Source organism: Corynebacterium vitaeruminis DSM 20294, from assembly GCF_000550805.1.
In the GTDB taxonomy this organism is placed as follows: Bacteria; Actinomycetota; Actinomycetes; order Mycobacteriales; family Mycobacteriaceae; genus Corynebacterium; species Corynebacterium vitaeruminis.
On the sequence record NZ_CP004353.1, the window covers coordinates 2570067 to 2685409 of the forward strand.

General features: G+C 64.7%; 95 protein-coding genes, 1 tRNA gene and 2 pseudogenes (2 of these 98 cut by a window edge). 41 read left to right on the forward strand and 57 right to left on the reverse strand.

The window, feature by feature from the left end:
* From B843_RS11665 to fbaA, 6 genes are all read right to left on the reverse strand, one after another.
* Nucleotides 1-28, reverse strand: the 5' end (the start) of a protein-coding gene (locus B843_RS11665) for an isopeptide-forming domain-containing protein (RefSeq protein ID WP_025253673.1). 815 nt of this gene lie to the left of the window's left edge; 28 of the gene's 843 nt are visible here — the first part of the coding sequence; the start codon lies at nt 26-28; its stop codon lies beyond the left edge, outside the window.
* A 13-nt stretch (nt 29-41) separates the two neighbouring features.
* Nucleotides 42-959, reverse strand: a complete 918-nt coding sequence (locus tag B843_RS11670; protein ID WP_025253674.1) for a class C sortase — start codon at nt 957-959, stop codon at nt 42-44.
* A gap of 182 nt (nt 960-1141) precedes the next feature.
* Nucleotides 1142-2797, reverse strand: coding sequence for a SpaH/EbpB family LPXTG-anchored major pilin (locus B843_RS11675; RefSeq protein ID WP_025253675.1), 1656 nt, complete (start codon nt 2795-2797; stop codon nt 1142-1144).
* Between the two features lie 730 nt (nt 2798-3527).
* Nucleotides 3528-5639, reverse strand: a complete 2112-nt coding sequence (locus B843_RS14225) for a CshA/CshB family fibrillar adhesin-related protein (RefSeq protein ID WP_155895158.1) — start codon at nt 5637-5639, stop codon at nt 3528-3530.
* A gap of 60 nt (nt 5640-5699) precedes the next feature.
* Nucleotides 5700-6458, reverse strand: coding sequence for a CshA/CshB family fibrillar adhesin-related protein (locus B843_RS14300; protein ID WP_025253677.1), 759 nt, complete (start codon nt 6456-6458; stop codon nt 5700-5702).
* Between the two features lie 551 nt (nt 6459-7009).
* Nucleotides 7010-8044 carry a class II fructose-bisphosphate aldolase gene (gene fbaA, locus B843_RS11690; RefSeq protein WP_025253678.1) on the reverse strand — a complete coding sequence of 345 codons (1035 nt, stop codon included), beginning with the start codon at nt 8042-8044 and terminating at the stop codon, nt 7010-7012.
* 370 nt (nt 8045-8414) lie between these two features.
* Here fbaA and B843_RS11695 point away from each other — a divergent pair, with 370 nt between their 5' ends.
* Complete coding sequence (locus B843_RS11695; RefSeq protein ID WP_025253679.1) at nt 8415-9101, forward strand: VTT domain-containing protein; 687 nt, start codon at nt 8415-8417, stop codon at nt 9099-9101.
* 221 nt (nt 9102-9322) lie between these two features.
* Nucleotides 9323-10543, forward strand: a complete 1221-nt coding sequence (locus B843_RS11700; protein WP_025253680.1) for an ATP-binding protein — start codon at nt 9323-9325, stop codon at nt 10541-10543.
* Here B843_RS11700 and B843_RS11705 read toward each other — a convergent pair.
* Nucleotides 10540-11688 carry a glycoside hydrolase family 76 protein gene (locus B843_RS11705; RefSeq protein WP_197020836.1) on the reverse strand — a complete coding sequence of 383 codons (1149 nt, stop codon included), beginning with the start codon at nt 11686-11688 and terminating at the stop codon, nt 10540-10542. The genes B843_RS11700 and B843_RS11705 overlap by 4 nt on opposite strands.
* 290 nt (nt 11689-11978) lie before the next feature.
* Between B843_RS11705 and B843_RS11710 the strand changes: the two genes are divergently transcribed.
* Nucleotides 11979-13475 (forward strand): hypothetical protein, encoded by a 1497-nt coding sequence (locus B843_RS11710; protein ID WP_155895159.1) that lies wholly within the window; start codon nt 11979-11981, stop codon nt 13473-13475.
* Here the strand turns inward: B843_RS11710 and B843_RS11715 are convergent.
* The 4 genes from B843_RS11715 to B843_RS11730 all read right to left on the reverse strand — a co-directional run bounded on the left by B843_RS11715 (nt 13458) and on the right by B843_RS11730 (nt 17072).
* Nucleotides 13458-14162 (reverse strand): TrmH family RNA methyltransferase, encoded by a 705-nt coding sequence (locus B843_RS11715; RefSeq protein WP_051483509.1) that lies wholly within the window; start codon nt 14160-14162, stop codon nt 13458-13460. The two genes, B843_RS11710 and B843_RS11715, sit on opposite strands and share 18 nt — an antisense overlap.
* The gene (gene pyrE, locus B843_RS11720; RefSeq protein ID WP_025253684.1) at nt 14128-14673 is read right to left on the reverse strand and encodes an orotate phosphoribosyltransferase; all 546 of its coding nucleotides are present in this window, start codon (nt 14671-14673) and stop codon (nt 14128-14130) included. Before pyrE ends, B843_RS11715 begins: the two co-directional genes overlap by 35 nt.
* A 65-nt stretch (nt 14674-14738) precedes the next feature.
* Nucleotides 14739-16172: a type III secretion system chaperone family protein gene (locus B843_RS11725; RefSeq protein WP_025253685.1), complete on the reverse strand. Its 1434-nt coding sequence runs from the start codon at nt 16170-16172 to the stop codon at nt 14739-14741.
* Nucleotides 16173-16193: 21 nt separating this feature from the next.
* Nucleotides 16194-17072 (reverse strand): sulfurtransferase, encoded by an 879-nt coding sequence (locus tag B843_RS11730; RefSeq protein WP_025253686.1) that lies wholly within the window; start codon nt 17070-17072, stop codon nt 16194-16196.
* A gap of 106 nt (nt 17073-17178) precedes the next feature.
* Here B843_RS11730 and B843_RS11735 point away from each other — a divergent pair, with 106 nt between their 5' ends.
* The 3 genes from B843_RS11735 to B843_RS11745 all read left to right on the forward strand — a co-directional run bounded on the left by B843_RS11735 (nt 17179) and on the right by B843_RS11745 (nt 21177).
* Nucleotides 17179-18135: a ribonuclease H family protein gene (locus B843_RS11735; RefSeq protein WP_025253687.1), complete on the forward strand. Its 957-nt coding sequence runs from the start codon at nt 17179-17181 to the stop codon at nt 18133-18135.
* Between the two features lie 230 nt (nt 18136-18365).
* On the forward strand, nt 18366-19802 hold the full coding sequence (locus B843_RS11740; protein ID WP_025253688.1) for a cation:dicarboxylate symporter family transporter: 1437 nt from the start codon (nt 18366-18368) through the stop codon (nt 19800-19802).
* Between the two features lie 277 nt (nt 19803-20079).
* Entirely contained in the window at nt 20080-21177 is a 1098-nt protein-coding gene (locus tag B843_RS11745; protein ID WP_025253689.1) for an inositol-3-phosphate synthase, read from the forward strand.
* A gap of 60 nt (nt 21178-21237) precedes the next feature.
* Here the strand turns inward: B843_RS11745 and B843_RS11750 are convergent, their stop codons facing one another.
* From B843_RS11750 to clpB, 6 genes are all read right to left on the reverse strand, one after another.
* The gene (locus B843_RS11750) at nt 21238-22233 is read right to left on the reverse strand and encodes an HNH endonuclease signature motif containing protein (RefSeq protein ID WP_025253690.1); all 996 of its coding nucleotides are present in this window, start codon (nt 22231-22233) and stop codon (nt 21238-21240) included.
* A gap of 153 nt (nt 22234-22386) precedes the next feature.
* Complete coding sequence (locus B843_RS11755) at nt 22387-23325, reverse strand: amino acid ABC transporter permease (protein WP_025253691.1); 939 nt, start codon at nt 23323-23325, stop codon at nt 22387-22389.
* On the reverse strand, nt 23325-24011 hold the full coding sequence (locus B843_RS11760) for an amino acid ABC transporter permease (protein ID WP_025253692.1): 687 nt from the start codon (nt 24009-24011) through the stop codon (nt 23325-23327). The genes B843_RS11755 and B843_RS11760 overlap by 1 nt, the downstream gene beginning before the upstream one ends.
* A gap of 80 nt (nt 24012-24091) precedes the next feature.
* Complete coding sequence (locus B843_RS11765; protein ID WP_025253693.1) at nt 24092-24979, reverse strand: glutamate ABC transporter substrate-binding protein; 888 nt, start codon at nt 24977-24979, stop codon at nt 24092-24094.
* A 32-nt stretch (nt 24980-25011) separates the two neighbouring features.
* Nucleotides 25012-25740, reverse strand: a complete 729-nt coding sequence (gene gluA, locus B843_RS11770; RefSeq protein WP_197020846.1) for a glutamate ABC transporter ATP-binding protein GluA — start codon at nt 25738-25740, stop codon at nt 25012-25014.
* 329 nt (nt 25741-26069) lie between these two features.
* On the reverse strand, nt 26070-28619 hold the full coding sequence (gene clpB, locus B843_RS11775) for an ATP-dependent chaperone ClpB (protein WP_025253695.1): 2550 nt from the start codon (nt 28617-28619) through the stop codon (nt 26070-26072).
* Nucleotides 28620-28793: 174 nt separating this feature from the next.
* Between clpB and B843_RS11780 the strand changes: the two genes are divergently transcribed.
* The gene (locus tag B843_RS11780) at nt 28794-29771 is read left to right on the forward strand and encodes a DNA glycosylase AlkZ-like family protein (protein WP_025253696.1); all 978 of its coding nucleotides are present in this window, start codon (nt 28794-28796) and stop codon (nt 29769-29771) included.
* Here the strand turns inward: B843_RS11780 and B843_RS11785 are convergent.
* The gene (locus tag B843_RS11785; RefSeq protein ID WP_025253697.1) at nt 29712-31331 is read right to left on the reverse strand and encodes a DHA2 family efflux MFS transporter permease subunit; all 1620 of its coding nucleotides are present in this window, start codon (nt 31329-31331) and stop codon (nt 29712-29714) included. The two genes, B843_RS11780 and B843_RS11785, sit on opposite strands and share 60 nt — an antisense overlap.
* A gap of 124 nt (nt 31332-31455) precedes the next feature.
* Between B843_RS11785 and B843_RS11790 the strand changes: the two genes are divergently transcribed.
* Together B843_RS11790 and B843_RS11795 are read left to right on the forward strand one after the other, a co-directional pair.
* Entirely contained in the window at nt 31456-31857 is a 402-nt protein-coding gene (locus B843_RS11790; RefSeq protein WP_155895160.1) for an MmcQ/YjbR family DNA-binding protein, read from the forward strand.
* Between the two features lie 113 nt (nt 31858-31970).
* On the forward strand, nt 31971-32519 hold the full coding sequence (locus B843_RS11795) for a DUF1707 SHOCT-like domain-containing protein (RefSeq protein WP_025253699.1): 549 nt from the start codon (nt 31971-31973) through the stop codon (nt 32517-32519).
* A gap of 60 nt (nt 32520-32579) precedes the next feature.
* Here the strand turns inward: B843_RS11795 and B843_RS13950 are convergent, their stop codons facing one another.
* Nucleotides 32580-32729 carry a hypothetical protein gene (locus tag B843_RS13950; RefSeq protein ID WP_169729856.1) on the reverse strand — a complete coding sequence of 50 codons (150 nt, stop codon included), beginning with the start codon at nt 32727-32729 and terminating at the stop codon, nt 32580-32582.
* 250 nt (nt 32730-32979) lie between these two features.
* On the opposite strand from B843_RS13950, the gene B843_RS11805 reads away from it, so the two are divergent.
* A complete protein-coding gene (locus B843_RS11805; RefSeq protein WP_038595534.1) occupies nt 32980-34017 on the forward strand; it encodes an LLM class flavin-dependent oxidoreductase in 1038 nt (345 codons plus the stop codon).
* Nucleotides 34018-34154: 137 nt separating this feature from the next.
* A complete protein-coding gene (locus B843_RS11810) occupies nt 34155-35360 on the forward strand; it encodes a ferredoxin reductase domain-containing protein (RefSeq protein WP_155895161.1) in 1206 nt (401 codons plus the stop codon).
* On the opposite strand, the gene B843_RS11815 is transcribed toward B843_RS11810, so the two are convergent.
* Nucleotides 35351-36172 (reverse strand): carbon-nitrogen hydrolase family protein, encoded by an 822-nt coding sequence (locus B843_RS11815; protein WP_025253701.1) that lies wholly within the window; start codon nt 36170-36172, stop codon nt 35351-35353. The genes B843_RS11810 and B843_RS11815 overlap by 10 nt on opposite strands.
* Before the next feature lie 110 nt (nt 36173-36282).
* On the opposite strand from B843_RS11815, the gene B843_RS11820 reads away from it, so the two are divergent.
* Complete coding sequence (locus tag B843_RS11820; protein ID WP_025253702.1) at nt 36283-36528, forward strand: hypothetical protein; 246 nt, start codon at nt 36283-36285, stop codon at nt 36526-36528.
* Nucleotides 36525-37724, forward strand: coding sequence for an alpha/beta hydrolase (locus B843_RS11825; RefSeq protein WP_025253703.1), 1200 nt, complete (start codon nt 36525-36527; stop codon nt 37722-37724). Before B843_RS11820 ends, B843_RS11825 begins: the two co-directional genes overlap by 4 nt.
* A gap of 159 nt (nt 37725-37883) precedes the next feature.
* Here B843_RS11825 and adhP read toward each other — a convergent pair whose 3' ends face one another.
* The 8 genes from adhP to B843_RS11865 form a co-directional block, all read right to left on the reverse strand.
* Nucleotides 37884-38924: an alcohol dehydrogenase AdhP gene (gene adhP / locus B843_RS11830; RefSeq protein ID WP_025253704.1), complete on the reverse strand. Its 1041-nt coding sequence runs from the start codon at nt 38922-38924 to the stop codon at nt 37884-37886.
* A 79-nt stretch (nt 38925-39003) separates the two neighbouring features.
* On the reverse strand, nt 39004-40524 hold the full coding sequence (gene exaC / locus B843_RS11835) for an acetaldehyde dehydrogenase ExaC (protein WP_025253705.1): 1521 nt from the start codon (nt 40522-40524) through the stop codon (nt 39004-39006).
* Between the two features lie 407 nt (nt 40525-40931).
* The gene (locus B843_RS11840) at nt 40932-41987 is read right to left on the reverse strand and encodes an NAD(P)-dependent alcohol dehydrogenase (RefSeq protein WP_025253706.1); all 1056 of its coding nucleotides are present in this window, start codon (nt 41985-41987) and stop codon (nt 40932-40934) included.
* A gap of 1 nt (nt 41988) precedes the next feature.
* A complete protein-coding gene (locus B843_RS11845; protein WP_025253707.1) occupies nt 41989-42813 on the reverse strand; it encodes an ABC transporter ATP-binding protein in 825 nt (274 codons plus the stop codon).
* Between the two features lie 40 nt (nt 42814-42853).
* Nucleotides 42854-43921 carry a taurine ABC transporter substrate-binding protein gene (locus B843_RS11850; RefSeq protein ID WP_025253708.1) on the reverse strand — a complete coding sequence of 356 codons (1068 nt, stop codon included), beginning with the start codon at nt 43919-43921 and terminating at the stop codon, nt 42854-42856.
* Between the two features lie 25 nt (nt 43922-43946).
* On the reverse strand, nt 43947-44762 hold the full coding sequence (locus B843_RS11855) for an ABC transporter permease (protein ID WP_244877332.1): 816 nt from the start codon (nt 44760-44762) through the stop codon (nt 43947-43949).
* 52 nt (nt 44763-44814) lie between these two features.
* Nucleotides 44815-46167 (reverse strand): aspartate aminotransferase family protein, encoded by a 1353-nt coding sequence (locus B843_RS11860; RefSeq protein ID WP_025253710.1) that lies wholly within the window; start codon nt 46165-46167, stop codon nt 44815-44817.
* Between the two features lie 294 nt (nt 46168-46461).
* On the reverse strand, nt 46462-47205 hold the full coding sequence (locus B843_RS11865) for a trimeric intracellular cation channel family protein (RefSeq protein WP_025253711.1): 744 nt from the start codon (nt 47203-47205) through the stop codon (nt 46462-46464).
* 181 nt (nt 47206-47386) lie between these two features.
* On the opposite strand from B843_RS11865, the gene B843_RS11870 reads away from it, so the two are divergent.
* The gene (locus tag B843_RS11870) at nt 47387-48910 is read left to right on the forward strand and encodes an IS1634 family transposase (protein WP_025251850.1); all 1524 of its coding nucleotides are present in this window, start codon (nt 47387-47389) and stop codon (nt 48908-48910) included.
* A 26-nt stretch (nt 48911-48936) separates the two neighbouring features.
* Here B843_RS11870 and B843_RS11875 read toward each other — a convergent pair.
* The 4 genes and pseudogenes from B843_RS11875 to gabT form a co-directional block, all read right to left on the reverse strand.
* Nucleotides 48937-49317: pseudogene (locus B843_RS11875) on the reverse strand (trimeric intracellular cation channel family protein); the annotation flags it as partial.
* Nucleotides 49318-49451: 134 nt separating this feature from the next.
* The gene (locus B843_RS11880) at nt 49452-50675 is read right to left on the reverse strand and encodes an aromatic amino acid transport family protein (protein ID WP_025253713.1); all 1224 of its coding nucleotides are present in this window, start codon (nt 50673-50675) and stop codon (nt 49452-49454) included.
* Between the two features lie 40 nt (nt 50676-50715).
* Complete coding sequence (locus B843_RS11885; RefSeq protein WP_034649362.1) at nt 50716-52191, reverse strand: NAD-dependent succinate-semialdehyde dehydrogenase; 1476 nt, start codon at nt 52189-52191, stop codon at nt 50716-50718.
* A 38-nt stretch (nt 52192-52229) separates the two neighbouring features.
* Nucleotides 52230-53561, reverse strand: coding sequence for a 4-aminobutyrate--2-oxoglutarate transaminase (gene gabT, locus B843_RS11890; protein WP_025253715.1), 1332 nt, complete (start codon nt 53559-53561; stop codon nt 52230-52232).
* A 123-nt stretch (nt 53562-53684) separates the two neighbouring features.
* Here gabT and B843_RS11895 point away from each other — a divergent pair, with 123 nt between their 5' ends.
* Nucleotides 53685-55175 (forward strand): PucR family transcriptional regulator, encoded by a 1491-nt coding sequence (locus B843_RS11895; RefSeq protein WP_025253716.1) that lies wholly within the window; start codon nt 53685-53687, stop codon nt 55173-55175.
* Between the two features lie 49 nt (nt 55176-55224).
* Here B843_RS11895 and B843_RS11900 read toward each other — a convergent pair whose 3' ends face one another.
* From B843_RS11900 to dnaK, 4 genes are all read right to left on the reverse strand, one after another.
* Nucleotides 55225-55641 carry a heat shock protein transcriptional repressor HspR gene (locus B843_RS11900; protein WP_025253717.1) on the reverse strand — a complete coding sequence of 139 codons (417 nt, stop codon included), beginning with the start codon at nt 55639-55641 and terminating at the stop codon, nt 55225-55227.
* A gap of 51 nt (nt 55642-55692) precedes the next feature.
* A complete protein-coding gene (gene dnaJ / locus B843_RS11905) occupies nt 55693-56898 on the reverse strand; it encodes a molecular chaperone DnaJ (RefSeq protein WP_025253718.1) in 1206 nt (401 codons plus the stop codon).
* Nucleotides 56899-57271: 373 nt separating this feature from the next.
* Nucleotides 57272-57928, reverse strand: a complete 657-nt coding sequence (gene grpE / locus B843_RS11910; protein WP_025253719.1) for a nucleotide exchange factor GrpE — start codon at nt 57926-57928, stop codon at nt 57272-57274.
* Nucleotides 57925-59760, reverse strand: a complete 1836-nt coding sequence (dnaK, locus tag B843_RS11915) for a molecular chaperone DnaK (protein ID WP_025253720.1) — start codon at nt 59758-59760, stop codon at nt 57925-57927. The genes grpE and dnaK overlap by 4 nt, the downstream gene beginning before the upstream one ends.
* Nucleotides 59761-60102: 342 nt before the next feature.
* On the opposite strand from dnaK, the gene B843_RS11920 reads away from it, so the two are divergent.
* Nucleotides 60103-61446, forward strand: a complete 1344-nt coding sequence (locus B843_RS11920) for an AI-2E family transporter (RefSeq protein WP_025253721.1) — start codon at nt 60103-60105, stop codon at nt 61444-61446.
* A gap of 42 nt (nt 61447-61488) precedes the next feature.
* On the opposite strand, the gene B843_RS11925 is transcribed toward B843_RS11920, so the two are convergent.
* The 7 genes from B843_RS11925 to B843_RS11955 are packed head-to-tail and all read right to left on the reverse strand — an operon-like array spanning nt 61489 to nt 68225.
* Nucleotides 61489-62436 carry a sulfite exporter TauE/SafE family protein gene (locus tag B843_RS11925; protein WP_025253722.1) on the reverse strand — a complete coding sequence of 316 codons (948 nt, stop codon included), beginning with the start codon at nt 62434-62436 and terminating at the stop codon, nt 61489-61491.
* Between the two features lie 52 nt (nt 62437-62488).
* Nucleotides 62489-63196: a sirohydrochlorin chelatase gene (locus B843_RS11930; protein ID WP_025253723.1), complete on the reverse strand. Its 708-nt coding sequence runs from the start codon at nt 63194-63196 to the stop codon at nt 62489-62491.
* A 29-nt stretch (nt 63197-63225) separates the two neighbouring features.
* Entirely contained in the window at nt 63226-64518 is a 1293-nt protein-coding gene (locus tag B843_RS11935; RefSeq protein WP_025253724.1) for a sulfate adenylyltransferase subunit 1, read from the reverse strand.
* A complete protein-coding gene (gene cysD / locus B843_RS11940) occupies nt 64518-65444 on the reverse strand; it encodes a sulfate adenylyltransferase subunit CysD (protein WP_025253725.1) in 927 nt (308 codons plus the stop codon). Before cysD ends, B843_RS11935 begins: the two co-directional genes overlap by 1 nt.
* Entirely contained in the window at nt 65441-66232 is a 792-nt protein-coding gene (locus B843_RS11945; protein ID WP_025253726.1) for a phosphoadenylyl-sulfate reductase, read from the reverse strand. Before B843_RS11945 ends, cysD begins: the two co-directional genes overlap by 4 nt.
* Nucleotides 66233-66255: 23 nt before the next feature.
* Nucleotides 66256-66504: a hypothetical protein gene (locus B843_RS11950; protein WP_025253727.1), complete on the reverse strand. Its 249-nt coding sequence runs from the start codon at nt 66502-66504 to the stop codon at nt 66256-66258.
* Entirely contained in the window at nt 66501-68225 is a 1725-nt protein-coding gene (locus B843_RS11955) for a nitrite/sulfite reductase (protein ID WP_025253728.1), read from the reverse strand. The genes B843_RS11950 and B843_RS11955 overlap by 4 nt, the downstream gene beginning before the upstream one ends.
* Before the next feature lie 545 nt (nt 68226-68770).
* Between B843_RS11955 and B843_RS11960 the strand changes: the two genes are divergently transcribed.
* Together B843_RS11960 and B843_RS11965 are read left to right on the forward strand one after the other, a co-directional pair.
* Nucleotides 68771-70129 (forward strand): FAD-dependent oxidoreductase, encoded by a 1359-nt coding sequence (locus tag B843_RS11960; RefSeq protein WP_025253729.1) that lies wholly within the window; start codon nt 68771-68773, stop codon nt 70127-70129.
* A 151-nt stretch (nt 70130-70280) separates the two neighbouring features.
* A complete protein-coding gene (locus B843_RS11965) occupies nt 70281-71453 on the forward strand; it encodes an NAD(P)-dependent malic enzyme (RefSeq protein ID WP_025253730.1) in 1173 nt (390 codons plus the stop codon).
* Nucleotides 71454-71519: 66 nt separating this feature from the next.
* Here the strand turns inward: B843_RS11965 and B843_RS11970 are convergent, their stop codons facing one another.
* Nucleotides 71520-72110, reverse strand: coding sequence for a nucleosidase (locus tag B843_RS11970; RefSeq protein WP_038596231.1), 591 nt, complete (start codon nt 72108-72110; stop codon nt 71520-71522).
* A 19-nt stretch (nt 72111-72129) separates the two neighbouring features.
* Nucleotides 72130-72939 (reverse strand): YwiC-like family protein, encoded by an 810-nt coding sequence (locus B843_RS11975; protein ID WP_025253732.1) that lies wholly within the window; start codon nt 72937-72939, stop codon nt 72130-72132.
* Between the two features lie 348 nt (nt 72940-73287).
* On the opposite strand from B843_RS11975, the gene B843_RS11980 reads away from it, so the two are divergent.
* From B843_RS11980 to B843_RS12010, 7 genes are all read left to right on the forward strand, one after another.
* On the forward strand, nt 73288-73776 hold the full coding sequence (locus tag B843_RS11980) for an FAD/NAD(P)-binding protein (RefSeq protein ID WP_025253733.1): 489 nt from the start codon (nt 73288-73290) through the stop codon (nt 73774-73776).
* 221 nt (nt 73777-73997) lie between these two features.
* Nucleotides 73998-76868 (forward strand): (Fe-S)-binding protein, encoded by a 2871-nt coding sequence (locus tag B843_RS11985; RefSeq protein ID WP_231493988.1) that lies wholly within the window; start codon nt 73998-74000, stop codon nt 76866-76868.
* 136 nt (nt 76869-77004) lie between these two features.
* Nucleotides 77005-77640, forward strand: a complete 636-nt coding sequence (locus B843_RS11990) for a DUF1707 SHOCT-like domain-containing protein (RefSeq protein WP_025253735.1) — start codon at nt 77005-77007, stop codon at nt 77638-77640.
* Nucleotides 77641-77814: 174 nt separating this feature from the next.
* Nucleotides 77815-78651: a GDSL-type esterase/lipase family protein gene (locus B843_RS11995; RefSeq protein WP_025253736.1), complete on the forward strand. Its 837-nt coding sequence runs from the start codon at nt 77815-77817 to the stop codon at nt 78649-78651.
* A gap of 161 nt (nt 78652-78812) precedes the next feature.
* Nucleotides 78813-80081 carry a pyridoxal phosphate-dependent aminotransferase gene (locus B843_RS12000; RefSeq protein WP_025253737.1) on the forward strand — a complete coding sequence of 423 codons (1269 nt, stop codon included), beginning with the start codon at nt 78813-78815 and terminating at the stop codon, nt 80079-80081.
* Between the two features lie 112 nt (nt 80082-80193).
* Nucleotides 80194-81531: a YibE/F family protein gene (locus B843_RS12005; RefSeq protein ID WP_404825197.1), complete on the forward strand. Its 1338-nt coding sequence runs from the start codon at nt 80194-80196 to the stop codon at nt 81529-81531.
* Complete coding sequence (locus B843_RS12010) at nt 81528-82100, forward strand: GNAT family N-acetyltransferase (protein ID WP_025253739.1); 573 nt, start codon at nt 81528-81530, stop codon at nt 82098-82100. The genes B843_RS12005 and B843_RS12010 overlap by 4 nt, the downstream gene beginning before the upstream one ends.
* On the opposite strand, the gene B843_RS14135 is transcribed toward B843_RS12010, so the two are convergent.
* The 3 genes from B843_RS14135 to dcd all read right to left on the reverse strand — a co-directional run bounded on the left by B843_RS14135 (nt 82078) and on the right by dcd (nt 84292).
* A complete protein-coding gene (locus B843_RS14135; protein WP_081751587.1) occupies nt 82078-82260 on the reverse strand; it encodes a DEAD/DEAH box helicase in 183 nt (60 codons plus the stop codon). The two genes, B843_RS12010 and B843_RS14135, sit on opposite strands and share 23 nt — an antisense overlap.
* A 35-nt stretch (nt 82261-82295) precedes the next feature.
* Complete coding sequence (locus tag B843_RS12015) at nt 82296-83618, reverse strand: UDP-glucose dehydrogenase family protein (RefSeq protein WP_025253740.1); 1323 nt, start codon at nt 83616-83618, stop codon at nt 82296-82298.
* A gap of 110 nt (nt 83619-83728) precedes the next feature.
* Nucleotides 83729-84292: a dCTP deaminase gene (gene dcd, locus B843_RS12020; protein ID WP_025253741.1), complete on the reverse strand. Its 564-nt coding sequence runs from the start codon at nt 84290-84292 to the stop codon at nt 83729-83731.
* A 139-nt stretch (nt 84293-84431) separates the two neighbouring features.
* Between dcd and B843_RS12025 the strand changes: the two genes are divergently transcribed.
* Nucleotides 84432-84502: transfer RNA gene (locus B843_RS12025), tRNA-Gly, on the forward strand.
* 131 nt (nt 84503-84633) lie between these two features.
* Here the strand turns inward: B843_RS12025 and B843_RS12030 are convergent.
* A pseudogene (locus B843_RS12030) lies at nt 84634-86218 on the reverse strand (VanW family protein).
* A gap of 332 nt (nt 86219-86550) precedes the next feature.
* Nucleotides 86551-87723, reverse strand: a complete 1173-nt coding sequence (locus B843_RS12035) for a glycoside hydrolase family 3 N-terminal domain-containing protein (protein ID WP_025253742.1) — start codon at nt 87721-87723, stop codon at nt 86551-86553.
* A 211-nt stretch (nt 87724-87934) separates the two neighbouring features.
* Between B843_RS12035 and B843_RS12040 the strand changes: the two genes are divergently transcribed.
* From B843_RS12040 to B843_RS13330, 3 genes are all read left to right on the forward strand, one after another.
* Nucleotides 87935-88132, forward strand: coding sequence for a DUF2613 domain-containing protein (locus B843_RS12040; RefSeq protein WP_025253743.1), 198 nt, complete (start codon nt 87935-87937; stop codon nt 88130-88132).
* 84 nt (nt 88133-88216) lie between these two features.
* Nucleotides 88217-91342, forward strand: coding sequence for an alpha-(1->3)-arabinofuranosyltransferase domain-containing protein (locus B843_RS12045; protein ID WP_244877376.1), 3126 nt, complete (start codon nt 88217-88219; stop codon nt 91340-91342).
* A 225-nt stretch (nt 91343-91567) separates the two neighbouring features.
* On the forward strand, nt 91568-92647 hold the full coding sequence (locus B843_RS13330) for an HNH endonuclease signature motif containing protein (RefSeq protein WP_025253745.1): 1080 nt from the start codon (nt 91568-91570) through the stop codon (nt 92645-92647).
* On the opposite strand, the gene crtI is transcribed toward B843_RS13330, so the two are convergent.
* The 3 genes from crtI to B843_RS12065 all read right to left on the reverse strand — a co-directional run bounded on the left by crtI (nt 92644) and on the right by B843_RS12065 (nt 96315).
* Entirely contained in the window at nt 92644-94224 is a 1581-nt protein-coding gene (gene crtI / locus B843_RS12055; RefSeq protein ID WP_025253746.1) for a phytoene desaturase family protein, read from the reverse strand. The genes B843_RS13330 and crtI overlap by 4 nt on opposite strands.
* Nucleotides 94225-94245: 21 nt before the next feature.
* Nucleotides 94246-95139 (reverse strand): phytoene/squalene synthase family protein, encoded by an 894-nt coding sequence (locus B843_RS12060; protein WP_051483596.1) that lies wholly within the window; start codon nt 95137-95139, stop codon nt 94246-94248.
* 114 nt (nt 95140-95253) lie between these two features.
* Nucleotides 95254-96315, reverse strand: coding sequence for an acyltransferase family protein (locus B843_RS12065; protein ID WP_025253748.1), 1062 nt, complete (start codon nt 96313-96315; stop codon nt 95254-95256).
* Nucleotides 96316-96429: 114 nt separating this feature from the next.
* Between B843_RS12065 and B843_RS12070 the strand changes: the two genes are divergently transcribed.
* Together B843_RS12070 and B843_RS12075 are read left to right on the forward strand one after the other, a co-directional pair.
* Nucleotides 96430-97614 (forward strand): DUF3068 domain-containing protein, encoded by a 1185-nt coding sequence (locus B843_RS12070; protein ID WP_025253749.1) that lies wholly within the window; start codon nt 96430-96432, stop codon nt 97612-97614.
* A gap of 4 nt (nt 97615-97618) precedes the next feature.
* On the forward strand, nt 97619-99040 hold the full coding sequence (locus B843_RS12075) for a hypothetical protein (protein WP_025253750.1): 1422 nt from the start codon (nt 97619-97621) through the stop codon (nt 99038-99040).
* Here B843_RS12075 and B843_RS12080 read toward each other — a convergent pair.
* On the reverse strand, nt 99037-100140 hold the full coding sequence (locus B843_RS12080) for a glycosyltransferase family 4 protein (RefSeq protein ID WP_025253751.1): 1104 nt from the start codon (nt 100138-100140) through the stop codon (nt 99037-99039). The genes B843_RS12075 and B843_RS12080 overlap by 4 nt on opposite strands.
* A 49-nt stretch (nt 100141-100189) precedes the next feature.
* Between B843_RS12080 and B843_RS12085 the strand changes: the two genes are divergently transcribed.
* Entirely contained in the window at nt 100190-100966 is a 777-nt protein-coding gene (locus tag B843_RS12085; RefSeq protein ID WP_025253752.1) for a class I SAM-dependent methyltransferase, read from the forward strand.
* A 66-nt stretch (nt 100967-101032) separates the two neighbouring features.
* Here B843_RS12085 and B843_RS12090 read toward each other — a convergent pair whose 3' ends face one another.
* The 3 genes from B843_RS12090 to B843_RS12100 all read right to left on the reverse strand — a co-directional run bounded on the left by B843_RS12090 (nt 101033) and on the right by B843_RS12100 (nt 104667).
* A complete protein-coding gene (locus B843_RS12090) occupies nt 101033-102862 on the reverse strand; it encodes a phosphoenolpyruvate carboxykinase (GTP) (RefSeq protein ID WP_025253753.1) in 1830 nt (609 codons plus the stop codon).
* A 355-nt stretch (nt 102863-103217) separates the two neighbouring features.
* Nucleotides 103218-103472 carry a hypothetical protein gene (locus B843_RS12095; RefSeq protein WP_025253754.1) on the reverse strand — a complete coding sequence of 85 codons (255 nt, stop codon included), beginning with the start codon at nt 103470-103472 and terminating at the stop codon, nt 103218-103220.
* A 37-nt stretch (nt 103473-103509) separates the two neighbouring features.
* Nucleotides 103510-104667, reverse strand: a complete 1158-nt coding sequence (locus tag B843_RS12100; RefSeq protein ID WP_025253755.1) for a hypothetical protein — start codon at nt 104665-104667, stop codon at nt 103510-103512.
* A 155-nt stretch (nt 104668-104822) separates the two neighbouring features.
* Here B843_RS12100 and trmB point away from each other — a divergent pair, with 155 nt between their 5' ends.
* The 9 genes from trmB to B843_RS12145 all read left to right on the forward strand — a co-directional run.
* Nucleotides 104823-105599, forward strand: coding sequence for a tRNA (guanosine(46)-N7)-methyltransferase TrmB (gene trmB / locus B843_RS12105; protein WP_025253756.1), 777 nt, complete (start codon nt 104823-104825; stop codon nt 105597-105599).
* A 2-nt stretch (nt 105600-105601) separates the two neighbouring features.
* Nucleotides 105602-106264 (forward strand): NYN domain-containing protein, encoded by a 663-nt coding sequence (locus B843_RS12110; protein WP_025253757.1) that lies wholly within the window; start codon nt 105602-105604, stop codon nt 106262-106264.
* Between the two features lie 9 nt (nt 106265-106273).
* Nucleotides 106274-108733, forward strand: coding sequence for an MMPL family transporter (locus tag B843_RS12115; protein WP_025253758.1), 2460 nt, complete (start codon nt 106274-106276; stop codon nt 108731-108733).
* Nucleotides 108734-108758: 25 nt separating this feature from the next.
* Nucleotides 108759-109838 carry a lysylphosphatidylglycerol synthase transmembrane domain-containing protein gene (locus B843_RS12120; protein WP_025253759.1) on the forward strand — a complete coding sequence of 360 codons (1080 nt, stop codon included), beginning with the start codon at nt 108759-108761 and terminating at the stop codon, nt 109836-109838.
* A 70-nt stretch (nt 109839-109908) separates the two neighbouring features.
* Complete coding sequence (locus B843_RS12125) at nt 109909-110244, forward strand: DUF3054 domain-containing protein (RefSeq protein WP_025253760.1); 336 nt, start codon at nt 109909-109911, stop codon at nt 110242-110244.
* 97 nt (nt 110245-110341) lie between these two features.
* The gene (gene pepN / locus B843_RS12130) at nt 110342-112882 is read left to right on the forward strand and encodes an aminopeptidase N (protein ID WP_025253761.1); all 2541 of its coding nucleotides are present in this window, start codon (nt 110342-110344) and stop codon (nt 112880-112882) included.
* A gap of 60 nt (nt 112883-112942) precedes the next feature.
* Entirely contained in the window at nt 112943-113683 is a 741-nt protein-coding gene (locus B843_RS12135; RefSeq protein WP_025253762.1) for a Crp/Fnr family transcriptional regulator, read from the forward strand.
* Between the two features lie 123 nt (nt 113684-113806).
* On the forward strand, nt 113807-114040 hold the full coding sequence (locus B843_RS12140; RefSeq protein WP_025253763.1) for a heavy-metal-associated domain-containing protein: 234 nt from the start codon (nt 113807-113809) through the stop codon (nt 114038-114040).
* Between the two features lie 178 nt (nt 114041-114218).
* A protein-coding gene (locus tag B843_RS12145) for a heavy metal translocating P-type ATPase (protein ID WP_025253764.1) crosses the window boundary here: on the forward strand, nt 114219-115343 show its 5' portion. Its footprint extends 762 nt past the window's final position; only the first 1125 of its 1887 coding nucleotides appear in the window; the start codon lies at nt 114219-114221; its stop codon lies off the right edge, out of view.

A 115343-nucleotide genomic window follows, 5' to 3' on the forward strand; every position in this document is an offset into this window, starting at 1 on the left:
CGTAGCCCGTCGTCAAGCGTGAAATCATCGATGAACCTTTCCTAGTTTTCATGGGCTTCGCCTTCTTGCGGCTTGACGACGCTACGCGCCTTGCGCAACCACCATAGGAGCCCCAGTGCGATGAGAATAACCAGCGCGATGAGCGCGTACATCCACCATTGCATGCCCGGCGACTGGGTCTGATCGAAGATGGCCTCCTCCGAGGGATCCATCTCAACCCTGTGCCCGCGAACGAGCAGGCGGTGAGTGTTGATTCCGTACGGGGTGCAGGTGATCATGGTGATGAGATCCTTGCCCTCCTGCACCTTGAGATCGTCCGTCTCGGTGGGGAGAACCACCTTGATCTGGTCGACCTGGTACTTGAGCTTGTGGCCGGAGACCTGGACGTAAAAGACGTCGTTTTCCTTCACATCGCTTAGGCGATCAAACAGCGTGGCGTTGGTCAGGCCCGTGTGGCCGGTGATGATCGCGTGCGTGCCCTCGCCGCCGACGGGCAGGTCGGAGCCGTACAGGTGGCCGAGCCCCTTCTGCAGAGTCTCGTCGCTCGTGCCGTGATAGATGGGCAGGTCCACCTTGATCGATGGGATGATAAGGCGCGCCATCGCGTCGGTGGCGTTGAGCTTCTCGAGGTAGCTCGCGTAGTCGGGATTGCTCTCGTCGATCTGGTCGAGCCACGGGTCCAGGAGCGGGCCCTGGGTGCGCTCCGCGTTGTAGCGCTGCGCGTCCTCCCACTGGGTGTCCTTGACCTCCTGCGGCACGGACTTCTCCAGCTGCGCGTACTCCTTGGCCGCCTTCGTCGTGGCGTAGTTGTTGAGCATCGTCGACACCACCGGGTACAGCATGACAAGCATTCCCAGGATCACCAAAATGGCCGGCAGCGCGAGATTCTTTTTCTTCGCCGTTCGATGCCGACCGCCAGCCCGACCCGAGTCGAGTGTGGTTTCAGAGGGGTCTTCCACGCGTCTTCTCTCTTGGACCCGCCACACGCCGCAACCAACGCGACGAGCGGAGTATAAAAGTTTGTATTTCTTCCTGCGTATGCAGGAAAAGGCAGGGCGCGCCTTACAACGCACCCTGCCTTTTCACCTAGGCGAACACCACTTTCACGGGTTCACACTAGGCACGGTGCAACAAGCACCAACTAGCTGTTCTTTGCAGAACGACGTGCGAACCATGCACCCAGCGCCACAATCGCAGCACCCAGCGCAGCCAGGATGCCCACACCAGCGCCACCGGTCAGCGGAAGGTTGGGGGTGGTGTCCTTGAGGTTGTCGATGGTCGCCGTTAGCTCGAAGTTAGTAGCGTCAACCGAGACAGCGGCGGCATTGTTTGCGGTGCCGGTGAAATCAGTCTCCGGAGTCCTGTTAAGAGTCAGCTTGATCGGCTGTGCAAGCAGCTCGTAGCCCGCAGGAGCCTTAGTCTCCACGAGGCAGTAGGCCTTGTACTGCTCATCGGAAACAGTGCTGTTGTCATCCCAGTTGTTGACGTGCAGACCATTGATGGTCACCTGACCATTGGAATCCGTCGTCCAGGTGTCCGTAACGGCAGCATCGGTGCCAGACTTCGTGGAGATCTTGTTACCATCTACCAAATCGGCGTCGGTACACGTATCATCCAGAGAACCGTAGACCTGGAATTCAGCGCCAGCAAGCTTCTTGGTCTGATCGTCCGCGGCCTGCTTGACGATGTTCACCTTGGCCCAGTAGGACTTGGTGGTGTTCGTCTTGGTGGTGGTGTCACCGGAACCAGAACCATTGTTGCTGACCACGTCGGCGGTGTTCGTCAGTTCGCCAGCCTGGTTCACAGTCACATCGAAAGTGAGCACGATCTTCTTGCCGGTGGTCTTCCAGCTGCTGTTGAACTTGGCCAGACCCGCGTCAGTGAGTGTCACAGTCAGCGTGTTGCTCTCGTTGGTAACCGTGTAGTCGGCAGCATCCAGGGTGCCCAATACGGTGCCATCCGAGCCAAGCACCTTCACGGTTGCCGTATCCGCAACATAGGAAACCTTAGAGTCAAGCTTATCCACGAACGAGAACTTCGTAAGTCCATTGGTCGGATCCAAGTTGCGCGGAACCTCACCGGAGACGGTGAAGGTGACGTTGTCGCCGACCTGGGCGTTGGTGTCTTCGACTTCCTTCTCCGCCTGGTTCGAGTAGTTCTTCGGGAAGGCGTGCACGTCGTAGTTCCACTCGGTGCCGCCGGTGGTCGCATTATTCTGAGTCATCGGCACGAAGGCGATGAAGTTGCTTGCCGCTGCATAGGTGGTAACGGAGCCATCGGGGTTGGATACTGCTGCCGGTGCGGTCGTCTCGGAGACGAGGTAAGCCGCCAGATCCAGACCACCGAACGTGATCTCAGAACCATTGTGCTCGGTACCAACCTTCTCCACTCCGACCCCAGGGATCGTACCGTTGTAGGTTGCGGTAGCACTCGCGCCGCTACCAGAGATGGTGAAGTCAGAGGCCTTCAGCTGGGCAGCAGCCTTGAGACCCTCGTTGGTCTTGATGTCGATGCCGGTGATCTTCCAGATGGTGAAGCCTGCGGAAACCGCCGTTCCATTACCGGTAGCGTCTCCAACATTACCGGTCGGGGTGCCCTCACTTTCAGGATTGGCAAACTTGTGAATGGTCAGGCTGGCCTGCCCGTCCTTGGACGGATCCATAAGCGATGCTGGCGCGGTAGTTGTAGTGCTGTCGGCAGCTAGAGCGGCAGGAACGCCCAGCGCGGAAGTGGTAAGGGTCAGGCCCATGATCGCCGCAGCGGCGACGGAACGCACCTTGTAGGAGCGATTCTTCATAGTGTCAAATTCCTTATTTTAAGGGAAGCCTTAAGGGGAAGGCTTCAATCCATTCAATCTCGAGCCCTTGTCATCTCCCAGTGACGAGAGGCACGCCCCCGCCGGTTCCCGGCCCGAAGCGAAGAAGCTCATTGCTTTCAGATGTGAAAGTCAGCTTCACACTTTAGGTGTTCATTTAGACTGTGCACAAGCTGTGAAAAGAGACAATTCTCACGTTTTGTTGACGTTTCCCCCTTGCCGCAAAGTATCGGTCAACAAAAGTAAATCCATACAGGCTCTGACCTCGCGTTTTCGCCACTTATTACATGCTGCTTATGGCCGAAAATCGAGGCATATTTTTGTAAAAACGGATTACGATTCCGGTTTTCAGCACCAAGAATGTTGAAAATCCCCCACGGGTGCCCCCATTTTGGTTTTTGGGCTGCTGAACTCCGCTTATTCGATTCAAACCTGATCGGCGGGCACAGACAGAGCCGTACCAATCCCCGGTATTTGGCACAGCTAGGGAAGGTGCAAGTTCAAGTTTAAGCAACTTATCACTTACTACTAATCTTATGAATTCCTGCCTAAGAATCTAGGCCATCTGATGCGCACTTCCTTGGCCCGTTTCGGCCATCGTGAGGCTGCTGTAGCGCTTGGTTGACAGGCCTTGGGCGTCGATAAGCACAGCAAAAGGGACCCGGGTACCTTTTGCGAGTACCAGAGCCCCTAGAAGCCGCTTCCAAGCGCGTTAGCTACGGCGTCGCGCGAGGAACGCTCCTGCGGCGACGAGCGCCAGTGCGACGGCGATGGGAACGCCGACGCCGAGACCGCCCGTCTTAGGCAGCGCGCCGCCTGCGGTGTTCTCCACCCTCATAGTGAATGCACCATCTGTCACCTGGACCAGCGAGTTGCTGTTTTCCACATTCACCACGGATCCATCTGGACCAACGATGCTCAGGGTGGCAGTCAGCGAGATCTTGATCGGCTCAGCCAGCAGGTTGTAGCCGACCGGGGACTTGGTCTCCACGATCCAGTAGGTGCCCGCTGGGACGTTGGAAATGTGCCAGGTGGCGTCGTCATCCTTGGTCACCTTGGCGTCTTCGACCTTGTCGCCCATGGTGCCCGGGTTGTCCTTCGAGTCGTAGTAGACCGCGAACTCGGCACCGGAGAGCACTTGCAGGCCTCCGGCGGCATTCACGGGGTCCTCGCCGACCTTGGTGAACACGAATTGGAGAGCGCGGGAGTTGGTGAAGTCGCCCAGCGCCTGGGTCAGCTCGTTGTCCTTGCCGGTGAGCTCAAACTCCTTGACCGGGGTCGGCTGCTGGCCGTCGGCGACGGGTGCGAGGAGGTAACCGTCCGGGGCCTTCGTCTCGTAGAGCTTGTAGGTGCCGCGCTTGAGATCGGTCAGCTTGAAGGCGCCGCCCGTGGTGTCCTTGTCGGGATCGGAGTTGTCCACGACGGTGGTTTCGGTGTCGCCCGAGCCGTCGTTCGGCGTGTAGACGAGCTTCCACTCGGAGCCGGCGATTTTTGCCTTGGTGTCCTGGTCGATCTTGTTCCAGGTCACCTCGCTGGGCTTGTCCTGGTTCTCGAAGACACACTCGACGTACGTCCCTCGCTGCGGGGTGATCGCCGCGGTGGCAACGTTGTCCTTGTTCCACGTTTGCGGGGTCCCCGCGTCTAGCTTCTGGGTATCGAAGTTGTACGTGTACGGGGTACAGGTGAGTTGTTTGAGCTCGTAGCCGTAGGTCTTCGACGTATCGACCACTTGCTCCTTAAGCGCAAGGTTGGTGCCCGACTTGATGGCCTTGTACTCCTTGCCGGTGGTGTCTACCGGGTTGGATTTATCTTCCGCAGCGTCAATGGCGTTGTTGGCCTTGTCCGGGTTGAAGGTACCCGCGGTTAGCTGCCACTCATCCGGCTTCGCCGTTCCGCCGAAATTGTTGTCGACCTGCTTCTTGAGGCGGACCACCGTGCGGTAGAGCGGGTAGTCCTCGACCTCACCCCTGGTGGTCACACCGGTGGGCTTGAGGTCACCCGCGTCGAGGGTCGTGCGCAGGCGTAGGAAGGACACCGTCATTTTGGGATTGACGTCGGCGGGCATTGTGAAAGTCAGGGTTACAGTTGGCGTTCCTGAACAATTCACCGTGTTGGACATCTCGCCGGAATCGAACTTGTTGTTGGAATTCCAATCGATCCAGCCTGCAACGCGCGCGCCCGCGGCGCCCTTGCATTGTGCCTGAACTTGGTAGGTGCCACCAGACTTCAACTCAAGGTTTGCGGGAAGCTTGAAATTGTCGGTGGCCAACTGCTTACCGTCGAGGCCGTCCTCGTCGTCGTAGTTGGTGGTCTGGCGATTGTCGTCGCCGCTCGCGTCATTGGAGTGCAGCTGGGCTGCCTCAGAATCAATCTTGGAACCAAGGACCGGGTTGACAGAGTCAGTGGTGAGGCTCGCCAGCGGCTGAGTCATCACGGTGCTGCCGTTTGTAATCTGGCTTCCAGTCCACGCCGGCTGGTAGATGGAACCGGCCTCTCCATAGGACTTCGGGGCGTCGCCGAAATCGGTACTGATAAGCACGCCGAGGGCAACGCCGGTGAATCCGCAGCCGCGAAGGGTGACGTTTGCACTTGTCGAGCCCTTCGCAAACGTGACACCCATGGGACCCTGTCCGATCTCGGTCGCTCCGTTGGAGGCGTTGTAGTCGGAGTAACACTCCGCACCGGTCGGTGTCATAGACAGCTGGCCCATCCAGTCGAGGCCAAGAGTCTCGTCGGTGGCGCAGCTGCTAGTTGCATTAGCGCCACTACGGAATCTGTCGATGAGATACCAGCCGTGATCGGTCGTATCCCATTTCGGCGTCACCGAAATAGATTCAGTGATACCGGCTTTCACTGTGTTCGACTCGGCGTCGGCAAATACTAGTCACTGAAGCGGAACCTTTGTTCCAGAATCATAGGTCTGGTTTGCCGCCACCAAGCGCGCCTCGCAGGAGTAGTTGAAAGCGGTAGTAGAAGCTACCGTCCCTGAGCGGTTCTGACTATTCGCGAGTCCGATCAGCAGCTGGTTGTTGGTTCCGGTACCGCCGACGTTGTAGAGATCGTCAAGGCCGTCGCCGCCGAAGTTGCCCGGCCGGTAGGCACGAACACCGTTTCCAGCTTGCGCGCCATAGTTAGCAGTAAGCGTGATCGTGCACTTCGTTTGCAACGATCCGGCCTCACCGAGATCACGCGTTTGCAGCTGGGTGAAGGTATCGCCGACGTTTTGAATGAGATTCTTGGGGTTGTTGTAGTCCCAGCTTTCAGCGTTTTCGGCGTCCCATTTGATCCACTGAATGTCATCCTTGTAGCGGCCGGAGCCGCCGGTGGCGAAACCGACGGGGACGTCCTGGTTGACCGTTCCAGAAGCCGCAGCGCCGCTCACGGCCGCGTCGAGCGACATCAGCTGGGAGTTGACCCCCATGAGCGACTGGTCGATGGCGGTAATGCCATCCAGGGTCGAGGTGTCGGCGGCGGTTTCCGTAGCGGCCGCGTCGGTCGCGTCGAGCCCCGTGAGGTCGGTGGTGGTGTCCGCGGTGGTGTCTGCGGTTGCCGCGTCCAAGGCGGTGTTCAGCTGGTTGAGGGAGTCAACAAGGTCGGCGTCTTGAGCTTGCGCTGGCTTTGCGACGCTAAAGAGAACGACCACTACGCACGCGAAGGCGAGGAATACTCCTAGGACTCGGGCGAGGGACCTCGAGTGTGTATGCATAAGCGCTGCCTATATTTCTGCAGTGGCTTCGAACTTCGACGGGCGAGAGGTGACCCCGTCCAAGAGGAAGCTAAAGAAAACATTAACGCTGGAAACACTATCAAAATCACTCCCACGCACACCACTTCGATTTAGTGCTTTTGACCACTTAGGAGGGTATATTTCGGGACATTTTGACCTCCTGGAGTGCCCTTGTAGCTCGGGGCGAATTATTGAAAATGTCCCGATTTTCTTACAAACACAAAGGCCTAACCCCGAATTGACAAATGAACAATGTTCACATGTCACCTAAATCAATTGAGCGGAAATTTCTTTCGCTCATTTCGGGCCAATTACCTTAATGGGGGTAGCGACCGAGCCCCGATTTTGCATTCTTTTTCAACACGGCGGGGTGCCCGCTTTTGATCGTCGGCAAGCAATGCAAGAAGGCAGGCTCGCACCATCACGAAACGATGGTGCGGGCCTACCTAGTTAAGTAAGGAGAGAGCCTACTTGTTCAGGGTGGAGCCGATGGCGTGGAGGTCCTGGCAGGCCTCGATGACGCGCTCGGACATGCCCTGCTCGGCCTTCTTCATGTAGGAACGCGGGTCGTAGACCTTCTTGTTTCCGACCTCGCCGTCGATCTTCAGGACACCGTCGTAGTTGGAGAACATGTGGCCAACGACCGGGCGGGTGAAGGCGTACTGGGTGTCGGTGTCGACGTTCATCTTGATGACGCCGTAGCCGAGAGCCTGCTCGATCTTCCCCTTCTCCGAGCCGGAGCCACCGTGGAAGACGAAGTCGAACGGCTTGGAGCCCTCAGGCAGGCCCAGCTTCTTGGTGGCGGCCTTCTGACCCTCGTCCAGAACCTCGGGGCGCAGGACGACGTTGCCCGGCTTGTACACGCCGTGGACGTTGCCGAAGGTAGCGGCCAGCAGGTAGCGGCCCTTCTCGCCGGTGCCGATGGCGTCGATGGTCTTCTCAAAGTCCTCGACGGAGGTGTAGAGGTTAGCGCCGTGCTTAGCCTCAACGCCGTCCTCCTCGCCGCCGACAACGCCGATCTCAACCTCAAGGATGATGTTGGCCTTGTGAGCCTTCTCCAGCAGCTCCTGGGCGATGACGAGGTTCTCGTCGATCGGGATGGCGGAGCCGTCCCACATGTGGGACTGGAACAGCGGCAGCTCGCCGCGGTCGACGCGCTCCTGGGAGATGGCGATCAGCGGGCGGACGTACTCGTCGAGCACCTCCTTCTGGCAGTGGTCGGTGTGCAGGGCGACGTTGATGCCGTAGTTCTTGGCAGCCTCGTGGGCGAAGGCGGCCAGAGCCAAGGCGCCCTTGACCTTGTTCTTCACGGCCAGGCCGGAACCGAACTCAGCACCACCGGTGGAGAACTGGATGATGCCGTCGGACTCAGCCTCAGCAAAGCCCTTCAGAGCCGCGTTGATGGTTTCAGAAGAGGTGCAGTTGATGGCCGGGAAAGCGAAGCCGCCTTCCTTGGCGCGGTTCAGCATCTCGTTGTAGACCTCGGGAGTTGCGATAGGCATTAAGTTTCCTCCAGTGATTGCTAGAAAGCACGGATGTGGATTTGTGGAATGTCCGAAGAATGTGGACATTCTCCGTGACCTAAGAACCAATTATGCCAGCATCATGCCGACTTCGCTTCCCCTCAGAGGAGATTAAAACCACACAATCGGACACAAACCAACTCAAAAACGATTCAGGGTTGGCAGTTTCGGCGGCGATGACGCAGGTCAGCGGACGGAAAGATCATGGTCACCGGCTCTTGCGACCGTCTTTCGTGAAACGGGCCACGTTCCCAATAGGAGTGAGATTCAAAGCGGATAAGCGCCAATTCCGGGGTTTTCCCGTGCGTTACCAGCAATTTCACAGACAACCGGGGTAACTTCTCTACCCATGATTACCACCGCCGCCGAATCGGTGAGCACCCTAGCCTCCGGCGCCAGCTTCATGGACCCGATGTACCTGCTGAGCGGTTCCGGCCCCTTCGGCGAGTTCATTCTCGCCGGCGTCGCCCTCATCGTCTTCATCGAGTCCGGACTCCTCTTCCCGATCCTGCCGGGCGACTCGCTGCTGTTTACCTCCGGCATGCTGTCCGTCCAGGACGACCCCTTCGCCCCGCTCATCCTCGTGCTGCTCGTGGTCACCGTCGCCGCCATCCTGGGCGACCAGGTGGGCTACTTCATCGGCAACCGCTTCGGGCACCTCCTGCAAAACCGCCCGGACGGCCGCTTCTTCAAGCAGGCCTACCTGCAGCAGTCCCACGAGTTCTTCGAGAAGCACGGCCCGATCACCATCATCATCTGCCGCTTCGTGCCGATCGTGCGCACCTACGCGCCGCTCGTGGCGGGTATCTCCGGCATGCGCTACCGCACCTTCTTCAGCTTCAACGTCATCGGCGGCGCGCTGTGGGGCTGCGGCGTGACACTGCTGGGCGCATGGCTGGGCCAGTACACCTTCATCCGCGATAACATCGAGCCGATCTTCCTGCTCATCGTGTTCATCTCGATCCTGCCGGGCGTGATCGGCGGCCTGAAGAACTTCTTCAGCAAGAAGAAGGACGTCGCGGCTGAAAATGCGTAGCCCGATCTGATTCTCTACCGTTAGAAGGGCTGGGAGCCGTGATCGACCCCCAGCCCTTTTGCTTTGCTCATCTCCACGGTCTAATGACACACCCAAAGGTCACGCTGCCAGATATTACGTGCCGGAATAGACTCGGGCGGAGCACTAGTTTTTCAAGTTTAGGCAAGTTTATTAGTTTAAGATAAACCTAGATAAACTTAGTAAATTGGAGGCTTCAGGAATTGAATCCGCTTGACAATCCATACACGCCAAATGCGGGTGCCCGTCCGCCCGCCATCGTCGGTCGCGATGATCAGCTGGAAAGCTTCGATCTGCTCCTCGGAAGACTACAAAAGGGCCGAACCGAACAATCCATGATCATCACTGGGCTGCGGGGAGTCGGCAAGACCGTTTTGCTTGGGTCGTTTAGAGAAAAGGCGCTCTCAGTAGACTGGGTGGTCGTCGAGTTTGAAGCGCTCAAGCACAGTGAACTGGATTTCAGGATGGAGCTCTTCTACAAGTTCAAGAGCGCATTATTCGAACTCTCCCCAAGGAAGAAATGGTCGGACCGCATTAAGAATGCTGCCTCAGTCTTGGCATCTTTTGGGATGACCTTTGACCCTTCGGGAAACATCTCATTGAGTTTGGATGTGGAAGCCTTGGAGGGAAAAGCAGACAGTAAGGTCCTTACGCTCGATCTCACCGAGCTATTTGTCGCGCTCGGTGAGGCCGCCGCCGACGCAGGCAGGGGTTTCGTCCTACTCGTCGATGAGATCCAGTTCCTCAGCACAGAACAGCTCGAAGCCTTAATCACCGCAGTTCACAAGACTGTTCAAAGAGCTCTGCCGATCACGCTCGTCGGCGCCGGATTACCACAGATCGCGGAACTCGCTGGCGACGCGAAATCCTACGCAGAAAGACTATTCAAATTTGTCGACATTGGCACCCTCTCACTGGAAGACGCAAAAGAGGCACTTCGACGCCCCGCTGAGGAAGAAAACGCGACCTTCGAACCGGATGCACTAGAAAAGGCAGTTGCGGTTACGCAAGGATATCCGTACTTTATCCAAGAAATGGGCTCATCGATTTGGGCCACTGCCACAAACACACCATTCACGCTAGAAGATATACACCTAGCGCTTCAACAGTATGAGGCCAATCTGGACTCATCGTTTTTTAGAGTTCGGCTCGATCGAGCTACACCATTGCAGGCCGCGTATCTGCGTGCAATGGCAGAACTGGGCCCCGGACCTCAAAGCGCTGGGGACGTCGCCAAAGTGATGGGGAGGGAGTCAAGAAGCCTTGGCCCAACTAGAGCCGAGCTCATCAATATGGGCCTGCTCTTCACTCCCAGCTTCGGCTATGCGCAATTCACCGTGCCGCAATTCGACGCCTACATGCTTAGAAGATACCCAGAATTGGTGGTCCCCGAGAAACGACCTAGGAAGTCGACACGGTCCTAGTCGTTTTTCGCCGCTTCTTCGTCCATGGAAATCCGGGCCGCAGCCTCCACCAGCATCCAGCCCGACAGCTGCACCGAGAGGTCGCGCTCGTCGATGCGCACGACGCGGACGATGTCGCTGAGCGCATTGGTGCCCAGGCCGTAGTTGTGCGGCAGCCGGGCGTCCTCGGTCCAGTCGGTGGCAAACACCGGCAGCCCGTCGACCTCGAGGCGGTGGTTCCACACGCTCTCGGCCGAGGCCATGACGAGCCGGGCCGCGATCTTGCGGGCGGCGATGTTGGCGGGGTTGTCCGCGGGAAGGCGCACGGCGGCGTCGGCGAGGTAGCGGGCGAGGATGCCCTTGAACAGGCCGCCGTCGCCGTCGCCGGTCTGGACGTCGATAACGCCCTCCGGGGTGGCCATCTCCTTGGCCACGGCGTGGATGAGCGCGCGGGCGTGGGCCAGGTAGTTCACGGCCTCCTCGCTGCGCTCCTGCTCGCGAAGCGCGAGGGCGATCTCCACGCAGGCGCCAATGACCACGCCCTGGCAGTAGGGGTAGGTGTTGCGCACGACCTCGGGGCCGTGCATGCTCATGCGGATGCCGTCCATGATGAGGCCATGGTCGTCGACCAGGTTGTCGAAGATCCAGTCCACCAGGTAGCGGGCCTTCTCGACCCGCCCGGTGCGGGCGGCCATGATGGCCACCGGCGCGTTGGTGGGCACGTTAAAGAACGTCTCCCCCACCCGCCACGGCATGACGCCGGTGATCGAGTCGAGACCGGCGAGGATGTTCTCCTCAAGCCGACGGAGGAACTTCTTTCGCCCGCGGCCATTGACCTCACGCGCGCGATCGAGCGCCAGGGCCAACCAGGTCTTGTCGTCGTAATAGTCGTTGTGCGTCAGCCTGCCGAACTGGCGCACCCGCACACCGGCGATGGTTTCCTTCAGCCGCTGCTTTCGGGCGTTGGTGGGGCGCCGCAAGGTGGCGTCGACAAGGCAATCGATGTAGTGCGCCTGCCACCAGTAATGCCAGCGGTAGAACAGCTTCTCTTTCGTATGCGGCGGCCACGCGACGACCGCCAGGTTGGTGCGGGGGATCCCCCACACGTGGGAAGCATGTCGCTCATTGATCGCCGCCTCAGCGAGGTCGGCGCGATGGAGCCACATTTCGTTCACAGATTCACCATGCCCAAAGGATAGAAGCGCGTGGAGCGGCTGATCCCACTCCTAGAGTGGAAGTATAACGAATCTATAAAGATTTTTTCCAGCCAGGTTTTCAATTACAGGCACATTTTAATAAAACTGTCCGGTTAGCGCCGCGCCACGCTAGACGGCCGCTGAGCGATACCTGAAATTTTCCACCACCCCGACCTCCCGCTTTGCGGCAGTGCACCCCAACCTTCGGGGCAAGTAGCGGAGGCTTCCCTAATTAGATTCATCCTCTTAACCTTTTGTACATGTCTCGGCTAAAAGAGAATCCCGTTGCCCCAGCGCACGCCTGGGTGGCCGCGTTCTTCGCGCGACGACCGTGGGATGGGATCCCATGGGGGCTGATAGCCTTCTTTGCCACCGCCTTCCTCGCCACCGGGGTGGGTTCTGCCTTCGTCATGTTCCACGAGGGACACCTCGCCATCACCGACGAAAACCCGTTGGGGATCGCGGACCTCGTGACGGTCTGCGCGGCGATCGTCGCCGCCGCGAAATTCGCCAAGCTGCAGGCGGACCGCGACCTGTACTCGATGCGCACGCACTCCCTCGTGGAGCTGACCCTCCTTTTCAGCTTCCTCGTCGTCTGCGGGTTGGCCACCGGGTTTGAGCTGTCCACCGTGGCATTGGAGGCGCAGGAATCGGGGTCCTCGGTCCTGGCGTTGGTGGCGTCCAGGGAGCACGCCACCTACTTCATCTTGGAGCTGCTCATCATCGTCATCAGCGCGCTGTTGTATGCCTCGGAGCTGCCCATCGGCAGGCGGCGCGGGGACAACCTGCACGGCGCGCTCTCGCGCGTGGAGGTTCTGCTCGGCGATTCCGTGGGCGTGATCCGGTCCGCGTGGTACCGACCGGAGGCCGTCGAAAAGCTGCTTGAGCGAACCGAACTGGGCCGATTCTCGCCTGCGACGCTGGCGCTGCTGGGCGCGCACGTGATACGTGCCGCGATCGAGCTGGGCATCGCGGCGTTCGTGCTCGCGATGGTGGCGATGGAGGTCGACTTCCGCGAGGAGTGGACGGCGCTGACCAGCAGCGGGCAGCTGACCCTCGTGCTGCTGTGCGCGTCAACGTACGGGCTGGTCGCCATGGCGACGATCTCGGCGGAGATGGGCTACGTGGCGCCCCTCGGCCGCGGCCTCACGCGCAGCCTCTACCGCATGCTCGCCTGGTACTTTGGGTTCTCCGCGACGCTGCTGCTTGCCTCCATGATCCTCGCCTCGCTCGGGGTAGTACCGCTCATCGGCGACGGGCCCCAGACGCTTCTCGCGGTCCCGCTCATCCTCGGGACCATGCAGCTTATCCTGTGGTTCGTGGACTTCCTCGACCCGGTCTACTTCGACAGCCGCGAGTACGACCCCCGCGCGCGGAAGTCGATGGTGCCCACGGCGAACCTCAAGGTGGTCGACCTTCCCGAAGTGATCGACGGGATGATGGACGACCAGATCCTGGTCAAGCAGCTCTCCTCGATCGAGATCGCCGCGGAGCTGGGCGGGATCCTCGCCGCGGCAGAGCTCACCGACTTCAGCGACGACCCGGAGGTGGGGACGATGGGCTACCGCTTGCAGCCGCGGCGCGGGCTGCGCGCCCCGGGGCGGATCCGCTCGCTTAGGCTGCAGGCCGCGTGCGACAAGATCGCCTACGACCACCTGCGCGGGCTGGTGGGGGCTACCGAGCAGGTCGTGTGGATGCGCAGCGGGTATGCGACGTATCAGGCGGTGAGGCCGGGGGACCTATTGCCACGCGCGTGAGAGATCGGCGTGCTGCCGTATCCATGCGTGCATGGCGATCCCGGCCGCGACGCCGGCGTTGATCGAGCGCGTCGAGCCGAACTGCGCGATCGAGCAGGTCATCGCCGCGTTGTCCTGGGCGTCGTCGGTGATGCCGGGGCCCTCCTGGCCGAACAGCAGCAAGCAGCGCTCCGGCAGCTTTGCGGTCTCGAGCGGGACGCAGCCGGGCGTGTTGTCGATGGCGACGATCGTAAGGTCACGTTCGCGCGCCCAGGCCACGAGCGAGGCGGTATCCGGGTGGTGCATGAGGTGCTGGTAGCGGTCAGTGACCATCGCCCCGCGGCGGTTCCAGCGGCGCCGCCCCACGATGTGCACGGTGTCCACGGCGAAGGCATTCGCCGTGCGCACGACGGTGCCGATGTTGGCGTCGTTTTCGAAGTTCTCGATCGCGATGTGCAGCGCGTGGCGGCGGGTGTCGATGTCGGCGACGATCGCCTCGCGGCACCAGTAGCGGTAGGCGTCGACGACGTTGCGGCGGTCGCCCTCGGCGAGAAGCTGCGGGTCGAGGCGCGGGTCGTCGGGAAGAGGCGTGCCCGGGTGCTCTACTGCCCAAGGCCCCACGCCGTGGCGCCCCTCGCCCCACTCGGTGGGGCCAGGGGTGTCTTCGGTCGGGTTAGGCAAGACCCAAGTCCTCAAGGCCGAGCACATAGCGGTACTCGAGCCCCTCGTCGGCGATGACCTTCTCCGCGCCGGTGGCGCGATCGACGACGGTGGCCACGGCGACGACCTCGGCGCCCGCCTCGCGGAGGGCGGCGACGGCGATCAGCGGGGAGTTGCCGGTGGTGGTGGTGTCCTCAACGACCAGGACCTTCTTGCCCACGACGTCCGGGCCCTCGATGCGGCGCTGCATGCCGTGCTTCTTGGCCTCCTTGCGCACGACGAAGGCGTCGATGTCGCGCCCGTCGGCGTGCATGATGGCGGTGGCCACTGGGTCCGCGCCAAGGGTGAGTCCGCCCACCGCGACGTAGTCGAGGTCGGCGGTCAGCTCGCGCAGCAGCTGGCCGATGAGCCGGGAGGCCTTGTGGTGCAAGGTGGCCCGGCGCAGGTCCACGTAGTAGTCGGCCTCCTTGCCGGACGACAGGATCACCTTGCCGTGCACGACGGCCAGCTCCTTGACCAGCTCGGCCAGTTCCGCCTTCTTGGCCTGATCGATGTCCACTTTTCCTCCTGGGTCTGCGATGTCGTATCTCAAGTGTTCAGTCTACGGTCTGGGGCGTGTAGCCCCTAGTCGGCCGCGCCGTCTTCGAAGATGCTCGACTGCCCGTTGAGCTCCCTCACGATGCGGGTGCCCTGGTAGCTGTTCGGGGTGGCCTCCTCGTCGTCGCCGGCGATGGCCTCCACCGACTGCGAGCCGATCGAGCGCGGCTCGACTACCCCATGGCTGATCTCCTCCGAGCGCGAAGGCATCTCTACCGGCTCGTCCTGGCGGGTGATCTGCGGCATCTCCGGCAGGTCCTCCTCCGGCTCGTCCTCGAAGTAGGACGGCGGGACCGGCAGCGGGCGCGAGGGGTCGCAGTCGTGGAAGTCGACGGCCTGGGTCGCGCCCATGCGCGGCGGGAGGACGCGCGTGACGGCGGCGCACACCGCGAGCATCGCGGCCATCGTGTCCCAGTCCTCGTGGGTGGAGCCCTTGGCGGTCTGCGCGAGTACCCAGTCCGATTCCATCCACACCGCGGTGACGGTCTCGGGCATGCCCGCCAGCGCGCTGCGGAAGCGGGTGTCGGTCATGCGCTCGGCCGCGCCCGGGTCGTTGCTGAACAGGCTAAAGCCCGCCACCGTCGACACCGGGATGAGGTCCTCGGACTCGAGCTCCTCCCCCAGCACCGCGCGGCGCGCGTCGACCACCACGTCGGACGCCCCTGGCCGTCGTAAAGCCATCACCGTAATGCCGCCCAGCTCCGCGAGGTACATCTCGTGGCCGTAGAGCACGCCGGAGACGACGTCCTTCGCGCTCGCCCCGGTCGATGCGGCGCCGCGGGACCACTCGTCGGTGAGGAAGTTGTCCGTGCGCTGGTAGCCGAAGCCGCGCTCCTGGGCCCACGCGCGCTTCTCACGGCGGGCGGCGCCGGGCAGCTGCACGAGGGCGGGCTTGGGCTGCTCGGGTTCCGCTGGCACCTCCGCCTCGAAGCGGACCGTGCCGGGCTCGGGGCGCTCGAGCGTGAGGTCGTCGCCCTCGAGGTACTCCTCCGGCTCCGGCTCCGCGGCGTTGGCGGCGATGATCTCCTCGCCCAGGTCGGTCTCGGGCACGGCCTCGAGCTCGACGTCGGCGGCCTCCACCGGCTGCGTCTCCGGTTCCGCTTCTTGCTTGTCGACGCCTTGCGGTGCCTCCTCCACGGGCTCGTCGAGGGGGACTGCCCACTCGCCGGTGGTGGTGTCGAAGACCTGGCTTTCGAAGTCCTCGTCGATGGCCGGGGGGATCTCGGGTTCTTCGTCTTCTTCTATCTCGGCGTCGATCGGCTCGTCGGAAAAGTCCTCGACGGGGGCCGGTTCGGGCTCGGCCTCTGATTCCGGCTCCGCCTCCGGTTCCTGCGCGAGCGCCTGGGGCGCTGTGGCCTCGGGCTCGGGCAGCGCGTGGGTTGCGGCCTTGCGGCGGGTCGAGTCGAGGTACCACAGGGCGATGCCGGCGACACCGATGATGGCGGCGAGGATGAAGAGCATGCCAAATAGCCTAGTCGGCGGCTACTTGTTTCTCTTGGTGCCCTCCCTGGTTTCGTCGAAAAGCCAGTCGCCGCGCTCGACGGGGTTGGCGGGGTCGGCGCTCCACTGGGACCAGCCGCCGATGTAGTGGCGCGGGGTGTCCAGGCCCGCGATGTTCATCGCGGCGATGACCTGCGCGGAGTGGTTGCCGGAGCCGGAGTAGATGATGGTGTCGGCGATGACGTCGTTGGTGACCCCGCGGGAGGCGAACAGCTCGGCGAGCTCGTCGGCCGGGCGGAAGCGGTGGTCGGGGGTCATGACCTCGCGGGTGGGGATGTTGATGGCGCCGGGGATGTGGCCGGCCTTGAGGTCGAGGAACTCCTTGCGGCCGGCGAAGCGGTTGGCCTCGCGGGCGTCGATGAGCAGGCCGTCGTGGGCCTTGACGTCGTCGATGGTGGCGGTGGGCAGGTGGCCGAGGGTGGGGGTGACGTCGTCGTAGCTGGCGAGGTTGCCGGGGCCGCCGAGCGTCTTGTAACCGGAGGCCTCCCAGTGCTTCTGGCCGCCGTCGAGGATCACGACGTCCTCGATACCCGCCCAGCGCAGGATCCACCAGGCGCGGGCGGCGTACAGGCCGCGGTAGTTGTCGTAGACGACGACCTGGCGGCCGGGCTGCAGGCCCCACTTGGAAAACCAGCGCTCGAGGATGTGCGTGCTGGGCAGCGGGTTGCGCCCGATGCTGGAGCCGGGGACCCCGGCCAGCGCCAGGGCGGGATCACAAAACAGCGAGGTGGAGATGTGCTCGGAGTTGAACTGGTGGTAACCGTCTTTGCCGTCGTGGTACCACAAGGCAGCGAGGATGGTCTGCTTGTGGCCCGAGTTGAGGCGCGTGGCCAACTCGTCGGCGGTGATTGTGATGCTCATGCTGATCAGTTTAAAGGCCACCCCCGAAGTTCGCCCCTTGGGGCGCACGCGTACGCGCGTTCGAAAGAGCTGCGGCGCGTCGCCCGGCGGGCCTAACGTAGGCCTCATGAACGCCCCCTCCGTCAGCCCGCTTGCCTGCGCCCGCGCGGCCAGCCCCGTCATTGCCGTCTCCGCCGCCCGCCTGGTGCAGGTGGGCACGCGCGCCGTCATCACCGTCGCCGTCGCCGCGGCCGCGCCCACGCCGCGCGGGGTCGTCGAGTGGCAGGCTGCCTTCTCTGAGCAGGTCGAGCTGCCGCGCGCGGGGTCCTTCGCGGCAGGCCCGAACTTTCTCGACTGCGCGGTCGAGGTTCCGGGCGCGCTCGCGCGTCGGGTTGCGGGATCGGTCGCGGCGCTGCAGAAGGTGCTGGGGGCGTGCGCGATCGTCGGGCCCGCGCGCGTTACCTGCCGCCGTCGCGCCTTCGTCGCCCCCGCCCTTCACGCCCGCGCGCAACGCCTCGCCGCCGCCAGCGCCCTCGCGGAGAGCACCGCGTCATTGCAGCTGCTTATCGACGCCCAGGGTCACCCGGTCTACCGGTTCATTGCCGCCCGCGAGGCCGGGTGGGAGCGCGCGCGGGCGGCCTGCCCGATGCTGCTGCCGCCCCTGGTCTACGCCACCGACGCCTCCCGCAGCCTCCGGCAGGGCTCGATCGCCTGGGTCAACACCCAAGGCGAGTTCGCCTCGCGGGCCTGTCGCCCGCGCGAGAACGTCGCCTTCCTGGAGCTGGCGGCCATCGAGGAGGCGCTCGCCTACCACTTCGCTCACCACCCGGGGCGCAGGGTCGCCTTCCTGAGCGACTCCCGCCGCGCGCTCGGCAGGCTGCATACGCTGTCTCGCTACGCCGGATTCTTTGCGGCGGGCCTCCTCTCGGCGAACTGGGTGCCGGGACATTCCGGTCACCTGCTCAACGAGACCGCCGACCGGCTCGCGCGCCAGCACCGCTACCAGGTGGAGAGCCATCTGCCGGGCGAGTGGCTGCGCACGATCCAGGAGGGCATCATCGGGGAGCTCGCCCTGGCCGCATAGAGGTCGGACCTATTCCCCCGTTCCGGGGGTAATTTCACCCCGGTGACAGCAGGTGTGCTGCCGCCTGTACGCTGGTCTTTCACGATCCATCTCACAACCCGGGCATAACCCCAACCACATACAGATATAGAGATTTCCTTACGTCTCCCCACTCGGGTTATTGTGTGCCGCATCACCTTTAGCAGCCGTAGGCGTCGATAAGCGCCTGCTTGACCGGGAGGAACCCTCCAATGGCACAACAGCCCAGCGCAGAAAGCATGCTGAGCACCTCGCCGCAGGTGCCAGAACCCAAGAAACCCCGCAAGGACCGCACCCACTGGCTCTACATCGGCGTCATCATCGCGGTGATCGCCGGCATTATCTTCGGGCTCGTCGCGCCCGACGTGGCCAAGAGCTTCAAGGTGCTCGGCACGATGTTCGTCAGCCTCATCAAGATGATGATCTCGCCGGTCATCTTCTGCACCATCGTGCTGGGCATCGGCTCGGTGCGCGCGGCGGCGTCGGTGGGTAAGGCCGGCGGACTTGCGCTCGGCTACTTCCTGACGATGTCCACCTTCGCGCTGGCCGTGGGCCTCGTCGTGGGCAACTTCATCCAGCCCGGCTCGGGGCTGAACATCGAGGCGACGAAGAACGCGGGCGCGGAGTACGCGTCTCAGGCCGAGCACGGCGGCGGCATGATCGGCTTCATCCAGTCGATCATCCCCGACACGATCTTCTCCGCGTTCACCTCTGGATCGGTCCTGCAGACGCTGTTCGTGGCGCTGCTGGTCGGCTTCGCGGTGCAGTCGATGGGCAAGCGCGGCGAGCCGATCCTCATCGCGGTGGGCCACCTGCAGAAGCTGATGTTCAAGATCTTGAACATGGTGCTGTGGGTCGCGCCGATCGGCGCGTTCGGCGCGATGGCGGGCGTCGTGGGCGCGACCGGCATGAAGGCCGTGCTGCAGCTGGGCGTGCTCATGATCGCCTTCTACCTGACCTGCATCATCTTCATCTTCGGCGTGCTGGGCACGATCCTGTGGTCGTTCACGCGGGTGAACATCTTCAAGCTGTGCAAGTACTTAGGGCGCGAGTTCCTGCTCATCGTGGCCACCTCTTCCTCCGAGTCGGCGCTGCCGAACCTCATGCGCAAGATGGAGCACGTGGGCGTTGCCACCCCGACGGTGGGCATCGTGGTGCCGACGGGCTACTCCTTCAACCTGGACGGAACGGCCATCTACCTGACTATGTCCGCGATCTTCATCTCGGATGCCATGCACATGCCGATGAACCTGGGCGAGCAGATCGGCTTGCTCCTGTTCATGATCATCGCCTCCAAGGGCGCGGCCGGCGTCTCCGGCGCAGGCATCGCCACCCTGGCGGCCGGCCTGCAGTCGCACCGCCCGGAGCTGCTCGACGGCGTGGGCGTCATCGTGGGCATCGACCGCTTCATGTCCGAGGCGCGTGCGCTGACCAACTTCGCCGGCAACGCCGTGGCCACGATCCTCGTGGGCAAGTGGACCCGCACCGTGGACCTGGCCCGCGTGAGGGACGTGCTCGACGGGAAGATCCCCTACGTGGCGGCCGCCGACGACTCCGACGTCGACTTCCACAACCCGACCGTGACCAACCCGGCCACCGAGTCGCTGCAGCCGACCCCGCAGGTCAACATCGAGGCCTTCAGGCACTAGCCCGCTTACGGCACGCAGACTACCGCCGCCGCTGGAATTCATGTTCCGGCGGCGGCGTTGCGTATCGATCCATACTTAACCATTCAGCAGCCTTGTGAGCAAGGCCACATATTTTCCTAAACCTACTGCATGTTTCGATTCCGAAACTTAACAGCGAAAGCTTCTGAATCGATTAGTGCGCGGAGGCTCGTTTAGAGCCTGTAACAAACTGTCCTACCCTTGGCCAACAGTAGCCTCTTCACGGGCTAAATACTTTTTTCAAGGAGCATAAAAGAACATGGGAGCAAAGAAGGTTCGCGTCGCGATCGTCGGCGTTGGCAACTGTGCAACCTCGCTCATCCAGGGCGTGGAGTACTACCGTGACACCCCAGAGACCGAGACGGTTCCCGGCCTCATGCACGTCAAGTTCGGCGATTACCACGTCTCGGATGTCGAGTTCGTCGCCGCGTTCGATGTCGACGCCGACAAGGTGGGCAAGGACCTCTCCGACGCGACCCGCGCTTCCATGAACTGCACCATCCAGATCTGCGAGGTCCCGGAGCTGGGCGTGACCGTCCAGCGTGGCCCGACGCTCGACGGCCTGGGCGTGCACTACCTCGCCACCATCGAGGAGTCCTCCGAGGAGCCCGTCGACGTTGCGCAGGCGCTTCGCGACGCCAAGGCTGACGTCCTCGTCTCCTACCTGCCGGTCGGTTCCGAGGAGGCCGACAAGTTCTACGCGCAGGCGGCCATCGACGCGGGCTGCGCCTTCGTCAACGCCCTGCCGGTGTTCATCGCCTCCGACCCGGAGTGGGCACAGAAGTTCGTCGACGCGGGCCTGCCGATCGTTGGCGACGACATCAAGAGCCAGGTCGGCGCCACCATCACCCACCGCGTGCTGGCCAAGCTCTTCGAGGACCGCGGCGTGCGCCTCGAGCGCACCATGCAGCTCAACGTCGGCGGCAACATGGACTTCAAGAACATGCTCGACCGCAACCGCCTGGAGTCCAAGAAGATCTCCAAGACCCAGGCCGTGACCTCGATCCTCCACGACTCCCCCATCGCGGGCAAGAAGGAGGACCGCAACGTCCACATCGGCCCGTCCGACTACGTCGAGTGGCTCGACGACCGCAAGTGGGCCTACGTCCGCCTCGAGGGCAAGGCCTTCGGCGACGTCCCGCTCAACCTCGAGTACAAGCTCGAGGTCTGGGACTCCCCGAACTCCGCCGGCGTGATCATCGACGCCGTCCGCGCCGCCAAGATCGCCCTCGACCGCGGCATCGCCGGCCCGGTTAACCCGGCCGCCTCCTACCTCATGAAGTCCCCGCCCATCCAGCTGGGCGACGAGGAGGCCCGCGCCAACCTCGAGGCCTTCATCCGCGGCGAAAACGCCTAAGGCACGCCTTCTAGGCCGCAGGGAGACCCTCCCTGCGGCTTTTTGCGTGCGCTAGGCGCGCTAGCTACGGAATACCCGGCGTACCTTCCCGTCGACGCGTTCCAGCCGCCCGCGCACCGACGGCCCCGTCGGATCATCGTCGTTGACACCGTTGTGATACGCGCAGCACGTGGCCAGGTTCGAGCTTCTCGTGTGCCCACCGAACTGCCACGGAACCAAGTGATGCACCTGGCACTCATCGGCTGGCTTATGGCACCCATCCCACGCACAGGTGGGATTCTCGACCGCCGCCAAGACACGCTGTTTGCCGTTGGCAAACCGCTCCGAGCGAACCAAGTCCACCGGCCCTTCAACCGGATGAATCAGCGCAAACCCCCACTTCTCATCCAGCTTCATGCGGGCGACCTGCGTGCTGGTGCGCTCCACCCCATCCGAGCACCGCAACACCGTCTCATCCCCGGTGCCATCCAGCACCGCATCGAGAGCGTCCAGCGGGATCGTCACGATCGGCCGCAGCACCGTTGCTACGGCCCCGCCACCGGTGATCGCCTCCTGCAACGCCGCCACCGGGTCATCGGCGTCCTTGACCGGGTCGTAAAGCGTAGCGATCACCTCCGCTGGGGCGTTGACCCGCATCGACCACGTATTGTCCGCATACCTGCGCACCGACACCCCCAACGTCAACGCGCGGGGTGCAACGAGCTTCTTTAGCAAAGCCAGTCCGCGGCGTTTAAGCTCCGCAGGCGCCGCCTTCATCCGGCACAGCTCGCGGCGCAGGCGCCACTTCTTACGCTTGTCCGCCACCCGGCGGGCAACCGCCTCGATCGCCACAAGCGCATCCAGGCAGTGCCCGTTGGCGCGGATCGCGGACACGCACTCTGCCTGCACCCGCGACATCGGCGAGGGCGCGGCATAGATCGCCGCAAGCCCTGCGACGGTAGCCGCCGTGGACTCCGGCAACAACCGCTCCAGCTCACCCTCACCCAGCCCACTGGCTTCCTCGATGAGCGTCATCGGGTCGCGCAGCAGCGCGCCCAAGGTCTCCAACACGTTCATGCCCCGCACGCTAAACGCCCTCGCAACCCCGCGCAAGAGCACATGAAAAAAGAGCCCACAATCTGTGGATAACTTCCCACCGTGAGAAGTTATCCACAGGCCCTGGGCCCCTCGCCGCGCGCTCGTCGCGATTTTCCGATAGTCTAAGCGGTTCTACTCCGCTGGGTTCTTGATCTCCACGTGGCCGGGGTCGTGCCAGTCGGCGACGACGTTGTCCTTCGTATCCAACCCCTGGTTTTCATGCTCCGGGACCTTCGCCACGATGTTCCTGCGTGCACGCCCCGCCCTCAGCTGGCGCTCGATGCGCTCGGCCAAAAGCGTCAGCGAGTAGTTGATGATGATCATGATGATCGCCACCACGATGAGCGAGGCCAGGTAGTTCCGGTTCGCCGAGGACGACTGGATACCCTGGCGCACGATCTCCACGAAGCCGATCTGGTAGCCGAGCGCGGAGTCCTTCAGCGCGATGACCATCTGCGCGATGAGCGCCGGCAGCATCGCCGCCACCGCCTGCGGCAGAAGGATCCTCAACATCGTCTGCCGATGCGACAGGCCGAGCGCCTGCGCCGCCTCCGTCTGCCCCTTCGGCAGCGACTCGATGCCAGCCCGCAGGATCTCCGCGATGACCGAGCCGTTGTACAGCGTCAGCGCGAACACCACCGCCGCAAACGCCAGGTACTTCGGCTTGAACACGCCGTAGACCGCGAACACCTGGTAGGAGAAGATGATCAGCAGCAGCACTGGTATGGCGCGGAAGAACTCCACTAGCACGCCGCACAGCCAGCGGATCGCCCGGTTGCGCGAGAGCCTTCCCAGGCCGAGGGTCACGCCCACGACCAGCGCCAAGAACAGCGAGGCCACCGCCGAGGTCAGCGTGCCGCGCAGGCCCGGCAAAAGGTACGTTCTCCACGTGTTCGCGTCCAAGAACGGCGTCCACTTCTCCGCGGCCAGCTGCCCCTTGGCGTTGAGCGTGCTAAACACCCACGCCAAAAGTCCCGCCGCCACGAGCAGGGTCACGGCCGTGTAGATCCGGTTTCGACGTATGCCTACGGGGCCTGGGGCGTCGTAAAGCACGGTTGCGCGAGTAGACATTATTTCTTCACCGCCAGTTTCTTAGACAGCGCGCCCAGGGCCAGGCCCATGGGCAGCGTGAGGATGAGGAAGCCCAGCGCGAACGCGCCGAAGATAGCCCACAGCGCGCTCGCGTGGTTCTCGATGACTTCCTTCATGAGCAGCGACGCCTCGGACACGCCGATGACCGACGCGATCGTGGTGTTCTTCGTCAGCGCGATGAGCGTGTTGCCCAGCGGCACGATCGCGGCGCGCGCGGCCTGCGGGAAGACGATCTTGGAAAACGTCTGGCCGAAGCTTAACCCCAGCGAGCGCGCCGCCTCCGCCTGCCCGAAGCTGACGGTATTGATGCCCGAGCGCAGGCACTCCGCGACGAACGCCGAGGTGTAGAGCGTGAAGCCCAGCACCGCGAGCCGGAAGTTGTTGCTCGCGAGGAACGTCGACGAGCTGCGGCTGGCCAACTGCAGCCCGAGCGTCTGGTAGAGGCCGAACGAGCAGAACAGCACCACCAGCGTCAGCGGCGTGTTGCGCACCGTGTTGGTGTAGAACGTGGCGATGGTGCGCAGGATCCGCACCGGGGACACACGCATCGCGGTGAGGATGGTACCGAAAATGAGCGAGAAGATCGCGGACAGCACCGTCAGCTTGATGGTCGTCCAAAAGGCAGGCAGGATCGCCGGCCCCAGTTGCTCCCACATTGCGTCCATGTTGTGACTCCTTTTGGGGCTTGCTTATCGACGCCTACGGCGCGCCGCCAGCAGTGTGAAGCGGCGCGCCGGTGTCGTTGTTACTTGATGAAGGAGAGGTCGCCCGGGGTGCCGTTGTCGATGCCGTCCTTGGAGCCCAGGTTCTTCTCCACGGCCTTGTCGAACTCGCCGCTGTCCTGCATCTCCTTCAGGGCGGTGTTGATCGCGTCGGTGCCCTCGGTGTCGTCCTTCTTCAGGCCGATGCCGTAGTACTCGTCGGTGAACGGCTTGCCGTCTTTTTCCATCTCCACGAGCTTGAAGGAGCCCGGGTTCTGGGCGGCGTAGCCGTTGAGGATGGTCGCGTCGGTGGTCATCGCGTCGATGGTGCCCTGGCCGAGCGCCTCAACGCAGGAGGAGTAGGTGTCGAACTCCTGCAGCTGCACGCCCGGCAGCGCGTCCTTGACCTTCTGCGCCGGGGTGGAGCCGGACACCGAGCACAGGCTCTTGCCGTCCAGGTCCTCGAGCTTGGTGATGGAGGTGTTGTCGGACTTGACCAAAAGCGCCTGGTGGGTGATGAGGTACGGGCCGCCGAAGTTGACCTTCTCCGCGCGGGAGGCGTTGATCGAGTAGGTCGCGGCGATCATGTCGACCTCGCCGTTGCCGATGACGGTCTCGCGCTGGGCGGACGGGGTCTCGCGCCAGGTGATCTCGGGGTTGCTCCAGCCCTTGGCCTTCGCGATCGAGTTGACCACGTAGGTGGCAACGTCCACGTCGAGGCCGCTCATGGTGCCGTCGGCGTTCTTCAGGCCCAGGCCGGGCTGGTCGAACTTGGTGCCGAGGGTGACCTTGCCCGCCTCGATGTCGGCGAGCAGGCCATTGCCGCCGGAGGCGGACGAGGAGGAGCTGCCGTCGCCACACGCGGCGAGCGTAACGGTGCAGGCGATAGCGGCGGCGGTGGCGGCGAGGGTGCGCATGAGAGAGCGAGACATGAGAGGTTCTCCTTTAGTTAAGTGTGTGCGTTCTAGTGAGCGAGGATCTTGCCGAGGAAGTCCTTGGCGCGGGCGGTCTTCGGGTTGGAGAAGAAGCTGTCCGGGTCGGTGTCCTCTAGGATCTGTCCTTCGTCCATGAACAGGATGCGGTCGGCGACCTTGCGCGCGAAGCCCATCTCGTGGGTCACGCAGATCATGGTCATTCCTTCCTTGGCCAGGCCCGCCATGACATCGAGGACCTCGTTGACCATCTCGGGATCCAGGGCCGAGGTCGGCTCGTCGAAAAGCATGACCTTGGGCTTCATGGCCAGCGCGCGGGCGATGGCGACGCGCTGCTGCTGCCCGCCGGAGAGCTGGGCGGGGTACTTGTCGGCCTGGCTGGCGATCCCGACGCGCTCGAGCAGGCTCATGGCCAGCTTGTCGGCGTCCGCCTTCTTCATCTTGCGCACGAGCACGGGCCCCAAGGTGACATTGTCCCGGATGGTCATGTGCGGGAAGAGGTTGAAGGACTGGAACACCATGCCCACGTCGGAGCGCAGCTTGGCCAGGGCCTTGCCCTCTTCCGGCAGGGCTACACCGTCGATCGAGATGGTGCCCTCATCGATGGTCTCGAGGCGGTTGAGCGTGCGGCACAGCGTCGACTTGCCGGAGCCGGACGGCCCCAGCACCACCACGACCTGCCCGCGCGGAACCTCCAGGTTGATGTCGCGCAGCGCGTGATAGCTGTCGAAGTACTTGTTCACTCCAGCCACAGAGACCATGATGTCGTTTGAGTTCTGTGTCATAGCCCATTACCTTAGCGTCGTAGCTCACATTTAGCAATTCATGCGAAGTGTGCATGTAAACGCCTATAAGAGATCTTTCTATAGGTTGATAGTTATTCTCGGCGTGGCACGACCATTTGTCAAGGCGCGTATCGACGCCCACGGCGCGAAAGCCGCCATTTCATCCCCCAAACACCCAGCTCAGCGACGCAAACTTCCCGTGCGGGAAGCTTCTCTTGCAGGCCGATGCGAATTACTTTCACCGCGCCGATGGCGAAAGACGAAGGGGCGGCCGTCCGAAGACGACCGCCCCTTAGGGTGCGAGCCTAGGCGCGCTCGATGTCGAGGGTCTGGCCCCCGTCGGCGACGTCGACGTGCACCGTGTCACCGTCGCGGATCTCACCGGCGAGCAGCTTCTTGGCGAGCGTGTCGCCGATCGCCTGCTGGATGAGGCGGCGCAGCGGACGGGCGCCGTAGGCGGGCTCGTAGCCGCGGTCCGCGAGCCACAGCTTCGCGGCGTCAGAGACGTTCAGCGTGAGGCGGCGAGCAGACAGCCGCTCGGCCAGCCCGCGGATCTGAATGTCCACGATGTGGGTCAGCTGCTCCTGGCTCAGCGGGTCGAAGATGACCACGTCGTCCAGGCGGTTGACGAACTCCGGCTTGAAGGCGTGCTTGACGGCGTCCATCATCTGCTCCTTGGTGCCGCCGGCACCGAGGTTGGAGGTAAGGATGAGGACCGTGTTTCGGAAGTCGACCGTGCGGCCCTGGCCGTCGGTAAGCCTGCCCTCGTCAAGCACCTGCAGCAGGATGTCGAAGACGTCCGGGTGCGCCTTCTCCACCTCGTCGAAGAGCACGACCGTGTACGGGCGACGGCGAACGGCCTCGGTGAGCTGGCCGCCCTGGTCGTAGCCGACGTACCCCGGAGGGGCACCGACGAGGCGCGCGACGGAGTGCTTCTCGCCGTACTCGGACATGTCGATGCGCACCATCGCGCGCTCGTCGTCGAACATGAACTCCGCCAGCGCCTTGGCCAGCTCCGTCTTGCCCACGCCGGTGGGGCCCAGGAAGAGGAAGGAACCGGTCGGGCGGTTCGGGTCGGCGACGCCGGCACGGGCGCGGCGGACCGCGTCGGACACGGCCTGCACGGCCTCGCGCTGGCCAACCACTCGGTTACCCAGCTCGGCCTCCATGTTGAGCAGCTTCTCGGTCTCGCCCTGGAGCATCTTGCCCGCAGGGATGCCGGTCCACGCGGAGACGACCTCGGCGATGGTGTCCGGGGTGACCTCCTCACTCAGCAGCGTGGCGGACACGCCGGAGTTCTCGGCGTCCTTGAGCTCCTTCTCCAGGCCCGGGATCATGCCGTACTGGATCTCGGAGACCCGACCCAGGTCGCCATCGCGCTCGGCGATCTCGGCCTCGCGGCGCAGCCCCTCGATCTTCTCCTTCAGCTCGCTGACCTTGTTGATCGCGGCCTTCTCGTTGTTCCAGCGCGCGGTCAGCTCGCCCAGCTTCTCCTTCTCGTCGGCCAGCTCCTGGCGCAGCTTGACCAGGCGCTCCTTGGAGGCGTCATCGGTCTCCTTGGCCAGGGCCATCTCCTCGATCTCGAGTCGGCGCACGATGCGCTGGAGCTCGTCGATCTCCTGCGGCGAGGAGTCGATCTCCATGCGCAGGCGGCTGGCCGCCTCGTCGACCAGGTCGATGGCCTTGTCGGGCAGGAAGCGGGAGGTGATGTAGCGATCCGACAGCGTCGCCGCAGCCACCAGCGCGGAGTCCTGGATGCGGACGCCGTGGTGGACCTCGTAGCGCTCCTTGAGCCCACGGAGGATGCCGATGGCGTCCTCGACGGACGGCTCGCCGACGAAGACCTGCTGGAAGCGTCGCTCGAGCGCGGCGTCCTTCTCGATGTACTTGCGGTACTCGTCGAGGGTGGTCGCGCCCACCAGGCGCAGCTCGCCGCGGGCCAGAAGCGGCTTGATCATGTTGCCCGCGTCCATGGCGGACTCGCCGGTGGCACCGGCGCCGACGATGGTGTGCAGCTCGTCGATGAAGGTGATGATCTCGCCCTCGGCGCCCTTGATCTCGTCGAGGACGGCCTTCAGGCGCTCCTCGAACTCGCCGCGGTACTTCGCGCCGGCAACCATCGAGCCCAGGTCGAGGCTGATGAGCGTCTTGCCCTTCAGCGACTCCGGCACGTCACCGGCGACGATGCGTCGGGCCAGGCCCTCCACGATGGCGGTCTTGCCCACGCCGGGCTCGCCGATGAGCACCGGGTTGTTCTTCGTGCGGCGCGACAGCACCTGCACCACGCGCCTAATCTCGGCGTCGCGGCCGATGACCGGGTCGATCTTGCCCTCGCGGGCGCGGGCGGTGAGGTCGGTGGAGTACTTCTCCAGCGCCTGGAACTGGCCCTCCGGGTCCTGGTTGGTGACCTTCTTGTTGCCGCGCACGGAGGGGAACACGCCCTTGATCACGTCGTAAGTAGCGCCGCGCTTGGTGAGCAGCTCGGCGGCGTCGGTCTTGCCGCGGGCGATGGCCGCGAGCAGCACCTCGGTGGAGACGTACTCGTCGCCGAGCTCGCCGGCCAGCTCCTGGGCGGCGGTCAGCGCGTTGAGGGCGTCGCGGTTAAAGTTCGGGTTGGCCATGCCAGAGCCCTCGGCCTTGGGCAGCTTGCCCACGAGCGTCTCGGCCTCCTTGCGCACGACCTCGGGGTCGACGCCGGTGGCACGGAGCACGGGGGCGGCGATGCCGTCCTCCTGCCCGAGGATGGCGGCGAGCAGGTGCTCGGGGCGGATATCGGGGTTACCGTTTGAGGAAGCCTGCTGCAGCGCAACCTGCAGGGCCTCCTGGGTCTTGGTGGTTGGGTTGAAAGCGCTCATGGGCTTCCTCCTAGAGTTGTTGTCGTTTGTCATATGTTCAGGTCAGAGGCCGTTCTCGCGGCTCCTAATCCCCTCAACGCAAACGAAGTTGAGTTTGTTCCGCTCAACTTCAAAATTATAGATATTTTTCTTGAGCGCGCTCGACTCAACTTCTCGTTCGATACACTCGTCCCCATGGACACCCCCGAGCTGCTCGCCCGCCGCCTCATCGCCCACGGCCTCGCCGGCTCCGCCGCGCGCCCGGCGTTTTCCTCACCGCTCGAGGCCGCTCGCGGGCTGCTCGCCGTCCAGGGGCAGACCTACCCGGCGGGCATCCGCTCGCTCGCGTTGCGCAGCTCGAGCAGCGACGAGGAGGTCCTCGCCGCCGTCCGCGCCGGCCGGATCGTCCGCTCCTGGCCGCAGCGCGGCACCCTCCACTTCCTCGCGGCGGAGGACGCCCGCTGGCTCGCCCGCCTGTTGCACCCGCGCGTCGCCCCCTCGCAGATCGCCCGCCGCGGCGGTTTGCAGCTTGACGACGCCACGGCGGCCCGCGCCCACGAGGCGCTCGTCGCTACGCTCCTCGCCGCCGGGAGCGGAAACCCGGTGCCCCGCAAGGAGATCTACGCCGCCTTCGAGGAGGCGGGGGTGGACCCGGCGGGCGGGCGCGGCCCCCACCTGCTGCGGTTCTTCGGCGGCCAGGGCGACATCGTTCAGGGCCCCAAACAGGGCGCGCAGGAGACGTTCGTGCTGGTCGACGCCCTGGGCGTCGAGCAGGCGGAGCTCGAGGGCGAGGCGGCGCTCAAGGAGCTGGGTGCCCGCTACGCCTCGGGCCACGGGCCGGTGGCGGTCGCGGACCTGGCCTGGTGGACCATGCTCACCAAGGCGCAGGCGAGGAAGGCGCTGGAAGGCCAGTGGGAGGTCGACGGCTACTACATGGCCGAGTGGCAAGAGGACGTCACCCCCTCGGAGCTCGCGGCGGCGCTGGAGCTGCGGCTCGAGCTGCCCGCCTTCGACGAGTACCTGCTCGGGTATGCGGACAAGTCGATCATCGTCGACGACGAGCTGCGCAAGGACGTGCTCACCAGCAACGGGTTGGGATGGCCGTGGGTGATGTCAGGCGGCGTCGGAGTGGCGAGCCTGCGCAAGAAGGACGAGCGAGGACACAAGGCCTAGGGCCAGGCAGGCGGCGGCGACGTAGAGGGCCGCGGAGGTGCCGTGGCTGAAGCCGTCGTGGAGGATGCCCAGCGCCGCCTGCGGGTCGGGCAGCTTCGCCGATAGAGCGTTCATCGCCGAGCCCGCAGTGGTCGCGGTCGCGTCCGCGAGCGACTGGGCGGCCTCGGGCGGCAGCTTCAGCCCGTCGACAAGCTGCTGCGGGAGATAGGAACCGACGGCGGCGGCGAGCGTGGTGCCCGCGAACGCCGCGCCGAGCGCCGAGCCGAGCTGGCGGAAGGTGGACTGGGTGGCCGAGCCCATGCCCGACTTCTCCAGCGGCACGTCGTGGAGGATCACCGACGCGAGCTGCGCGGACGCCAGCCCCATGCCCGCGCCGTAGACGGCGAGCACCGCGGACAGGCAGGCGATCGACGCGCCGGGCGCGACCACGATCGCCGCCGAGACGATGCCGACCACCTCGAGGATAAGCCCCACGACCACGGTGAGCGCGGGCCCCAGCTTCGTGGCTAGGTGCCGCGCCGCCACGCCGGACAGGATCGCGCCGAGCGCCATGGTGGCCAGCACGACGCCGGAACGGATCGTGCCCAGACCCGCGACGTTGACCAGGTACAGCGGCAGGACGAACAGCGCCGCGAACTCGCCGATGGACACGGTCATGGCGGTGATGTTTCCGGCGAGGAAGCTCGGGAGCCTCAGCAGCGAGGGGTCGAAGAGCGCGGCCCTTCCGCGGCGGGCCCGCGCGCTCTCGAGCGCGACGAAGAAGCCGAGCGCGACGAGGCCTATGATGATGGCCAGCGGCGCGGGAGAGACGCCGCCGAGGGAGTACTCGCCGCGCGCGGACCACCAGCCGTAGCTTTCGCCCTCGATGAGCCCGAAGACGATCGTGCCGAAGGCGACCATGCTGAGCAGGGTGCCCGCGACGTCGAAGCCCTTCCGCGAGCGCTTGGCGATGGTCTCCGGCAGCAGCCTCATCGCGAGCACGAAGAGCACGGCGCAGATCGGCGGGTTGACGAGGAAGATCCACGGCCAGCTCAGCTGCTCGGTGAGCACCCCGCCAGCCAGCGGCCCGATCGCCGCCGCCGAGGCCATGGTCGCGCCCCAGATGCCGAACGCGGCGGCGCGCCTGGGCCCGCGGAAGGTGGCGTTGATCGTGGCAAGCGTCGCGGGTAGCACGATGGCGCCGCCGATCCCCTGGATGCCACGCGCCAGGAGCAGCGGGGCGAAGCTGGAGGCCATCGCCGCGACCAGTGAGCCGACACCGAAGAACACCTGGCCGATAAGGAACATCTTCTTGGTGCCGAAGCGGTCGCCGAGCGTGCCCATCGTGAGCAGCAGCGCGGCGAAAACCACCGAGTACAGGGAGGTGATCCACGCGGCGTTGGTGAGCGTGAGGCCGAGGTCGGAGATGATCGCGGGCAGGGAGACCGCGACGATCGTGGAGTCGAGGACGATGAGGGCCACGCCGACGATGAGGACGGCGAGCATGCCCCAGCCGCCCTCGGGCTGGGCTTGGCGCGCGCCGCGTGGCGCAGTGGTTTCTGTGGTGGCAGCGGAGGCCATGGGAGGTCACCCGATTCGTGATCGAAGTATTGATGTCGACACTGCGTTGGTATCTACCTCTATCCTCCGCCGCACGCCGCGCGAGGTAATCACCCAAATGGTTGATCCTGCAATAATGGGGCCCATGGATCTCTTCCGCATCGCCGGGGAGCACGCGCTCGAGCTCCCCGCCACCGAGCTCACCCACCCCTTCGGCGCGGGCTGGGACGTCTACCGCGTGAAGGACAAGATGTTCTGCGTGTTAAGCCACCCGGAGGAGAACCCGCAGCGGGTGCCCATGGTGATCGTCAAGGCCATCCCCGAGGAGGGCGAGCGCCTGCGGGCGCGCTACGCCGAGATCACGCCGGGCTATCACATGAACAAGGTGCACTGGAACTCCATCGTCGACGGCCCCGGCATTAGCGAGAACCTCGTCCGCGACCTCATCACCGACTCCTACCTCGCCGTCGTCGCGGGCCTGCCGCGGGCGAAACGGCCGGTGGATCCGGAAAACCACGGTCTGCGGCAGTTCGGGGCGGGATTCTAGCGCCCCGCCCGTGCCAACCCATGCGTTCGAGGCCATAATGGGGATACTTGGAAGCGCTTGCCGATACGGTGCGGCACCGTAGGCGTCGGAAAGCACAAGAAAAGGACGCGATTATGACCGCAAACGAGACGAACGACCCCGGCACCCTGCGCGTGGGCGATGCCGACCGCAAGGCCGCGCTCGACCGGCTGGGGCTGTACTTCGCGGGCGGTCACCTCGACGTCGCCGAGTTCGACGAGCGCTCCGGCAAGGCCGCAATCGCCAAGGTCCGCGGCGACATCGACGCGCTCTTTGTCGATTTGCCCCCGCTTGACGACGCCAAGGCGCCCGCCTCCCGGAACCCGTACCGGGCAGAGACCATCGATGAGGCCCAGGGCGAGCTGGACCGCGTGATGAAGCGCGCCGAGGTCGTCCAGAAGGTGGACGCGGCGGTGTGGGGAGCGACGATGGTGATCTTCTTCGTCTCGCTATTCGTGCTCCACTGGCAGTACTTCTGGCTGGTCTTCCCCATCGCGGGCGTTGCCAGCGGTGCCGTGCGCCGGGCCTTCCGGCTCACGCCCGAGGAGGAGGAGCTGTACGAGAAGCTGAGCGGCGCCGAGCAGCGCGAGCGGATGCAGCGGCTCGAGCAGGCGGCGGACAAGCGCCGGGAGCTGGGCTACTAACGCACGAAGCGCGACCGCCTCCCTTCGTGGGCGGCAGCCCCGCTTCTTCTTAACGAGGGGTTATGCCTCGCACTCGTCCCAGTGGCCGTCGTGCAGGTGGTGGCGGTGACCGTCGTGCAGGTAGTCGACGTGGTCGCCGTGCTGGACCGCCTCGTGGCCGCAGCCTGGGCCGTGGACGTGGTCGTGATTCTCGTGAATCTGGCAGGACATGGTGGGCTCCTCCTTTCCTTTTCCTTCTTGCAGCGATGCCGAAGCGCGCCGGGCGAAAGGGGTCGCGCACCGGCGGGGGCACCCTGTCATTGTTGAACATCTACCTAAAACGATACGCTTGGCTATCATTTCTGTCAGCAGCTTCTTAGCTCACACCCGAGGTGACGAGGATCTTGCGTCACTTTGGCCCCCAAGCAGGAAGATTGCCACCCGTTCACACTTTTATTGACACGTCACCTAAACTAACTGCATGCAATCATTCGGTTTTCTCTCCTTTGGCCACCACGCCATCGGAAACCAACAGGGCCCCAACGCCAGGGACGTCCTTCACCAGGCGATCGACATCGCCGTCGCCGCGGACGAGCTGGGCGTCAACGGCGCCAACTTCCGCGTACACCACTTCGCGCCGCAGGCCTCCTCCCCGATCCCGCTCCTCAGCGCGATCGCCGCGCGCACCTCGCACATCGAGGTGGGCACCGGCGTCATCGACATGCGCTACGAGAACCCGCTCTACCTCGCGGAGGAGCTCGGCTCCCTCGACCTCATCGCCGACGGCAGGCTCGCCATCGGCGTGAGCCGTGGGTCACCCGAGCCCGCCCTGCGCGGCTGGGAGGCCTTCGGCTACACCGCCGAGGCCCCCAACGGCGCCGACATGGCGCGCGAGAAGTTCCTGCGCCTGCTCGACGCGGTCTCCGGCTACGGCGTGGCCACCGCGGCCCCCGCGGAGGAGCAGTACCCGTACATCTACCAGCCGGGTTCTGCGCTGCCGGTGTTCCCCTACTCCGAGGGGCTGCGCAGGCGCATCTGGTGGGGCTCGGGCACGAACAAGTCGGCCATCCAGGCCGCCAAGGACGGCGTCAACCTCATGAGCTCCACGCTCGTCAGCGAGGCCGACGGCCGCAGCCTCGGCGAGCTGCAGGCCGAGCAGATCGCGCAGTACCGCGCGGCGTGGGCCGAGGCCGGGCACGACTGGCAGCCGCGCGTGTCCATCTCCCGCTCGATCTTCCCGATCGTCGACGACCAGACCCGCCGGGTGTTCGCCGGCCAGGCCACCGGCCGCGACCAGATCGGTTCCCTCGGCGAGGACGGCCCGGCCACCTTCGGCCGCTCGTATGCCGCCGAGCCCGACGAACTCATCGAACAGCTCTCCCAGGACCCGGCGATCCGGGAGGCCGACACCCTGCTGCTCACCATCCCGAACACCGCGGGCGTGGAGCTCAACGTGAAGCTGCTGTCCGCCTTCGCCGAGCACGTCGCGCCGGCGCTCGGCTGGAAGCCCAGCCACTAACGGCTCGTCCCAACGCCGCAGCCTTTAAGGCCCGATCGCGCAGCTCACGCCGCGAGGTCGGGCCTTTCGGTTGGGCCGCCGCGACACAGGCCAGGCGCTGTACCACCAAACTTGTGCCGTGGTGCAAAATGGGGACTGTGAATACCTCCCCGCTGCGGGCAGTGGCGGACGTCATCTCTCGCAACCGCGAGGAACTCTCCGCCATCGCCTTCGACATGTTTTTCGCCACCCAACGCGATGCGCGCACCCGCATCCGGGCAACGCCCGCGATCGCCGACGCCCTCACCCTGCTCGCGCGCAGCTGCGACTCCGAGGGCAAGCTGCCGTTGGACGTCGAAAAGCGGTTTCTGCAGCGGGCGACCACCCTGTGCGCGCACGGCCTGCGCGTCGACGACCTCGAGCCGCTGGCCGAGTCCGCCCACCGCGCCATGCTCATCACCGCGGGCGGACAGCCCTTCGAGCTGGTGCTCCCCATCGAACGGGCGCTGCAGCAGCTGGCCAGGACCGTCGTCGAGCGGCTGACCGCGTACCCGCCGCAGCCCGCCACCGAGGCGCGCGTGGCCCAGGTCCAGCGCCGCAGCCGCCGGTACACGGTCGTGCGGTTGGAGGCGGACCAGGCCATCGCCTATCAGCCGGGACAGTCGGTGAGCGTCTCCGTCGCGTTCCTGCCGGGCGCGGTGGAATACCACTACCCCGCCAACCCCACCAACGAGCACGGGCAGATCGAGTTCCACGTCTTCCACGACCCTGCCCAGGCGGGCGGCTCGGATCTCACCAAGCTCATGTCGGCTGCCGCCGTCGGCGACATCTGGCGGCTCGGCCCCCACAGCGGCGAGGAGGGCGGCTGGGTGCTCGACAAGAAGCGGGAGGACCTGCTCATCGCGCACGGCATTGGGCTGGCGCCTATCCGCACGGTCGTCATCGACCGGCTCATCAACGGCCCGCAGGTGCGCACGCACCTGTTCCTGTCCGCCGAGTACCCCGGCGAGCTCTACGACCTCATGGGCCTGTGGCAGATCGCCGCCAGCTCACCCTGGCTGTCGGTCACCCCGGTCAGCCTCCACGACGAGGACCCGTGGTGGGTGGCCGCCACCGAGCACAGTGCCCCGCCGCGCGGCCTGCACCTGCGCAAGACCGGCGAGGTGGGCGAGATCGTCTCCAGCTTCGGCAGCTGGGGCGACCGCGACGTGCTCATCGCGGGGCCCGGCGAACGCGTCGCCGCCACCGTCGGCTTCATGCGCGCGGCGGGCACCCCGCGCGGGCACATCCAGACCCGCGTGTGCGAGCAGCCCAGCCTGTGGGCCGTCGGCGCCGACGGCCGCCACCGCGCCAATCAGAGGTAGTTTTCCGGGTAATCCAGCACCGGCAGGCTCGTGCGCATCTTGGCGACCTGCTCCTCGAGGTCCACGTCGTAGACCGCGAGCGTTGCCTGCTCGCCCAGCTCGGCGATGGTGGTGCCGTCGGGGGCGAGGACGCCCGAGTGCCCGATCCCGCTGGGGGCCGCGGCGGTTCGTTCGTCGAGCGGCAGGGCCTGCCCCACCGCCACGATCACCGAGGTGGAGTCGAGCGCGCGCGCCCTGGTGAGCAGCCGCCACTGCTCGAGCTTCCCCTTCCCCGTCGCCCAGGAGGCGGGCAGGAGGATGGCCTGCGCGCCTCGGCGCGCCAGCGCCCGGAACTGCTGCGGGAAGCGCACGTCGTAGCAGGTGGCCAGGCCGAAGCGCACGCCCTTGTACAGGAAGGTGCTCAATTCCTTGCCAGCGGCGACGGTGTCGGACTCCGCGAACCCGAAGGCGTCGTAGGTGTGGATCTTGTCGTAGGTAAAAAGGCTCCCGTCGGGCAGGCAGGCGACCAGCGTGTTGGTGATGCGGTTGATGGTCTTGCCGTCGCGCTCCACGGTATCCGCCGGGGTGAACACGCCCGCGACGAGGGCGAGGTTGTAGCCCTCTGCCAGCTCGCGCAGGGCCGTGACGAACTCGCCGTCGAGCGGCTCGGCCTGGCTGTCGAGGCGGCCGGTGCCGAACCCCTGCATGGTCGCTTCGGGGAAGACGACCAGCTCGGCCCCCTCCTCCGCCGCCTCCTGCACGACGTGGCGGACCTTGTCCAAATTCGCCATCTTATCGCGAATGCTCGAGATCTGTCCTAGTGCTATGCGCATGGTGCCCAATATATGTGGATAACTTCGCCGCGCGCCAACTTATCCACAGATTTCGGCCCGATTTCCGGGCGGCGGTTGACGGCCCCTGCTCGCGCGGCGATGGTGGGGGCATGAATCTCAGCTTCGAATCATCAGCACGTATCCGCCCGCTCGCGCTCACCGAGCCGTCCCCCACCGAGGCCGGCCCCAGCGCCACCGCCGCCGCGCTGCTCACCGCCCGCGAGGCCCTCACCGTTTCCCTCCGCCAGGTGCTTTCGCTTTTCGACGCCCACCGCCACGACCTGCACGCCTTCATCGGGGAGCTGGCCGCCATCGACGTCGGCCTTGCCCGCCGCCTCGAGGGGAGCGGCGCATGACCCCGTTCGTACTCGATGCCTCGCTCCTGCGCGCCGAGGCCGCACGCCTCGGGCGGGACTCCGCCGTGCTCACCGCGGAGCGTGCGGCGGCCACCGACGCGCTCGGCGAGGACTTTCTTCTGCTCGACTCCCCCGCCTTCGCGGCCGGACGCAGGCGCTTCGGCGACATCCTCGAGGAGCTTGGCGCACCCCTTATGGCGCTGGGGAGGATGGAGGCCGCCTTGCTGCTCACGGCGATCGCCCAGGAGGAGCTCGAGCGCGCCTACCGGCTGGTCGCGGGCGTGGGCGGGATGTCCCCCGCGCACGAGCTAGCCGACCGCTCCGGGCTTATCAGCGCGATCCTGCGCGACCTCGTAGGACTCGGCCGAGCCCTCGACCTGGCGTGCGCGAAGGAGATCGAGGCCGCGGCCAGGCTGTGCACGCCTTTGGCCCCGCCGCCCCGGCACTCGTTGGGGGACTTCGCCGGGGTGAGGCTCGACGAGGTCAATGCCGTCAATCTCCTCGGCGCCCCGCCTGAGGTCCTCGCCCTCGCCGAGCGCTACCCCGATGCGCGCCTCCTCGAGGTCGGCGACGGCACGATCGCGGCGGCGTTCGGGGACCTCGACTCCGCGGACTGCGTGGTCACGATGGTCGCGGGCGTGGGATCCTCCGACCCGGCCGGGTGGGAGGGCAACCTCGGGCGCGCCGAGCGGCTCCACCGCTCGACCGGCGCGGCCACCATAATGTGGCTGGGCTACGAGGCCCCCGACTCCGTGCCGGAGGCCTTAAGCACCGCACCCGCCCGCGCCGGCGGCGAGCGGCTGCGCGAGTTCCAGTCCGGCTTGCGCGGCCGCAATCCCGGCGCCGCGCTGGTGGTGGCGGGCCACTCCTACGGCTCGACCGTCGCGGGGCACGCCGCCACCGGCGAGGGGCTCGACGCCGACGCTCTGGTGCTCATGGGCAGCCCCGGCGTGCCCGGCGAGCTGACGCTGCGCGGCGAGGATCCACGGGTGGTGGCGGTGCTCGGCGACCGCGACCCCATCGGGTTGGCCGGCACCGGCGAGCTCGCCGTCCACGGCCGCGACCCCGCCGCGGCGACCAGCGGCTTTGAGCGCTGGCGGGTGCCGGGGGATCACTCGGGGTACGTGGATGACCCGGTGTTCGTCGACAAGCTGCGCGGGCTGCTTACAGAAACCGCGACGGCGAAGGGGGCCTAGGCACGCAAGGACCCCGCCACAAGCGAAGGGGCCGCAAAAATGGGTGAAAGGGGACCTGGCCGCGCTGACTTGCGATGGGGTGGTATGTGCTCCCGCGCCCGATCGTGACTGTCGCAAAACGGGTCGGGTGCGGGAAAGTATGTGTGGATTGATTGTGGGCTAGTAGCGGATCGCCATGCGCCCGTCGATCTTTCCTTGCTTCATGTCCTCGAAGACGCTGTTGACGTCGTCGAGCTTGCACTCGTGGACGGTGGGGTGGATCTTGCCGCGGGCGTAGAAGTCCAGCGCCTCCTCGAGATCCTGGCGCGTGCCCACGAGCGAGCCGCGGATGGTGAGCGCCTTGAACACGATCTCGAAGATCGGCGCGGGGAACTCCCCCGGCGGCAGGCCGTTGAACACGATGGTTCCGCCCTTGCGCGCCATGCCGATCGCCTGGGCGAAGGCCTGCGGGTGCACCGCCGTGACCAGCACGCCGTGCGCGCCGCCCTTGGTGTATGCCTCCACGGCCGCCGCCGGATCCTCGTCGCGGGCGTTGACGGTGAACTCGGCGCCGTGCTTCTTTGCCAGCGAGAGCTTGTCCTCCGCGACGTCGACCGCGATGACGCGCATGCCCATGGCCACCGCGTACTGCACCGCGATGTGGCCGAGGCCGCCCACGCCCGAGATGACCACGAACTGCCCCGGGCGGGTCTCGGTCATCCTCAGGCCCTTGTACACCGTCACGCCCGCGCAGAGGATGGGTGCGACCTCGAGCGGGTCGGAGCCCTCCGGGATGCGCGCACAGTAGCGGGTGTCCACCAGCATGTACTGCCCGAACGAGCCGTCGACGGTGTAGCCGCCGTATTCGGCCTCGTTGCACAGCGTCTCCCAGCCGGTGCGGCAGAACTCGCAGGTGCCGCAGGCCGACCACAGCCACACGTTGCCCACCAAGTCACCGATGCCCACCTCGTGCTCGCCGGGGCCGAGCGCTACGACCTCGCCCACGCCCTCGTGGCCAGGGATGAACGGCGGCTCCGGCTTGACGGGCCAGTCGCCCTCCGCGGCGTGGAGGTCGGTGTGGCAGATGCCCGAGGCCAGAAGCTTTACCAGCGCCTGATTCGGGCCGGGCTCCGGCAGGTCAACTTCCTTGATGGTGAGCTCGGGCCCGAACTCCTCGACGACCGCTCCGGTGAAGCGATCGGGCAGATCGATGGTGGTCATGGTGGTGCTCCTTTTGCGGAAGGTTAGGTGGTCATGGTCGCTTTCTTGCTTGCTTTCCGACGCCGTGCGCGCCCGGGTCTTAGAACAGGCCGGTGGCGTTCTCGTCGTAGGAGACGAGAAGGTTCTTGGTTTGCTGGTAGTGGTCGAGCATCATGAGGTGGGTCTCACGCCCGATGCCGGACTCCTTGTAGCCGCCGAACGCCGCGTGCGCCGGGTAGTTGTGGTACTGGTTGACCCACACGCGGCCGGCCTGGATGGCGCGACCCGCGCGGTAGGCGGTGTTCTGGTGCCGGGTCCACACGCCGGCGCCGAGGCCGTAGTTGGTGTCGTTGGCGATCTTGATGGCCTCGTCGAAGTCCTTGAAGGTCGCGACGGAGAGGACGGGGCCGAAGATCTCCTCCTGGAAGATGCGCATGTCGTTGGTGCCCTTGAAGATGGTCGGCTCTATGTAGTAGCCGCCGCCCAGTCCCTCGAGCTTGTTGACGTGGCCGCCGGTGAGCACCTCCGCGCCCTCCTTCGGCCCGATGTCCAGGTAGGAGGTGATCTTGTCCATCTGCTCCTGCGAGGCCTGCGCGCCCATCATCGTGGTGGAGTCGAGCGGGTTGCCCAGCTTGATGCGCTTGACGCGCTCGACGCCGAGCGCGAGGAAGTCCTCGGCGATGGACTCGTGCACCAGCGCGCGCGACGGGCAAGTGCAGACCTCGCCCTGGTTGAGGGCGAACATCGCAAGACCCTCGACGCACTTGTCGCGGAAGGCGTCGTCGAACTCCATGATGTCCGGGAAGAAGATGGACGGGGACTTGCCGCCGAGCTCCAGGGTGACCGGGATGATCTTGTCGGCCGCGGCCTTGTTGATGATCTTGCCGACCTGGGTGGAGCCGGTGAACGCGATCTTGCCGATGCGGTTGGAGCCCGACAGGGCAACGCCCGCCTCCTCGCCGATGCCGTTGACGATGTTGATCACACCCGCGGGCAGGAGGTCCGCGATGATCTCCATGAGGTAGAGGATCGACGCCGGGGTCTGCTCGGCCGGCTTGAGCACCACGCAGTTGCCCGCGGCGAGCGCCGGCGCCAGCTTCCAGGCGGCCATCAGGATCGGGAAGTTCCAGGGGATGATCTGGCCGACGACGCCGATCGGCTCGTGGAAGTGGTAGGCCACGGTGTTGTGGTCGATCTGGGAGGTGCGCGACTCCTGCGCGCGGATCGCACCCGCGAAGTAGCGGAAGTGATCGGCCGCCAGCGGGATGTCGGCGGCGAGCGTCTCGCGCACGGCCTTGCCGTTCTCCCAGGTCTCGGCCACGGCCAGCTCCTCGAGGTGCTCCTCGATGCGGTCGCCGATGCGGTGCAGAATGAGCGCGCGCTCGGCGGGCGAGGTCTTGCCCCACTCGTCCTTGGCCGCGTGCGCCGCGTCGAGCGCGAGCTCCACGTCCGCCGCCTGCGAGCGCGGCACTTGGCAGAACACCTCGCCGGTGACCGGGGTGATGTTGTCCATGTACTGGCCGTCGACGGGCGGAACCCACTTTCCGCCGATGAAGTTCTCGTAACGATCGCGGTAGGTAACGATCGAGCCCTCGGTGCCTGGGTTTGCGTAAACAGTCATTTTCCAGCCCCTTTCTTCTGGGAAACGTGAGTTCGTGGCGAGCTTGTGGCCGCCTGCGTAGTCGTCGACAAGCGAAATGCCTTCAATTAATGCCCGCGACGTGGCCCCACCCCAGGAGAAAGTGTGGTGGAACCACATCCGCGATTGCCACCACACTAACGTGTGCTAGGTCACTTTTCTATAAGAAGTTAGATCTGACTTACTCGGTTTCGTCGAAGGCGACTTGTTCAGGATTCACAAAATTCACAAATGCTGCACATGCACCCGATTGCATGGCTAACCTCTTCACAATTCCCGAAGACCAAAGTCCCGCTACAATCCCCCCCACGACACCCCCGCGCCACGTAGGGTGCGCCCGCGCAACATACGGACGCACCCTCCTGTTCCTGAATCGTAAAAGGCGGTGGCTACAGCGTTTGAGCGTCGATGACGAATCGATATCGAACATCGGAAGCCATCGTGCGTTCGTAAGCCTCATTGGCATAGCTTGCAGGAATTACCTCTACCTCCGCGCCAATCGAGTGGGCGGCACAAAAGTCGAGCATCTCTTGGGTTTCCCGCATCCCGCCAACAAGCGATCCGGAGATCGAGGTACGTTTCTGGGTAAACGATCGTGCCCTCGTCACCATCGGTTCAGCTGGGAGCCCCAGTTGCACAAAGGTCCCATTGAACCGCAGCAAGGACAGGTAGGCATCGACGTCGAGCTCCGCAGAAACCGTGTTGATGATGAGATCGAAGTAATTGCACAGAGACTCCGGCAGCCCGTCCTTCGTTGAGACGTGGCGGACAGCCCCGAAGGAAAGGGCATCTGCCTTCTTGGAATCCGAATGCGAAAAGGCCGTAACCTCCGCACCCATAGCGGCCGCAATCTTTACTCCGACATGACCAAGCCCGCCCACACCGACGATGGCGACTCGTTTGCCGGGCCCCGCGCCCCAGTGCTTGAGCGGGGAGAAGGTGGTGATACCGGCACACAAGAGCGGAGCGGCCGCGGCCGGATCAAGCCCTTCGGGGATGCGCGCCACGAAGCGTTCCTTCACGACGATCCCCGTTGCATAACCGCCTTGCGTGTATTCGTTTCCGCTATAGCGGTCGACCACACCGTAAGTGCCGATCGGACCTTCAAAGCAATAGGATTCCTCGCCGGAGTCGCATGCCTCGCACTCTCCACAGGAGTTGACGAAGCAGCCTACACCCACTCGATCGCCGACCTTGTAGCGAGACACGGCGTCCCCTACCGCATCGACAATTCCCACGATTTCGTGCCCGGGGACCAGAGGGTAACGACGCTCGCCCCAGTCGCCGCGGACCGTGTGAATGTCGGAGTGACATATTCCAGCGAATTCGATGCGAATGGACACGTCATCCGTGCGAAGCTCCCTGCGTTCGAGGGTCACCGGCTCGAGCGGGCCGCCGAGGCTCTTTGTCGCTAGGGCGGTGACTGCCTGCCCTTGTCTTTGCATGTTAGGCATCCTCCAGTTCTAGGTCAGTTTCGGTTTCTCTAATAGAATCGGCAATCTCGCGGCAATACCTTGCGAAATCCGGGTGATGGAGTTTTTCGCGGTCGGTGAGGTTTCCCTCGCCAATCTTTATGCCGATGTCCTTGATGACCCTGCCCGGGCGTGGACTCATCACAAGCGTGCGGGTCGACAGCAGGACGGCCTCCTCCACGGAGTGGGTGATAAAGAAGTAGGTCCGCTTGTTTTGCCGCCATATTTCCAGCAGCTCGAATTGGAGCCGCTCTCGCGTGTTGGGATCGAGTGCGCCGAAAGGCTCATCCATGAGGACTACTTCAGGATTGGCTGCGAGCACCCGTGCGATCTGGCAGCGTTGCTGCATGCCGCCGGACAGCTCGTACGTCTTCCTGTCCATGAACGACTCCAACCCCACCAGTTTGAGGAACTTCTCCGCCGTCGCCTCACGCTCATTCTTCGGTAGCTTCTGAAACACACCGTAGAGCGCGACGTTTTCCTTCACGCTCATCCACGGATAGAGATTCGCGTGCTGGAAAACCACGCCGCGGTCTTTGCCTGGCTTCGTCGCTGCGTTTCCATTGAGGCGAATCTCTCCAGTCGTCGGGACTAGGAAGCCCGCGAGCATCTTCAACATGGTCGATTTTCCGCATCCGGACGGCCCCACGATACAAACGAACTCGCCTGGCTCGATGGTGAGGTTTGTAGGTGCCAAGGCCACGACCTTTTCGCCCGAGTCGGTCACGTAGGTTTGGGAGACCTCATCGATTTCGATTACCGGGCTGTAGCCTCTATTCGGTTCAAAGTAGGTAGGCATTATTGCTGCTCCAATCACGTTGTCGTGTTCGGCGAAAAGGTCATGAGTAATCCGTGACGGGTGCGTTCAGGTAGATGTCCTTATCCGACACCGCATCGATTTGCCCGACCGACTTGAGAAACCCTGCGGCGTCGTAAAGCTGCTCACCGAGCTTCCCGCCCAATAGGTTCTCGCTATCTTGTTCCGCAGCCTGCGGGTACTGGTAGCCCTCAAGCTGGATCTTGACTTGATCCGCGTCCGTCCCGAGCGCTTCGGCAATGATCGGTGCCGCTTCGTCCGGAGAATCGGAAATCATCTTCGCCGCGTAGTTCTCCAGCTCGACCCACTTGTTCATGAAGCCCGGGTTGTCGGATACGAAGTCGCTGCGCGCCATCGAAAGATCGTAGGTCGGTGCCCCTGCCTTGGCAGTTTCTGCAGACGAGGTCACCACAACGCCGCTTTCCTTCAACTGGGAAAGCGTCGGATCCCAAATCCACGCCGCATCTATATCACCGCTTTGCCAACCAGCGAGGATCTTGTCAGGCGCCATAAAGACGAGCTGCACGTCGGTGTCGCTCATCCCCGCCTGCTTGAGCGCCTGAAGCAGGGAATAGTGAGAAGTTGATGCAGACGGAACCGCTATCTTCTTACCTCTGAGCGACTGCAGGGTCGTGTCCTGCGGGTCGCGCGCCACCAACGATTCCGAGGTGCCAATCACATCGAGCGCCCACGTGACCCTAGCGTCGAAGCTCAGGGGCTTGCTCAGGGCCTTGGCCACGCCCGCCGATCCGAGGGTTGCAAGGTCAATATCTCCCGCGCCAAAAGACTGGATAACGTCCCCACCACCATCGAATCTTTGCCAGGTGATATGGGCATTGGGCATGCAGGATTCTAGGAGTCCTTGCTGGTAAACAATCAGGTCGCCGTTCGGGATGGCCTGCCAGCCGAGCGTGACATCACCGGTGACCGACTCGTCTACGGCAACAGGACACTCCGTCGTCGTCGCTTCGATCATCCCCCACTTTTCCGCCAGCTGATTCGCCGGCGGTCCGACGCACGCGGTCAGACTCACACCAGCGACCGCTATCGAGGCCGCCGTTCCCAGCTTGAGGATTCTTGTTTCCTTCACTGCACTCACCTTCTTTCTGCGTGCATTAAGCACGGCCTTGCCACGGCACTAGTACTTTGGACGCCCACTTCAGAAAAGCGTCGAGAAGCAAGGCAGCGATTCCGATGACGATGATGCAGGCGATCGTGAGCGCGGTATTGAGCTGAGTACCAGAAACATAGGCCAGCCCGCCGATTCCAGGAATGCCATTGTTAATTTCGGCCGCGACCACAGTCGTCCATGCAAACCCGACGGCCAAGCGAATGCCGCTGAGAACATCGGGCAAACTCGAGGGGACGATAACCTTCCACAACATGCTAAGAGGGTTCGCCCCCAGCGTGTACGCCGCTAAAATGCGGTTTTGTTGTGTGTTTCGCACTCCCGAGATCGTGCCCAAGACGATGGGAGAGAATGCTGCGAGAAACAGCAACCAGATCTTGGACGTATCTCCGATACCAAACCAGACGATCAATAGGCCGATGTATCCGAGCGGTGGCAATGCTCGTAGAAAGTTGATGTACGGTTCCACTGCCACGTAGATCCATTCGACAGTACCCATGAGGTACCCAACGAGGACGCCAGCGACCAGTGCAAGTCCTACGCCGATCCCGATGCGCTGGAGGCTAGCTAGGACGTGTTGCCACAGGAAGTAATTCTGCGCGCCGCAGGTTGGTCGCCCACTCTCGAGCTGTTGACAGGTGTTTGCGTTCCAAAAGGCCACGACGACATCCCTCGGGCTGGGCAGGAACAAGGGTTTGACGACCCCAGACGCAGTCAGGCCCCACCACAGCAACAAAAAGGCGACGAATACGCTCACCTGTAGCAATAGTTTTGATTTCTTTGTAAAACGCTGGTTGAGCACAATCCACCTCTATTTCCGTGTTCTCGCCAGATGACTGTTGTGAGGTTGTGAGCTATTTGGCTCCCACGTAGAACTCATCGGCAACGCTGAGTGCATTGTCGAGAATGGCAAGCCCCTTGCGGGCATCCTCATCGGAAAGATTCAGCGGTGGCGTTATATGAATGCGATGCATGTTGTTGAAGACGAGCAGCCCGTTTGCAGTGCACACAGACAGGACCTGCTTCATCTTTTCGTTGACCGTCCCATAGGGGCTGAGGGGTTCCTTTGTCTCTCGATCCGTGACCAGATCTAGCGCCCAGAAAGCGCCACGTCCACGCACCTCGCCAATGCTTGGATGCTTGTCTTGAAGCTCCGCAAGGGCCGGGCCGAAGACGTCGTTGCCCAGATGCGCCGCGTTCTCAACGATCTTTTCGTCGGCCATGATCTTGAGGGTTTCAGCCGCGGCAGCAGCAGCGAGCGGGTGTCCCGAGTAGGTCAGCCCACCTGGGTAGGCCCGCTCATCGAAGAAGTGTGCGATGTCATCGCTCAATCCGATCCCGCCCATCGGCACATAGCCGGAATTGACCCCCTTGGCGAAGGTGACGAGATCTGGGGTGACGTCGAATTGATCGAGCGCGAACCAAGACCCGGTGCGGCCGAAGCCCACCATAACCTCGTCGAGGATCATGACGATGCCGTATTTGTCGCAGAGCTCGCGAACGCCGGGCAGGAAGCCCTCCGGCGGAGGCATGAATCCAGCCGTGCCCGGGATTGTTTCGAGGATGATGGCGGCGAATGCCTCAGGCCCCTCGAAGGCGATCAGATTCTCCAAAGCCTCGAGAGCACGCTCACACTCCTCTTCCTCGCTTCGTGCGTGGTACACGCTCCGGTAGAGGAAGGGACCGAAGAATCTACACGTGGCTCCCGCACCGTAGTCGTTCGGCCAGCGCCGATTATCGCCGGAGATGTTCATCGCCTGCTGGGTTGCTCCGTGGTAACCACGGAACTGCGAGATCACCTTGTAGCGTCCGGTGTACAGCCTAGCCATTCGAATGGCATGCTCGACGGCATCCGCACCGCCGTTGGTAAACATCACCTTGTTCAGGCTGTCCGGCAAGCGGTCGGTGATCAGCTTGGCCGCCTCACCGCGGGAGGCCACCGCGTGGGCGGGTGCGAGGGTGCACAATGTCTCGGCCTGCTTCTTGATCGCCTCGACCAAGCGCGGATGCTGGTGGCCGATGTTCGTAAAGACCAGTTGCGAAGAGAAGTCGAGGTAGCGCTTCCCATCCGCATCGATGAGATATGACCCATCACCCTTGGCGAAAACGAAGGGGTCAAGCGATGCTTGCGCTGACCATGAATGGAACACGTGGGCTCGATCCAACTCGTACGCTTTACGGCCCTCAGCCGACTGCGGGATAGGCATATTTCCCCTCCAAGAAAATGAGAGACAACGATATTTCCTCAGCTCAGAACCACAACAAGGTTTCTGTTGAGCTATAGGTAATAGTAAGCCCATCTTTTTCTGTCACCCAATAGGCTAGGGCATGTTGCCCATTTTATCTATAGTTCAATAGGTAAATTCCCCCCTTTGGCCAGCACTTCTACCCCAGCCAAGATCACCCCCACTCCCTACCCCCGCGAGCCATTGATCCTCGCCTCAAGCTCCCCCAAAACCGCGAAAGTGAGAGGCTCCCCTCGCCCCCGGCGAAATAACGCCCTACTCGAACTCCCCCTTCTTCGGCTGCCTCGACTTCCTGCCAAGCACCCATCCCCTGTGCTCCGAGCGGCGAACGAGCGCACGCAGCTGCGCCGCGGTCATGTTCACCGGCGCCCACTCCGCGCTTCTAAACAGCACCCATCCCCGCCAGTAGCTCATGATCGCCAGGCCCGCGCCAAGCACCGGCGAAACGATCATCCCGAGCGCATCCATCCCCGCCACGTGGAAGCCAACCATCGACACGGACGCGACCAGCGAGGGCACCGCGTACAGCGGGCCGCCGCCGAAGATGCCGGGCACCTCGCCCATGACCACGTCGCGGATCATGCCGCCGCCGACCGCGGTGAGCACGCCCATGAACACCGCCGAGGTCAGCGGCATGTCGAAGGTCAGCGCCTTCACGCAGCCGGTCACCGACCACACGCCCAAGATGATCGAATCCCCGTGGACGCGGAAGTACTCCCACGCCTTGCCCTTCAGGTGGGTCAGCAGCGCGAAGGCCGCGCCCGCGATCGCCAGCAGCAGGTAGGTCGGGTCCGCGATCGCCGCCGCGGTGCCCTTCTGCATGAGCACGTCGCGGATCATGCCGCCGCCGAGCGCCGAGAACAGCGCGAGGAAGGCGAAGCCCACGAAATCGAAGTTGCGTTGGCGGGCGATCGTGCCGCCGATCATGCCGTTGAGAACCACGCCCAGCAGGTCGAAGGACTTGTACAGCGTCCAGATGAGGGGATCAATGTCAGACACGATGTGTCAGCTTAGTGCCTGCGCACGGGCTTCCTAAAGCCGTTTACCCCCAACCTGACTTAGGTCATTTTGGTGTGACATATTAGTCCTTGACGTGTTGACCTGGTGGTTTGTGTTGGTTGGTGGTGGTTTTTCGGCACTAAGGGTGCGGTCGTGGGGGTAGCTGTTAGTGTGATCTTTTATGAGTCCCTATGTCCGTACTGTGAAGACTGCTTCTGGGGCTACCGCTGTGCAAGTTGTTTTTGGTGAGCATGCGGGCAAAAAGACGCTGCGGCATGTCGGATCAGCTCACGATGAGCATGAATTGTCGTTGTTAAAGGCTCAAGCGCAGCGCATCATCGACGGGGACCAGCTGGTCTTAGATCTCCCCTTAGGGGGCTTGGGCACAGCCCTAGGCGGATCCGGTTCGAAGGACAATCCACTCCCGGTGACGGGGCAGAAGGCCGGGTATCTACTTGACTGTATTGACGCGTGTTACCAGCGGCTTGGTTTGGATGTTGCAACCGGTGACGATCAGGTGTTTTTGGATCTAGTCAGGGCTCGGATTATCCAACCCGGATCGAAATTGGACTCGATTGAAACTCTTGCGGAAGTAGGTGTTGCGTCGGCAAGCTACAAAACGATCCAACGCCGACTACCCGGGTACGCGACGGATGATTTCCGGGAAATCCTGTCCCAGTGCTTGGCTCGTCACGCAGGTGTTGGTCGGGGAAGTTTCATTCTCTACGATGTCACGACCTTGTATTTCGAAACTGACACCCCGGATGATCTTCGCAAATCTGGGTACTCCAAAGAACGGCGAGTCGAACCCCAAATCTTGGTCGGGTTGCTCGCCGACCAAACCGGTTTTCCACTGCATATTGGGGCGTTCGAAGGCAACAAAGCAGAAACGCACACGATGCTGCCGATGATTCGAGCTTTCCAGCAGGCCTACAACTTAAACGAGGTCACTGTCGTCGCTGATGCGGGCATGTTTTCTGCTGGTAACAAGCAAGCGATTATCGATGCTGGTCTGGACTATATTTTGTCCACCAAAGTGCCCAACGTGCCTGAGGTTATTGCCTCCTGGGTACGTCAACATCCCGGACTGGAGTACACCCACGGGCAGATCTGGTCACAGCCGTCGTTTTCCGACGGACGTCAAAGCGGTACCCCGAACTCGGTGACGCATTATCACTACTCGTTTGATCGAGCTAGGCGAACCGTCCGTGGGATCGACGAGCAGCTCGCCAAAGCCAAGCGTGCTGTCAACGGTGAGGTAGCCATCAAACGCAATCGCTACGTTGATTTGAAAGCCCCGAACAAACAAGTCAACTTCACACTCGCTGCCAAACACCGGCAGCTAGCAGGAATCAAAGGATACGAAACCACCCTGACCAGCATGTCTGCTTCTGATGTGTTGGGGATGTACCGTCGACTGCTCAACATTGAGCGGTCGTTTCGGATGGCAAAATCAGACCTCCAGGCCAGGCCGATATACGCGCGCAAGCACGACTCCATCAACGCTCACCTCAACATCGTGATGGCTGCACTCGCGATCAGCAAAATGATGGAAAACGCCACAGGGGAAACCATCAAACGACTCGTGAGAACCTTGAAAAAGTACCGGAGTTTCGAACTCACCGTCGCCGGCCGCGCCATCCACGCCGCGACACCGCTACCCGCTGACACCCAAGCCATCGTCACCAAAATCCTCCAACCCTAATTTCGGCACTAATCTGACCTAACTCGGGCCGAGGTCAGCGGCATGTCGAAGGTCAGCGCCTTCACGCAGCCGGTCACCGACCACACGCCCAAGATGATCGAATCCCCGTGGACGCGGAAGTACTCCCACGCCTTGCCCTTCAGGTGGGTCAGCAGCGCGAAGGCCGCGCCCGCGATCGCCAGCAGCAGGTAGGTCGGGTCCGCGATCGCCGCCGCGGTGCCCTTCTGCATGAGCACGTCGCGGATCATGCCGCCGCCGAGCGCCGAGAACAGCGCGAGGAAGGCGAAGCCCACGAAATCGAAGTTGCGTTGGCGGGCGATCGTGCCGCCGATCATGCCGTTGAGAACCACGCCCAGCAGGTCGAAGGACTTGTACAGCGTCCAGATGAGGGGATCAATGTCAGACACGATGTGTCAGCTTAGTGCCTGCGCACGGGCTTCCTAAAGCCGTTTACCCCCAAGCCGTAGGCGTCGAAAAGCGACGCCCAGCAAGAGGACGTCGCTTGTCGACGCGTGACCGCGCGTGGCCTGCAACCGCGCGGCTAGGACCAGCCGTTCGGGAGGATGCCTAAGATGGCAGCCACCGAGTAAAGGAAGGCGATCACGTAGACGGCGATGAGGGTGCCGCGAACGATGATGTGGCCCTGCCAGGTCACCTGCCAGACCGGCTGCGCATCGCCGTACTTCCGCGAGGCGCTCAGCAGAAGGACGGGGACGATGGACATGATCGCGCCCGCGAACCCGCCGGCGTAGGACAGCGCGGAAACGAAGCCGCCCAGGCCGAGGATCGAGATGACCAGCGGCGGGAGCACCGTGAGCAGGACCGCGAGGAGGCGCTTGTTGCCGTGCTCGTCCCAGCGGGTCATGTCCAGAATGTTGCGCATGGCGGTGTACCCGATGGCGATGAAGGAGGTAAACATCGCCAGCAGCGCGAAGGCGTTGGCCAGGTAGAACGCGACCGGGCCGAGCGACTCGCCCCACGAGAGGGTGACCACCTCGGAGACGCCGTCGCCGAGCAGGCCGAGGGCGACGAAGGGGACCAGCGCAAGAGTGAAACCGGTGATGCCCATTCCGGCGACGATCGTGCGCGGGATTGCCTTGGGATTGTTCGGGTCGAGGCCGCGGACCAGCTCCGGCACCACGTACTGCGCCATGAAGGTAAACACGGCCAGGTTCATGATCGGCACGATGAAGAAGGGGTGAAGCACCAGGAGGTTGCTTACGTCGATGCCCGGGCCGAAGAGGGTCCAGCCGCTCAGGATGAGGATGATGGCGGCCATGCCGGAGGTGATCAGGCCCTCGACGAAGCCGGTTGCGTGGAGGCCCTTCCACATGACGAAGCTACCGAGGATGAAGAAGAACAAAGTACCCGCCATCGGCGGCAGCCCGAAGATGCTGTTGAGCAGGGTTCCGGAGCCCGCGGCGTAGGCGATGAGCGCGCCGATGCTGTTGACCATGATGGCGACGAAGACCAACCACCTTCCCCACTGCCCGAGGTATTTCTCGGCAAGTCCCGAGAGCTGGAGCGGTTCCTTCGTCCGCTGAGAGACCTCGGCCACGTACATCATGGAGAACGTGGTCAGGGTTCCCGCCACGAGCAGGGCGATGATAAGGGCGAGGAACCCGCCGTTGCGCGCGGCGTAGGGCAGGCTCAGGATGCCCGCGCCGATGTTGGTGCCGAAGATGAGGGCAACTCCCTGCAAAACTGACAGGGTGGGGGTGTCTTTCACTTCTGTCTCCGTGGGGCGAACTTGCGTCTGAGTCATTGTCTATCCTCCTTGTGATCCATTCATGGGTGGTGCGTTTCTAGGTCCACGCCAGGTACTGGACGTGTTGGTATTCTTCGATGCCCTCGGTCCCGCCCTCGCGGCCGAAACCGGACTGCTTGATTCCTCCGAACGGTGCCGCCGGGTCCGAGATGGCCCCGCGATTGATGCCCACCATGCCCGCCTCGAGGCGCGAGGCGAAGTACTGCGCGGTGTGGACGTTCTCGGTGAAGGCGTAGGCGGCGAGGCCGAACTCGGTCGCGTTGGCCTTGGCCACCGCCTCCTCGTTGGAGGCGAAAGTGGTGACCGTGGCCACGGGGCCGAAGATCTCCTCGCGGAGAATGCGCGCATCCTCGGGGACGTCGACGAGCACGGTCGCCGGGTAGAAATAGCCCTGCCCGGATGGCGTGCTGCCGCCGGTGGTGGCGCGTGCGCCGCCCGCGATCGCTTCGTCGACGAGCTCCGCGATGCGGTCGCGCTGCTTTCTCGTGATGATAGGGCCCAAGGTGGTTCCCTCCTCGAGACCGTGTCCGGTGCGCACCGCCTGCATGCTCGCGGTGAGCTTGTCGACGAATGCCTCCGCAACTGCCTCGTGGACGAGGAAGCGGTTGGCCGCGATGCACGCCTCGCCGCCGTTGCGCATCTTCGCTTGCATCGCGCAGGTGAGAACCAGGTCGAGGTCCGCGTCCTCGGCGACGACGAACGGCGCGTTACCGCCGAGCTCCATCGAGGTGCGCTGCAGGTTGTCCGCGGACTGACGGACGAGGAGCTTGCCCACCCCGGTCGACCCGGTGAAGGTGACCTTCTTGACCCGTGGGTCCTTCATGAGGGAGGAGGAGAACCCGGCGGCATCGGTGGTGGGCAGGATAGACACGATCCCGTTGGGCGCGCCCAACTTGAGGCACACTCCCGCGATGACCTCGCCAAGGAGCAGCAGGGTAAGCGGGGTTTCCGCAGCCGGTTTCACGATGATCGGGCAACCGGCGGCGAGCGCGGGTGCGATCTTGCGCGTGGCCATTGCCAGCGGGAAATTCCACGGCGTGATCGCGACGACGGTGCCGACCGGCTTCCGCGTGACGATGATGGTCCCGTTGCCGGCGGGGGCTGGCGCGACGCGCCCATTCGAGCGCACCGCTTCCTCGGCAAACCAGCGGAAATACTCGGCACCGTAGGCCACCTCGCCGAGCGCCTCGGCGAAGGGTTTGCCCATCTCGCAGCTCATCGCCACAGCGAACTCGTCCTTGCGCCGAACGATTTCGTTGAAGATTTCGCGAAGCAGCTCGGAGCGCTCGCGCGGCGACGTGGCCTCCCATTCCGGGCGTGCCTGCTCGGCGAGATCGAGCGCATCGAACCAATCCTTTTCCGTGGTATCGGCCACCTCGGCGATGACCGCCTCAGTGGCGGGATCGTCGACCGCGAATTGTTGCCCGCGGTTCGCGGCGAGCAGGCTGGTCCCCAGCCACATTCCGGTGGGGACCTGGGCTGCGTGCTGGGCGTTTCCGATTCCAGTTCTCATTGACTTACCTCGTGGTGGGTGGGCCGTATTAGACAGCATTAGGCGTTGTCGCGAATGGCTGCGGCGAGGATGCGGAGCCCCTCGCGCAGGGTGGCTTCAGGGATGACCAGCGGCGGGAGCAGGCGAATGACGTTGTAGTCCATGCCGCAGGTGAGGATGAGGACGCCAGCATCCATGCAGGCCTTCGCGGCCGCCTTGGTCAGCGCGGCGTTCGGCTTGCCGTCCGCGTCCACGAACTCCAGGCCGATCATCGCGCCGTGCCCGCGGATCTCCGCGACCTCCGGGAGCTCGAGCAGGGGCTCGAGCTCTTCGCGAACGATCTTTTCAATCTCCTGGGCGCGGCCGGGGAGATCAAGCTCCTCCATCTGCCCGAGCGCCGCGACCGCCGCGGCGCAAGCCACGGGGTTGCCGCCGTAGGTCCCGCCGAGGCCGCCGACGACGGGGGCGTCCATGATCTCGGCCCGACCGGTTACCGCCGACAGCGGCATGCCGCCCGCAATGCCCTTCGCGATGGTGACGAGGTCCGGAACCACGCTCTCGTGGTCGACCGCCCACCACTTTCCGGTGCGGGCAAGGCCCGCCTGGATTTCATCGGCGACGAAGACGACGCCATTGTCCTTGCACCATGCGGCGATCGCGGGCAGGAAGCCTTCCGCCGGGACGATGAATCCGCCCTCGCCCTGGATGGGCTCGATGACCACGCACGCCAGGTTCTCAGCCCCGACTTCCTTCTCGATCATGTGGATCGTGCGCGCGGCGGCCGCCTCGCCGGTGAGCCCGTCGCGCAGCGGGTAGGACATGGGCGCGCGGTAGACCTCGGTGGCGAAGGGGCCGAAACCGGTCTTGTACGGGGTGTTCTTCGCCGTCATGGCCATGGTGAGGTTCGTGCGGCCGTGGTAGGAGTTGTCGAAGACGACGACGGCGTCCTTCTTGGTGTAGGCGCGCGCGATCTTCACCGCGTTCTCCACCGCCTCTGCGCCGGAGTTGAGGAGCACGGTCTTCTTCTCGTGGTCGCCCGGGGTGAGCGCGTTGAGTTTCTCTGCCACCGCGACGTAGGACTCGTAGGGGGAGACCATGAAGCAGGTGTGGGTGAAGTGGGCGGCCGATTCCTGGACGGCGGCGACCACCGCCGGGTTGGACGCGCCCACGGAGGTCACCGCGATGCCGGAGGCGAAGTCGATGTAGGAGTTGCCGTCCGCGTCGACCAAGACGCCGCCGTCTGCATCGACGACGTAGCCCGGCAGCCCGGGGGTGAGGGCGCGCGGCACGGCCTTCACGCGACGCTCGTCCAGCTGCTGGTTGAGCGAGCCTCCGGTTTCGACATCTGCCTTCTTCACCGTCTGCTCGAGGTGGTACTCAAGGTCCTTCATGGTGTTCCTTCCGTGTCAGTTGAAGTGGATGAGTTCATACTGAGACACGGACCAGCCTTCGACATATGGCCATGTTGTCGAAATTTGAACCAGATCATTGGCCAGTTTGTATAATCGTGCAGCATGGAGCATCATTTCGAATCGAATGAACTGCCATTACGATGGCTACTTTCGCAGAAGTCGCTCGAATTACTTTCTATTAACCAACAGTCATCAAGCTTCAGGGTCGTCCAAGCGACCGAGCTCACCGACCCCTCCCCCTTCCTCTCCGACAAGGCGATCGTCCTTACGGTGGGCCTCGGCTTCGAGGGCAACGCGGACGGATTCGGTGACTACGTCCGGACGCTCAAGAGGGCGGGCGTCGCCGCCATTGGTTTCGGCACCGGGCTGATCTTCGACGCCGTGCCGACCCAACTCATCGACGGTGCGCGCGCGGAAGACATGGCGTTGTTCGAGGTGCCCCACGACACCGCGTTCCTTTCCATCACGGAGGCCGTCAACCGCGAGTTCTCCAAGCGCGAATCCCTCATGCAAGAGGAGCTATCCCGCAAGCAGCGCAACGCGACCCAGGCGGCGATCACCGGCGGGATCGATGCCCTGATCGAGCTCGCCTCGCGGGATCTCGGGTGCGCGGTGGCGATCATCGACAACGACGACCGCGTCGTTGCCCGCGCCAACCGCGATGGTCTCGACGCTACCGTAGCCCCCGACCACGCGCAGCACCACATCCACCACCGGATGCTGAGCTTCGGGGAGCGCTTTCACTCGTTCGTCACGCTCAGCAACAGCTCGCTGACTCCCCTCGATCGCCAGTACATCAAGCACGTGGCAGGCCTTGCCGACCTCCTCCTCCAGCGCCCACTCAGCCTGCGCCGCGCCCGTGCCTCCCTCAACTCCCTGGCCCTGAGCGTCCTGCTCGGGCTCGACGCCCAGCCGCAACACCTGACCCGTGCCTTCTCCCGGATCGCCGATTCCAGGGGGATGATCCGCCCCGTCATCATCCACACGAACGTCGACAAGCAAAGCGCAAGGCTGCTCAATGGGATCGACGAGGCCCTGTCCAAGTCGGACCGCGAGCTGTGCGCGCTATCGCTTGATTCCAAGACCACCCTGGTTTTCTTCCGCGGCTCGCGCACCCCGGAGGAGATCATGGAGCTCGTCGGCGCGCGGCGCGAGTTCGCCCGGATCGCCATCGGCGCGGCCTTGGAGTGGGAAAACATCGACGCCACGATCGTCGATGCACTGGTTACCACGGCAAAGTCCCTGCCCTTGGGGCATTTCCTCGGCCCGGAAAGCTCTCCGCTCAAGTGGATTCACGACGCCGCCGTGCGCCAGGCCCTCGACCACCGAGCGCGCGAGACCCTGTCCAAGCTCGCCGATCATGACGGGGCCCATCACAACGATCTCGTGCAGACGCTCGTGACCTACCTCTACTCCGGGGCCAACGCGAAGGCGACGGCCGCTACTCTCGGCGTCCATCGGCACACCATCCGCGGCAAGCTGACCAAGATCGAGGAGATCTGCGAGGTCGACTTGAACGACCCGGTCACTCGCGCGGAGCTGCTCATCGTCGCGGTCTCCCGCCACGCGCACGAAAAGCCGACACAGAACTAACTGCCTGCATCGGCTTCTCGACGCCTTCGGCCTCGCAGCCAAGCCCCGCCTAGCGGCGGCGGCCCCTGCGCGGCTCCCACATGACCACCGCGGTCGAGCGCGGCACGTGGACGATCTCCCCGCGGGGGCGGTTGCCGTGGGCGAGCAGCTGCTCGTTCTCGCCCTTGAGCTCCTCGTTTTCCTTGCGCAGGCGCGCGTTTTCCTTCTTGAGCTCGATGATCGCCTTGATGCCCGCCAGGTTCACGCCGTCCTCCTGGCTGAGGCGCTGAACGCTGCGGAGCAGCTCGACGTCGTGGAGCGAGTAGCGGCGCCCGCCGCCCGAGGTCCGTTGCGGCGTGACCAAACCAAGGCGGTCGTACTGGCGCAGCGTCTGCGCGTGCATGCCCGCGAGCTCCGCGGCGACGGAGATCACGAAGACCTCGCCGAGCTCCTCGTCGTGTGCCGAGCGGTCGTTCTTCCTAGCCATGGTCTGTCACCTCCCATCACGATGAATTCTTAAAGCGTTGTGTTTTCCTGATTAGACGGCGCCCGCCCAGCCCGCGCGCGGGTTGAAGCCGGCGTCCTTTTCCGCCTGGGCGTAGGTGCGCAGCGCGCTGCTGGCCGCTGCGTCGAGGTGCTTCGGCACCTGGATCGACACCTTGACCAGAAGGTCGCCCGCCGAGCCGTTGCGCTTGGGGACGCCGCGGCCGCGCACGCGCAGCACGCGCCCGTTCGGGGTGCCCGCCGGGATCTTCAGCCGCACCGGCTGGTCGAGGGTGGGCACCGAGACGGTGTCGCCCAGGCTGGCCTCGGCGAAGGTGATCGGGACGGTGACCTCGAGGTCGTCGCCCGCGCGGGTGAACACCGGGTCGGCCTTCACGTGTACGTTGACGAACAGGTCGCCGGCCGGGGTCCCGTTGGGCCCGGCTTCGCCCTGCCCTGCCAGCCGCACTTTCTGGCCGTCGATAACGCCGACGGGGATGCGAACCGTGATCGAGCGCGAGCGGCGGACGGTTCCGGTGCCGTTGCAATCGGGGCAGGGGTCGGTGATCATCTTGCCGGTGCCGCCGCAGTGGGTGCACGGCGCGGAGAACCCGAACGCGCCCCTGTTTTCCGAGGTAAATCCGGTTCCGTTGCAGTAGGTGCACTGCGACGACTTACCGGACTTCGAGCCGGAGCCGTGGCAGGTGGTGCAGGGTGCGTCGCCGGTCAGCTCTAGCGGGATCGTCGTCCCTTTTGCCGCCTCCCGGAATTCAAGGGTGATGTCCGTTTCGACGTCCGCCCCTCGTTGCGGCCGGCCTGCGTTGCGATGAGCACCGCCGCGGTTGAAAAGCCCACCGAAGATATCCCCAAAACCACCTTCCTGAGCGTTGCTTCCACCCGTTCCAGATCGATGTCCGAAAATGTCCCCGAGGTCGAAGTCGAAGTTTTCGCCCGTCTGCGTGCGAAACCCGCCCGGAAAGCCGGACCCCGCATTCTGTCCAAAGCCGCGGAAGCCACCCGAGGCAATCATGGACCGGAACTCGTCGTATTCCTTGCGCTTGTTCTCGTCGCCGATGACGTCGTACGCCTCGGCGATCTCCTTGAACCTTTCCTCCGCAGCCTTATCGCCCGGGTGCGAGTCGGGGTGGTTTTCGCGGGCGAGCTTGCGGTAGGCCTTCTTGATCTCGGCCTCGGTCGCGGTCTTGGACACGCCCAGGTCGGCGTAGTAGTCCTTGTCCGCCCATTCGTTCTTTGGTGCCATTAGTGGTTGCCTCCTTCCTTGGTTGAACTGTAACTAGCGCGGATCGCGCCGCCTCTTGCGCGCACGGGGTCATCCGCCGGGGTGTGAATACGTTTCATGCACTTTCCTTCTGTTTTTATTTGCCCCTGCTTAGCTTTCAACAGAGGTTCCATACACTTAATAAAACGCCCGCGACGTGGAAGAATTCCCAAATTGCGGCAATAAGTTGAGTCTATCAGGCTAATGTTTCTTGAGCGTAGTTATATCAGGTTTTGGGTTGCCCGGCGGGGACAGTATGAGAAAGCCCGCCAGCCGCAGCACTTGGGGTTTCCAAGCTGCCTGCAGGTGGCGGGCTCCCTTTTTCTTGCTTGTCGACGCCTGCGGCGCCGAGACGCTAGGCCGGGTCGGCGATGATCACCATCGCCGTGCGCAGCAGCCGCTCGTCGAGCTGGTAGCCCTTGCGCAGCACCGTGCCGATGGCCTTCTCGTCGCCGGTGGAAAGATCCTGGACCGCCTCGTGGCGCTCCGGGTCGAAGGCGTCGCCCTCCTCGCCGAAGGAGGTGACCTTCAGTCCGTCCAGGATGCCCACCAACTTGTCGCGGAACACCTTGAGCGGGCCTTCGGCGAGGTCGCCGTGCTTTTCCGCCAGCTCGAGGTCGTCTAGGACCGGCAGCAGCTGGGCGATGACCTGCGCCTTGGCGTTGTCGATGCTCACCTTGCGCTCGCGGTCCGTGCGGCGGCGGTAGTTCGCGTACTCCGCGGACAGCCGCTGCAGGTCCTCGGTGCGCTCGGCGAGCTGCGCCTCGACCGAGTCCACCTTGCCGTCGCCATCGGCGTCGGCGGGTGCGTCCGGATCGATGTCGGCGAGCGCCTCGGCGAGGTCCGCCTCGAGCGTGGGATCCAGCTCGGAGGCGTCGGCAGCCTGGGCGGCGGCGTCCGCCGGGTCCGCGGCGCGGGCCTCGGACCCCGTGGACCCAGTGGACCCGGTGGGCTCGTTGGGCTCAGCAGGCTCGGTGAAGTCCTTGTCGCCCGGGTTGTCGTTTACGCTCACTTCTTGTCTTCTTCCTCATCCACGACCTCGGCGTCGACGACGTTCGGGTCAGAGTTGGCGGCACCCGCATCGGCGGCGCCAGCGTTGGCGGCCTCGGCCTCGTAGATGGCCTTGCCCATCTCCTGACTCTCGGTGGACAGCTTGTCGACGGCGGCCTTGATGGCGTCGATGTCGTCGCCCTTCAGGGCCTCGTCGACGGCGTCGGCAGCCTCGGTGACCTTGGTCTTGATGTCCTCGGAGACCTTCTCGGAGTTCTCGTCCAGGAACTTGCGGGTCTGGTAGGCCATGGACTCGGCGGAGTTGCGGGTCTCCTGCTCCTCGCGGCGCTTCTTGTCCTCCTCGGCGTGCTGCTCGGCGTCCTTGACCATGCGGTCGATCTCCTCCTGGGACAGGCCGGAGCCCTCCTGGATCTTGATCGTGTTCTCCTTGCCGGTGCCCTTGTCCTTCGCGGTGACGTGGACGATGCCGTTGGCGTCGATGTCGAAGGTGACCTCGATCTGCGGGACGCCGCGCGGTGCCGGCGCGATGCCGCCCAGCTCGAAGGAGCCCAGCAGCTTGTTGGCCGCGGCCATCTCGCGCTCGCCCTGGAAGACCTGGATCTGGACGGAGGGCTGGTTGTCCTCCGCGGTGGTGAAGGTCTCGGAACGCTTGGTCGGGATGGTGGTGTTGCGCTCGATGAGCTTGGTCATCACACCGCCCTTGGTCTCGATGCCCAGCGACAGCGGGGTGACATCGAGGAGCAGGACGTCCTTGACCTCGCCGCGCAGGACGCCGGCCTGCAGGGCGGCGCCGACGGCGACGACCTCGTCCGGGTTCACGCCCTTGTTCGGCTCGCGGCCGCCGGTCAGCTCCTTGACTAGGTCGGAGACGGCGGGCATACGGGTCGAGCCACCGACGAGGACCACGTGGTCGATGTCGGAGATGGAGATGCCGGCGTCCTTGATGACCTGGTTGAACGGGGTCTTGGTGCGGTCGAGCAGGTCCTGGGTGATCTTCTGGAACTCGGTGCGAGACAGGGTCTCGTCGAGGAACAGCGGGTTCTTGTCGGCGTCGACGGTGATGTACGGCAGGTTGATGGTGGCGGACTGGGAGGCGGACAGCTCGATCTTCGCCTTCTCGGCGGCCTCGCGCAGACGCTGCATGGCCATCTTGTCCTTGGACAGGTCCACGCCGTTGGAGGCCTTGAACTTGTCGATCAGCCACTCGACGATGCGGTTGTCCCAGTCGTCGCCGCCGAGCTGGTTGTCACCGGCGGTGGCGCGGACCTCGACGACACCGTCGCCGATCTCCAGAAGGGAGACGTCGAAGGTACCGCCACCGAGGTCGAAGACCAGGATGGTCTGTTCCTTCTCGCCCTTCTCCAGGCCGTAGGCTAGCGCCGCCGCGGTCGGCTCGTTGACGATGCGCAGGACGTTGAGGCCCGCGATCTGGCCGGCCTCCTTGGTGGCCTGGCGCTGCGCGTCGGAGAAGTAGGCAGGAACGGTAATGACGGCGTCGGTGACGTCCTCGCCGAGGTAGGCCTCCGCGTCCCTCTTCAGCTTCATGAGTGTGCGAGCGGAGATCTCCTGCGGGGTGTACTTCTTGTCGTCGATGGACACGGTCCAGTCGGTGCCGATGTGGCGCTTGACGGAGCGGATGGTGCGGTCGACGTTGGTGACGGCCTGGTTCTTAGCGGACTGGCCGACGAGCACCTCGCCGTTCTTCGCGAAAGCGACCACCGACGGGGTGGTGCGGGAGCCCTCGGAGTTGGCGATGACTACCGGCTCGCCGCCCTCGAGAACCGAAACACAAGAGTTGGTGGTACCAAGGTCAATACCTACTGCGCGACCCATAATGATTTCCTCCAGAAAAAGTAGTGATTGTTGACTGCGTTTATGAAGTTGACTGCCGTCGACTCAACTTAGTATCCACCACCGGAGCGGTAATGTCCAGCTACTTGAGTCGGCCTCACTCAACCTGACACTTAGAGTAACGCGGCTTCCCACAAAGTTGTTCCCACCTGACTCAACTTTTTTTATTTCCGTTCTTTTCGCGCTGGTCATCGCCCGCTTTCGCTTTCCGACGCCTATGGCTTTGAACCCTACACACCCCACCCGACACGCGCCTTCGCGCGCGAGACGTCGGCAAACTTCTGTGGCCACTTCCTGCGGGATTGTGGCAAAGTGGTAGGCACTATGAGTAGCGAAGACAAGCCGAACCCTGAGGCGGGAGCCGAAGGCGTCGACAAGCGAAATGCGAAAGACCCCGCGACCCGCCTCGACGAGGTGCTGGACCAAGTCGTGGAGGAAGACGTCCTCCCCCTCGAAGAGGAGCCACTGGTCGCGCCGGCGCCCACGGTCGACCGCGCGCTGATCCTCGGGCAGGACGGCCGCTGGGTCGCGGGCTGGGCGCTGCGGTTTATCATCATGGCCGCGGCCGTGGTCATACTGTGGAAGGCGCTCGGCACGATCTGGTCGGGACTGTTGCCCGTCATGCTCGCGCTCATCGTCTGCACCGTGTGGTGGCCGCCGGTGCGCTGGCTGCGCGCCCGCAAGGTTCCCGCCGCGCTCGCCGTCATCCTCGTGATCCTGGGCTCGATCGCGCTCATCGGCGGCATCGTCGCGCTCATCGCCCCGAGCATCGCCGGCCAGTCGAAGGACCTCGTGGACAAGGCCAGCCAGGGCATCGACCAGGTGCGCAACTGGCTGGAGACGGGCCCGCTCAATATTGATATGAGCCAGTACGACAACCTCATTCAGAAGGGAATCACCTTCCTGCAGAACCAGATGTCCAACATCGCCTCCGGCGTGGTGGGCGGCGTGGCCATGGCCAGCGAGGTGCTCGTCACGGTCGTGCTCATGATCATCCTGTCGTTCTTCTTCCTAAAGGACGGCGACAAGTTCCTGCCGATGATCCGCAAGACCACCGGCCCGAACGTCGGCTGGCACCTCACCGAGGTGCTCACCCGCATGTGGAACACCCTCGGCGGCTACGTCCGCGCGCAGGCCACGGTCTCGATGGTCGACGCCATCTTCATCGGGGTGGGCCTCATCGTGCTCAAGGTGCCGCTGGCGCTCGCGCTGGCCGTGGTCACCTTCTTCGCGGGCTTTATCCCGATCGTCGGTGCGTTCTCCGCGGGCGCGCTGGCAGTCATCATCGCGCTGGTGTCCAACGGCATCCAGAGCGCGGTGTTCGTGCTCATCCTCATCATCGCCGTCCAGCAGATCGAGGGCCACATCCTGCAGCCGCTGCTGCAGTCAAAGGCCATGAACCTGCACGCGGCGATCGTCCTGCTCTCGGTCACGCTCGGCTCCACCCTGTTCGGCGTCATCGGCGCGTTCCTCGCGGTGCCGATCGCGGCGACGTTGGCGGTGCTCGTGCGCTACCACACCGAGCTGGTGGCGCTGCGCGCGGGCGAGATCACCATCGACGACATGGAGATGGCCACCTCCATGGAGACCGAGACCAACGTCAGCGTCCAGGAGGCGTGGGGGAGCTTCCGAGAGAGCCTGAGCGGATTGGGAAAGAAGAGCGAGTAGCACGCTTGCCGACGCCTACGGCGTCTGGCCCGCGGCCTTCCTTTAGGACGCCACCGCGGCGGTCTCCGAATCCTCGAACTCCTCGCTGCGCGAGGTGCTCACCTGCCCCTCGGCGCGGCGGGCGCGGGCGATCGCGACGCCGCGGAGCGTGAGCAGCACGCCCACCGCGAAGACCGCGGCCTGGATCCCCCACTGCACCGGGGTGTGCGCGATCGATCCCGCGCCGAGCAGGGCGAGGACGTTCGGCAGGTTGAGCATGACGATGAGCGAGCCCACGATCCCGCCGAGCGCCACCGGGTTCATGCGCGAGATGAGGAACGCGGCGATCGGGGTGGTGATGACGCCGCCGATGAGCAGCGCGACCACGGCCGCGAGGTTGGCGGTGAGGTCGTCCCACAGCCCCACGACGAAGCCTAGGGTCGCGGCCACCGAGACGAGAAACTCCGCGGTGTTGACGGTGCCGACGATCCGGCGCGGCTCCTGACGCCCCAGCCCCATGAGCGTCGAGGTGGTCACCGGCCCCCAGCCGCCGCCACCGGAGGCGTCGACAAAGCCGCCGACCGAGCCCAAGAGCACGAGGAAGGGCGTCGAGTAGGTGCGCTTGGTCACCTCGCGCGCGACGCGCCCCTTGGAGAAGCGCCACACGAGGTTGATGCCGATGGCGACGAGGATCGCCGAGGTGACCGGCTTCGCGGCGGACGTCGAGAGGTTCGCCAGCAGCGTGGACCCGATGAAGGCGGCGATCGCACCGGGGACGCCGAGCTTGAGCACCACCTTCCAGTCGACGTTGCCGAAGCGCCAGTGGGCAAGCCCGGACATGAGAGTGGTGCCCACCTCGGCGGCGTGGACGATGGCCGAGGCCTGCGCCGGGCCGGCGCCCGCGAGCAGGATGAGGATGGTGGTCGAGGTGACGCCGAAGCCCATGCCGAGCCCGCCGTCGACGAGCTGGGCCGCGGCGCCAGCGATGGCGATGAAGATGAGTGTGCGCATTGGAAGGTCCTTCTAAGAGAAGTGGTGGTGGGAAAGTCGTTGCAAGCGGCTTCTAGCAGCTGGCGCAGAGCATCGCTGCAGCGCGTCGGCCGACGACCGGGGCCAGCGCCGCGCCGAGCGGGGCCGAATGGGTGATGACGGAGCCCGTCGCGTCTTGGATCTTGGAGATGGACGAAGTCGCTGCATCGAGCAGCAGCCCGTGGGTGACGAACAACGGGAGCACGTGGACCCGCGGGTGCATGATGGTGACCTCCAGCAGCGAGGACTTGTTCGCCCCGGTCGCCTGGACGCTGGTCACGCCGCGCCCCAAAGTCGTTGCAAGGGTACGAGCCAGTCCCATGACCTGCTCGTTCGCCGCCTCGTCGGAGGAGCCGACGGAGTAGAGGGCGATGTGGCTTCCGGCAGGAGCCTCTGCAGCGACTTTCTCCGCGAGCACTCGGGCGACGAGGAGGTCGGTGCCGAGCGCGTCCGCGAGCACCAGCCGCAGGCCGGTGGCCGACTGCGTTGCAGCGACTTCGCGCGGCACGTCGACCTTGTGGTGGTAGGCGCTGCTAAACAGCAGCGGAACCACCACCGCGTCCTCGATCCCCTCGGCGACGAGCCGGCGTGCGACGGCCCCGAGGTCGGGTGCCGAGAAGTCGAGGTGTGCCTCGAAACATGGCATGCCCATTCGCTCCGCCACGGCCTGGCGCAGCTCGCGCACGGTCGCTGCGGCCTTGGGGTTGCGGGACCCGTGGGAGAGGAGGATGAGGGCAGTCATGTCGGTGTTCCTTCCTTATCTATTGGTGCCTAGCGCAGGCGCTGTCCTACCAGCCCTGCGGCCAGGGTGTTGCCGGAGGCGTTGTCGACGAGCAGGAACGATCCCACCGCGCCGCGCGCCGCGTACTCGTCGATCGGCAACGGCTTTTGCGTTTCGACGACTACGTGGGCGATGTCATTGAGGGCGATCTCCTCGGGCGCATCGACGTCGTGAATCCCGTCGATGTCGAGGGTGCGCGTGATCTCCGCGATGCGGCCGCGCACCAGCGCGGTGCCGTAGCGGACCTTGAGCAGCTGGCCCGCGCGCAGGCTCTTTTCCGTGAGCCCCACGACGGTGGCCGCGAAACTGCGGCGCTCCTCTGGGCGATTCGTCGAAGAGATGAGCTCGCCGCGGACGAGGTCGATCTCGTCGGCAAGCCGCAGCACGACCGAGTCGCCCGCGGTCGCTGCAACGACTTCGCCGTCGGAGGTGTCGATGCCCACGACCGTGGAGGTGCGTCCCTCCGGCAGCGCGACGGTGTCGCCGACGTGGACGGTGCCTGCAGCGACTTGGCCGGCGTACCCGCGGTAGTCGCTCGCGTGCTCGCGGATGACGTACTGGATCGGGAAGCGGAAGTCGAGCTCGTTCGCCCGCCCGGTGGACACCGGGATGGTCTCCAGCAGCTCGAGGACGGTCGGGCCCTCGTACCAAGGCAGGTTCTCGCTGCGGGTGACCACGTTGTCGCCCTTGAGGGCGGAGATCGGCACGACGTGCGGGTCGGCGACGCCGAGCGTTGCAGCGAGTTGCTCGAAGTCGTCTCGGATCGCGTCGAAGGTCTCCTTCGAGTAGCCGACGAGGTCGATCTTGTTCACGGCGAGCACCACGGTGCGGACGCCGAGCAGCGCTGCCACCGACAGGTGGCGGCGGGTCTGCTCCACCACGCCATGGCGGGCGTCGACAAGCAATACAACGACTTGGGAGGTGCTCACGCCGGTGACGGTGTTGCGGGTGTACTGCACGTGCCCCGGGGTGTCCGCGAGGATGAAGGTGCGGCGATCGGTGGCGAAGTAGCGGTAGGCCACGTCGATGGTGATGCCCTGCTCGCGCTCGGCGCGCAGACCGTCGACCAGCAACGATAAGTCGAGCCCCTCGAAGCCGCGGTCGGCGGAGGTGCGCTTCACGGACTCCAACTGGTCGGAGAGGACGGACTTGGTGTCGTGCAGCAGGCGGCCGACGAACGTGGACTTGCCGTCGTCGACGCTGCCCGCGGTGCAAAAGCGCAGGGTCTCGCGCTGGGCGAGCAGTTTCGTGGCGGAGGTCTTCTCCTGGGTGGCGGTGGTCATCAGAAGTAGCCTTCCTTCTTGCGGTCTTCCATAGCGGATTCGCTGAGCCTGTCGTCAGCGCGGGTGGCGCCGCGCTCGGTGAGGCGGCTGGTGGAGATTTCGGCGAGGACGTCGTCGATGGTGGTGGCGTCGGACTCGACGGCGCCGGTGCAGCTCATATCGCCGACGGTGCGGTAGCGCACGCGCTTAGTCACGAGCTTTTCCCCGCGCGAGTCGTCGGGCTCGCCCCACTCGCCGGGGGTCAGCCACATGCCGCCACGGTTGAACACCTCGCGGTCGTGGGCGAAGTAGATCTCGGGCAGCGCGATGCCGCGCGCGCCGATGTACTCCCACACGTCGGTCTCGGTCCAGTTGGAGATCGGGAAGACGCGGATGTTCTCCCCCGGCAGCTTGCCGCCGTTGTAGAGGTTCCACAGCTCGGGTCGCTGGCGGCGCGGGTCCCACCCGCCGAAGGAGTCGCGCACGGAGAAGACGCGCTCCTTGGCGCGTGCCCGCTCCTCGTCGCGGCGCGCGCCGCCGAGGACCGCGTCGTAGCCCTGCTCGGCGATGGTCTCGACGAGCGGGACGGTTTGCAGCGGGTTGCGGGTGCCGTCGGGGCGCTCCTGGAGGTCGCCGCGGTCGATCCAGTCCTGGACCTTGGCCACTCGCAGCCGGGCGCCGGTCTCCGCCACGAGGCGGTCGCGGAACTCGATGACCTCGGGGAAGTTGTGGCCGGTGTCCACGTGCAGCAACTCGAAGGGCACGGCGGCGGGTGCGAAGGCGCGGCGGGCGAGCTCGAAGACGACGACGGAGTCCTTGCCGCCGGAGAACAACAGCCCGACCTTGTCGAACTGCCCGGCCACCTCGCGCAGGATGTGGATGGACTCGTTTTCTAGGTCTTTGAGGTGGGGGGAAAGCAGAGTGTCGGTGGTAATCGTGGTGGTCATGTGTGCAGTCCGCATTCTGTCTTGGCGTTGCCGGCCCAGCGGCCGGATCGGGGGTCTTGTCCTTCTAGCACCGGCAGGGTGCAGGTCGCGCAGCCGATGGAGGGGTAGTTCTGCTTGGTCAGGGGGTGGACGATGAGGTCGCGCTCGGCGATGAATCGCTCGGTGTCCTCGAGCGTCCAGGTGATGATCGGGGAGATCTTCAGCCGCCCGGTCTTGTCCAGCGACAGCGCCGGAGCGGTGGCGCGGGTAGGCCCGTCGGCGCGCCGCAGGCCGGTGATCCAGCCCTGGTAGTCGGAAAGCGCCACCGCGAGCGGCTCGACCTTGCGCATTCGGCAGCAGGCGGTCGGGTTGGAACGGTAGAGGTTCGCGCCATAGGTCGCGTCCTGTTGCTTACGGGAAAGTTGCGCGGTAGCGCGCACCAGCTTGTTCGCGTATCGACGTTCCACTAGGTCGGCGACCTCGAGGGTCTCCGGGAAGTGGTATTCGGTGTCGAGGAACAGGAAGTCCGCGTCGGGCAGGTGGTCGTGGGCCAGCTCCGCGAGGACGGTGTTTTCCATGGACAGGGTGACCACGAGGTCGCCGGAAGTGTGCTCGCGCGCCCAGTCCAGGATGTCGCCCGCCTTGGCGTCGTAAAGCGAATCCGCCCATTTTTCGACGAGCTCGGCGTTGGTGCGGCGAACGTCTTCCGGCAGCGGCGCGGTGGTTTTAGGCCCCTCGGGCGAGATCCCCGGGTCGCGCAGCGGTGCGCGCGAACCCAGGACGGGGCTGGTGGGGAGGGTGAAAGTCATGGTGGGTCTTTTCGTTGCAAGGATCAGGCGGTAACGAGCGTGTGGCCGTGGCGGGCGAGCGACTGCTGCAGAGCCTGGGCGGAGGACGGTGCCTTGTCCGGCCGGTGCTCCGCATCGTCTTGTCCGTGGAACATGACGGAGAAGACGCGGTGGCAGTCGGCGCAGCTCCAGGCGAACTCGTCCTCGACGTCCGGGAACAGCGAGGTGCCTGCGCAGTAGGGGCAGTACTCGGGGTGGTTGCGGTTGGGGTTGGGCTTGCGGCGGAAACTCATTGCAGATCGGCCTCCTCGGCGCGCAGCACCCATTCGCGGAACTGCTCGCCCTCGGTGCGTTGCTTCTTGTACTTGGTCACGAGGCGGACGACGTAGTTGCCGACCTCGGCGGAGGTGACCTTGTGCCCGCGCAGCTTGCGGCCCCAGTCCGGGTGCAGGCCGAGCGCGCCGCCCAGGTGCACCTGGAAGCCCTCGACGCGGTTGCCCTCGTCGTCGGTGACGGTCTGTCCCTTGAAGCCGATGTCGGCGACCTGCGTGCGGGCGCAGGAGTTCGGGCAGCCGTTGAGCGAGATGCGGATGGGGACGTCGAGGTCGCCGACGCGCTCCTCGAGGTCGTCGACCAGCTCGATCGCGCGGGCCTTGGTGGTCACGTGCGCGAGCTTGCAGAACTCCAGGCCGGTGCAGGAGACGATGCCGCGGCGGAACTCCGAGGGCTTGGAGTACAGGCCGGTCTCATCCAGCGCCGCCGACAGCGGCTCGACGTCTCCTGGCTCGATGTCGAGGAAGAGCAGCTCCTTGTCCGGGGTGGTGCGCAGGCGTTCGATGCCGAAGCGCTCCGCGACGTCCGCGATGGCGATGAGCTGCTCGCCGGTGGCGTGCCCCACGGTGGGCTTAACACCGAGGTAGAACCGGCCGTCCTTCTGCTTGTGCAGGCCGAGGTGGTCGCGGGCGCCGGGGTTTTCCGGCACGTGGGGCCCGTCGATGAGCGGGGCGTCGAGGTATTCGGTCTCGAGCACCTCGCGGAACTTCTCGATGCCCCACTGCGCGACCAAGAACTTCAGGCGCGCGCGGTTGCGCAGGCGGCGGAAGCCGTAGTCGCGGAAGATGCGGGCGACGCCAGCCCAAACCTCGGGCACGCGCTCGAGCGGGACCCACGCGCCGAGCGAGCGGGCGAGCATCGGGTTGGTGGACAGCCCGCCGCCGACGTAGCACTCGAAGCCGGGGCCGAACTCGGGGTGGACCGAGCCGATGAAGGAGATGTCCTGGATCTCGTGGGTGACGTCCTGGCGAGCATTGCCGGAGATGGCCGTCTTAAACTTGCGCGGCAGGTTGTGGAACTCCTCGCGCGGCAGGTAGTTTGCAACGATCTCGTCGATGGCCGGGGTGGCGTCGATGATCTCGTCCGCGGCCACACCCGCGACCGGGGAGCCCAGGATGACGCGCGGGACGTCGCCGCAGCCCAGCAGCGTGGACAGGCCGTTGACCTCGAGCTTGTCCCAGATGGCGGGGACGTCCTCGATGCGGATCCAGTGCAGCTGGATGTTCTGCCGATCGGTGAAGTCGGCGGTGGAGCGGGCGTAGTCGCGGGAGATCTCGCCGACGGTGCGCAGCTGCTGCGGGGTGACCCGGCCGCCGTCGAAGCGCACTCGCATCATGAAGAACTCGTCCTGGAGCTCGGAGTTTTCCAGCTGGCCGGTCAGCTCCCCGCCCAGGTCCTGGCGGCGTTGGGTGTACAGACCCAGCCACTTGAAGCGGGGCGCGAGGTCTTCTGCCGGGATGGAGGAGAACCCCTGCTTGGAGTAGATGTCGATCACGCGTTGGCGCGCGGACAGGCCGCCGTCTTCCTGCTTGATGCGCTCGTCGCCGTTGAGGGGTTCGCGCCCGTCCAGCTTCCACTGTCCTTCAGATTTCTTGGCGCGGGCAGGTCGCTTCTCGACGCCCGCCGCTTGGGTCGCTGCACGCTGGGCGGGGGCTGCGTCGCGGATGGTTGTCGTGGTCATGTGCGAATGTCAGGCTTTCTTGGTGTCTCGTGGATCGGGTGCGAGTGCCGCTTTGTGCTCGGGGCCGCGAAAGGCACCCCCGGGCGAATAAAAATCGGGCACGGCGATGCAGTGCGCTCCCCGGTTTTGCGGGGTGGTGGTTCTTCTAGGTGATCGAGAGCCACCCTGGCAGGGCGGCTCCGTTGCCGTAACAGACAATGTAGATATACCAAGTTGTCTAAGCAAGGGTTTTCATAGACCGAGCTGTACATTAAACGGCGCTTTGATGGCTTTGTCCTGCACATTTAAAAAATAATCGCGGTGAATTTAATACAGACCACTTGGTTCATTTTTCGCGTATTTTGAATTTAAATACCCGAATTCTTGCCAAGATGCGACGCAAGACGCTAGCTTTACGAACCACTTGGTCTAGTTCCATTGAGATTCGCCCCGCCGGGGGCGAACCGCTGGGCCAAAGACGAGAAACCTTGGCGTCGACAAGCACAATGCAACGAGCACGGCGCGCATCCAATCACGAATTCCTAGAAAGGCTTCGGCTACTTCCCATGACCACCTCTACCCCGCTTCGCGTCGCCGTCATCGGTGCAGGCCCCGCCGGCATCTACGCCTCCGACATCCTGGTGAAAAACACCGAGGGCGACGTGGCCATCGACCTCATCGAGCAGATGCCAGCGCCCTTCGGGCTGATCCGCTACGGCGTGGCCCCCGACCACCCGCGCATCAAGGGGATTATCAAGTCGTTGCATCGCGTCCTCGACACCCCGCAGATCCGCCTGCTCGGCAACATCCACGTCGGCCGCGACGTGAGCGTTGAGGAGCTGCAGCAGTACTACGACGCCGTAGTCTTCGCGACCGGCGCCGTCGGCGACCGCTCCATCGGCATCCCCGGCGAGGACCTCGAGGGCGTGCACGGCGCGGGCGAGTTCGTGGGATTCTACGACGGCAATCCGCGGTTCGAGCGCGACTGGGACCTGTCGGCGAAGGAGGTCGCGGTCATCGGCGTCGGCAACGTGGGCCTCGATGTCGCCCGCATCCTTGCAAAGACCGGCGACGAGCTGCTGGTCACCGAGATCCCCGACAATGTCTATGCATCGCTGAAGGACAACCAGGCCGAGACCGTCCGCGTGTTCGGCCGCCGCGGCCCGGCCCAGGTGAAGTTCTCGCCGCAGGAGCTCAAGGAGCTCGACCACTCGCCCACCATCAACGTGGTCGTCGACCCGGAGGACATCGACTACGACGCCGCCTCCGAGCAGGCCCGCCGCGATTCCAAGTCCCAGGACCTCGTCTGCCAGATCATCGAGGGCTACGCGCTGCGTGAGCCGAAGGAGGCCCCGCACGCGCTGCAGATCCACCTCTTCGAGAACCCCGTGGAGATCCTCGGCGAGAACGGCAAGGTGGTGGGGCTTCGCACCGAGCGCACGGAGCTCGCCGGCGACGGCTCCGTCCGCGGCACCGGCAAGTTCACGGACTGGCCGGTCCAGGCCATCTATGCCGCGGTGGGCTACCGCTCGGACGCCATCGACGGCGTGCCCTTCAACGACGCACAGCACGTCATCAACAACGACGGCGGCCACGTCGTGGACCTCGACGGCGCGATCGTCCCCGGCCTCTACACCACCGGCTGGATCAAGCGCGGCCCCGTCGGCCTCATCGGAAACACCAAGTCCGACGCGAAGGAGACCATTGACATGCTGCTTTCCGACGCCAAGGCGGGCCTACTCGGTGCCGAGTACACCTCCGACTTCACCGAGCTGCTTCGCGAGCGCGGCATCGACTACACCACCTGGGAGGGCTGGCACGCCCTCGACGCCGCGGAGCGCGCGCTCGGCGAGGCCGAGGACCGCGAGCGCAAGAAGATCGTCGAGTGGGAGGAGATGGTCGAGGCCTCGAAGGTGACCGTCTAGTCCGGGTCGGCGCGAGTCAGTGCGGGCGGGGCGGGGTCCCCCTGTTTCGCTCGATATTGGTCACAAAAGTTCATCGAATAAAATGAGTCATCGTAATATTTTCTGTCATACATTTCCCCCTCTTTGCTGACGATGGCGATGGACTCCCACGATGACTTACTTTGATCTCCCCTTTCAGCCCGACGAGCTGACCCAAGAAGCTATTTTTGCCGCGCACGAGGGCGGCAAGCTGGCTGTGGCCTCCGCCCGCCCGCTGCGCTCTCGTCACGACCTCTCCCTCGCCTACACCCCGGGCGTGGCCCAGGTGTGCAAGGCCATCGAGGCCGACGAGTCCCTGTACCCGCGCTACACCGGCGCCGGCCGCACCGTCGCCGTGATCTCCGACGGCACCGCGGTCTTGGGGCTTGGCGACATCGGCCCGAAGGCCGCCATGCCCGTCATGGAGGGCAAGTGCCAGCTGTTTTCCTCCTTCGTCGACGTCAACGCGATCCCGATCGTCGTCAACGAGACCGACACCGACAAGCTCATCGAGGCCATTGCTGCCATCGCCTTGAGCTTCGGCGCCATCAACCTGGAGGACATCTCCGCGCCGCGCTGCTTCGAGGTGGAGCGCCGCCTCGACAAGATGCTCGACATCCCGGTCTTCCATGACGACCAGCACGGCACCGCCATCGTGCTCACTGCGGGCATCAAGAACGCCTGTAAGCTCGCCGGCCGCACGCTCGAGGACCTGCAGGTGGTCATCTCCGGCGCGGGTGCCGCGGGCATCGCCTGCTGCAAGATGCTTCTCGACGCTGGTGTGAAAGACATCATCCTGCTTGACTCCAAGGGCGTTATCCACCCTGACCGCGAGGGCGGCCTACACCCGGTCAAGCAGGAGATCGCCGAGATTACCAACCCGCGTCGGGTCACCGAACGCGAGGCCGCCTTCGACGGCGCGAGCGTGTTCATCGGCCTCTCGCGCGGCAAGGTCGGCGAGGACCTGCTCAAGCGCATGGCCGAGAAGCCCTTCCTGTTCTCGCTCGCGAACCCGGACCCGGAGATCGAGCCGGAGCTGGCCGCTAAGTACGCCTCTGTCGTTGCAACGGGGCGCAGCGACCTGCCCAACCAGATCAACAACGTGCTGGCCTTCCCTGGCATCTTCCAGGGCGCGCTCAACGCGCAGGCCACCTCGATCACCCCGGCGATGAAACTCGCTGCATCGGAGGCGATCGCCTCGATCGTGGGCGACGACCTCGCCGTCGACTACATCATCCCGTCCGCGCTCGACAGCCGCGTCGCCCCGGCGGTCGCTGCAGCAGTCGAAAAGGCGGCACTCGCTTAAACACGCCTTCGGCTCCTCGCCCCCGTTCCCCTGCTGCGGAGCGGGGGCGACGTCGTTGCAACGACTTTAGATAAGCCCCAATTCCTCGACTGCCTGCGCGAGTTCGCGCGCCCCGCGCGCCACCGCGTCTGCCCACGTCCCCGTGGATTCCTCGTTGGCGTTGTCGCTGACCTGCTTGAGCAGCCGGACCGGGATCTCGAAGTGCTGGCAAGTCTTTGCAACGGCGTAGCCCTCCATGTCGACCAGCTCCGCGATCCGCGCGAGCTTCTCGCGGCGCAGCGAGTCGTTGATGAAGGAGTCGCCGGTCGCAAGCCTCGCAGTGGGAAGCGGGCCACCGGATTGCTGCAGAGCCAGGGCGTTGGGGAAGGGGCGGCCGGTGATCTGCTCGATGGCGCTCGTGTCGAAGTCGTGCTTGATCACCTCGGTAATCTCGTACACCCCGGCGTAGCCGTCGACAAGCGAGCCAGCAGTGCCGATGTTGATCACCGCTGCAGGGCGCGGTCCGCGCGCGAGTACTTCCGCCAGGGCGATGGTCGCGTTGAGCGTGCCGATGCCGGTGATCAAAGTCGTTGCATCGTGTGGCAGCGCCGCCGCCTCGCCCGCGACCGCCGCGATGAACAGAGGGCGACGGGGATCGATCTCGTGATTCAGGTGCATGCCCTCGAGCTTAAACGCCCTATCCGGCAAAGAGCACGGCAAGCCCCGCGAGGATGCACAGCGGCACCTCGGCAACACCGATCTGCTTCGGGGTCCACGCCCAGCGGTGGAGCGTGAGCGGGAAAGTCGTTGCACGCACGAGCGCCCACACGGCGACCACGATCATGAGCCACCACGACGCGACAGGGACGATGCGTCCGGCCCCGAGAAAGAGCACCGCAACGACGACCACTGCGTGGTAGGCCACCGAGCCAACCAGGTAGCCGGATTTGCCGCGCTCGCGCACCATCGTCTTCACGAACGGTATGGTGCCGGTGAAGTACGCGGCGAGGAAGGCCGTCGCCGCCCACTGCGATGCCGGGATCCCCGCGAGACTCCTGGTTGCATCGCTTCGAGCGACCTCGCCGACCAAGTACAGCGCTGGCAGCAGCAGCGCGGAGGCGCACGTGGTGGACACGCCCGAGAGCAGCGAGCGGGGTCGGTGCCGCAAAGTCTCTGCAACGGCGATGAGAACCAGCGGAGCGAACAGCGGTGCGAACCACAATAGACAAGGAGCAAGGAGGACGACGATAACGATGCACGCCAGGCTCATCGCCCCGGTGACCGCCATCGGCACGGCGTATTCGTGTTTGCGGTGCGGGTTGCGCGCCTTGACCCACTGGCCGAAGGCGAAGAAACAGAAGTAGCCGGAAAACCAAGCGCCGAGGATGAGCGCCAGCGTAACCACGAGCCGGGGTAAAGTCGTTGCATCCTGGCGAAGTAGCGCCACCAGCACCCCGGCGACCGCGGGCGTGGACAGCATCGCCCACGCGCCGTGTTGGTTGGGCACCCACCGGGCAGCCGTTCGCCGGGCCTTTCGCGTCGGCGGTGACGGAGTTGCCGGGGTGGAGTTCGATGCAGCGACAGGATACACATCGTCATGGTACATCATCCAAAAGTTTGATGCCGACACCCCGGACCGGACCGATCTGTCTAGATTTACACCTTCCAAGAGCCCAAAAAGAACCAATCGGTCTATATTTTTATTCATTCCCTACATGCCGACTACCTGTGGCTTTTCGTTCGCTAACACCAGACGCTAGACACGGTAAACGGCCAAGGTATAGATTCGTTAGACAAAGCAGTCTACAAATACTGAACCACTGAAATACTGAACTGCTGAGCTGAAAGGTAAACGATGAGTCGCTCACTTTCCATCGCTGTCATCGGCGCCGGCGCGTCCGGCCTCTACATTGCCGATCAGCTCATGTGCCGCACCGTGGGCGCCCACATCGATCTCATTGACCAGACCCCGGCACCCATCGGCATCGCCGCCTACAGCGCCCGCCCGCCGCGAAGCGTTGCAGCTTCGACCACCCACCTCATCGGCAACGTCCGCGTCGGCACCGATGTTTCGGCTGCAGAGCTTCGCGGCGTCTACGACGTCGTCATCGATGCAACGACTTTCGCCGAGGGGGTCTCCGAGTTCACCCTCGACGCGACGATCGACATCGCCCTCGCAGGCGCCGAGGCCACGCATCCGCGCCTCGAGCTCGCCGAGCTGCTGCAGCGCCGAGGCGTCCCGGCGACGCGGTGGGTCAACCCGCTCAACCTCCCCACCGGCCGGGGCCTTCGCGAATGGCAGGCGGCGCTCGCCACCTCCCGCGGCGTCCCGGTGTGCTTTTAAAAAGTCGTTGCAACAACTCCCGCAGGCCCCTTCACCCGGGGCTGCCGGGAGTTTTGCGCGTGAAGGAAAAGTCGTTGCATCGCTTTCCGACGCCTTCGGCGCCGTAGGCGTCGACAAGCGTGCAACTAGGCTCACGCGATGCCACGCCTTAAAGTAAGAGCCATGTCCTCCGCGACGCGGGCCCCCTCCCGCGTGCGGTCAAGCCTCACCCCAGAAGGACCGTGAATCAACCCGTGATCTCCCACGTGCTCGCAAGCCCGGCGACCACCCCGGTGACGACGACGCTCGGTATCGCAGGCATCGTACTTTCGCTGCCGGCCTGGATCTACTTCATCCTTGCCGTGGCGAGGCTCTACCGCTTCGTCGCCGCGGGAAAGCCCAGCTACGAGCGCACGAACCAGCCTTTGCAAAGACTTGGGACCATGCTCAAGGAGGTCTTCTTCCACACCGAGCTCGTGCGCAAGCCCGCCGTCGCGGTGGCGCACTGGTTCGTCATGCTTGGATTCCTCATCGGCTCGCTCGTCTGGTTCGAGGCCTATATTCAGACCTTCGCGCCGGATTCCGGCTGGCCGATCATCGGCCACTGGGCGATCTACCACCTCGCCGAGGAAGTCCTTGCATTGGGAACGGTCATCGGCATCGCGTTCCTGTTCGCGCTGCGTATCAGTAAGGGCACCCGTGAGCGACTGTCGCGCTTCTACGGTTCGAACAGCGCCGCGGCGTTCTTCGTCGAGGCGGTCGTCTTCGTCGAGGGGCTGGGGATGCTGCTGGTCAAGGCGTCGAAGATCGCCACCTACGGCCACGCCTCCTGGACGGACTTTGTCACCCGCGAAGTCGCTGCATTGCTCCCGGCATCCGCCACGCTGGTCTCGGCGTTCGCACTCGTCAAGCTGCTCACGGGCATGATCTGGCTCGTCGTCGTGGCACGCAACCTCAACTGGGGCGTTGCGTGGCACCGCTTCCTCGCCTTCTTCAACATCTTCTTCCGCAGGAATCCAGGCGGCGCCAAGGCGCTCGGTGCTGCCGCTCCCATGCTTTCCGACGGCCAGCCCCTCACCCTGGAGACCCTCGACGAGGCCGGGGACGAGCCCACCTTGGGCGTCGGAAAGCTAGGCGATGCACCGTGGAAGATGCTGCTCGATGCGGCAACCTGTACCGAGTGCGGCCGATGCCAGGAGCAGTGCCCCGCCTGGCACACCGAAAAGCCGCTGTCGCCGAAGCTTTTCGTCACCGACATCCGCGACGCGGCGGTGGCCAACTCCGCTTACCTCACCGATCCCGCGACCTTTGCGGCCGACGAGTCGCACGCGGGCGTCGACGTGCTCAAGCTCGTGGGCGAGTCCCAGGTGATCAAGCCCGATGTCCTGTGGAGCTGCACCAACTGCGGCGCCTGCGTCGAGCAGTGCCCCGTCGACATCGAACACATCGATCACGTGCTCAACCTGCGCCGCTTCCAAGTCCTTGCAGAGTCCGACTTCCCCTCCGAGCTCACTGGCCTGTTCAAGAACCTCGAGACCAAGGGCAACCCGTGGGGACGCAACAACTCCGAGCGCCAGTCCTGGATCGACGAGGCCCGCCGCGACGGGCTGGAGGTCCCCGTCTTCGGCGAGGACGTCCACGACTTTGACGACCTCGAGTACCTGTTCTGGGTCGGTTGCGCCGGCGCCTTCGACGACGAGGGCAAGAAGACCACCCGCGCCGTCGTCGAGTTGCTGCATACCGCGGGCGTGAAGTTCGCCGTCTTGTCCAAGGGCGAGACCTGCACCGGCGACCCGGCCCGCCGCGCGGGCAACGAGTTCCTGTTCCAGCAGCTTGCGCTCGACAACGTCGCCACCTTGAACGGCGTCTTCGAGGGCGTCCCGCAGGGCCAGCGCAAGATCATCACCACCTGCGCGCACTGCTTCAACACGCTGCGCAACGAGTACCCCGACTTCGACGGCCACTTCGACGTCTTCCACCACACCCAGCTCTTAAGCCGCCTCGTGCGCGACAAGCTGCTCACCCCGATCCCGCGCACGGCGGACAACCGCCAGCCGATCACCTACCACGACCCGTGCTTCCTCGGCCGCCACAACAAGGTCTTCGACCCGCCGCGCGAGCTGCTCGGGCTCACCGGCGCCAACCTCATCGAGATGGACCGCAACCGCAACGAGGGCTTCTGCTGCGGTGCGGGCGGCGCGCGCATGTTCATGGAGGAAAAGCTCGGCACCCGCATCAACGAAAATCGTGCCGCCGAGGCCGTCGCCACCGGCGCCGAGGTCATTGCGGTGGGTTGCCCGTATTGCAACACCATGCTCACCACAGGTGTGAAGACCGTTGCAGAAAAGCAGGCGGCACCGGTGGTCAAGGACGTTGCGCGTCTGCTTCGCGATAGCGTGCTTGTCGACGGCACGCTCCCGGAGCCTCGGGCGAAGGCGTTCCTCGAGTCGCCCCGCAGGACGCCGCGCCGCGAGGACAAGCAGCAACCGAAAGTCGTTGCAACGCCTCCGACCACGCCGGGAGCACCGGTATCAGCAACCCACACGCCCGCGACGCCAGCCGCTGGCGTGCCCGCGCCCGGGGTCCCGGCGCCGACTGCAGGTGTCCCACAGCCTGGCACCGTCCCGACCCCCGCCGCCATCCCGTCGGTGCCCGTCCCGGGTGCTGCCGTGCCGCCCCCCACCGCGGTGCCGACGCTGCAGGCTGCGGCGCCTACTCCGACGGTTCCGACGCCAGCATCGCCGAGCGTGCCCTCCCCGGCAGTTCCGACGCCAACGCCTGCCGTCCCGACTCCGGGTGCTGCCGTGCCGAAACCGACCATCCCCGCACCGGGCTCTGCGGCCCCTGCGCCTGCGGTGCCTTCCCCCGGCGCCGTGCCTCCGCCGAGCGTGCCGACTCCGGCAGCCGCTGCGCCGAAACCGACCATCCCCGCGCCCGGCGCGATTCCACCGCCCGCAGCGCCTATGCCCAATGTGCCGGTACCGGGCGCTTCGGCGCCAGCTCCCGCAGTGCCCGCGCCGACGCCTTCGGTCCCAGCGCCGGGGGCTGCTATCCCCCGCCCCGCTGTTCCCTCACCCAGCCCGACGGCTGGGGAGGACGAGGCGGAAGACTGATTTGCAACGACTTTGTCGGTGCCCCGCGTGTCTTCGCGTGGGGCACCGATCCTTTTTCTCATTTGCAATTACGCCCACAGCGAAATGGGTGATTTCCCTGATGCGCTAGGAAATTGGCGTGACTATGGTGAGGGGTATGAGCAACCCTTTTCAGCCTGACTACCGGATTAGCGATGCGGAGCGTCGCCAAGCGATGGAAGACCTTGGCGCGCACTTCGCCGCGGGTCGGCTGGACATGAGCACCTACGAGCAGCGGATCGACCAGGTCGCCTCGGCGACCATGCGTTCTGAGATCTCGTACCTCTTCGACGATCTGCCTGCGGCTGGTCTGGTGGCTCCCACCTTGGCGTCGACAAGCATTGCAGGAGAACCGACCTATACGGCCTCGGAGATCGATCGGGTGCGCCGGGAGGGGCAACGCACCCGGGCGGGGATTCTGGGGGTGACCACCGTCGGCTGCTTCATCGCGCTGGCCACGGGCGGCCCGTCGGTGGGCGTCGTAATGTTCCTCATCCCGCTGGTGTGGCTGCTGCTGTACGTGATGAAGGTGGGGCCCGACTCGTGGTACATGCCCTCGCGCGCGAAGCTCGAGCGCGAGCGGTTGCGGCAGGTCCGGATGCTCGAGGCCCAGCACACCCAGGCGATTCGCCTGGCCCACGCCGAGCAGCTCGCCCATCAAAAGGCCCTGAGGCAGCAGCGCCAGAACGAACTGGCGTCCACGGCCATGGAGTTCGCGGACGAGGCCCTGAAAAAGCTCCGGCGCCGACGCTAACGGGACGTCCGGGCGGCGCTGTGGTCACACCTTTGTGAGGGAAACTATTGAATTCTCCGCAATGCGCGAGAAGGATTTTTGAAATAGGTTCTCTGTTCATCTGCTGCGCTCTCCCGCCGACTCGCGCACGTGAGGTTGCGCGGGGAGCTCAGGCACTACCCGAAAGGTAGCCCCATGAAGCTCCGCCGCTACGCAACCAGCCTCCTCGGCGCCCTCGCGCTCGTCGCCGCAGGATGGAGCGCCCCCGCGACCGGCGCCGAGTCCAACAACCTCGTCATTTTCGGCGACTCGGTAGCCGCCGACCCGCCGCTCGGCGCGTACCTGGCTGGCAGCTCCGCCGACCGGCTCGGGCTCAACACGACTGGCCTGCGCAGCTGCCCGCGCAGCGACTCGAGCTACGGCGTGCAGGCCGCCCATCTGCTCGGGCTCGAGGCGAGCGATTACTCCTGCTCCGGCATGTCCGCGATCTCCAAGGACCCGGCGGTCCCGCAGTTTTCGCAGCAGGTCGACGCCGCGCAGTCGGACGGTTCCCTGAGCGCGCGCACCCAGCGCGTGGTCATCACCGCCGGGTTCAACGACACTTACAGTCAAAACTCCCTCGCCGACGACCAGGCCGTCGGCAATTACGTCGGGGCGATGATTCCGCAGATCCAGCGTATCCGCGCCGCCGCGCCCAACGCGCGCATCCAGCTGGTCGGCTACCCCACGATCACCGCGAACAGCGACGTCTGCCTCGGTCACCTGTTCCCGAACTCCTCCGTCTCGGTCCCCGCCGGCATAGTCGAGCGATTCGAGAATGAGGCCGAGTCCATGGGCGCGCAGCTCGCGGCGTCGACAGGTGTCGAGTTCCTGAGCCTCAAGCAGGCCACCGCGGGCAACGGCATGTGCGCCAGCGACGCCGACCGTTACTGGACGAGCATCATCGACTTCACTGGTGGCCCCGCGCACCTGCCGATCCACCTCAACGCCAGAGGCCACGCAGCCGTCGCGAACGCGATTGCTGCAAGCTAGTTCCTGCCCGGGATAGCGGTCGGTGGCTATTGCCGTCGGCAAGCTGCTGTGCAAGAAGCTTGTCAACGCGTCACCGCGCCGCGCCTTCGTTGCATAGCGGGCACGCACGTATTGGGGAGCGCTTCTGTTGCAAGCGTTAAAAAAGTGGCAACATATACCGGGTGAGTAAAAAAGAAGCCACCCCCAGCCAGAGCGCGCCGAAGAAGAAGCAGCGCCGCATCTTCGATCAGTCGGAGAAGATGAAGGACGTCCTGTACGAAATTCGCGGGCCGGTGGCGGCGGAGGCCGAGCGCCTTGAGCTTGACGGCCACCGCATCCTCAAGCTCAACACCGGCAACCCGGCGATCTTCGGGTTCGAGGCGCCGGATGTGATCATGCGCGACATGATCGCCGCGCTGCCGACCTCCCAGGGATACTCCACCTCCAAGGGCATCATCCCGGCGCGCCGCGCGATCGTGACCCGATACGAGGTGATCCCGGGCTTCCCGTCTTTCGACGTCGAGGACGTCTACATCGGCAACGGCGTCTCCGAGCTCATCACCATGACGATGCAGGCGCTGCTCAACGACGGCGACGAGGTGCTCATCCCCGCGCCCGACTACCCGCTGTGGACCGCAGCGACGTCGCTGGCCGGCGGCAAGCCGGTGCACTACCTGTGCGACGAGGACAACAAGTGGTTCCCGGACATCGAGGACATTAAGGCAAAGGTCTCGGATAAGACCAAGGCCATCGTCATCATCAACCCGAACAACCCCACGGGCGCGGTGTACTCGAAGGAGATCCTGCAGCAAATCGTCGACATCGCCCGCGAGCACGACCTGCTCATCCTGGCCGACGAGATCTACGACCGCATCCTTTACGACGGTGCCGTGCACACCTCCATCGCGACGCTCGCACCCGATCTGCTGTGCATCACCTACAACGGCCTGTCCAAGGCCTACCGAGTCTGCGGCTACCGCGCCGGTTGGATGGTCGTGACCGGCCCGAAGCAGTACGCAAAGGGCTTCATCGAGGGCCTCGACCTGCTCTCAGGCACCCGTCTGTGCCCGAACGTTCCGGGGCAGCACGCCATTCAGGTCGCCCTCGGCGGGCGGCAGTCCATCTACGACCTCACCGCCGAGTCCGGGCGCCTACACAAGCAGCGCGACGCCGCGTGGGAGGGCCTCAACGCCATCCCAGGTGTCAGCTGCGTGAAGCCGATGGGCGCGCTGTACGCCTTCCCGAAGCTCGACCTCAATTACTACGACATCCACGACGACACGCAGCTCATGCTCGACCTGCTGCGCGCGGAGAAGATCCTCCTCGTCCAGGGCACGGGATTCAACTGGCCAAAGCCCGACCACTTCCGAGTAGTATTCCTGCCATGGGCTTCTGAGCTGAAGGAAGCAATCGAAAGGCTGGGCAACTTCCTGTCCGGCTACAAGCAGTAAGCGAATCGCTGCATCCTTGCGGGTGTCCTCCGTGGGCTCCATGTGAGACGGCTTCACTTGAGACGACTCCTCTAGGCCGGCGATTGCTTCGCCGACTAGAGGAGTTCGTGCTTTGGGACGACATAGCGCACCGGGGAAGCGCCGGGCTAGCGACCAACCGGGGCCTAGCTACCAGGGGCTACAGGGAACTTCGGGGGAGCCGGAAGTCGTTGCAACGACTTCAAACGGTGGTTCTGAAGGCATCGATGGTGACGGGAGTATCCGGCTGTGGCGCAAAGCGTTGGCAGCGTTGCTCATCGTTGGCGCGATCGTCACCGCGGTAGGCGTTGGCCTTTTGTGGCCAAGCAGAGAGGAGCCCAACGTCTCGCCGGAGTTCTACACCTCCTTCTCGCTCGGCCAGCACCAAGTAGACGGCCAGGTCGTCACCATGACGCCCGGCGCGTGCACTGCGGCCGAGCTCGGCAAGACCTTCGACGACGCCCCGCGCGTGGTCCCAGGCTCCGACTCCACCTGCACCTGGGTCATCACCCAGATCGACTCCGGCGACAACGCTGGCAAGCGCACCCTGCTCATCAACTCCGGCCAGGTGGGCGAGCCCGAGCTCAAGGTCGGCGAGAAGATCCGCCTCGTGGAGGCAGCCGACGCGGACGGGTCGCTCAACTACTCCTTCGGCGACTACCAGCGCACCACCCCGCTCCTCGCGTGGCTGATCCTCATCGCGGTGGCCATCATCCTATTCGCCGCGTGGCGAGGGTTCAGGGCGCTCATCGGACTTTTCGTCACGATGGTAGTCGTTGCAATATTCTTCCTTCCCGCCATCCTTCACGGCGCCTCGCCGCTGCTCATCGCGGTCTTCGGCGGTGCCTTGATCCTCTACCTCGTGCTGTTTCTGGTGCACGGCTGGAACTGGAAGACCGCCTCCGCGCTCGGCGGCACCCTCATCGCGCTGTGTTTCTCGGCGGTGCTGGCGCATTTCGCCATCGCGCAGAACCAATTGCGAGGGCTTGGCGACGACAACAACCTCCACATCATCTTGTACCTACCCGACGTGTCGGTCACGGGACTCATGCTCTGCGGCTTCATCATCGGTGCCTTGGGCGTGCTCAACGACGTCGCGATCTCCCAAGCCTCCACCGTCAACGAGCTCTCCGAGCTGGATCCGCAAGCCTCCCCCTGGCGGCTGTTCCTCTCCGCCATGGATGTTGGCCGCGACCACATCTCATCGATGGTTTACACCCTTGTCTTGAGCTACACAGGCGCGTCGTTGCCGCTGTTGCTGCTGCTGAGCCTATCCAATCGCCCCATCACGCAGACGCTCTCGAGCGACATCATGTCCACCGAGCTGCTGCGCTCCGGCATCGGCGCGCTGGCGCTGACCCTCGCGGTCCCGATCACAACGATGATCGCTGCATTTACGGTCCCTAACCGCGAAGCAAAGTCGACGCAATGACCATCGAGGTACGCCCTGCAACGAGTTTCGACGACGTCGCGCTTCTCCTTGGCCCGAAGAAGCCCACCTCCAACGTGTGTTTCTGCCTGTCGTACCGCTTGGGATCCAAGGAGAACAATGCGCTGCGTGGCCCCGCGCGCGCAGAGAAGGTCCGGGAGCTTTGCAACCTCGACATCCCACCCGGGGTCATCGCTTACCTCGACGGCGAGCCGGTTGGCTGGGCGGCGGTGCAGCCTCGCCGCGACACGAGCTTCGCGCGAAGTCGTCGCATCCCGCGCATCGACGACCGCGACCCGTGGTGCGTCTGGTGCTTCCGCGTGCGCCCCGGCCACCGCAAGCAGGGCATCATGCACCCACTGCTCGAAGGCGCCGTCGACTTCGCGCGCTCACGCGGCGCGGAGGTCATTGAAGGATACCCGGTCGACAACGACGGCCAGCGCATCGATACAACGATGGCCTACGTCGGTTCGCGTTCGCTTTTCGACGCCCATGGTTTCCGCCTCGCCTCCCCCACCACCTCCATGCTGGGCGGCTTCCCGCGGGTGATCATGCGCAAGGAGTTGGCCTAGCCCCCATACGGCCGAAGGCCTGCCGGTGTCCACGGCAGGCCTTCTTGGCGTTTTCCTTCTTCTTGTCCGGTATCCTCGTTGCCCGGCCACGCAACATGAGATGTTGTTGCAGCTGTTCCGGGGACATCTTCCATACCGAGCGATCGTGTCGCTTCGCCATCTCCTTGGATCACCTCCTTCGTCCAAGGAGCAAGCTTACAGGCTGCGGCCCAGCGCCTTGTAGGTCCATCCGGCGTCCATCCACGCCTTCGCGTCGAGAACGTTGCGCCCATCGATGATGACCGCGTTGCGCACGAGCTTCGCCACCTCGGCGGGATCGAGGTCGACGAACTCGCGCCACTCGGTCGCCAGCACCACAAGGTCGGCGCCTTGCAACGCTTCCTTCGCGCTGGCTGCGTAGTTGAGGGTCGGAAAGATCGCGCGGGCGTTGTCCATTGCCTGCGGATCGTAGACAGTGGTTTGGGCGCCCTGCAGCGACAACTGGCCCGCAACGTTGAGCGCCGGGGAGTCGCGAACGTCGTCGGAGTTGGGCTTGAAGGCGCAGCCCAGCACGGTCACGGACTTGCCGATGAGCGAGCCGCCCGCGGCCTTCTTCGCGAGCTGGACCATGTGCTCGCGGCGGCGCATGTTGATTGCATCGACTTCGCGGAGGAACGTCAGCGCCTCGTTGGCGCCGAGCTCACCTGCGCGCGCCATAAAGGCGCGGATATCCTTGGGCAGGCAGCCGCCGCCGAAGCCCAGTCCGGCGCCGAGGAACTTCCGGCCGATGCGATCGTCGTAGCCGATGGCGTCGGCAAGCAGGGTGACATCCGCGCCGGCCGCCTCGCAGACCTCGCTGACCGCGTTGATGAAGGAGATCTTCGTGGCGAGGAAGGCGTTTGCAGCGACTTTGACGAGTTCCGCAGTGGCTAGGTCCGTCACGAGGAACGGCGTTCCGCCCTCGAGCGGGGTTGCATAGACTTCGCGGGCGACCGCCTCTGCTTGAGAGGCACCCGGGCGGACGCCGACGACGATGCGGTCGGGGGTGATGGTGTCGCGGACCGCGAAGCCCTCGCGCAGAAACTCCGGATTCCAGGCGATCTCTACGCTTGAGCCGGGCTTTACGAGGGAGTCGGCAAGTCGTTGCATCTCCTCCGCCGTGCCCACCGGCACCGTCGACTTTCCGAAGATGATGTGCTCACCCTCGAGCAAGGGAACGAGGGACTCGATCGCCGCACGCACGTAGCGCAGGTCGGCTGCATAGGAGCCCTTCTGCTGAGGGGTGCCCACACCGAGGAAGTGCACGTTGGCGAACGCGGCGGCGTCTTCGAAAGACGTGCTAAAGCGCAGCCTGCCCACCTCGCTGGTGCGCTGCAGAACCTCCGGCAGGCCCGGCTCGAAGAAGGGGACCTCACCCTTTGCCAGGGACTCGATCTTTTTCTCATCCACGTCCACGCCGAGCACCTCGTGGCCGAGCTCGGCCATGCAGGCGGCGTGGGTTGCACCGAGGTAGCCGGTGCCAATTACCGTCATTCGCATAAGTGTTAGGTCTACGTTTCAAAAATGAATATCGATGAAACGCGGGCTGAAATGCCCTACTTCCCACCTATAAGGGGGTGCGGTGGGCGTCGACAAGCTAAAAGCGCAGGCTAGCGGAAGTTGAGGTACGCCTTTGACGGCGTCGGTCCCCGCTGGCCCTGGTACTTGGAGCCGAGCGCGCCGGATCCGTACGGGGTCTCCGCAGGCGAGCTGAGCTTGAAGATCGCGAGCTGGCCTACCTTCATCCCCGGCCACAGGGTAATCGGCAGGTTGGCTACGTTCGACAGCTCGAGGGTGATGTAGCCGGAGAACCCCGGGTCGATGAACCCGGCGGTCGAGTGCGTGAGCAGGCCGAGTCGGCCGAGCGACGACTTGCCCTCGAGGCGGCCTGCAAGATGCGCGGGGAGGGTGAACTTCTCCAGCGTGGATCCGAGCACGAATTCGCCTGGGTGCAAGACGAAGGGCTCATCCTCGGCGACCTCGACGAGGCTGGTCAGCTCGTCTTGCTGCAACTTCGGATCGATGTGGGTGTACTTGGAGTTATTGAACACTCGGAAGAACCGATCCATGCGCACGTCGACGCTGGACGGCTGGATGAGCGCCGCATCGAAGGGCTCGATGATCAGCTCGCCGGAGTCGATGGAAGTACGGATGTCGCGATCAGATAAAAGCACGGTACCAAGTGTAGTAGTTGGGTCAGGGGCGCATCGACAAAGCGTTGCAACGACTTCGATTTCGCCGCCTGCCACCCGGTTCATTTTATTGCAGCGGCCGGTGCTATGATTGTCCACAGTCATTCTTCGGAACGACGGTGCCGATGTAGTTCAATGGTAGAACTCCTGCTTCCCAAGCAGGCAGCGCGGGTTCGATTCCCGTCATCGGCTCAAATTTTTTTCCGCCCCTCGGGGCGGCTTTTTGCTTTACGACGACTAAAGCGCGCGCCTTCCGCGCAAGGAAAACCCGCACCGGCTACTCAGGCTTGGTGCGGGTTTCGTGAGGTTTGCTGCGTCGCGGCTTACTTGCAAGTCACGATCGGCGACGGGTCGTAGACCGTGGTGGTGGTTTCGCGGGAAAGCTCGTTTCCGGAAAGGTCGCGGATGATGCGGGTATCAGAGGTGGTAAAGCCCTGGGCACCGGTGGACGGGGTACACGTGTCGCCGCTCAAGGTCATCGGCTGCGGGGCGGTGTAGTTCCAACGCCCACCGTTTTGCGACTCGACGTTGACTGCCTTCACACCCATGAGGGCGACCGAGATGTTCGAGCCGTCGAAGTTGGTGACGATGCGCACCGGGTACTGGGAGGTGTTCTTGAACTGCAAGTCGATGGCGCCCTCATAGACGGTGGCCTCGCGCCCAGCCGGATACCGGGAAATGTAGTAGGAGTGCGGGGTGTGCGCCACGTCCTCCATGCCGGCGAAGTAGGCGGCGTTATACAAAGTCGTTGCAAACTGCGAGATGCCGCCGCCGACTGCCTTGTCGGCGTGCCCGTTGAGGATGATGCCGGACTCAACGAATCCCTGCGCCGTACCGCGCGGGCCAGTGTACCCGTTCAGCGAGAAGGTATCGCCGGGGGCGACGATGGCACCGTTGACGATCTCCGCGACGCGGCGGATGTTCTCGCCAGAGGCCTCCGCGAATCCGCCGGTGGAGAACTCGCCGACGACCTCGTCAAAGGTCGCCTTCTCCGCCATGTCCGTCGTAAACGTTGCGGGCTCGTCGGTGTAGACCGCATCGAGCGTGCGCTGATCGGAGCTGAGGACTCGCCCGCTGAAGCCCTCCAGAGTCTTGTCCCAATCGATGGTGACGCCGTCCTGGCTCGGCGTTATCGACTTCGTGCCACCAGCGTAGGAAATCGTTGCATTCTGTTTCTTGGTCTCTGTGGCACCGAGGGCCTCATTCAGAATCGACCGCGCGGCGTCGGCGTTGACGTCGGTACGGAACTTGTCGCCGTCGGGGACGAAGCTGACCACCTCGGCCATCCGGTCGACGGGGATCACGCCGTCAACGCCGTCGCGGCCATGGACCGTAATCGGGGCGGACAGCGCCTTTGCGGCGTCGCCGTCTTGCACCGACTTGACCACCTTATCGCCCAGCGTCGGCTCGGTCACCTGTGCATCGACCTCGACCCCGCCCGGCTTGAGCCAGTCGGAGGTCACTGCGTCCTTGAGCTTCGTTGCATCGACTTGCTGCCCGTTCTTGGGCTGCGGGTCGACGTTGATGGTGCCGCCGTTGAGATTGACGCCTGCCTCCACCGCCGCCGGGCTCAGCTCGGTGCGAATGCGATCGAGCTGCGGCGCAAAGACCTGCTCATCGATGGTAGAGGCAGGTTCAATCTCATGGGTAGTAAAAAAGCTAGTCAGGCGAGTGATAGGGTTCGCCGATTGCTTGCCAGCGCCCGCAACCGTGGCCTCCCAATCGATGGCAACGCCAGCGTCTTGCGGCACGAAGGTAGAGCTCAGGTCGCCAGCACGCACGGTCACAGGCGTCGTCCCTGCCGCACCGAGCTCGGATTGCAGCTTGTCGACGGCTGCCGCCTGCTGCAGCCCCCCCGATTTCGACGCCTCCGACGGTCACGCCTCGAGGGACGGAGTCCCTGGACATGAAAAGGTCGGCACCGTATGCCACGCCGCCGATCACGGCAAGGCCTAGGACCGTGCCGCCTGCGATGCGGGCGGCCTTCTTGCCGCCGCGGGAGCGTTGCCCCTGTTTCGAATCTGAGCGAGTCACGGTTCCCAATTTAATAGAACATAAGCGCCAAACAACAAACGATGGTTCCCCGAGAGGGTACCTCTGGGCCAGTACTACGAGGTAGTTGAAGTTTTCATAATATTTTCGCCACGGAAACTGTCGGAAAGCTAGAGAATCGCGCTCATACTTTTCTCAGTCTTCTCAACGCGCGTGAGATAAATGAGGGTGCGGGGGCTTTAGCGTCGCTAAGCGAACTGCAACTTCACGCGGGCAACGCTGCGATCGAACTGCTCGCGGGGGTATTGGCCGCTATTGACCGCCGCGACGACCCCATCGATCGCTTCGTCGAGGCCGGCCGTGGAAATCCACAGCGCCTGGTCGGCGCCAGCCTCAAGTGCGGTGATCGCCGCCTGCTGCGGAGGCATGAGGTCGGAGACCGCTTTCATGCCGGACAGGTCATCGGTATAGACCACGCCATCGAATGGGCGCCCGCCCGGGTAGCTTCCCGAACGCAGCAACTGGTAGGCCGCCGGATTCAAGCTCGACGGGAGGTACTCGCCTAGGCCAGGTACGACCATGTGCCCCACCATCACGCCCGCACCCGTCACCGAGAGGGCCGTGTTGTACGGCACGAGATCGAATTGCTCGACATCTGCCAGCGGCGGGGTGACCACCTGACCGGTGTGCGAGTCCCCGCTCGCGCGGCCATGCCCTGGGAAGTGCTTGAACACCGGCTTGACCCCCGCGTCGAGCATCCCCTGCGCGAAGGACGCCGCATAGCTACCGGCCACGGCGGGATCGTCGGAGAAGGAACGGTCGCCGACGACGTCAAGGTTTGCACCATCGACATCGAGCACCGGTGCGAAGTTGACCGTGACCCCATGCTGTGCCAGCGAGGTACCCATGTCAAAGGCAATGCCCCGGACCTGGTCTGGACTCATCGTCTGCGCCATGACCTGCGGCGAGGGAAAGTTGCCGAGGATCTCGGGGAAGCGCAGCACGCGGCCGCCCTCGAAATCGATGCTGACCTGGAAGGGGTGGGCGACCTGTGCGCGCAATGTAGCGATGTCCCGCCCAGGCACGTTCAGCAACTCCGGGTTCGTGTCGGAGCCGATGAAGATGCCGCCAGCGCCCTGGTTCAGAGCCCACAGCGCGTCATCGAAGTCGCGCACACCGACCATCATGAGGCTCGCTGCCGCCGCGCGCACATCGACCGTCGGGGCGGGGGCCTCGGTGGTCGCGGAAGTCGTTGCATCCGAAGAGGCAGTGCTTGGGTAGCTCGCGGAGGTCGAAGTCTCCGCCGATTGCGCAGCCGACTGCGGCGAAGCGTCTTGAGAATTCGAGCACGCCGCGAGACCCAAGGCACTCACGCAGGCGAGCGCTAAGAGGGGACGCGCGAGGATTCTCATGGTTATCATCGTCTGCCTTTAGTTCATCGTTCAACCGCCGTGCTTTGTGTCCACGGCGCCTACGGTTCACACCCTATCGTCCGCGCGCCTTGTTCGTGAGGTCTTGGCATTTCGGCGAGGTGTAAAGTCGTTGCAATTTCTCTTCTAGGGTGTCTTCCGTTGGGTGCTTTGGTGGCGGTGCGCCTTTAGGCATGGAGACGCGTTTGCTAGTGTTGAGCGCATGGCATTCGAATCCGACTCTCTCAATCGCCGCAGCCTTGGCCCCGTCATCGCGAGCGGAGTCGTTGGAATCGCCTTGGGAGTCGTCGCAGTCGTGGGTGCATCGACATTTAGTGACCGAAACACCATCCCCACCTCCGATGCCGCCACCGCGGATCAGTCCCTTCTGGGCGACCCACAGTACGGCTCGCGCCAGTAAGAACGGGCCGTCTTGCCTGCGCAGCTCTCGCGCCTCGGCGTTATCGGCCGAAAGGGATCGCACTTCCTCCGCGGCAACGGTGCGGTGCACCTTCTCGGTTGGCTCGCTCTTTGTCTTATCTTTTTCTTGCAGTCTCCTGGGCTGACTGCCGCTGACACGAAGCTCGATCTCGTGGCGGACCCCACGAAGTTCCTGCATGATGCGCTCAGCGCCTACACTGACACGTTTACCCTCGGCCAGTTACAAAATCAGGCATACGGGTATCTCTTTCCACAGGGCTTCTTCTTTCTCCTAGCAGGCCCGCTCCCCGATTGGGTGGCGCAACGGCTGTGGTGGACACTCGTGTGCGGCATTGGGTTTTCCGGTTTTCTAGCGCTAAGCAGAAGGCTTGGGGTCGGCACGCCTGTTTTTCAAGTCGTTGCGGCATCCTTGTATGCACTGTCCCCGCATACACTCACGACGCTGGGTGCCATCAGCTCAGAGACGTGGCCGGCCATGCTTGCTCCGTGGATCCTGTTGCCTTTCTTGGGGCCGAAGGTCGGACGCGCGCAAGTCGCTGCATCGGTGATAGGCGTCGCATGTCTCGGCGCAGTGAATGCAACGGCGACGCTCGCGGCCTGCGTTCCCGCGGGCGTTGCGCTCCTGTTCTACCGGCGGTTCAAGGCGCTGGCCGCGTGGCTAGGCGGTTGCCTCCTCGTCAGCTCGTGGTGGATAGTCCCCCTCGTGGTGCTGGCTAGGTACTCCAGCCCGTTCACGGATTACATCGAGTCAGCAGGCGTTACCACCCGGTGGCTCAATCTCGCGGAGATCCTTCGAGGAACGACAAGCTGGGCACCGTTCGTGGACAGCGAACGCATCGCGGGCAATGCCTTGGTGACCAGCCCGTACTTTGTCGTCGCAACCCTCATCGTGGCTGGAGCGGGACTCGTCGGCCTCGGCAAGTCCTTCCCTAGGCATGCCTTTTTCGTGGCACTTTTAGGGATCGGCATCTTCATCCTCGGCGGGGCACACCTTGCAACGACTTTCCTCGACGGCACTGGGTCCGCCTTACGCAACGTGCACAAGTTCGATCTGTTGGTTCGACTCCCGCTTGCGGTGGGCCTTGCCGCACTAGGGCCGAGCATCGCCAGCATAGCGTCGGCAAGCAAGAAAGCAACCGCGGTGGCGCTTTGCATCGTTTTCGCAGTGGGTGCGACTGCGCCGGTGTTCAATCGGGTCTTACCGCAGGGCGCCTACCAGCAGATCCCGGACTATTGGAAGCAAGCGGCGGAGTTTATCAATGCAAACGCCGTCAACACTCGCACGCTGATCTTGCCGTCGAGTAGCTTCGCCCGGCAAACCTGGGGGTGGACCCGCGACGAACCTGCGCAGGCGCTTCTCGACGTTCCGTGGGCGGTGCGCGACGCCATCCCGCTGGTCGACCCCGAGGCCATCCGCGGTCTCGACGGGCTCACGGAGCGCCCCACCGAAGACAATCTCACGCGCATGGGCATCGGCGCGATCATCGTTCGCCACGATCTTTCCGGGAACGACGTCTCTACCGCGTCATACTTCCCCGAAGCGGACGTGCAAAGCTTCGGCGACGTCGACGTGGTGCTGCTCAATCCGAAGCTCAGCATGCTCATGACGCAGCAAGTCAACCTACCCACCGTGGCTGGTGGCGGCGAGATCCTTTCGCTTCTCGGCGCTGGCTCCTACCAACTCGTCGGCGGCGACGCGGACATCGTGACAGACACGCCGGCGCTCGTTGCCCGCAACTACGGCACGCTTGGTAGCGTCTCGGCGCCTTTGGCGTCGACAAGCGAAGGAAAAGACGTGCTCAACCCCGTCAAGGACTATCCCTCCGTGGGGCCCATGAGCGTCGTTTCGGAGGTCGGACATGTCTCCGCATCGTCCTCGGCCTCCGATGCAACAAGTTTCGGCGGCAGTGTACCGTCGGAGTCAATCACCGCGGCCGTCGACGGCAACGACCAGACCGCCTGGTATCCCACACCAGGAACGCAGCAGGGGCAATGGATCGAGGTCACGCCCGATCAGTTCCCGGCGCGCACCATCACCATCGAAACCACCGGGGACACCGTGGAACTCGAGGTATCGGCGGGCCAGGCGCATGTCTCTGCAGTCGCAGCGCCGCGCGAGCCCTTGACTCTGACGGTGCCCGGTGACGGTAACTCCCCCGTACGCATCACCCTCGGCGCATCGAAATACCGGGTGGGTATCTCGGAGGTATCCTTCGCCGAGGGAACCGTGAGCCGCGTTCTCACCGTGCCAGATACCTCCCCCAATGTCAGCGAATTCCTGTTCCAACGCGTGCTCAGCGGGGAAAAGGAGATCGTTCGCTCGTTTACCGCGCCGCGTGACATGACGGTGTCGGTCTCCCCCTCCGAGTGCTTCCGAGAGGTTCTCATCGATGACCACTCCTATCGGTGTGGGGATGACGTGCAGCTCGCACAAGGCCGGCACACGCTGCGAACTTTGGCGCAGTCCATCAAGCTCACCGTCCCCGGTTTTGCAGACGCGGGAACCCCCAACGACGTCCTCACGCTCGGCGATGACGGCCAGGTGAAAGTCGATGCAAGCGATCGTGACCGCTTGCTCGTCACTACCCGTTCCGTGAACTCGGGGTTGCGCGGGTACATCGAGACCAGTAGCGGCGAGGTTGCGCTCGAACCGCGCACCGTCAACGCTGGCTCCCAAGCGTTCGTCGTACCCGCAGGCACCTCGGGTTCCTTCCGCATGACCTTTGCTGGCAACCGCCCCTACAGGTGGGGGCTTCTTGTCGGCGCCGTCGTCGGCTTCCTCACCGTTGCTGTCTGCTTGCTGCTTGTCGACGCTACGCGACGCCGCCCCTCGGCAGAGGGAGAACTACATCCTGACTCCGGACCTGAAGAAGTCGTTGCATGGCTACTAGTAGCCCTCGGTTGCGTTGCAAGCATCGGCTGGCCCGCCGTCATCGTTGCACTCGCGATGTGGGCTATCCACCGTTTCACCATCATTCCTCGGGCGCTGATGACCTCGGCGCTGGCCGTGACTGCCGCGATGTGGCTTGCGCGTGCTCCGTGGCCCAGCGCCCACTACGCCGGCGGCTCGCTTCTGCTCGGATTGGTCTGCGCCGGGGCACTCCTTGGTGCCACGCTGCCGCGTGCTTGGCTCGCCCGCAATGCTGCAACGATTCCCGAAACCAGCGGCCCGGGCGCTCCTGCAGCGTGAGAAGCCCAACCTATGGTTGGACGCGCGAGAGGGCTTTTGGTTCCCATAGCCCTGCTGAGGCGCCGGAATTCTGTGGATAACTCCGGCTCCCAAAAAAGTTATCCACAGAAATTGGCCCTTTTTCCGAACCCCTCCTGACACGGCTTGCTTTCGGCGTTAGCGTCGCTAAGCGAAAGCACAGGAAGACGCAACGGCGCCTTCGAGACAAGCCAAAAGGAGACCGAAATGAGCACCGCCTTTTTCACCGCCACGAGCCAAGACTGCCTCCTCGCAGAGAACGAGACCACCCACAACCGACGGATTCTCGAGCGCTGGTGCCCGTTCATCAACGAGCGGCGAGCCGCTGGGATGACCCCGACGTCGATCGCCAAGGAGATCAAGCAGCGGGTAAGCAAATCGATGTCCAAAGTCAAGCCACTGGTCAACGCCCTTATCGAGTTCCAGCGACTTCCGAAGTCGCTGGCGGTGGCTATGGAGCTGGGCCACCTCGATCCCGACAGGATCGTCGCCATCGGCAACAAGCTGCGCGGCGTCGCCGACGAGGCCCTTGACGCCATCGATGAGGATTTCGCGCAGTATCTCAGGCCAACGCTCGCCGACGAGGCGCTCGTCCTTGCCCGGTCGATGGCCGATCACTTGGGGAAACTGATTCTGGAGCACGATCCAGGTAAGCGCGAGGGGCCGAAGGCGTCGGAAAGCAAGGGCAAGGTCCACGTCGATCCCGATCAGCGCTTTCGCTTCTCATTCTCGCTGCCGCCGGTCGAGGGCGCGGCCGCGTACGCGAACCTGCAGGCGTTTTGCAACAAGCATGGCTGTGGCATTGGCGAGGCATTTCAGCGGATAGTCGCGGGCGAGAAGCGCCCCAAAGCAGTGCTCAACGTGTACGCCTCACCAGAGGGCATCGCGTACCTTCCCGGTCCCGGTTGGCTTTCCGACGCTGACGCCCGCCGACTCCATCTGACGAAGAAGCAGGTGATCTCCGAGCTCATCACCACCCTGAAATACCAACCGAGAAAAGACATCCGGGCGTTTGTAAAGGGCCGTGACGGATCGTGCAGATTCCCCGGCTGCGACGTCGATGCCCTGCACTGCCAGCTCGATCACGCGGTGCCGCACGCGAAGGGAGGAGCGACGAGCGCGCGCAACCTGCACCTTCTGTGCCAGCACCATCACAACATGAAGACAAACGGCGAGGTGAGCGTGGTCCTAGGGCCAGACGGCACGGACACGTGGACGCTCGCCGACGGCTCGACCGCCGTCACCCTCCCCTCAGGCCCGCTGGCTGAGATAACGGACGATAGTTAGCTCGCCAACGGTCCGCCGGAGGTGTCGCCACGCAAGCGCTTGACGACATTCTCCGCGGAGATAAGGCACATCGGTACGCCCACGCCGGGCACGGTCGTGGCACCCGCGTAGTAGAGCCCGTCGACTTTGCGGGACTTATTGCGCCCTCGAAGGAAGGCCGACTGACGCAGCGTTTGGGCGGGGCCAATCGCCCCAGCCGACCACGCATTGTAACGGTCGGCGAAGTCTTCGGGACCGATGGTCTTTTTCACCACGATGCGTTCGCGCAGGTCATCGATCCCCGCCCACGCGGCGATCTGGTCGATCGCGGCGTCAGCGATGGCGGCCACCCGCGGTGACTCCTGCCTGTAGGCGCTTCCGAATCCCATGCTGGCATCCGCGGGAACGGGGATCAGGACGAAGAGGTTTTCGCATCCCTCGGGGGCTACATTTGGATCCGTTGCAGAGGGTTTAGAAATGTAGATCGACTCCGAGGCGCCCAGCGGCCGCCGCGGCTCCGGACCCTCGTAGACGGCCTTGAAGTCGGGATCCCAGTCCTTCGAGAACAACAAGGTATGGTGCAGAAGCTGCGGTAGCGTTCCTTTGACACCGAGGAGGACTAAGACCGACGACAATCCTGGTTCCCGGCTGGCAAAGTAGTGTTCTGGATAGCTGCGAAGCTTTGCTGGTAGAAGGGCGGTCTCGGTGTGGTGCAGGTCGGCCGCGGAGACGACGATATCAGCGAGGATGAGTTGTTCCTCCCCAGCCTGGTTGACCACTCGCACGCCGACCGCTTTGCTGCGCTGGCGGCTTGGAGCGGTCTCAATTGCACTTACGTTGGTGTTCATCACGAAGGACGCACCAACTTGGCGTGCTTGCTTCTCTATTGCTCGAATGAGCCCCGTAAAACCACCTTGCGGATATCGGACTCCCTCCACCAGGTCGGTGTGGCTCATGAGCTGGTAGAGTGCCGGGGCTTTGCTCGGCTGCGAGGAGAGGAACACCGCTGGATACTGGAGGATCTGCCGCAGACGGAAATCGGTAAATTGCTCGTCCACTTCGCTCTTGAGGCTCCGGGTCAGCAGCCGAGCTAGCAGGCGCAGCCGCTGGCGCACGTCCCTAGTCACCATCGTGCGGGGATCGCTAAACGTGGTGTAGAGGAAGGACGCGAGGGAAATCCGATACACGTCGCTGGCCTGATCGAGGTACGCACGAACGGCTGCGCCAGCGCCGGGTTCGATCGACTCAAACAATGCAACGACTTTATCCACACCAGTTTCGACGTCAACGAAACTCCGGTCGTTTGGCCCCGAGTACACGCGGTAGGCGGGACTGAGATCCTTAAGCTCCAGCTCGTCCTCTGTGCTCGTTCCGCACAGCTCGAAGAAATGGTCGAATGCTTCGGGCATAAGGTACCAGCTGGGGCCAGTGTCGAAGCGGAAGCCGTCGACCTCGAGGTTGCCGGCCCGACCGCCGACCTCTTCGTTCTTCTCGACGACCACCACCTCGTAGCCTTCTCGCCCGAGCAGAGCAGCTGTTGCAAGGCCTGCAACACCTGCCCCGATGACCACGGCACGCTGACCGTGTCCGATGCCCATTGACACCATCGTTCTCCGTTTCTATCTGTGTGCCGCGGCCCTTGCCAGGATCATTAGCTTCTTGTTGCGCGGCACCCGTACTCGGGAGGTCAGGACCTCGCTGGCGGGAAGAGCATCGATGCGGTCGGTAAGCTCCGTAAACAGGTCTGCTGCGGCTTGGACTCCCCAGCGCGCATCTACGGGCAACTCGGGGATCACCTGGTAGGCGCAGCCCAGATCCTCCCTAATGTCTTGTACGATGTCCGCCTTGGTGGCGTCGTCAAGCGATCTGCCTCGCAGACCGGGGAAATACGTTCTTCCCAGCTGCGAGGTGTCCTCGGCGATGTCGCGGAGGAAGTTGACCTTCTGGAAGGCTGCTCCCAGCCGGCGCGCCCCCTCATCGAGGCGCCGCCGCTTTTCGGGCGTGAGCTTGTCACCTGCGACGAAGATGCTCACGCACAAGAGCCCGATGACCTCGGCGGATCCGTAGACGTACTCCTCGAATTCCTCCGCATCGTAGGTGTTCTGTCGCAGATCCCTACGCATCGATGCGAAAAAGGCCTTGATGTGCTCCGGGTCGAAGGTGCAGCGCCTCGCGGTCATCGCGTACGCGTGAAGGATCGGGTCGGTATGGAAGCGCAGTTGCGGGGCCGCGAGGACCGCGCGCTCGTACTCGTTCAGCAAAGATGCAGCCTGCTCTCTATCGTCGCCCGCCGCCTTCGCGGTGCCGTCGACGATCTCGTCGGCGATGCGCACCATCGCGTAAAGGTTGCTGACATCGGTGCGGATTCGACCGCGCAGGAGCCTCGTTGCAAGCGAGAAGCTTGTGGAGTAACTGGTGATCACCGCGCGCGCCGCCTCGCAGGCCATGGCATCGAATCGTTGCAGGTAGTTCGCGTTGCCGTGGCTTAGCTTGCCACGCCGTGGCTTGAACATGTTCACCTGCTTCGATCGGTCCGGCTTCGTCTCCACTAGCTTATTCCGTCTAGGCCCGAATTCATGAACCCTCCACCCGCTTGCGCCCCACCGTAGGCGTCGAAAAGCAGTCGCTTAGCGACGCCTACGGCCGCGATCATTCACCCACGCACGCGCGGGCGCCTCGATCCACTCGTAGCTGGCCGCTGCAACCGCAATGCTGACGACAATCGTCAGCGCCGCCACACCGACGAAGTCCCCGAGCTCACCGCTAAAGAGATGCACCCCGGACAACGGGATGACGAAGGTGAGCACCGGCAGGTGCCACAGGAACACCGAGTACGACCACGTGCCCACCCGCACCGCTGGGCGCGATGCGAGCACCCCCTGTGTACGCCCCAGCGCGTAGGGCAGCAACAAGACGGCGGCGAACACGGTGCCGCCCACGACTCGTCGCACGAACGCCGCGGGCCCCGGGTGTTCGAGCCCTAACGGCCCGAACCACTCCTGCCCCGCGACCCAGCACACGATAAGCGCCACGGGCCATGCAACGACTCTCGTCCAGTTCGGCAGGAGAATTTCGCCTTCAAACTCCGCAGCGATGAGTCCGACCACAAACCACGGCAGATAGCTGGGCGGGAAGATCTGGAAGTTCACCCCCGGTTCCGGCCAAGGCATCCCCGCCCACACGAGCCCGAGCCCGCCGAGCAGCACGAACACACCCACCCGTGCCCGGCGCGATCGCAGCCGCCTGACAAGCAGGAAGATCCCCGGCAGCGCGACGTAGAAGGCGACCTCCACGCACAGCGACCACAGGTGGGTCAGCCCGCCCGCAAGGAAGTCAGGGAAGTAGATCTGCGTAAACGTCAGCGTCGACAAGCTTTCTAACGGCGAGGTACCAAAAGCGGCCGGGACGAGCGCGAGGACGACGAGGACGACGACCCAGTACGCGGGAAGGATGCGTGCCGCGCGGCGCAGGTAGTAGCCGTCGAGGCGGAAACCGCGCCACAGCAGAAACGCCGAGAGCGCGAAGAAAATTGCAACGAAGTAGTCGAAGCGCGCGACGATGGCGCCGAGCACTGAGTGCTGCGACAATCCGGTCTGGAAACCAACGTGCGTGAGCAAGACCCCAGTGGCCGCAACCCCGCGCAGCCCCTCCAACTGGGGAAGGAAGCGCCGTGGGTACGATGGAGACACAATCTGCCTTTTGTGTAGTCGTTGCAATCGGTGCCCGCGCGATCCCGCGCGGATGCCGCGAACCGCAGGGGGCTCAAACTAGGGAAAGTCTAGCTGAAGAAGGGGCAGTGCCAGGTGCGCAGCAAGTCAGTGTGGGTTCACCGCAGCGCGATTATCGCTGCATTCGTCGTGCTCGCGCTCTCCTCCCTGATACCTGCGATCGTGTTGCAGGGAATCAAGCCGATCCCGGTCAACACGAGCCGGACGGTGTCCACCGAGCCCGCGGCGACCAAGCTCTACGATCCGCAGGCCAGCTGCCCAGAGGGGTCGCCGCGCAGCTGTTACGTCGTGGACACCTTCTCCAGCCTGCAGCGCACGCTGCAGACCAGCGCTTCGGAGAAGCGAGACGAGGTCAATCTCGCGGTCAACGAGGAGCTCGTGCGCACCTCCGCCCCCGATGCAACGACTTCGTCGACTGAATCGGCTGATGCGTCGAACACCGCGCCGGGCAACCAAACCGACGCAGAAAAACTCATCAGCGTCGACGACTCGCTGCGACTCATCCGTCACTCGACCTACCCGGTCGTCGACACGGTCTCCCACCTTTCGCTCACCGCCCCGAGCTTGGGCGTGGATATCTCCACCGGCGACTTCGCCCGCGGCGGTTTGCAGTACTTCTTCCCCTTCGAGACCGAGCGCCGCTCGTACCAGTACTTCGATGTCATCGCGCAGCAATCGGCGCCATTGGATTACGTCGGTCTGGAGGGCGAGACCTACGTCTTTACCCAGAAGATCCCGGCGGTGAGCCTGCGCGAGGCCGTGACCCGCTCTTTTACCCACCCGACCGACCTGTCGGACGAACCAGGCGCCCAGTCGAGCCAGTCTGATCTCAGCGATGAGGAGCGCCAGCGCGTCGACAAGCTGCAAGTAACCGGGCCTGCGTCCGAGTTCTATCCGGCAAGCGACACCGCGCCGACAGGCACGGTCGTCCTCGACCCCTACTATGCAGCGACTCGCACGCTGTGGGTCGAGCCGAAGTCGGGCACCATCGTCAACCAGGTCGAGGACATGTTCGTCTTCCTTGCCCGTAACCAGCAGGAGGCCGATGACACCGTGGCCGCGGGCAGCGACGACTACCGCACCCTATTGCAGACCTCGCTGGCCTGGGATAACGAAACCCGCGAGACGGCGTGGGCGCAAGCACGCCCGGTGGTAAGCACGCTGTATTACCTCAAGCTGTCGGCGTTCTTGGCCCGCGTGCTCGCCGGCATCTTGCTCGTCTACGGGCTGGTACGGTTCAACCGCGTCCGCAAGTCCTAGCGCTATGCACCGCCAGCAGCTCCCGCTCGTCGCGCTCGGCACTGCACTAGTCGTTGCATTGCTCTGGGCGTTGGCGTTCCCCGGCGTTTTAGGTCTGCGCGACATGGTCGTGCTCGATCACCCAGCCTTGTCGACGTCTGCCTTCGGCTTCGGAGCAACGCCCGCCCGCAATGCCCCGCAGGACGGGGCGCTCGCATTAGTGGGACTCGTTCTCCCGGCGTCCTGGGTCGCGCGGTTGGCGCTAGTCGGCGCGGCTACTGCATGCGCTGTGTTCTCCGCGCGATTTGGTGCAACGACGTGGCAGAAAGCCGCGGCAATGACCATCGGGGTGTACAACCCGTTCGTCATCGAGAGGCTGCTGCAAGGACAGTGGTCCCTCGCGATGGCGGCGTGGATGCTTCCGGTCATCGCGGCTCTGGGCTCCCGATGGAGGGGACAGTCTCTGGCGCTGTGGGTGGCAAGCCTTACTCCCACCGGACTTATCTTGGGGATTGCCGTCGCGCTGTGGACGTCTGGGCGTCGCTGGGTCACCCTGCTGGTGGGGTTCGTGTTCTCGCTTCCGTGGCTGGTGCCGAGCCTCGTCGCCCCACCCCAGGCCGTGGGAACCAGCGCCTTCATCGCCCGGGCCGAGGCGGGCGTTGGCACCCTCGGCTCGCTGCTGGGGCTCGGCGGCATGTGGAACGCCGAGGCGGTGCCCGCCTCGCGGGAATCTGGCTTCGCCTGGCTGGGCGTGATCTTGTTTGCGCTGCTTTTTGCGTATGCCCCACGCCGCCTCCAAGTCCTTGCAATGCTGGGGCTTGGTCTAACGCTGCTGTTGACCTTCGGTCCCACCGATGCCATCGTCGCCCACGTTCCCGGCGCTGCGCTGTTTCGCGACTCCCACAAAGTCGTTGCATTGATGATCCCGGCCTTGGTCGCGGGTGCGGGCCGCGTCGGCGGCGCCACCTCCTACGCACGTCCTCTCGCAGCGCTCGCCATCGTCTTGTCCCTCGGTCAGATCCCCGATGCGCCTGCCGCACTCGCCGCGCTGAAGCCCGTGTCCGCAGGTCCGTGGCGCGAGCTCCCCGGCCGCACACTCATCACCGACGGCCAGAGTATCGTGCGCTATGAGGGCAAGGTCATGGTCAATCCCTGGCTCAAGGCGACTGACACCATCGACTCGGGGGTTCTCGTCGTCGATGGCGGTGCAACGGAAACCCCCAATCCCGAGTACCTAGAGGCCATGGCGGCGTGGCGAAGCGGCGATAAGGAATCCTTGCAACGACTTGGAATTGGGACCGTCATCGAAAACGGCAAGGAAACCACGATCGATGTAACCGCCGCTACCGTGCGAGGGAGTGCTTGGTGGGCAGGACTTGCTTTGAGCTCGCTGTGGTTGTTGAGTGGCGTCGCCTTGCTCGTCGCTGTCGCCACTCGGCGGCGCTAACGCCGGGCAAGTCGTTGCAACAACTCCTCGAACCTAGCCCCGGTGTCCTCCCACGAAAACTCCGCGGCGCGAAGCTTTGCTGCAGATCCTAGGCGCTGCCTCGCTTTAGCGTCGGCAAGCAATGCAACGACTTTTTCGCGCATCTCCTCGGGGCTATCGACGAGCAACCCCGTCTCCCCATCGCGCACCGAGTCGTTGAGCCCGCCCGAGGAGCGGTAGCCAATGGTGGGCACGCCATGCTGCGCCGCCTCAATGACCGCGAGCCCCCAGCCCTCCTTGCGCGAAGGCATGAGGTGCAATGCAGCGACCTCCAGCAGCGCGTGCTTGTGATCCTCGGCGACCTGGCCGTGGAAGACGACCTTCTTTGTTGCGCCGACTTCTGCCGCGTACTCGCGCAGCCGATCCTCCCACCAGCCCGAGCCGATGATGTCGAGGACCACCCCGTCGAGGTCGCGGACCACGTCGATGGCGTGCTCGATCTGCTTGTGCGGCACGAGCCGCGACAGGGTTACCAGGTGGGTGAGCCCATCGTCGGCAAGTCGCGGCACGTAGGTCGGCGGCGCATCGACCCCGTTGCGGATGATCGTGATGTCTTTATCGCGCACGCCCAGACGGACGAGCTCCTGCTTACTCGGCTCGGAGACGGTGACGTATGGCGCCCCGCGGTAGGCCCGCGGCGAGACCTTCGACTCCAGCCACCAGCCCAGCCTCGCTAGGAAGGGGCCGGCCACCGGCCACTGCTCCCTGTGGCAGTGGTGGGTAAGCAGCACTGTCGGCCGCCCGGAAAACCACCGCGCGAAGAACGGGATGCCGTTTTGCGTATCCACCACCACGTCGACCCCCGCGAGAGTGCCTAGGTGTAGCCTCCCGGCGAGCATCGCCAGCGCGGCCTTGGGATACACGGTGAGCTTGCCGCCGCTGCGGGAATATCGCACCCCCTCGCGCATGCTGCGTCGCGGCGCATCGGTGTAGCTCGCGGTACGGTAAACCACCTCGTGGCCCTGCCGAACAAGGTGCTCTGCAACGCGTTCGAGGTAGCGCTCGCTGCCACCGCCTTGGGGGTGGGTCGTGTCGCGCCAGCAGAGCAGAAGAACCTTCATCAGGTAGCCAGCCTATCTTTCCCCCGCTGGCAGGTACAATTCACAACCTATGACCTCCCTTGCCCGCACCGCGCGATTTTCCACGCTCCGGCGATCGTTGTCCCTGCTCGCGAGCTTCCGCCACGAGCAGCCGCACCCGGAGATCTTCTACTCGGGCCTAGCAAGGGACACGCGCGAGCTCATTGAGCATTTGCTTGCCGACGCTTCGCTGGGGGCCTTGCAGGACAAGCGCGTCCTCGATGTCGGCGGGGGTCCCGGCTACTTCGCCACGGAGTTTTCCTCCCGCGGGGCCTACCTCGTCAGCCTCGAGCCGGATGTCGGGGAGATGTCGGCCGCAGGCATCGCGCTGAGCACGAGCATCCGCGGGGACGGGATGAACCTCCCGCTTTGCAGCGACAGCTTCGACGTCACCTACTCCTCCAACGTCGCCGAGCACGTGCCGGATCCGTGGCGCATGGGCGAGGAGATGCTGCGCGTGACCAAGCCCGGGGGGCTGGCGATCCTCAGCTACACGATCTGGCTGGGCCCCTTCGGCGGCCACGAGACCGGGCTGTGGCAGCACTACGTGTCGGGGGGCTTTGCGAGGGATCGCTACCAGCGCAAGCACGGCCACCCGCCGAAGAACGTGTTCGGCACCTCGCTGTTCGACGTCTCCTGCGCCGAGGGCATCGCGTGGGCGCAGAAAGTCGCTGCACGCGGCGACGCGGAAGTCGTTGCATTGATTCCGCGCTACCACCCGTGGTGGGCGTGGTGGATGGTGAGGGTGCCTGTGCTGCGGGAGTTCTTGGTCAGCAACCTCGTCATCGTCCTGCGCAAGCAGGGATAAAAAGTCGTTGCAACGAAATGCCGGCGGTGCTTAGCACCGCCGGCATTTCGTCCGGAGTATGAGAGATTACGCCTGTGCGTCCTCAACACGCTTGCGCAGCGCTGCGAACTGCTCGTGCACCTCGGCCGGAACCTTCGGGCCCAGGAACTCGAGGTAGTTGGCGTTGTCTTCCATATCGCCAGCCCACTGCTCGGCGGGGGCGGTGAGAGCCTCGCGGACGTCCTCCAGCGGGGTGTCCAGGCCCTCGAGGTCGAGGTCCTCGGCGCGGGCGGTCATGCCGGCGACGGTTGCCTCGGCATCGACGTTGCCCTCGATGCGGTCGACGATCCACTTGAGAACGCGGGAGTTGTCGCCGAAGCCCGGCCACAGGAAGCGGCCGTCGTCGCCGCGGCGGAACCAGTTGACCAGGAAGATCGGCGGCATCTTGTCGCCACCCTTGTTGCCCATGTCGATCCAGTGCTGCAGGTAGTCACCGGCGTTGTAGCCGATGAACGGCAGCATAGCCATCGGGTCGTGGCGCAGGGCGCCGACCTTGCCCTCGGCTGCAGCGGTCTGGCCGGAGGACAACAGGGCGCCGACCATGGTGCCGTGGTTCCAGTCGAAGGTCTGGGTGACCAGCGGGACGGTGTCGGGGCGGCGGCCACCGAAGAGGATCGCGTCGACCTTGACGCCGTGCCAGTCGTCGAACTCGGGTGCCGCGGTCGGGCACTGGGTCAGCGGCACGCAGTAGCGGGAGTTCGGGTGTGCGGCGTCGGTGCCGGACTCCGGGGTCCAGTCGTTGCCGTGCCAGTCGACGAGGTGAGCCGGGGCGTCGCCGTCCATGCCCTCCCACCAGATGTCGCCGTCGTCGGTGAGCGCGACGTTGGTGAACAGGGTGTTGCCCGGCTCCATGGTGCGCATGGCCATCGGGTTGGAGGCGTAGTTGGTGCCCGGTGCGACGCCGAAGAAGCCGTTCTCCGGGTTGACGGCGTAGAGGCCGTCCTCGCGCAGGTGCAGCCACGCGATGTCGTCGCCGACGACCTCGCACTTCCAGCCCGGGATGGTCGGGGTGAGCATCGCGAGGTTGGTCTTGCCGCAGGCGGACGGGAAGGCGGCGGTCATGTGGTAGACCTTGCCCTCCGGCGAGGTCAGCTTCAGGATGAGCATGTGCTCAGCCATCCAGCCCTCTTCCTTCGCCATGACGGAAGCGATGCGCAGGGCGTAGCACTTCTTGGCGAGGATGGCGTTTCCGCCGTAGCCGGAACCGTAGGACCAGATCTCCTTGGTCTCCGGGAACTGGGTGATGTACTTGGTGTCGTTGCACGGCCATGCGACGTCCTCCTGGCCCGGCTCCAGCGGCGCGCCGACGGAGTGCAGGCAGTGGACGAAGTTGCCGTCCTTGCCGATCTTGGCCAGGGCCTCGGAGCCCATGCGGGTCATGATGCGCATGGAGAGGACGACGTAGGCGGAGTCGGTCAGCTGGACGCCGAGCTTGGGCTCCGGGTCGCTGATCGGGCCCATGCAGAAGGGCACCACGTACATGGTGCGGCCGCGCATGGAGCCGCGGTAGGCCTCGGTCATCTCGGCCTTCATCTCGACCGGATCGGCCCAGTTGTTGGTGGGGCCTGCGCCTTCCTTGGTCTCGGAGCAGATGAAGGTGCGCGACTCGACGCGGGCGACGTCGGACGGGTTGGAGCGAGCGAGGAAGCTGTTGGGGCGCTTCTCCTCGTTCAGGCGGATCAGGGTGCCAGCCTCGACGAGCTCGCTGGTCAGTCGGTCCCACTCTTCCTGAGAGCCATCAGCGAAAACGACCTTTTCCGGCTGGAAGAGCTCGACGCTTTCAGCGATCCAATTCAGCAGTGCTTCGTTTTCGGTTGGGGCTGCACCTACGAGTCCCTTGATGGCCACGTTGGACATCGAATCTCCTGACATATGTTCACGTGTCTATTAGTGGGTGATTACACCAATCACAGTAGCTTTAAGCGCCCCCCAAATGAACCGCCTTTTGGAGACTCACGTCACAAAAACTTCCTACCTGCACGTTACCCCCATTGCGATTGGCGCCACACCGGGATTTTTCACATCCGTTTCAGGACTTTCTTCCCACTTTCGGGGGTAAAATTTTCGGATTGTGAGTTCCCTAACGGAATTGTGAATTCCCGTTTGCGCAATCGATTGCTGACACGTCAGGGCCATTAATTGCGCGCACCGCGCAGCTAAATTGATCTAGTTCCCACCGTTCACCCAATAAATGTGGCTTTCCCCACCCGTTTTATGGGTTTGCTCCCCCGTCATTGGTGCTCCACCACCCCTCCAGTCGGTCGCCAGGAGCCTCGGTCATACCCGGTTCCGCACCCGCCCAGGCATCGAGCTCGGCGGCGGCGATGAATCGCTCGTCCACGGATCCGTCCGCGCCGATGAGCGAGACGCGGTCGACGATCCCGTCGGCGTTGTCGTCGTGCGCCACAACGATCCCGTCGTTGCCGAAATACGTCCCCGGCTCCAGCCCCTCGTACCAGTCCCCCATGCGCCCTCCCTTGCGTCATCGTTTAAACTACCGACGCCTACGGCTTGGCGCACCCCGAGCGGAAGGCGACCTCCGCGAGCACCTCCTGCCTCAGCTCCCGGCGGCGCAGCCGCAGCGAGGTGACCGCCCGGGCCCCGCCCATCGCCGCAGCGACCGCCGCGGCCACCGGCCACCACAGCCCGGCGCGGGCGAGCCCCGCCCCGATCAGCCCTGCCACCACCAGAACCTCCAGCGCGATCGCCCACAGCCCCACCGATGGCGCAATACCCAGCGACCTCCCCAGCTGGCGCAGCCCCCGCCCACCCAGACCCCGCACCACTCGCAGCCGCCGCCTGAGCATGCGCTCGCGCACCCCCGGCGCCGCCGGAGCAGGATGCCGAAAGGCCACGGCGTACGGCGGGGAATCGAGCAGCGGCTTTGCCGCGCTGGCCAGCCCGCCGAAGGTGATCTTTTCGTCGACAAGCAACGCCCCAAGCCGCCACGACTCCGGGACGGGCGCGGTGACGACGAGCCTGCCTGCGCGGCGCCTGGCCTCGGTGAGCGTGCCGCGGTGCTCCGGGAGCCAGCCGCCGCTGGGGGCGACGGCGAGGGCGAGGTCGGTGGGCGAATGCGGGGTGACGATCTCCCCCAACGACGCGGCCCGCTCGCGCCACGCCTCCCGCCGCACGGCGTCGGGGCCGATGAGCGCGATGCGCGGGGGCATCTTGTGATGCGGGGCGACCAACCGCGGAATGCCGAGGCCAGGATGCCTATCGCGCAGTCGAGCAACCTCGGCGACGAGCCGCTGCAGCCGCGCGCTCCTCGCGCGACCGGGATCGATCGTGCGCAGCTCACGGACGACCTCTTCCGCGGAGGCTGATCGCAGCCACTCGAGCTCGACCGGATGGAAGTGCGGGCCCGGCGAGCGCGTCCTCGCCCACGCCGCGGCCTCGACGACGCAGGACGGGCCCCAGGCAAGGAGGACGACGTCGGCCTCGGACCCCACCACAGGCCAGGAGACCTCGACCACCTCGAATCCCTCGCCCACAGGCGGCAGCGGCACGGGCCCCGTCACCGTGCACGCGCCGACGCGGAGCGGTCCCTGGTGGCGCTCGAGGAGGCCCGCCAGCTCACCGATTGCCTCGGCGGCGACCCGCGCGTTCCCTGCGGCGTCCGCCCACGCGAGAAGCTCCTTATATATGACCTCCTCTTTCACCCTGTACCCCCTGCCCCCTGAAGTTGCTGCCCTGTAAGACCCGCCGCCGCGGCGCGCGGTTCCACGCCGCCCACTTTCTCATCTCCCACACAGACATCACTGGCCCCATGTGTCCCACATTGAACAAATCCCAGCAAACAGGCAGAATGGAAGGGATGCCTATTTCTGATAATTCCCAAAAGTCCCACGTGGGCGACCTCCCCGCGGGACGCCCGCTGCAAACCGATTTCAACGCCGAGTTCGGCAACGACCTCGACTACCCGCGCCTCGGCACGGTCTCCTTCCGCCGCGGCACCCTCACCGACAACCAGGAAGCCCTCTGGGACGAGTACTGGCCGAAGCTCGGCACCGTGCTCTCGGACGAGAAGATCGACGTCGACGCGTGGTTCGGCCGCCCCGGCGCCAAGACCATCGTCGAGATCGGCTCCGGCACCGGAACCTCCACCGCCGCCATGGCCCCGCTCGAGGCGGACACCAACGTCATCGCGGTGGAGCTGTACAAGCCGGGCCTGGCCAAGCTGCTCGGCGCGGTGGTCCGCGGCGACATCCGCAACATCCGCATGGTCCGCGGCGACGGCGTCGAGGTGCTCACCCGCATGTTCGACGAGGCCTCCCTCGACGGCGTGCGCATCTTCTTCCCCGACCCCTGGCCCAAGGCGCGCCACCACAAGCGCCGCATCATCCAGTCGGGCGTGCTCAACCTCATCGCCACCCGCCTCAAGCCCGGCGGGGTGCTGCACGTGGCCACCGACCACGCCGACTACGCCGAGTGGATCAAGGAGCTGGTCGACGTCGAGCCGCAGCTGGAGTACATGGGCTGGCCGTGGGAGGAATGCCCGCAGCTGACCGACCGCCAGGTCATCACCAAGTTCGAGGGCAAGGGTCTGCAGAAGGACCACACCATCACCGAGTTTCTGTGGAGGCGCAAGTAACCATGAGCGATACCCACGACATTCACAACCACTCCGCGCTGACCCAAGACGGCCTCCTGCTGGTCTGGGACGCACCCAACCTCGACATGGGCCTGGGCGCGATCCTCGGCGGTAGGCCATCTGCGGCGCATCGCCCGCGTTTCGACGCCATCGGTCGCTGGCTTCTGGCCAAGGCAGGCGAGCTCAGCCACCAGACCGGCGTCCACGTGGAGGCGGAGGCCACCGTCTTCGCCAACGTCACCCCGGGCGGGGCGGAAAACGTCCGCCCCTGGGTGGAGGCGCTGCGCAACATCGGCTTCGCCGTGTTCGCCAAGCCCAAGCTCACCGACGACTCCGACGTCGACCCCGACATGCTCGAGCACATCCGGCTGCGCCACTCCCAGGGCGTGCTGCGCGGCGTGGTCGTCGCATCTGCAGACGGCCAGAACTTCAAGGAGACCCTCGACGAGCTGGCCGCCGAGGGCGTGTCCGTCACGGTCGTCGGCTTCCACGAGCACGCCGCGTGGGCCGTCAACGACGAGGCCATCACCTTCGTCGACCTAGAGGAGATCCCCGGGGTCTTCCGCGAGCCGCTGCCGCGCATCAGCCTCGATTCGCTTCCCGACGAGGGCGCCTGGCTGCAGCCGTTCCGCCCGCTATCCGCACTCTTGTCCTCGCGCGCCTAGGAGTACACCATGTTTTCCTCGTGGGGAGACTTCGCCTACCGCCACCGCCGCGTGGTTCCCGTCGCGATCATCGCCGCGATCCTCTTGCTCTACGGCCTGTTCGGCCTCCGGCTTGCCGACCGCATGAGCCAGGAGGGCTGGGACGACCCGGGTTCCTCCTCGACGCAGGCCGCCGAGATCGAGGAGGAGACCTTCGGGCGCGACAACTCCGGCGACGTCATCTTGATGTTCAAGGACGAGGCGGGCATCGCCAACTCGCAGCAATTCGCAGCGATCTCGGACTACCTCAAGTCGTTGCAAGCCGATCACCCGGACCAGATCGCGTCGGTGACCAGCTACTTCGACAAGCGAAACCCCAACCTCGTCTCCCAGGACGGCAAGACCGCCTTCGCCGCGGTCGCCCTCAAGGGCGACGACGAGCAGACGCTCAAGGACTTCCGCGCCATTAAACCTGACCTCTCGCCGACCTTTGACGGCATAAGCGTCGAGACGGCTGGCGCCACCGCGGTCGCCGACGCCCTCGACGAGGGCATGGCCGGCGACATCCACCGCGCCGAGATCTACGCGCTGCCGGCCGTGGCCGTGCTGCTGCTCATCGTCTTCGGCTCGGTCGTGGCCGCCTTCATGCCGCTCATCGTGGGCGGGCTGTCCATCCTCGGTTCCCTCGGCGTGCTCTCGGTGCTGGCGGGCGTGGTGCAGGTCAACGTGTTCGCCCAATCGGTGGTCACGCTGCTGGGGCTCGGACTCGCCATCGACTACGGCCTGTTCATGGTCTCCCGCTTCCGCGAGGAGCTCGACCAGGGCCGCGAGGTGCGCGAGGCGGTGCGAATCACCACCGCGACGGCGGGCAAGACCGTGGTCTTCTCCGCCGGAATGGTGGCCGTCGCGCTGTCCGGCCTCTTGGTCTTCCCGCAGGCCTTCTTGAAGTCGGTCGCCTACGGCGCCATCTCCGCCGTGGGCCTTGCGGCGATCTTGTCCATCACCGTCCTGCCGTCGCTGTTTGGACTTCTGGGTCGGCGCATCGACGCGCTGACTATCCGCAAGACCTCGCGCGTCGGAAAGCGCCTCGAGGACACCTGGTGGTACCGCCTGCCGCAGTGGGCCATGAAGCACGCCAAGGTCGTCACCGTGGCGCTCGTGGCCGGGCTCATCCTGCTCGCCCTCCCGCTGGCCGGGGTGAAGTTCGGCGGCATCAACGAGACCTACCTGCCGCCGACCAACCAGGTGCGCCAGGCGCAGGCCTCCTTCGACGAGCAGTTCCCGAACTTCCGCACCGAGCCCATCAAGCTGGTGGTCACCGGCGCCGACAACGCCCAGCTCGTCGACGTGTTCACCCAGGCCAACCAGGTCCAGGGCCTCACCGGACGCTTCCAGGCCTCCTCGGAGACCAAGGACGGTACCACCGTCTTGTCCGCGGGCATCGCCAACCGCGAGGACAACGAGGCCGTGGTCAAGCAGCTGCGCGCCATCCAGGTGCCCGAGGGCGTCAACGTCTACATCGGCGGCACGCCCGCGCTCGAGGTGGAGTCCATCGAGGCTCTGTTTAACAAGCTGCCCACGATGGCGCTCTACATCGTCATCGCCACCTTCTTGCTCATGAGCCTGGTCTTCGGGTCCATGATCCTGCCCGCCAAGGCCGTCATCATGACCATCCTCGGCATGGGCGCCACGCTCGGCATCCTCACCGCGATGTTCGTCGACGGCGTCGGCGCAAGTCTCGCCAACTTCACCCCAGGCCCGCTCATGAGCCCGGTGCTCGTGCTCATCATGGCCATCGTCTACGGGCTGTCCACCGACTACGAGGTCTTCCTCGTTTCCCGCATGGTCGAGGCGCGCGAGAACGGCGAAACCACCGACGAGTCCATCAAGTACGGCACCGCGCACACCGGCGGCATCATCACGGCGGCCGCCCTCATCATGATCGTGGTCTGCGGCGCGTTCGGGTTCTCCGAGATCGTCATGATGAAGTACATCGCGTTCGGCATGATCTTTGCATTGCTTTTCGACGCCACCGTCATCCGCATGCTCCTCGTGCCAGCGGTGATGCACCTCCTGCGCGACGACAACTGGTGGGCGCCCAGGTGGGTCAAGGCGGCCAGCGCGAAGATGGGCCACCATCACGCGCCCGCCCCGGCCGAGGCTGCGGCCGAAGTCGTTGCATCCGAGGAACTGCTGCCGGAGCCCGCCGTCGCGGTCGCTGCTCAGCCTCGGGCGGAGGCCGAAGGCGTCGACAAGCAAGGCGCGCTGCCGCGCTACCAAAAGCCGCTGCGCGATGGCACCTATCACGCAAGCCACGCCGCGCCGGAACCCGACAACGCGGAGGCCGTGCCTGCGGAGACGCCGATCGACCAAGCCACCCCCATCGAGCGAAACGTGGCAAGCCGCGGCGGCAGAATCGCAAGCGACGACAACGAGCTTGTACCATTTAGTGAACTATTGAAACGGCTAAACGAAGAAAAGCGCCACTAGCGGCGCGCGGCGGAGCAGTGATGTGATGGCGATATTCCACAACCGATGGGTACGATTCTTCGGCCCGTTGGCGGTGCTCGCCGTGGCTGCCTTCCTGCTCCGCGACAAGATGCCCTTCCTCGCGGAGGGCTACGACGACGTCCGCGACGCCAACAACACCGGGCTCATCCTTGGGTTCATCGCGGTGTTTGCATCGATCGTGGCCATGGCGGAGGTCATGCGTGGGCTCCTGCACGCCGGCGGCTACGAGATCCCGCTCGCAAAGACCTTGCAGCTGACCCTGGTGGGCAACTCGTGGTCGTCGACCTTCCCCGGCGGTGCAGCGATTTCCACCGTGTACCAATACCGCACGATGCGGCTGTGGGACGTCAGCGTCGTGGTCAGCTCCTGGTTCATCATCGTCTCCGGCGCCCTGTCGACGGTGTGGCTGATCGCCTTGGGGCTGGTGTCGATCTTCTTCCTCAACGCCAGCTTTTCTTTGGCACCGCTGGTTGGCTCCGCGACCATCATGACGGCGCTGGCAATGCTCGTCTTCTTCGCGACGAACCACCCCTACGGCACCGAGACCGTGCTGCGCAAACTCATCATGGGGTTCAACCGGCTTACCCGCCGGGAGCCCACGCGCGGGCTCACGTCGTTGCATTCGCAGATCGTGCAGCTCGACGCGGTGCACCTGTCCTTCGGACGGTTCGCCTGGATCGCCGTCTTGTCGCTGCTCAACTGGGTGCTCGACATCGTCAGCCTGTGGCTATGCATCTGGGCGGTCACCGACTACCTGCCGGGATTCGAGATGCAGCCAAACCGCACGACGGTGCTCGGCGTCACGCTCGCGTTCGTCACCTCCAAGATCGTGGGCACCGCGCAGGTGACCCCGGCGGGCCTGGGCCCGGTCGAGGCCGCCATGACCGCCTCCCTGGTGGCGGTGGGCATGACCGCGTCCAACGCCTTCGGCGCGGTGTTCGTCTACCGCATCCTGTCCTTCGCGCTCATCGCGGGCATCGGCTGGATCACCTACTTCGTCTCGGTGGCGCGCGGCGGCATGGCCATGGAGACAACTACCCCCGATAAGGCGCCCAACGACGAGGCCGCGCCGGAGACCGCCTGAGTAGGGCTATCATCAGGGGGCCAGTCCCCTATCCATGAGGCCCTTGGGCCGATCTGCAAGGAGTCCCGCCATGGCGAAGTACCTCGCCTACGACATCATCGCCATCTTCGTCTTCGCCGTCTTGGCCCGCCTGGCCCACGGTGGCCTCGGCATCGGGGAGGTGCTCAACACGTGGTGGCCGTTCGCGCTCGGCGTGCTCATCGGTTGGCTCGCGATCCGCGGCAAGGACGCGCTCGCTGCAAAGCAGGGAGCGATCGTGTGGATCATCACCGTGGTCGTGGGCCTTGCGATCTGGGGCATGCGCCACGACCAGATCCCGCACTGGTCGTTCATCCTCGTCGCGTCCATCGTGTCGGCGCTGCTGCTGCTCGGTTGGCGAGCGGTGTATACGCGCGTGGCAAAGTAGCGCTTCGCATCCGGCGGCACTTCGGTGCCGCTTTTTGCTTTCCGACGCCTTCGGCCCGCGATCTATAGCCTCGCCCCTCGCGCCTAAGCTTGAGGCCATGAATTACCGCACCATCACTCACGCCGAGGCGCTGCACCGAAGCGATGCAACGACTTTATCCACCCAATCCATCGCGCTCGACCTGCGGGGGATGGCGGAGTTGGAGACCTTCGGCGTCGACACGCTGTTGCACCTCGTCACCAGCGACCCTGCGCTGTGCATCGACTTCCTCGGCGCGGGCGTGCAACGAGTTGAGGTCAACGGCGAGCCCCACCCGTTCGACTTCGACGGCGCAGTCATCCGCCTCGCGGGGTTGCCCACGGGCGAGGACGTGGCGCTGCGGATCGTTGGTGCAGCGACTTTCTCCCGCACCGGCCAGGGTTTGCATCGATTCCGCGACCCCAGCGACGGGGCCACCTATCTCTACAGCCACCTCGAGCCCTCGGACGCGCGCCGCATCTTCCCCTGCATCGACCAGCCCGATGTGAAGTCCCGCTTCAACATCGAGATGATCGTGCCTGCTTCGATGGTGGCGCTGTCGAATCAGCCCGAGGTCACGCGCCTTCCTGAGGGCGATGCAACGACTTTCGAACGGGTTGTGTTTGCAGAGACTCCGCCGCTGTCCACGTACCTGACCTGCTTCGCCGTAGGCAATTTCGTCGGCAAGCGAAAGACCTGGAGCAACGGGAAGCGCACGATCGAGACCGCCGTGTGGGCGCGGGCGTCGATGGCGAAGTACCTCGACGACGAGTTCCTCGACGTCACCGCGCGGGGCCTCAGCTTCTTCGACGAGCACTTCGGCTTCCCGTATCCGTGGGGCAAGTACGACTCGATTCTCGTGCCCGAGTACAACATCGGCGCGATGGAGAACCCGGGGCTGGTTACCTTCAACGAGCGCTACGTCTTCCGCTCGCGCCCGACCCGCGCGCAGCACGCCACCCGCGCCAACACGATCCTCCACGAGATGAGCCACATGTGGTTCGGCGACCTCGTTACGCCGCGCTGGTGGGACGACCTGTGGCTCAAGGAGTCCTTCGCCGAGTTCATGGGCGCGGACGCCTCGGCGCATGCAACGACTTTCACCGAGGCGTGGACCAACTTCGCCGGCAACCGCAAGAACTGGGCGTACGCGCAGGACCAGTTGCCCACGACGCATCCGATCAAGGCGGAGATCCCCGACGTCGATGCGGCGCGCCAGAACTTCGACGGCATCACCTACGCCAAGGGCGCTGCGGTGCTCAAGCAGCTGGTCCACTACGTCGGGCGCGACAACTTCTACGCCGCCTCCCGCGACTACTTCCGCGCGCACGCCTTCGATGCGGCGACTTTCGACGACCTGCTCTCCGCCCTCAAGAAGCACACCTCACTCGACTTGGATGCGTGGGCCAACCGTTGGCTCAAGACCACCGGGCCCGACGTGCTCACACCCGAAGTCGTTGCAAAGGGCGGCCGCATCGCCTCCTTGGGCGTGCGCGTCGACTCCGCGCTGCCGAGCCAGCCCACGCGCCCGCACCGCGTCGTCGTCGGCCTCTACCGCGACAGCGGCGAGAAGCTCTCCAGGTATGCCGCGCTGGATCTGCTTATCGACGCCAAGGCAGGCGGCCTCGTCGACGTCCCCGAGGCCCAAGGGCTTGAAGCGCCACGGCTGGTGGTCGTCAACGACGAGGACCACACTTACGCGAAGGTCGGCTTCGACGCGACCTCCCTTGCAACGATTTGCAAGGATCTGCACCGCGTCGACGACGAGCTGACCCGCGCCGTCATCTGGACCGCGCTGTGGAACCTCACCCGCGACGCCCAGCTGTCCGCCGCAACCTACGTGGATCTGGCGCTGACCCACGGCGCGCGGGAGACCAACACCACCTTGTCGACGCAAGTCTTCGGCAACGCCCTGCACGCCGCCCACGCCTACGCTCCCCCGGCGCGGCGCGGCGACATCCTCGCGCGCTACGCCAGTTCGCTGTGGCGCCTTCTCGGCGATGCAGAGCCCGGCAGCGACGCCCAGCTCGTGCTCGCCCGCGCCGCGGTCGCTGCGCTCGCGTGGTCGCCGGAAGTCGATGCAACGACTTCGCTCGCGGGGCTTCTGGCAGGTCAGGTCGAGGGGCTCGCGTTGACCCCGGACCTGCGCTGGTCGGTGCTGCAGGGGCTCGCCGCCCGCGGCGGGGTCGATGCAACGACTTTGGACGCCGAGCTTGCCCGCGACGACACGCTCACCGGGCGCGTCGCCCACCTCGGTGCCACGCACGCCTTCCCCACGCAGGAAACGAAGGAAGCGACCTACGAACTCGCCACCACACCGGGTCGTTGCACCAACGCGGAGGTCGATGCATTGCTTGCCGCTTTTGCATCGCCTCACTCGCAACCGCTGCGCGAGGGATTCGTGCGGCGATACTTCGACGAGCTCGAGTCCCTGTGGGAGGCACACCCGATGGAGATCGCCAACCGACTCGCCCGAGGGCTCTACCCGTACGTGCCGGAGGCGATGCAGCTGACCGACCAGGCGCTCTCCCGCGACCTGCCCAACGCGTTGCGGCGGGTGCTCCTCGAGTGCCGCGACGGGCTTCGCCGCAGGCTGGCGTGCCAAGAGGTCGACGTCTAACACTCAGGGCCAGGGGCTTTAGGCGTCGGAAAGCGATGCAACGGCGATAAGCTTAAGGGCATGTCCAACAACCCCGTCCGCCGCAACTGCGCCAAACCCCACTCCTGCCCCACCGAGATGCGGATGAAGGTGCTCGCGAAGGCGCCGCTGACCCGCGAGCTGACCGATGAGCAGCGCGCGGAGCTCGACGGGCACCTCTCCTCGTGGTCGTGGGGCGAGGGCGACCCCATTCTGCTCGCCGGCGAGGAGGCCACCGGCAGCTACATGCTTGCCTCGGGCCGTGCGCGGATCACCCGCGACACCGCCGACGGGCGCGAGGTGACCATCGACATCGCAGCCCCCGGGGACATCATCGGCCCCGTGTCCACGACGCCCACCGCCGCCGCGCACTCCGCCTGGGCGATGGAGACCTGCTGCGCGCTCTTCCTCCCCGCGGCGGTGCTTGCCGAGGTCGTGGATGCATATCCTCGGGTCGCGCTCGGCATCATCCGCTTCCAGGAGCGCCAGCTTCGCCACTACCGGGAGCGGGAGTCCGCGCAGCTGAGCTCCACGGTCGAGCAGCGCGTTGCAGCGACTTTGCTTCGGCTCGGCAAGAAGCTGGGCGCGACGCAGCCGGACGGTTCGCGCCTTTTGCAGGTGCGCCTGCGCCGCGACGACATCGCCGGCATGTCGTCCACGACGATCGAGTCGGCCTCCCGCGCGATGTCGAAGATGAAGAAGGCCGGTCTCATCGACTCCGGCCGCGAGTGGGTCTCCCTGCTCGACATCGACGCCCTCACGGACCTCGTTGAGGCGCCCTGAGCTGGTCAAATTCCCCGATGCAACGACTTTTCGCTCTTTGATCTGCGTCAAGGAACGTCCGCCCGGTCCTTTCTAAAGTGAGTCTTGTCAACGAAAACAACCACTCCAGAAAGGATCGGCATCATGACCGCCCCCACCACCCAGACCACCGTCCTCCGCTCCGACGAATTCTCCTGCCCCAGCTGCGTGAAGAAGATCGAAAACAAGCTCAACGGCCTCGACGGGGTCGCGAGCGCCGAGGTGAAGTTCTCCTCCGGTCGCATCATCGTCGAGCACGACCCGGCGCGCGTCAGCGTCCGCGACCTCGTCGCCGCCGTCAAGGAGGTGGGATACAACGCAAAGCCTTCCGCCTTCTAATTCCTAGTCACACATGAGAAAGCCTGCAGCCTCGGTTGCAGGCTTTTCGACGCCTATCGGCCCCTGACCTGCGATTCGACTACCACCGCGCTCCTTGATCTGCGTCAAGGAAAAGTCGTTGCAACGACTTTAACGTCAAGGATGAACCACCCAAGGACACTCACCGAAGGAAGAAACCATGAACCTCACCAGCAAGGCACGCACCTGGGGCGTCGTCGCCCTTTCCGCCGTCCTTATCGCGGCGTCGTGGGCCGTGCCCAACGAAGTCGTTGCAAACGCCCTCATGATCGCCGCCGCCGTCGTCGCCGGCTACCGCATCGCGGTCTCCGCGGTGCAGGCGCTTCGCATCAAGATGGTCTCGATCGACCTGTTGGTCGTCGTCGCCGCCATCGGGGCGCTGTTCCTCCACAACTACTGGGAATCCGCCGCAGTCACCTTCCTCTTCGCGCTCGGCAAGGCGCTGGAGAAAGCGACGATGAACCGCACCCGCCAGGCCTTGTCCGACCTCGTCGAGGCGGCGCCGGAGACCGCGACGGTGCTTCGCGACGGAGAACCCGAAACCGTCGAGCTGTGGGGGCTGGTCCCAGGTGACACCGTGCTCGTCCGCAACGGCGAGCAGATCCCCGTCGACGGCAAGGTCATTTCCGGCATGGGCGGCGTCGACGAGGCCACCATCACCGGCGAGTCCGTGCCCGCGGAGAAGACCGAGGGCGACGGCGTGTACGCGGGCACGTGGCTGCGCAGCGGCGTGCTGCGCGTCGAGGCGACCGGCATCGGCGCCGACTCCACACTCGCGAAGATCATCCACCGCGTCGAGGACGCCCAGGACGACAAGGCGCGCACGCAGACCTTCCTCGAGAAGTTCTCGCAGTACTACACGCCCGGCGTCATGCTCGCCTCGCTCCTCGTGGGCCTGTTCACCCGCAACGTCGAGCTCGCGCTCACGCTGCTCGTCATCGCCTGCCCCGGCGCGCTGGTCATCTCCATCCCGGTCTCGATCGTGGCCGGCATCGGCCGCTCGGCCCGCGACGGCGTGCTCATCAAGGGCGGCGAGTACTTGGAGACGGCCGCCAAAGTCGATGCATTGGTCGTCGACAAGACCGGCACGCTGACCACGGGCCGCCCCGTCCTCACCGACGTCGTCGTGCTCGACGCCGACTACACCGAGAACGAGATTCTCGAAGTCGCTGCATCCGCCGAGACCGCCTCCGAGCACCCCTTGGCCGAGGCAATCATCGCCGGAGCCCGCCAGCGCGGCGTTGCAACGACTGTGGTCGACCAGGCCGAACCCGTCACGGGGCAG

Bases quoted from the DNA above. Each gene is read 5' to 3' on its own strand.
- B843_RS11870 (WP_025251850.1), top strand. From the start codon at position 47,387: ATGAGTCCCTATGTCCGTACTGTGAAGACTGCTTCTGGGGCTACCGCT.
- B843_RS11740 (WP_025253688.1), top strand. From the start codon at position 18,366: ATGGCACAACAGCCCAGCGCAGAAAGCATGCTGAGCACCTCGCCGCAG.
- B843_RS12080 (WP_025253751.1), bottom strand. From the start codon at position 100,140: ATGAAGGTTCTTCTGCTCTGCTGGCGCGACACGACCCACCCCCAAGGC.
- B843_RS12010 (WP_025253739.1), top strand. From the start codon at position 81,528: ATGACCATCGAGGTACGCCCTGCAACGAGTTTCGACGACGTCGCGCTT.
- B843_RS12115 (WP_025253758.1), top strand. From the start codon at position 106,274: ATGTTTTCCTCGTGGGGAGACTTCGCCTACCGCCACCGCCGCGTGGTT.
- B843_RS11765 (WP_025253693.1), bottom strand. From the start codon at position 24,979: ATGTCTCGCTCTCTCATGCGCACCCTCGCCGCCACCGCCGCCGCTATC.
- B843_RS11805 (WP_038595534.1), top strand. From the start codon at position 32,980: ATGCAATCATTCGGTTTTCTCTCCTTTGGCCACCACGCCATCGGAAAC.
- B843_RS11710 (WP_155895159.1), top strand. From the start codon at position 11,979: ATGTCTCGGCTAAAAGAGAATCCCGTTGCCCCAGCGCACGCCTGGGTG.
- B843_RS12125 (WP_025253760.1), top strand. From the start codon at position 109,909: ATGGCGAAGTACCTCGCCTACGACATCATCGCCATCTTCGTCTTCGCC.
- B843_RS11845 (WP_025253707.1), bottom strand. From the start codon at position 42,813: ATGCCTACCTACTTTGAACCGAATAGAGGCTACAGCCCGGTAATCGAA.
- B843_RS11960 (WP_025253729.1), top strand. From the start codon at position 68,771: ATGACCACCTCTACCCCGCTTCGCGTCGCCGTCATCGGTGCAGGCCCC.
- crtI (WP_025253746.1), bottom strand. From the start codon at position 94,224: ATGGGCATCGGACACGGTCAGCGTGCCGTGGTCATCGGGGCAGGTGTT.
- B843_RS11705 (WP_197020836.1), bottom strand. From the start codon at position 11,688: ATGTGGCTCCATCGCGCCGACCTCGCTGAGGCGGCGATCAATGAGCGA.
- exaC (WP_025253705.1), bottom strand. From the start codon at position 40,524: ATGACTGTTTACGCAAACCCAGGCACCGAGGGCTCGATCGTTACCTAC.
- pepN (WP_025253761.1), top strand. From the start codon at position 110,342: ATGAATTACCGCACCATCACTCACGCCGAGGCGCTGCACCGAAGCGAT.
- B843_RS12060 (WP_051483596.1), bottom strand. From the start codon at position 95,139: ATGTTCAAGCCACGGCGTGGCAAGCTAAGCCACGGCAACGCGAACTAC.
- B843_RS11955 (WP_025253728.1), bottom strand. From the start codon at position 68,225: ATGACCACGACAACCATCCGCGACGCAGCCCCCGCCCAGCGTGCAGCG.
- dnaK (WP_025253720.1), bottom strand. From the start codon at position 59,760: ATGGGTCGCGCAGTAGGTATTGACCTTGGTACCACCAACTCTTGTGTT.
- B843_RS11675 (WP_025253675.1), bottom strand. From the start codon at position 2,797: ATGAAGAATCGCTCCTACAAGGTGCGTTCCGTCGCCGCTGCGGCGATC.
- B843_RS11755 (WP_025253691.1), bottom strand. From the start codon at position 23,325: ATGTCTACTCGCGCAACCGTGCTTTACGACGCCCCAGGCCCCGTAGGC.
- adhP (WP_025253704.1), bottom strand. From the start codon at position 38,924: ATGACCACCATCGATCTGCCCGATCGCTTCACCGGAGCGGTCGTCGAG.
- B843_RS11815 (WP_025253701.1), bottom strand. From the start codon at position 36,172: ATGCGCATAGCACTAGGACAGATCTCGAGCATTCGCGATAAGATGGCG.
- B843_RS13330 (WP_025253745.1), top strand. From the start codon at position 91,568: ATGAGCACCGCCTTTTTCACCGCCACGAGCCAAGACTGCCTCCTCGCA.
- B843_RS11695 (WP_025253679.1), top strand. From the start codon at position 8,415: ATGATTACCACCGCCGCCGAATCGGTGAGCACCCTAGCCTCCGGCGCC.
- gluA (WP_197020846.1), bottom strand. From the start codon at position 25,740: ATGGTCTCTGTGGCTGGAGTGAACAAGTACTTCGACAGCTATCACGCG.
- B843_RS11750 (WP_025253690.1), bottom strand. From the start codon at position 22,233: ATGAACGTGTTGGAGACCTTGGGCGCGCTGCTGCGCGACCCGATGACG.
- B843_RS11965 (WP_025253730.1), top strand. From the start codon at position 70,281: ATGACTTACTTTGATCTCCCCTTTCAGCCCGACGAGCTGACCCAAGAA.
- B843_RS11895 (WP_025253716.1), top strand. From the start codon at position 53,685: ATGGAGCATCATTTCGAATCGAATGAACTGCCATTACGATGGCTACTT.
- B843_RS11995 (WP_025253736.1), top strand. From the start codon at position 77,815: ATGAAGCTCCGCCGCTACGCAACCAGCCTCCTCGGCGCCCTCGCGCTC.
- B843_RS11880 (WP_025253713.1), bottom strand. From the start codon at position 50,675: ATGACTCAGACGCAAGTTCGCCCCACGGAGACAGAAGTGAAAGACACC.
- B843_RS12085 (WP_025253752.1), top strand. From the start codon at position 100,190: ATGACCTCCCTTGCCCGCACCGCGCGATTTTCCACGCTCCGGCGATCG.
- B843_RS12075 (WP_025253750.1), top strand. From the start codon at position 97,619: ATGCACCGCCAGCAGCTCCCGCTCGTCGCGCTCGGCACTGCACTAGTC.
- B843_RS11980 (WP_025253733.1), top strand. From the start codon at position 73,288: ATGAGTCGCTCACTTTCCATCGCTGTCATCGGCGCCGGCGCGTCCGGC.
- dnaJ (WP_025253718.1), bottom strand. From the start codon at position 56,898: ATGGCACCAAAGAACGAATGGGCGGACAAGGACTACTACGCCGACCTG.
- B843_RS11920 (WP_025253721.1), top strand. From the start codon at position 60,103: ATGAGTAGCGAAGACAAGCCGAACCCTGAGGCGGGAGCCGAAGGCGTC.
- B843_RS12110 (WP_025253757.1), top strand. From the start codon at position 105,602: ATGAGCGATACCCACGACATTCACAACCACTCCGCGCTGACCCAAGAC.
- B843_RS11825 (WP_025253703.1), top strand. From the start codon at position 36,525: ATGACCCCGTTCGTACTCGATGCCTCGCTCCTGCGCGCCGAGGCCGCA.
- B843_RS11790 (WP_155895160.1), top strand. From the start codon at position 31,456: ATGGATCTCTTCCGCATCGCCGGGGAGCACGCGCTCGAGCTCCCCGCC.
- B843_RS12140 (WP_025253763.1), top strand. From the start codon at position 113,807: ATGACCGCCCCCACCACCCAGACCACCGTCCTCCGCTCCGACGAATTC.
- B843_RS11795 (WP_025253699.1), top strand. From the start codon at position 31,971: ATGACCGCAAACGAGACGAACGACCCCGGCACCCTGCGCGTGGGCGAT.
- B843_RS13950 (WP_169729856.1), bottom strand. From the start codon at position 32,729: ATGTCCTGCCAGATTCACGAGAATCACGACCACGTCCACGGCCCAGGC.
- B843_RS11735 (WP_025253687.1), top strand. From the start codon at position 17,179: ATGAACGCCCCCTCCGTCAGCCCGCTTGCCTGCGCCCGCGCGGCCAGC.
- B843_RS11970 (WP_038596231.1), bottom strand. From the start codon at position 72,110: ATGCACCTGAATCACGAGATCGATCCCCGTCGCCCTCTGTTCATCGCG.
- B843_RS11900 (WP_025253717.1), bottom strand. From the start codon at position 55,641: ATGGCTAGGAAGAACGACCGCTCGGCACACGACGAGGAGCTCGGCGAG.
- B843_RS11945 (WP_025253726.1), bottom strand. From the start codon at position 66,232: ATGACTTTCACCCTCCCCACCAGCCCCGTCCTGGGTTCGCGCGCACCG.
- B843_RS11730 (WP_025253686.1), bottom strand. From the start codon at position 17,072: ATGAGCATCACAATCACCGCCGACGAGTTGGCCACGCGCCTCAACTCG.
- B843_RS11715 (WP_051483509.1), bottom strand. From the start codon at position 14,162: ATGTGCTCGGCCTTGAGGACTTGGGTCTTGCCTAACCCGACCGAAGAC.
- B843_RS11780 (WP_025253696.1), top strand. From the start codon at position 28,794: ATGGACACCCCCGAGCTGCTCGCCCGCCGCCTCATCGCCCACGGCCTC.
- cysD (WP_025253725.1), bottom strand. From the start codon at position 65,444: ATGACCACCACGATTACCACCGACACTCTGCTTTCCCCCCACCTCAAA.
- B843_RS14135 (WP_081751587.1), bottom strand. From the start codon at position 82,260: ATGGCGAAGCGACACGATCGCTCGGTATGGAAGATGTCCCCGGAACAG.
- B843_RS11935 (WP_025253724.1), bottom strand. From the start codon at position 64,518: ATGACCACCGCCACCCAGGAGAAGACCTCCGCCACGAAACTGCTCGCC.
- B843_RS11885 (WP_034649362.1), bottom strand. From the start codon at position 52,191: ATGAGAACTGGAATCGGAAACGCCCAGCACGCAGCCCAGGTCCCCACC.
- B843_RS12135 (WP_025253762.1), top strand. From the start codon at position 112,943: ATGTCCAACAACCCCGTCCGCCGCAACTGCGCCAAACCCCACTCCTGC.
- B843_RS12035 (WP_025253742.1), bottom strand. From the start codon at position 87,723: ATGATAACCATGAGAATCCTCGCGCGTCCCCTCTTAGCGCTCGCCTGC.
- B843_RS11990 (WP_025253735.1), top strand. From the start codon at position 77,005: ATGAGCAACCCTTTTCAGCCTGACTACCGGATTAGCGATGCGGAGCGT.
- B843_RS11840 (WP_025253706.1), bottom strand. From the start codon at position 41,987: ATGCAAAGACAAGGGCAGGCAGTCACCGCCCTAGCGACAAAGAGCCTC.
- B843_RS11950 (WP_025253727.1), bottom strand. From the start codon at position 66,504: ATGAGTTTCCGCCGCAAGCCCAACCCCAACCGCAACCACCCCGAGTAC.
- B843_RS11745 (WP_025253689.1), top strand. From the start codon at position 20,080: ATGGGAGCAAAGAAGGTTCGCGTCGCGATCGTCGGCGTTGGCAACTGT.
- B843_RS12090 (WP_025253753.1), bottom strand. From the start codon at position 102,862: ATGTCCAACGTGGCCATCAAGGGACTCGTAGGTGCAGCCCCAACCGAA.
- clpB (WP_025253695.1), bottom strand. From the start codon at position 28,619: ATGAGCGCTTTCAACCCAACCACCAAGACCCAGGAGGCCCTGCAGGTT.
- B843_RS11925 (WP_025253722.1), bottom strand. From the start codon at position 62,436: ATGCGCACACTCATCTTCATCGCCATCGCTGGCGCCGCGGCCCAGCTC.
- gabT (WP_025253715.1), bottom strand. From the start codon at position 53,561: ATGAAGGACCTTGAGTACCACCTCGAGCAGACGGTGAAGAAGGCAGAT.
- B843_RS11760 (WP_025253692.1), bottom strand. From the start codon at position 24,011: ATGGACGCAATGTGGGAGCAACTGGGGCCGGCGATCCTGCCTGCCTTT.
- B843_RS12095 (WP_025253754.1), bottom strand. From the start codon at position 103,472: ATGGGGGACTGGTACGAGGGGCTGGAGCCGGGGACGTATTTCGGCAAC.
- B843_RS11860 (WP_025253710.1), bottom strand. From the start codon at position 46,167: ATGCCTATCCCGCAGTCGGCTGAGGGCCGTAAAGCGTACGAGTTGGAT.
- B843_RS12120 (WP_025253759.1), top strand. From the start codon at position 108,759: ATGGCGATATTCCACAACCGATGGGTACGATTCTTCGGCCCGTTGGCG.
- B843_RS11820 (WP_025253702.1), top strand. From the start codon at position 36,283: ATGAATCTCAGCTTCGAATCATCAGCACGTATCCGCCCGCTCGCGCTC.
- B843_RS11930 (WP_025253723.1), bottom strand. From the start codon at position 63,196: ATGACTGCCCTCATCCTCCTCTCCCACGGGTCCCGCAACCCCAAGGCC.
- B843_RS11725 (WP_025253685.1), bottom strand. From the start codon at position 16,172: ATGCTCTTCATCCTCGCCGCCATCATCGGTGTCGCCGGCATCGCCCTG.
- trmB (WP_025253756.1), top strand. From the start codon at position 104,823: ATGCCTATTTCTGATAATTCCCAAAAGTCCCACGTGGGCGACCTCCCC.
- fbaA (WP_025253678.1), bottom strand. From the start codon at position 8,044: ATGCCTATCGCAACTCCCGAGGTCTACAACGAGATGCTGAACCGCGCC.
- B843_RS12015 (WP_025253740.1), bottom strand. From the start codon at position 83,618: ATGCGAATGACGGTAATTGGCACCGGCTACCTCGGTGCAACCCACGCC.
- B843_RS11785 (WP_025253697.1), bottom strand. From the start codon at position 31,331: ATGGCCTCCGCTGCCACCACAGAAACCACTGCGCCACGCGGCGCGCGC.
- B843_RS12040 (WP_025253743.1), top strand. From the start codon at position 87,935: ATGGCATTCGAATCCGACTCTCTCAATCGCCGCAGCCTTGGCCCCGTC.